Here is a 110,421-nt window from a genome sequence, read left to right as displayed (position 1 = left end):
ACCGTTCGTAAAAAGCCTTGGCGGTCTCGTTGTCGGTATCGACGGACAGCTTGAGATAGACGCCGCCGTCCTTCCGGCATTGCGCCGCGACCTGGCGCAGCAGGCGCTCGCCGATCCTGCGGCCGCGAAAACGGTCCTCGACATAGAGGTCCTGCACATAGACGCCGGGCCGGCCCATCCATGTCGAGAAGATTGGAAAATGCAGGCAAAGCCCGGCAAACTCGCCGCCGACCTCGGCGATCAGGGTCGAGAAGGCAGGCTTCTCGCCAAAGCCATAGGTGCGGAGATCCCGAGCTGTCGAGGTGATCTCCTGATGTGCGCCGACATGCGCGCCGAGCCGTAGGAGCGCGGCGTGGATGGTTTCGACGTCCTCCACCCGGCCGGGCCGGATGACAATGTCTCTTGACGGTGGGTTGGTCACGGCCGCATCTCAGAACGCCACGCGGTCGCCGCCCTTGAGCGCCAGCATCTGCCGCGCCTCGGCCGGCGTCGCGACGTCCAGCGACAATCCGTCGAGCACGCTGCGGATGCGGCGCACCTGGTCGGCATTGGACTTGGCGAGTTGGCGCCCGTCGTAGAGGCTGTCCTCCAGCCCGACGCGGACATTGCCGCCCATCGCCGCCGCAATCGAGACCATCGGCATCTGGTGGCGTCCGGCGGCCAGCACCGAAAATTGGTAGCTATCGCCGAACAGTTTGTCGGCGATGCGCTTCATGTGGATCAGGTTTTCTGGATCGGCGCCGATGCCGCCAAGGATGCCCAAAACAAACTGGATGAACAAAGGTCCAGACACCAGCCGACGATCGCGAAAATGCGCCAGCGAATAGAGATGGCCGACATCGTAGCACTCGAATTCGAAGCGCGTGCCGCAACCGCGCCCGAGGTTCTCGAGCACCGTCTCCATGTCGGCAAAGGTGTTTTTGAAGATCGTGTCGCGGGTGGCCTCAAGCAGTTTCGGCTCCCATTCGTGCTGCCATTCCCGCGGCCGCTCGAGCATCGGGAACAGCGCAAAGTTCATCGAACCCATATTGAGCGAACACATTTCCGGCTCGGCCCTGAGCGGCGCGGCCAGCCGCTGGTCGAGCGTCATCAGCGACGATCCGCCGGTGGTGATGTTGATCACCGCATCGGTCGCCTGCTTGATGCGCGGCAGGAACTGCATGAACACCTCGGGGTCGGCGGTCGGCCGCCCATCCTTAGGGTCGCGGGCATGAAGATGCAGGATCGAAGCGCCCGCCTCGGCGGCGGCGATTGCGTCTGCGGCGATCTGGTCCGGCGTCACTGGCAGATGCGGCGACATCGACGGGGTGTGCACCGACCCGGTGACGGCGCAGGTGATGATGACTTTGCGCGGTGCCATGGTTCGTTCCTCAGCCTTCGACCGGCAGGTCGAGCTCGCCGGCCAGCACCTCGAGCGCGTCACCGATGATGGATATGATCTCGCCGATCTGCGCGGCGGTGACGATCATCGGCGGCGCGACCATGAAATTGTCGCCGTCGACACCGCCCTTGACCTTGCGTCCGTAGATGATCAGGCCGCGCTCATAGGCGAGGTCGAGCAGGCGCTGAGTGGCCTTTTTCGCCGGCTCGATCGGCCTCAGCGTGTCCGGATCGGCGACCATTTCGGCACCGGTGAGCAGGCCCTTGCCGCGGACGTCGGCGATGAACGGAAACCGCTTCGCCAATCCCTTCAGCTCGGCCATCAATAGCTCGCCCATGACAGCCGCGTTGGCGATCAGGCCGAGACGGTCCATCTCGCCGAGCACGGCGAGCCCGGCGACGCAGGCGAGCGGATTGCCGGCATAGGTATGGCCGTGCTGGAAGCCGCCCGACGCGAGCAATGGCTGCACCAGCCGCATCGGTGCCGCCAGCGCACCGAGCGGGGCATAGCCCGAGCCCAGCCCCTTCGACAGCGCGACGATGTCTGGCTTGCAGTTCCAGTGGTCGCCGCCAAGGAATTTTCCGGTGCGGCCGGCACCACTCATCACTTCGTCATGAATGAGCAGGATGCCGTAGCGATTGCAGATCTCGCGGATGCGCGGATAATAGCTGTCGGGCGCCACCAATGCAGCCGTGGCAGCGCCGCCGACCGGCTCCATAATGAAGGCGAGCACGCTCTGCGGTCCCTCGGCGAGGATCTTTTCCTCCAGCATGTCGGCGTAGCGGGTGCCGCGCTGTTCCATCGAAAGATTGTCGCGGTCGCGCCAGGCGGCAGGCGCCGGCACCGTCGGCATGAGCTGCATCATCGGCGCAAAAGTTTCGGCCAGCGCATCGTCGCCGGTGACGGCGAGCGCGCCAAGCGTGCCGCCATGATAGGACGGAAAGCGCGTGATCACCTTCCAGCGGCTGGGCTGGCCGGTGGCGACCGCCCATTGCCGCGCCAGCTTGACGCAGGATTCCGTCGCTTCAGAGCCGCCGGAGACGAAAAAGATGCGGTCCAGGCCCTCGGGGAGTTTGGCCGCCAGTTGCCGCGCGAGCTCCTCTGCCGGTTCGTTCTCGAAATGCAGGCGGTAGGCGAAGGTGGCGCGGTCCATCTGCCGTTTCATCGCGTCGAGCACGTTGCGATTGGAGTGGCCGATATTGGCGACCATCGGGCCGCTCGATCCGTCGATGAAGCGGCGGCCATCCTGCGTCCACATGTAGATGCCTTCGGCGCGGTCGATCAGCGGCCGGCGCAGGCTGGACAGATAGAACAGATGCGAGGCTTCGCGGGCTTCCGGGGCAGGGGACTTCAGCATGTCATGACTTTCCGAGATAACGAGGACATTTCTGGTAACACGCTCGACCATCGCATCCTGCCCTAGCAGGCCGGCAACCCATTCGCAGCTTCCGGCGTGAAACACCTCGCCTTTGCCGCGCCGGAAATTGACGATCATGCCGTTGCCGCGTTTGACCTTGTCGAGATTGGCATCGCTTGCCTCGCCGAACAGCGTTTCGGCGGTGAAGCGACCGTCCTCGTCGCCGAGGAACTGGTCCTCGAACGGAATGTCGGCGCTTTCCTCGACCTGGGCAGCCATGCCGACCGCGAGCACCTGCAGGCCGTCCGGTGCGCCGCTGTCGGGCGTGGGGTAGGGCAGGCCGCCGCGGATCTCGAAATCGAGCCCATCGACCTCATAGCCATAGACATGGCTGTCGGCGCCGAGCAGGTCGCCATAGTAGATGCCGGTACCGGCAAAGGCCCAATGCTCCGGCCGGTAGACCGGAAAGCCGCGCACACCGCGCGGCGCACAGCCGCCCCAGCCGGCATAGACGCCTCTTGTCGCGTTGAGGCCGAAGGTCGCCGCACCCGGCCGGCCGATTTCCGGCGCTTCCCAGGAATTGGTGGCGCGCCTTATATCGCCGCCGCGATAGGCCGGGTCCTCGGCGCGGGCGCGGTATTTGTAGCAGACCTGCCGGCGGCCTTCGTCCTCCAGCCTGGTCTGCCACATGAAGTTGCCGGCAAAGCGCGCCGCATGACCGCCGCGCTCGACATAGCTGTCGACCGCATCACGCATTTCCCAGGTCCAATATTCGTCGTGGCCGACGAAGACGACGCAGTCATAGCCGTCGAGAATGTCGGGCGAAAAATGCAGATCGTGCTGGCTGGCGAGATCGACGGCGTAGCCGGAACGCTCAGCGAAGCGGAAGAAATGGCTGTCGTAGCTTGCCCAGCCGGCTGAGGCGTATTTCTTCGAATGGCCGGTGGCAAAGGCCCATTCCATGTGCGGATAGCGCGGCACGGTTTTCGGCGGCACCGCAACTTCGAGCGGCACGCGCGGCGCATCCTTGGGCAGCACGACGAAGCCGCGGCACCAAGGCCGCTGCGTCGACACCATTCGTGCATACTGGTCGCGGGCCGGCCCGGTGATGCCTTCGTAATGGTTGGAACCGCCCCATGTGTTGTAGGCGAGCCAGGTGCCGGTGGCCGCGACCTGCAGCACGCGGCCGGGTTTCTTGCCGGGCTGCGGCGAGACGATGAAAAGGTGATGACAGCGGATCGGCTTGCCGTCGCGACCGTCCGCTTCAAGCGTGACGCGATAGGCGCCGGATGGCCAGTCGTCGCCGATGCGAAACTCGAACGACGCCTGCCAGCCGCAGCCTTCGACCGAACATTGATCCGGCGTATCTTGCCAGCGCGCCGCGATTCCGGTCCTTTCGAACATTGTCGTTTCCGCGCCGCCGTCGCGGATGATCGCGATGCCGAAACTGGTGGCCGTCGAACTGACATGCAGCGCCACCATCTCGCCGGGGCGATAGGAAAAACGGTCGCTGTAGCACCAGATTTCGCCACGCCCGCCATCCATACCGGGCCATTCCCAGTAATGGCTGCGCACCGCCTGGCGTCGCTGCTCCGGCGTCAGTCCGAAATCGGGAAACTCGGTCGGCAGATGGTTCATGGACACCGCTAAGGTCGAAGGCCGCCATTTCGGCCATCCGCCGGCCAAGCGTCAATTGGAAACGATCGGACCAGCCATTGCCGGGCTGCTCACTTGGCCTTGCCTGACAAACAGACTATCTCACAAAGGGCGGCGTTGTCCGCCACGGGAGTCGATATGCTGAGAGTGCAAAAGGTCAGGGTCAACGATATCTACGTGCCGACCGCGCGCAAGAAGACGCTGCATCCCGAGACCGTCCGCCATCTGGCCGAGGACATTCTGGAAAACGGCATGAAGATGCCGATCCAGGTGCGCCATGACGGCAAGCGCCATATCCTGGTCGAAGGGTTGCATCGGCTGGAAGCGGCCAAGTGGCTCGGCGAGACCGAGATCGACGCCTATCTGGTGCAAGCCAAGCGCCACTGAAGCCACTCAGTTCCTTCGTTCGAATCTCCGGTCCCGCGGATTTTTTCTCGCGGACCGTGTCGGCTTGCGTCTTGTTGGTTCGTCCTAGACACGAAAGCCAAAACCGACATGTGAGGGAACACCATGACCACCAAGCTGGACATCGCCCCCAACTCCGACCGCGAGCTGGTTCTCGCCCGCATCATCGATGCGCCGCGCGAGAACGTCTATCGCTGCTGGACCGAGCCGAACCTGTTGACGCAATGGTTCTCGCCGAAGCCGTGGACGACGCCGCGCGCCGAAATGGATGTGCGGACCGGTGGCTCCACCCTTGTCGTCATGGCCGATCCCGACGGCAAGGAGTTCCCGAATCCAGGCATCTTCCTCGAAGTCGTACCAGGCAAAAAGCTCGTCTTCACCGATGCCTATACCAAGGCGTGGGAGCCGTCCGAAAAGCCGTTCATGACGGTCGTGCTGACCTTCGACGACGAGGGCGAGGGCAAGACCCGCTACATCGCCCGGGTTGCGCATTGGTCGGTCGCCGACCGCGAACAGCACGAGAAAATGGGTTTTCACGACGGCTGGGGCCAGTGCGCCGAACAGCTCGAGGAGGTCGCCAAGCTACTTTGATGCACAAGCGACTTTGATGCAAACGAGAGAGGGAGACTGATATGTCCAGATCGATATTTTTTGCCATTTTCGCCTCGGCCGCCGCGCTCTTTGCCGCGCCGGGCACCATCAACGCAGAGGAGGCCAAGCCCGCCATGACGACCGCAACCGCAACACTGCCGAAGCCGCAAAAGTCCGGCCTGCTGCCGATCAACGGCCTGAACTATTATTACGCCGTCTATGGCAAGGGCGAGCCGTTGCTTCTGCTGCATGGCGGTCTCGGCACAACCGACATGTTCGCGCCGATCCTGCCGAAGCTTACCGAAAACCGCACCGTCATCGGGGTCGACCTGCAGGGCCATGGCCGCACCGCGCTCGGCGACCGGCCGCTCAGCTTGGAGGCGATGGGCGACGACATGGCGGCGATCGTCAAGGCGCTCGGCTACGACAAGGTCGACGTCATGGGATATTCGCTGGGTGGGGGCGTCGCCTTCCGCATGGCCGTGCAGCATCCCGACGTGGTGCGCCGGCTCGTCCTGGTCTCGACCGGCTACGCCGCGGACGGCTTCTATGCCGAGATGCGTGGCCAGCAGGCACAAGTCGGCGCGGCGATGGCCGACATGATGAAGGACACGCCGATGTACAAATCCTACGTCGCGGTCGCGCCGCATCCGGAGGATTTTCCGAAACTGCTCGACCAACTCGGCGCCTATATGCGCAAGGACTACGATTATTCTGCCGACGTGCCGAAGCTGAAAATGCCGGTCATGCTGGTGTTCGGCGACAGTGACATGTACCGGCCCGAGCACGAGATCAAGTTCTACCAGATGCTTGGCGGCGGGTTGAAGGACGCCGGCTGGATGCGCGAGAACCTGTCGCAAAACCGCCTGGCGATCCTGCCGAACCGCACGCACTATGACGTGTTCTTCGCGCCGGAACTGACAGCTGCCACGCTGCCGTTCCTCAATGGCGAGACCAAGGTCAAGACTTGGGATGAGGTCGTCAACGAAACGAACTGACGCTCAGTCAATTGTCTGCCGGCCGTCTCCCGCGAGATGGCCGGCATTTCGTTGATGAGGCCTTGGCTCGGCGCATCCAGCCGATCGCCCATCGGCCGGATCACAGCTTTAGATAACGCCATCAAAGCTTTTCAATTGACGGTGCCACGCCTATCGATAGGTATCGCCTATCCTCGCAGGAAGGGACATGGGCGATGGCAAGATATCAGGGCGGGTGTTTGTGCGGTGCGGTGCGCTACCATGCCGAGGCGACACCGATCAATGAGCGCGTCTGCCATTGCCGGCTCTGCCAGAAGGCACTGGGTGCCGCCTTCAACGCGCGCGTGCTGTTCCGCATCGACGATGTGACGGTCGACGGACCGGTGGCGACGGTGAATTCCTCGCCCGATCTCAAGCGTGGCTTTTGCCCGCGTTGCGGCACGACGATGTTTTCCCGGCGCGATTCCGCCGGCATCATCGGCATCACGACCGGCTCGCTCGATGATCCTTCGGTGTTCAGGCCTGAGATGCACATCTGGACCGCCTCGAAGCAGCCCTGGGTCCAGATCGACGACGGCCTGCCGCAATATGAAGGCGCGCCACCTCCGGCTTGAGGTGAAGTCGGGATAAAATTTAATCCAAAGCGACACGAGATAGCCGGCAAAGCGTCATTGGCGGGCCATCATTGCTGCCTATCTATTGCGTGCGGGCGGCAGTCGAGGAGGCGACGGAATGAACGACAGCATCAACACCCTGGACGAGCTCTTGAGTGATCCGATGATCAAGCTGGTGATGGAGCGCGACCGCGTGCAGCCGGCAGAACTTCGCACGCTGCTCGAGGAAAAGGTCCGCCGGGCGGACGATGATGTGGCGGTCAACGATCGTTTTGTACCGCCGGCCCACCTTATGGCCACCACCTGCCACAAGCTGTGGCTGTGCGGCTAGGGTCTTGAAGCGGTCAGCCGGAATTTGCCGGCAAATAGCTGTAATGACTGCGGAAATAAGCGAGCCTGAAGCCGAGCCGCGCATAGTTGCGATACGCCGGCCCGTCGCGTTCGGCGTGCGGCGCCTCGATGTCGGACACGAACAGTTTTGCACCGGCCGCAAGTCCGTCGCGCACCATCGCTTCGCCGAGCATTGCATCGAGGTCGAAGCTCGGCGCCATGATGCCGGGCACCGGCGCGTCGATGCCGCTCCAGGCCATGCCGTCGGCACCGATGAACATCGAGCGCACCGCCGCCACCGCGCCGTCCCGCCGCAGCATGTAATGATGCCAGCCGCGTCGGCCGGCCAGCGCCCGCAACCACGGTGAGGTCGGCAACCGATATTGGCTGTCGATGAACCCAGCCCATTCCCTTGCCGTTGCCAACGTTACCCGCTCGACCGAGACACCCTTCGACGGGAAAAGCGGCTCCGTTGGCAATGGCGTGGCATCGCGAAAGATGCGTTCCCAGCCGCCCTGACGCTGCAGGCCGCGTGCCTCGAGCCAGCAGCTGAGCGTCGCGGGCTCGGTATGCGGATTGGTGTAGAACCAGGGCCGCAGAATACCGGCCTCGCGATAATGCGCCAGAAGCGCGTCGAGCCGGCTCTCGGTGGCAGCGCTATCGACACCGAGATTCTTGACGCAGTTGAAATGGATGAACGGGATCGTCGTGCAGGTGGTCCAGACGAGATCGCCATCTTCGGCGATGGCAAGGCCTTGCCTTGCGGCAAAGTCTGCCGGGGCGGCGCGATAGAGATCGAGCCAGGCATTGACCTCGGCGCGTTCGATAACGCGGCTGAGATCGCCAGATATCTCGTCGATCCCGATGGCGGGCGAGCGTGGCTCGGGTGGGGCTACGGGCTGAAATTCTGACAGGGCGGCGGGCTGCATGACTTCCTCCCAAGTATGGCCTTACACCGTAAGATTAGTGGAGACTAATCTCATGTCGTGAGTTGTCAAGCGGGATTGCGAGGCAGCCATGTGGCCGAACGTTGGGGGAAAGCGCACCCCGTCCGGGCGAACGTGCCGATGCAAACCCCTAACAATTCGATTCAAACTTTGTTGGTAGTTTCTTGTTAGGAATCCAGCTTGGTTTGTCCGGCGGCGTTGTCCTGCCTTCGGTCTGTTGTGTTTTGCGTACAGGTCCAGATGCGTATATCCGGCGTCGTCATCTTTTCGATCGCAGCGCTGTGCCTTGCCGGCTGTACGTCGACCTCCGGCGTCGATGCGCTGCAAGTGCCGTCCAGCGAGACCACCAGCTCGGTTGTGCGGCCACCCGCGCCGGTGGCGTCCGTGGCGAAAACTGATGCTGCGCCCGCTTTTGCCGAACAGGAGCAGGACGAACAGCCGGTCGCGATGGACGTACCCGATCAGGACGTCGAACCGCCGGCCGAGGTCATCGCGCTGATGTCGCCGCCGAAGCGGCTGACACGCGCAGCACCGGCGATGCTTGCCGAGCCTGTCACGCGCTATGGTTTTCGCGACGCCAAGCCGATCAATTTCGGTAAGTCCTCGTCGCCGAGGCGCCTTGCCGTCCATGGCGTCGACGTTTCACGCTGGCAGGGCAATGTGAACTGGCAAAAGCTGCGCGCCCAGGGCGCCAACTTCGCCTACATCAAGGCGACCGACGGCGGCGATCATCTCGACCCGATGTTTACCAGGAACTGGCGCAATGCCGACGCTGCCGGCCTGAAGCGCGGCGCCTATCACTTCTTCTACTGGTGCCGCACCGCCGGCGAGCAGGCCGACTGGTTCATCCGCAACGTGCCGAGGGTCGAGGGCGCGCTGCCGCCGGTGATCGACGTCGAGTGGAACGGCGAATCCAGCTGCAAGCGCCGCCCGTCGCGGCAAAAGGTGCTGGAAAAGATGCAGGTGTTCATGGACAAGCTCGAGCGCCGCTACGGCCAGCGGCCGATCATCTACACCGCGCCCGACTTCTACCGCGACAATCTGCGCGGCGCCTTCCCCGATTATCCATTCTGGCTGCGCGCCGTGGCCGCGCATCCGTCAAAGGTTTATCCCGGCCGCAAATGGCTGTTCTGGCAATATTCCGGCTCCGGCCTGTCGCACGGGGTGAGGGGCCGCATCGACCTCAACGTGTTCCATGGCGATGAGCGGGCATGGCGCGACTGGGTCGGTGGACGGCAGATGGTGGCCGAGGCCGAGTAGCGCTTCGCGGGTGTTAGCTGTTAGCCTTCGCCATTCTCGGGCGGTCCGAACACGAAATGTTTGTGCAATGGCGCCAACCACACCTAGGTTAAGACCGGCCGTATCTACCTGTCGCTGCAAAAGGTTACGCCTCGCCCTCCGCTTAGGCGCGATGAACATTTGATATCGCTATGCTATCCAGCCAGGACAAATGGTCGATACAACGAAGCTGAGATGTTCGATACTAGCGAGTTGATAAAGTAATCAGCCTGTCCTAAGAGGGTGGAGGACGGGAGGGAAATAATGCCTATAAAGCGAGTACACGAGTTTCGAGATCCGTTACACAACTTCATAGAGCTCGATCGACAGCAGCGTGCATTGGTGGATTCGATCCCATTTCAGAGGCTGCGCCATATCCACCAACTTGCTCTTACTTCATTCGTATATCCAGGAGCTACCCACAAGCGCTTCGACCATTCAATCGGTGTGATGCATTTGGCTCAAAAGGTTTTTGACGTCCTTGTTGATCCAGCAAATATACATCCAACCGTTGAGCACATAATACCCGATCGACAAAATCTTGCCTATTGGCGTTCTGTACTCTCTCTTTCTGCGTTGGCGCATGATCTCGGCCACTTGCCCTTCTCTCACGCTGCAGAGAAAAAGCTTTTGCCTCATGGCGAAGATCACGAAAACCTGACTTTGGATCTCATCTCAAGTGATCTTATGGCAGGCGTATGGGATATGGGTCACCGGGTTCATGTGAGGGATGTTCAAAAACTCGCTGTTGGGCAAAAGAAGTTAAAAAATGAAAATTTTACAACCTGGGAATCGATTCTGTCAGAAGTAATAACTGGAGATTCGTTTGGTGTTGATAGGATGGATTACCTTCTTCGGGACTCATACTATGCGGGAGTTAATTACGGCAAATTTGACCACGCCAAGCTTATCTCGTCTCTCCGAATATTGCCAGAGTCCATGGGAAACGGCGGAAGTACAGAGCCATTGCTAGGTGTGGAGTTCAATGGATTGCATTCGGCAGAGGCGCTTCTTTTAGCTCGCTATTTCATGTATGAACAGGTATATTTTCACCCGATTCGCCGGATATATGATCTTCATCTGATTGATTACATGGTAAGCCACTACGGTGCGAACGGCTATCGTAAAGACGTTGCGTTCCACCTCTCTCAAACAGACAATGAGGTGATGTCATCGATTCGGGCGGCGTTTGGAAATTTCGATGCTCCCGGTCATGATTCAGCACAGGCAATTCTTCGACGAGGGCATTTTAGGTCCGTCTACAGCTACAACCCGACAGATCAGGAAATCCTTCAAAGCGCTATTGAAAGTGGGAGTTTAGAGCCTGATATCAACAAGCCGCTAAATTCTCCTGCGTATCAGCTTGGAAAGATACTATCGAAGAATTTTGGGGAGGCTAATATCAAAACGGATTTCTATATCCAGGGGTCATCGCCGGCATTGTTCCCGGTGCTTATGCCTGATGGCCGCGTAGAATCTTCCGTGTCTGTGTCTCCGATCCTCGCCAATTTTCCTCTTATGACCGTTGATTCAATTTACGCTTCTCCAACTATCGCTGGCGACGTCCGTGCTTGGATTGCCCAAGAACGCCACGCCGTTCTCACTGGGGCCGTGAAATGACTACTACTAAGGAAATGGTCCTTGTTGGTGGCGTCGTTAAGGCGCTGAGAGATCGCCACAGCTGGACAGGTGAAACGCATATACAGAAAGCTATTTTTATAGCGAAAGTAGTGAAGCATGTTCCCTTCGAAAGTGAGTTCGTGCTTTATAAGCATGGCCCTTTCTCATTTGATCTGAGCAAGAGTATTGTTCATATGCGAAGCCGGGGTCTGCTAGTGACGGAGGTGAACCCTGGGTATGGGCCTTCCTTTAGTGTCAATGAAACGCTTTGGCGTGCTCTTGACAGGACGGCATCTAATATTTTTGCGCAGTATGAGGCTTCTGTTTCCAAGATATGCGAAATTTTGGCTCCTAAAAACGTTGCCGAACTTGAGAGGATAGCTACTGCAATTTACGTTTCGGAGCTTTTACCGAATTCCTCAAAGGAAGACAAAATTGGAGAACTTGTTCGGTTGAAGCCTCATATACTTCCAGATCTAGCTAAGAAAGCTTTTGAAGAGGCGAACCTCTTCCAATAAAAAAGCGTGGCCAATAGAGCTACTGACGACGCTTTAATTGCTATCGAAAGAGCTATCCTCAGCCCCCCTAGTCATCCCGATCCGAGTCACGCCAACGGATGTGGAGGAGCAGGCGGAGTTCGCCGATCCTTTGTGGGCGACCGCAATTCTTCCTCCACCCCCAGGATAACTTCTTCGATCCGGAGTGCGAGGTTGTGTCCAATAGCCACGTATCGAGCATCCTCAACTGACCAGAAAAGCTGAGAGTCGAGCAGTGACAGCACGACCAGATTATCTATCTCTGGATAGCTTTGCTTGATTAAAGAGAGGGCTCCAATCGTCAATCTCGTTGATAGAGGAGGCTTCTTTGTATTCCAGAGGTGAACCGCACATCTTTTACCGTCTATCACTGTCCCAAAATCCGCCGTGAAGCTGAGTTTGAAGACGTCGTTTGGGCTAGTGTAAATGTGGCTCTTAACTTCAAAAAGTTTTGCGGGATGAGAAGCACGCCAATTCAAGAGGGTTGCGAGGCCCGCCTGGACGGAAGTTCGTTCTGGCAGTTTTGTTATGCGACCTACGGATTCGAGCACGCTCTCTATGCTCTCGCCCTTCGCGAACAATCGACTAGAGTGAAGGCGTAGTGAGCGATGAAAGTCATAGGGAGCGTCGCTCGGAGAGAGCCTTTTTCGCAACTCCGTGCGCTGAGGCTTCGTATTGAGAGAGATCAATTTTAGATAAGCTGAGGTTCCAAATTTAGGCATTTTCTATGTCCCATGTTGCCTTAGCTACCTCGACTCTAAGTCCCGACTCCCCATATGATAACCTTGCTACAGGAGAGGTCGTCAGGTCTCTTTGTCCCGCGTTGGCTTCGGCTTATTCGCGGCATCCAAGGCCGACCCGGGAGGGTCGGCCTTGGTGTTTCCAGAGGATGTCACATAAAGACATCCTTATGCGTCGTACCCTTTTTGTTCCTCTTGCCATTTCGGCCCGATCTTGCGACCGGGCCGATCATGTTACGTTTTAGCGCTGCAGATTTTCTCAGCTACATCCGCTCGTAGCCCCGCAAGTATCACACTTCTCGCAAGTCCCGTTCCGCACCATCGTGAAATTATGGCATTCCGAGCATTCGTTGCCGGTGTAGCCCTGCATCAATGATTGCTGTCGCCGGTTGGCGGCAAGTGCTTTTGCCTCGGCTGCTTCCTTCGCGGCTTCGTCGGTGAACAGTTCCGTTGGGTCGGAGGCTTCCGCGTAGACGATGTCCTCGACCAGTTCCCTGGCGCGCTCCTCGTAGTCGCGCTTGTAGGCGACGGCCTCGTCACTGGCCGGCTTCAGCGTCAGCACGTTGGAGCCGGAGAAGGCGGTCGGGGCGGTACGGGCCGGAGTTCCGGAGCCCGAACCAGCAAAGCCCTTGGGCTCGGCACTCATGCCCGACACCAGCTTGACCGGCGAGGCGCCGCGGGTCAGCCCCTTGGAGAAGGGCGTCGCCTTGCCTTCGTTGATGCCGCGCCCGAGTGCGGTCTTGTCGAAGTCCGACTGGTCGACATGGGCGAGGTCGTGGCGGCCGAGATAGGAGACGGCGAGTTCGCGGAAGACATAGTCAAGGATCGACGTGGCGTTCTTGATGGCGTCGTTACCCTGCACCATGCCAGCCGGCTCGAATTTGGTGAAGGTGAAGGCTTCGACGAATTCCTCGAGCGGCACGCCATATTGCAGGCCGAGCGAGATCGCGATGGCGAAGTTGTTCATCATCGCCCGGAAGGCGGCACCTTCCTTGTGCATGTCGATGAAGATCTCGCCGAGGCGGCCGTCATCGAATTCGCCGGTCCTGAGATAGACCTTGTGGCCGCCGACGACCGCCTTCTGGGTATAGCCCTTGCGGCGGTTCGGCAGTTTCTCGCGGTCGCGGTAGAGACGCTCGACGACGCGCTCGACGATCTTCTCGGTCACCTGCACGGCGCGCTGCGCGGCCGGTGCCGCGATCAGCTGCTCGACCGCTTCGTCCTCGTCCTCCTCGCCGTCGGCGAGCAGCGAGGCGTTGAGCGGCTGCGACAGCTTCGAGCCGTCGCGATAGAGCGCGTTGGCCTTCAGCGCCAGCTTCCACGACAGCATGTAGGCGCCCTTGGCGTCTTCCACCGTCGCGTCGTTCGGCATGTTGATGGTCTTGGAAATGGCGCCGGAAATGAAGGGCTGTGCCGCTGCCATCATCATGATGTGGCTGTTGATCGACAGCGAACGCTTGCCGATCTTGCCGCACGGGCTGGCGCAGTCGAACACAGGCAGGTGTTCGGCCTTCAGGAACGGCGCGCCTTCCAGCGTCATCGCTCCGCAGACATGGATGTTGGCGGCCTCGATGTCCTTCTTCGAGAAACCCAGCGCCGGCAGCATTTCGAACGAGAAATCATTGAGCTGCTCGTCGGTGAAGCCGAACGTCTCCTTCACCCAGTCGGCGCCCAGCGTCCATTGGTTGAAGACGAATTTGATGTCGAAGGCCGACTTCAATGCCGCATTGAGTGCGGCGATCTTTTCGTCGGTAAAGCCTTTTGCCTTGAGCGACCCGGGATTGATGCCCGGCGCCTGGTTGAGATTGCCGTGGCCGACGGCATAGGCCTCGATCTCGGCGATCTGGGCCTCGGAATAGCCGAGGGTGCGCAGCGCTTCGGGCACGGCGCGGTTGATGATCTTGAAATAGCCGCCGCCGGCCAGCTTCTTGAATTTCACCAGCGCGAAGTCGGGCTCGATACCGGTGGTGTCGCAATCCATCACCAGGCCGATCGTGCCGGTCGGTGCGATCACCGTTGCCTGCGCGTTGCGGTAGCCATGCTCCTCGCCAAGCTCGATGGCGCGGTCCCAGGCGGCCTTGGCATGGTCGGCAAGCTCCTGCTGCTTGAGATCCGAGGCGACCAGCGGCACCGGGTTGACGGCAAGCTTCTCGTAGCCGTCCCTTTCGCCGTAGGCCGCGCGGCGGTGATTGCGCATGACACGCAGCATGTTCTGCGCATTGCGGTCGTAGTCGGGGAAGGCGCCGAGCTCGGCGGCCATTTCAGCCGAAGTGGCATAGGCGGTGCCGGTCATGATCGCGGTGAGGGCGGCGCAAATGGCGCGGCCCTCGTCGGAATCGTAAGGAATGCCCGAGGTCATCAGCAGGCCGCCGATGTTGGCGTAGCCGAGGCCGAGCGTGCGGTACTCGTAGGAAAGCTTGGCGATCTCCTTCGACGGGAACTGCGCCATCATGACGGAGATTTCCAGCACCATGGTCCACAGCCGCACCGTGTGCTCGTAGGCAGCGATGTCGATGGTGCCGTCGGCGTTGCGATAGGGCAGTAGGTTGATCGACGCCAGATTGCAGGCAGTGTCGTCGAGGAACATGTATTCCGAGCACGGGTTGGACGCCCGGATCGCACCGGCCGAGGCGCAGGTGTGCCAGTCGTTCATCGTCGTGTTGAAATGCAGGCCCGGATCGGCCGACGCCCAGGCGGCGTAGCCGATCTTTTCCCAGAGATCGCGCGCCTTCAGCGTCTTCAGCACCTTGCCGTCCTTGCGGGCGGTGAGATGCCAGTCGCCGTCCTGCTCGACGGCGCGCAGGAAATCGTCCTTCAGCGACACCGAATTGTTGGAGTTCTGGCCGGAAACGGTGAGATAGGCGTCCGAATCCCAGTCGGTGTCGTAGGTCTTGAACGACATCGAGGTGTAGCCCTGCTTGGCGAACTGGATGACGCGGTAGATGTAGTTCTCCGGCACCGCGTCCTTCTTGGCCGCCTTGATCTCGCGCTTCAGCGCGGTGTTGACCGCCGGGTCGAAGCAATCGTCGCCATTGCCTTCGCAGTTGATGCAGGCCTTCATGATCGCTTCGAGATGCTTCTTGACGATCCTCGAGCCGGTGACCAGCGAGGCGACCTTCTGCTCCTCGTTGACCTTCCAGTCGATGAATTCCTCGATATCGGGATGGTCGGCGTCGACGATGACCATTTTCGCCGCGCGGCGCGTCGTGCCGCCCGATTTGATTGCGCCCGCCGCGCGGTCGCCGATCTTGAGGAAGCTCATCAGCCCCGACGAGCGGCCGCCGCCCGACAGCTTTTCGCCTTCGCCGCGCAGGAACGAGAAGTTCGAGCCGGTGCCGGAGCCATATTTGAACAGGCGCGCCTCACGCACCCACAAATCCATGATGCCGCCCTCGTTGACGAGATCGTCCTGCACGCCCTGAATGAAGCAGGCATGCGGCTGCGGATGCTCGTAGGAAGACTTCGACTTGGTCAGCTTGCCGGTGAACGGGTCGACATAGAAATGGCCCTGGCTCGGACCGTCGATGCCATAGGCCCAGTGCAGGCCGGTGTTGAACCATTGCGGCGAATTCGGCGCGACGCGCTGGGTGGCCAGCATATAGGCGAGCTCGTCGCGGAAGGCGCGCGCGTCTTCCTCCGACTTGAAGTAGCCGCCCTTCCAGCCCCAATAGGTCCAGGTGCCGGCAAGCCGGTCGAAGACCTGGCGGGCGTCGGTCTCGGAACCATAGCGCTCGGCTTCCGGCAGCTTGGCCAGTTCAGCCTCGTCGGCGACCGAACGCCACAGGAAGGAGGGGACCTGCTTCTCCTCGACCTTCTTCAGCCGTGCGGGCACGCCCGCCTTGCGGAAATATTTCTGCGCCAGGATATCGGCGGCAACCTGGGAGAACTGGGCCGGCACGTCGATGTTGTCCAAGCGGAACACCACCGACCCATCCGGATTCTTGATCTCGGAAAGCGCCTTGCGGAATTCGATCTCCGCGTAAGCTGATTGTCCTGGCTTGGTGAAACGACGCTCGATGCGCATTGGTCCGGTCCCTTTTGTCTACATATAGCGCTTTTCCCAGAGGATTTCTGCCCTCTTGACGAAACGCGCATGCCCGCCGTCTGCCGGCGTTCGAAACCGCCGGCTCTCATCGTCACAGTCTCCGCCGCCCTGCCGGTCGGACCTCTTGCGAGGCCGCTGTCCAACATGCTCACGGACCCTGTGGGTCCCTCAAAACTGAAAACTTTTTGTAACGCCCTCGGTCGAGGGAAATTCACATTATCTAGCGTCGAACCTACCTGCAAACACTAAATATAGTATTAACAGACAATTTATTCAAGTCCGACAATCCTCCCCTTTCGCCCCCAAGGCTTCAAAATCCCACGCCTCCGCCGGCCTCGTAAACAGGCGGGAATGCGGATCAAAACGCACATATTCCGGGAAAAAGACCGGCCTCGAAACTTTTCCGGTCGCACTCTCAACAGGAGCGCATGGCCTATAAAAGGCGACTCGTTTTGCGCCGTCAAGGATTCGTTTGCGTAGCTTTTATGACCCCAACATCTTGTGTGTCACATATGTGGATAACGGGGATAGAAGCGGAGCGCGGCGAGGAAGGTTCGGCGCCGCGCGGAGGTGCTTCGGCGATGGCGTTCGCGGCACCTGACCGCGGCTATGCGCCGCTCGGGCTCAGGAGAACCGGCGTGGATCGGCGCAGAAATGGGCGATGATCTGGCGAAGGTCCGGTTCATGCACCATGCCCACAGCCTCGGCGGCGCTGACCCACTTACGGGTGCGTGCCCGCTTTTCCTTCCACCGGTCGGCGACCTTGTCGACCTGCAGCGGGAACACCAGAACCTCGCACGGCACTTCCTCGCCGGAATCCAGCACCTTGGCGTAGAAATAGCGGCCGGCCTCGTGATGCGAGATCGTGCCGCGCAGCCCGGCCTCCTCGCCGGCTTCGCGCGCCGCCGCTTCGCAAAGCGGCTCCTTCGCTTCCGGCCAGCCCTTGGGAAGCACCCAACGGCCGGTGTCGCGGCTGGTGATCAGCATGATTTCGACGCCGTCCCCGCTATCGCGCCAAGGCAAGGCCGCAACCTGCAGGCGGGACGGCACCGCGCCGAAGAGTCGCTGGACCCTTTCGGCCAGATGGTTGTGCGTCGTTGGCCTCGTCAACATCGGAGAAGCTTGCCCCAGCTTCCAGAATCATTTGCCGTCTCATGAATCTTACGGCTAATTATAAGCAATAAAAGTAAAAAATGTTTCATGGACCAGCGAGATTCTGCCGATTTGCGCCCGGTCTCGCTCAAATGGGGCGGCCGCGCGAGCATCAAGTCGGCATTTCTCGGCTGCGGATGATGCCTTGGGCGGGCTGGTTGCAACAAGCCGCGTTGCCGCGAATCAGCCGGCGTGGTCGTCGGCGATCGGCTTCTGGTAGGTGAAGCCCATGTCCCAGGGGAAATAGATCCAGGTGTCCTGGCTGACCTCGGTAACGAAAGTGTCGACCATCGGCCTGCCTTTCGGCTTGGCGTAGACGGTGGCGAAGTGCGCCTTGGGCATCATCGCGCGCACGATGCCCGCCGTCTTGCCGGTATCGGTGAGGTCGTCGATGATCAGCACGCCGGCCCCATCATCGGCGAGCAGCGCTGGTGTGATCTCCTTCAGCACCTGCAGCTGCCCCTGGCTGGTGTAGTCGTGGTAGGACGCGACGCAGACCGTCTCGATGACGCGGATGCCAAGCTCGCGCGAAATAATGGCGGCCGGAACCAGGCCGCCGCGCGTGATGCAGACGATCGCCTTCCATTGCCCCTTGTTGGCGCCGGCAAGCCGCCAGGCGAGCGCGCGCGCATCGCGGTGGAACTGGTCCCAGGAGACCGGGAAGGCTTTTTCGGGCAGGGACATCTTCGCGCACTCCGCAAAGCGCGCATCGCGCGCAGACACTATGGAATGCGCGCGGAATTAACTGGAAAGGCTTGGGCTTGGCAAGGGGAGTGGAAAGCTATCCCTGTGAAGCTACCGCGACAGGAAAGCCGCCACCGGTGCGGTGCGCAGCACCGTCCGCGTGACCCCGCCGAACAGCAGCTGGCGCAGCCAGGAATGGCTGTAGGCGCCGAGCACGAGCAGGTCCGCACCCGTTTCGGCGACCCTGGTCTGGATGATGTCATCGACCGAGGCGCCGCCGGACCTCAGCACCGAGACGCTGACGGTCGCGCCGTGCCTGGACAGCGAGGCGGCGATCTCTGCGCCGGCCGTTTCCGGCGCCTCGTCGAGCGTATCCGGCGGGTCGATGACGACGATGTCCGTCTTCTCAGCCTCGATGATGAAGGGCAGGGCATCGAAGGCCGCACGCGCGGCTTCCTTGCTGCCGTTCCAGGCGAGCAGCACATGCTTGAAGCTGGTCACCAGCGGACCCGAATGCGGCACCACCAGCACCGGCCGGCCGGCATCGTAGACCAGCGTGTCGACGTCGGCGCTCGGGTCGCTGCCCGATTCGCGCTGCGCGGCGATGATCAGGTCCGCAGTGCGAACGGTCGAGATGCCGGTCAGCGCACTGTCGCCGGAAAAACTCTCGAGGCTGCGCCACTCGAACGACAGGCCGGAATTCTCGACGCGATTGTGAAAGGCGGCCTGCAACTTCTCGGCGCGCTCCCGGTTCATGTCGGCCGAAACCTGCAGGAACTCGGTGTCCGGAAAGCCGGTGGCCGAGGTGTAGGGCACGGGCAGCGCCTCGGCATGAATGCCGATCAGATGGCTCTGGAACCGGCTGGCCAGCGGGATCGCGCAGTCGAGCACGCGCTCGGCGTCCTGTTCGTTCTGTAGTATGGCGACGATGGTCTTGAATCGCATGGCAGTCCCTCACTCCTTACGGCGATCCCATCGTGACAAACGTCACTGCGCGATGCTTGGTTCCGTCACGCCGATCAGCCCGGCTTGTTTGCCTTGATCAAACCCGCCACCATAGCCTCTACATCGGCGCGTGCGGAGTCCAGCGCCTGCTGGCTGCGGGCGCGCACCACCAGTTCCGTCCAGAATTTGCCGTCGCCATATTTCGGATAGGAGCCGATGATCGTTTCCGGATGCGCCTTCTGGATGTCGCCCAGCGGCCCGCCGATCAGGCCTTCGCCGAACGGGCATTCCACGGTGGCCGACAGCATTTTGGTGCCGGCCCGCAACGTCGGCACGACATTGTCGAGCATCGCCTGGAAAATCGCCGGCACGCCGGCCATGACATGGACGTTGCCGATGCGAAAGCCCGGCGCAACCGACACTGGGTTGTCGATGTGGTCTGCCCCGCGCGGCATCCGCGCCATGCGCTTGCGCGCTTCGGTGTATTCGATGCCGCGGGCGGCATAGCTTGCCTCCAGCAGGGCGTAGGCCCTGGCGTCGTATTCGCATGGCACACCAAAGGCCTTGGCAACCGAATCGGCGGTGATGTCGTCATGCGTCGGGCCGATGCCGCCGGTCGTGAAGACATAGGTGTAGCGGGTGCGCAGCGCATTCACCGCAGCAACGATCTCGTCTTCCTCGTCCGCAACGATGCGCACTTCCTTCAGATCGATGCCGATCGCCGTCATGATATCGGCGAGGTGGCCGATGTTCTTGTCCTTGGTGCGGCCGGACAGAATCTCGTCGCCGATGACGAGCATGGCGGCGGTGACGATTTCGGTCATGGCAGGCTCCGGCAAACGGGTCGCCTGAGATAGCGCGGCGGACGGCCGGCGGCAATGCCGCCAACGACGGATCCACCTGTGCCACCTCCCTTGCAGTGGACCCTTCGGCGGGTGATGCTGCGTGCGGGTTTGGAGCCTTGAGCAAGACATGCCGGTACCGATTCTTCTATGGCTGCCCGGCGCGCTGGTTCTGCTGGCGCTCGTCGTGGCAGCCTATCCTCTGCTGGCGACACGGCGGATCGCGGCGAAAGCCGAAAGGCTGGTGCCGGCCAGCGGGAAATTCATCGAGATCGACGGCAACCGCATTCATTATGTCGAGACGGGCGAGGGGCGGCCGATCGTCTTCCTGCACGGCCTCGGCGCGCAGCTTCATCAATTCGGCCACACGCTGTTCGGACGGTTCGGCCCGAACTATCGGCTGATTGCGCTCGACCGTCCGGGTTCCGGTTATTCGGTGCGGGCCAGGGGCGCCAGCGGGCGGCTGCCCGAGCAGGCCGAGATCGTGCGGCGCTTTATCGAGGCGCTTGGGCTGGAGAAGCCTCTGGTCGTCGGTCATTCGCTGGGTGGCGCCATCGCGCTGACGCTATCGCCTTGCTGGCGCCGCTGACCCATCTGGAGCCGGACGCGCGCGAGAAGTTCGGCCCGCTATACATCAATTCGCCGCTGCGGCGCCGGATCATGGCTCATACGATGGCGATCCCGGCGGCTCTCAAATATGCAGAACGCACGCTGGCCTTCATCTTCGCGCCACAGACGGCACCGGCCGACTATATGGTCGAGGGCGGCGGCTGGTGCGGGCTGAGGCCAAGCCATTTCTACGCAACATCGACCGATGTCGTGGCCGTCGAGCATGACCTTGGCCGCATCGAGAAACGCTATAGTGAGATCACCATGCCGGCCGGCATTCTGTTCGGTGCTTCCGACCGCGTGCTGGGCATCGATATCCACGGCTGGCCGGTGATGGAAAAGATCAGCGGGCTCGATTTCGAACCTGTCGAGGGGCTTGGCCACATGCCGCAATTCGTCGAGCCGGAACGGGTCGTCGCTTTCATCGAACGCATTGCCGACCGCGCATTTGCGCCGAAGTCCGACACCGGCGGCTGACACCCTCCCGGAACGCGGTCTCGGCAGGCAGGGTGCCGCCCCGGGCATCCCGACCGCCGGGAATACCTCCGAACCTAATCAGGATATCGGCTATTCCTTCACGGCTCCGGTCATCGAGGAAACATAGTGCTCGACAAAGAACGAATAGAGCACCACCACCGGCAATGAACCGATCAGCGCTCCCGCCATCAGCGCCCCCCATTCATAGACGTCCGAGCGCACCAGCTCGGTGAGCACGCCGACCGGCACAGTCTTGTTTTCGGACGACTGGATGAAGGTCAAGGCGTAGATGAACTCGTTCCATGATAGCGTGAATGCGAAGATGCCGGCGGAAATCAGGCCCGGCACCGACAGCGGCAGCACGATCTTGGTGAGGATCTGCCAGCGGCTCGCCCCGTCGATCAGCGCGCATTCCTCCAGCTCGAACGGGATCGAGCGGAAGTAACCCATCAACAGCCATGTGCAGAACGGGATCAGGAAGGTCGGATAGGTGAGGATGAGAGCGAAGGGCGTGTCGTAAAGCCCAAGGTTGAACACCATCACCGACAGCGGAATGAACAGGATCGAAGGCGGCACGAGATAGGCCAGGAACACCGCGAGGCCGACCTGCCGCGCCCCGGAGAACCTCAAGCGTTCGATCGCATAGGCAGCGAACACCGCAGCCAGCAGCGACAGGAACGTGGCGGCGGTCGAGATGATGATCGTGTTGAGCAGCCAGCCCGGATAGGATGTCTCGAAGAGCAGGTAGCGGATATGCTCGAGCGTCGGATGCACCACCCAGAACGGATTGAAATTGGCGTAGTCGGTCATCTCGAGATTGGGCTTAACCGCCGTGATCGTCATCCAGTAGAACGGAAACAACAGCACGATGACGAATATCAGCAACGGCAGGTAGACCGTCACCACGCGGCGCGGCACGCTCTGCAGGTAGCCCATGCCGCCTTCGTCGAGTTCCGGGCGTTTGCTCGTTTCGATCGCGGTCATGTCAATCTCCGCCGCCCTGCTGCCATTTGCGCCGTTGCAGGCCAAAGTAGCTGAACAGGATCGCCGCCAGCAGGAACGGGATCATGGCGACTGCGATCGCGGCGCCTTCGCCAAGCTGGCCTCCGGAAATGCCGCGCTGGAACGACAGCGTCGCCATCAGGTGGGTGGCATTCACCGGCCCGCCGCGGGTCAGCACATAGATCAGCTGGAAGTCGGTGAATGTGAACAGCACCGAAAACGTCATGGTGATGGCGATGATCGGCGTCAGCAGCGGCAGCGTCACATAGCGGAACAATTGCCAGCGGCTCGCGCCGTCGAGCGTGGCGGCCTCGTAGAGCGACTGCGGAATCGTCTGCAGGCCGGCAAGCAGCGTGATCGCCACGAAAGGAATGCCGCGCCAGACATTGGCGGCGATGACCGAAGCCCGCGCATTCTCGGGATCGCCGAGGAAATTGATGCGATGGTCGATCAGGCCCATTTCCATAAGCGCCCAGGACAGGATCGAGAACTGCGAATCGTAGATCCACCAGAAGGCGATCGCCGACAGCACCGTCGGCACCACCCAGGGGAGCAAGACGATCGCGCGGAAGAACGATTTGAACGGCAGGTTCTGGTTGAGGATAAGCGCCAGCCAGAGGCCGAGCACGAACTTCAGGATCGAGGCGCTGATCGTATAAAGCAAGGTGTTGAAAACGGAGAGCCAGAAGACGGCGTCGTCCCACAGATATTCGTAATTCTCGATGCCGATGAAGATGCCGGGGCGGCCGATGCGGGCATCGGTGAAGCCGAGCCAGACGCCGAGCCCGAGCGGATAGGTCAGGAAGACCAGCAGCAGTGCCGCCGCCGGCAGCATGAAGCCGAAGCCAAGCGCGTTTCGGCTATCGGCCAAGGTCGCCAGGATGCGAGACAAGATCGAGGGACGCGGCTGAACGGCGGCGGAGGTCACGGCCATGGGTCGGCTCCTCTAAGGTTTCGTAAACGGCCGGGCGGCCATGCGCGATTCGAAGCCGGGCAGCATGGCTGCCCGGCCGAGCCGGCTCAAACGCGATAGTAGCGGTTGGCGCGCTTTTCGGCCTCTTCCATCGCCTCTTGTGGCGTCGCCTGGCCGGTCACCGCCTTGGCGAACATGTCGACCAGCACATAGTCGGCCATGGTCGCCGCCGAGGCATAACCGAGCGGGCCGGCATAGCCGTTGGGCCGCAGCGTCGCCGAGGCCTTGGCGTAAGCGGCATTGTTCGGATCGGCCGTCCAAACCGGGTTGTTGTCAAAGGCTTTGAGCGTCTGGCAGCAATACCCTGCCGACGACGTGATCCACTGCGACATTTGCGGATCCTCGAACATGAACTGCAGGTAGGCCTTGGCCGCGTTGGGGTAGGGCGTGTAGTCGAAGATCACGGCCGTGGTCACCTGGAACAGCTCGACGGATTTCCCGACCGGGCCGATCGGCAGGTTGGTGGTGCGGATGTCCTTGGCTATTTCAGCCAGCTTCGGATCCTTGTCCTTGTTGATCTTGGCGGTGTTGTAGGCCGAAATGCCGTTGGCGATGACGCTCAATTCGCCGGCCAGGAAGGCGCGGTTGTTGTTGACGTCGAGCCAGCTTTCAGTGCCGGGAATGAAGGTCTTGTAGAGTTGCTGCGCGTATTCGATCGCCTTCAGCGTCTCGGGGCTGTTGATCGTCACCTTGCTGTTCTCGTCGACCATCTGGCCGCCATGGCTCCACAGCAGCCAGTGGGCGTAGTTGTTGCCGTCGCCGACGCCGTGGCCGTGCGTGAAGCCGGCCGGGTGCCCCTTCGCCTGCAATGCCTTGCAAAGCTCGAGCAGGCCTGCCGTGTCCTTTGGAAATTCTGAGAAGCCGGCTTCCTTCACCCAGCTTTCGCGATAGACGATGGCATTGCCGATGGTCGCCAGCGGCAGGCCGAGGAACTTGCCTTGCCGTGTCGCATATTGGTGCGGTCCATCGTGCCAGCCGCCATATTTCGAGCCGAGATATTCGCCTAGTTCCGTCACATCGTGCAGCTTGTCGGGATATTGGTGCGGGTCGTCGAACCAGACGAACATCAGGTCCGGGCCGGAGCCGACATTGGCGGCGACCGCCGCCTTGGGGCGAATGTCCTCCCAGCTTTCCTTGTCGACGCGGACCTCGACGCCGGTCGCTTCGGTGAAGCGCTTGGTGTTGGCCAGCCATTGATCCTCGTCGCCCTGCACGAAAGGCGACCAGCGCAGCAGCCTGAGCTTGGCGCCGTCCTCGGGCTTGTATTTCAACCCCTCCTGAGCAAAGGCGGGAGAGCCGATGAACCGGCTTCCCAAGGCTCCCGCGGCCGCGCCGGCGGTGGTGCGGATCACGTCACGTCTGGTGAATTTCATGTTCGCTTCCTCCTGCTTATTGTCCTTGCCGTCCTACTGCTCGATGGGTGTTTCGAACCGCTGTCCGGTTTTGCCGTGAAAGAGATGGATGAGGCCTGGCTCGGCCGTAAGCCGGATGGTTTCGCCCGGCGTGAAGGAATGCCGTTCCCGGAAATTGGCGACGATCTCCTCGCCGCCGGCGGTTCGGCCGATGAGCTGCACTTCGGACCCTGTCGGCTCGACCACCGCGACGGTGACCGGAATGCCCTGATGGTCGGACAGCCGTAAATGCTCGGGCCGTATCCCCAGCACGACCGGCTCACCATTGCCGATGGAAAGTGCTGAGGCCAACGGGACCGAAATCCCGCCGGCGCCGCGAAACGACGGCGAGCCGTCGCTTACGATCTCGCCCCTGAGCATGTTCATGGCGGGCGACCCGATGAAGCTGGCGACAAAGAGGTTGTTCGGCCGGTCATAGAGCTCGAGTGGCGGCCCGATCTGTTCGACGATGCCGTCATGCATGACGACGATCTTGTCGGCCATGGTCATCGCCTCGATCTGGTCGTGGGTGACGTAAACCGTGGTGGTCTTCAGGCGCTGGTGCAGTTCCTTGATCTCGGCGCGCATCTGCACCCGGAGCTTGGCATCGAGATTGGACAGCGGCTCGTCGAACAGGAAAACCTGCGGGTCGCGCACGATCGCCCGGCCCATGGCGACGCGTTGGCGCTGGCCGCCGGAAAGCTGGCGGGGATAACGGTCGAGCAGCGGCACCAGTCCGAGGATCTCGGCCGCACGCCGCACGCCGGCATCGCTCTCCGTCTTGGGAACGCCCTTGAGCATCAGCGAGAACGCCATGTTCTCGGCAACCGTCATATGCGGGTAGAGCGCATAGTTCTGGAAGACCATGGCGACGTCGCGCTCCTTTGGCGCAACGTTGTTGACGACACGTTTGCCGATCGCGATCTGGCCGCGCGAGATCTTTTCCAGGCCGGCGATCATTCTGAGAAGGGTCGACTTTCCGCAACCCGAAGGACCGACCAGCGTGACGAACTCGCCGTCGTTTATATCGACACTGACCCCGTGCAGGACCTCGACGGTCCCAAATGATTTGTAGACATCGCCGATTGCGACAGACGCCATCGATCTCCTCCCGATTGATTCCTGCAACGACTTCGAAGGAAACCGCTTTCCTGCCTGGCCCGCGACGGCGCCCAGGCTCCTCCCCGGTCACGCGCGATGTGAGACGGTAGCGCTACCAAACCGACCTGTAAAGCACGCCGGCATCACTGCGATATCGACACGCCCTAATCCGAAACCTCGGTCTGCGGCCGGTCGCGGCCGTCGGCGAGCTCGTCGTGCCATTTGCCGTCGGCGTCCTCATACTGGATGCCGTCGGTGTTGCCGGCGACCTGCTGTTCGGCCGAAGCGATCTCGGCGGCGCGCAAGGCATCCTGATGGGTGGGGAACGTTTCGGAGAATGTCGAGCCGACCTTGTAGGCCCAGCCTCCGTCATGCTCGACGATCTTGTAGGTCAGTTTCGCCATGAAACCCTCCGGTTGAAAGCCCGTTGCCTCAATGCAGCCTGTCGTCGGCCAGCCTGTCGTCGTCTGGCAGCCTGTCGTCTGCGACCAGCACGTCCGATTCCCTGGCGGCTTCGATCAGTGCCCGGCGCGCATCCGCCGTCGAACGATAACCTTCCAGCACTTTTAGGCAAGTGTCGAGGGCATCACGATGACGGGGCCCGCGATTGAGTGGCCAGACCGTCATCAGGCACTCCGCCGCCTCCTGGGCGCTGCGGATATGACGATATTTGCCGACATGGCCGAGTTCGACCACGACCGGCTTTTCAAATGGCTTGCTGTCCATCATCGCCGCCAACGCGGAGCGGCCGATTTGGTTGCAACTGCTATTTTAGCTTAGGCGAAAATAGCTCAATAGCCGCAGTCATTGCGCAGCCAGCGCGCATTCGCCCAGCCGGTGCGGCCGCCGAAATCGACCTGGTACCAGTTTCCGCGGCGGTCGAAGATCTCGGTTTGGTCGCCGTTGAACAATTGCCCGATCATGCGTGACGACGAGTTCGGTCGGGCCCGAACGGCGAGAAAGCCGCTTCCCGTTGCCAGATTGTAGTGCCTGGAAAGACCGTGAACCGTACCTTCGCAATATTGCGCCCCGGCCGGCGTCGATGCGGCAAACGACAGCCCGGCCACAACCGCGGCGGCAGCCGCAACGGAAATCCCCCTTAACGACATGTCTCTGCTCCCCCAACCCGCCGCGCCCAGCCGCGGCCCGGCGACTCTATACCGGCAGAGGATCAATGCGAAGCTGTGCTGGCCCGTCCAGCGAGACGAACCCGCCGTCAGTTCGCCGCCTTCATCCAGTGCTGCATCGTCGTCACCGAGCGGGCAAGCTGCGGCGCCGGGTGGATTTTCTCGCCGAAGGTGGCCGCGGCGCGCCAGCCCCAGCGCGGATCGGCAAGAAAGGCGCGCGCCAGCGCCACCATGTCGGCGCGGCCGTCGGCGACGATCGCCTCGGCCTGTTTCGGATCGTCGATCAGGCCGACGGCCCGCGTCGGGATGCCGACGGCCTTGCGCACCTCTTCGGCCAGATGCACTTGGTAGCCCGGGCCGGTCGGCAGCTTCTGCAACGGCGAATTGCCGCCACTCGAGCAGCAGAGATAGGCGACGCCGGCTTCCTTCAGCGCTTTTGCCACTTCGATCGCATCCTCGACGTCGAAGCCGCCATCGACCCATTCCTTGATCGACAGACGCGCGCCCAGCATCAGCCTGGGCACCGCCTTCTTTACCGCCTTGGCGATCTCGACGGCGAAACGCATGCGGTTTTCCAGCGAGCCGCCCCAGCGGTCGGTGCGCCGGTTGGAAAGCGGCGACAGAAACTGGAAGATCAGATAGCCATGCGCGGCATGCAGCTCGATGAAGTCGAAGCCGGCGCGCTCGGCCCGCCGCGCCGCGTCGGCGAAGCGTTCGATGATTTGCAGGATCTCGTCGTCCTCCAGCGCCCGCGGCACCTGCCAGCCGGTGTCGTAGGCGATAGCCGAGGCAGATACGATCGGCCACGGGTCCTGATCGGCGTGCAGCGGGCCGCCGCCCTCCCAGGGTTTCCGGTTGGAGGCCTTGCGTCCGGCATGGGCAAGCTGCGTACCGAATTTCGTGCCCGGCGCGGCGACGCGCTTGGCTGCATCCAGCGTGCGTCGCGCCGCCGCCTCATTGTCCTCGGAATAGAGGCCGAGACAGCCATGCGAGATGCGGCCGCGCCGTTCGACATCGGTCATCTCGACGGTGACCATGCCGGCACCCGACATCGCCAGGTTCATCCAGTGATAAAGGTGCCAATCACTGGCCGAGCCGTCCTCGGCCGAATATTGGCACATCGGCGCGACCGCGATGCGGTTGGGGAAGGTGAGGCCGTCGAGGGTGATCGGCTGGAAAAGCGATGAGGTCATAAAAAAACTCCGGAAAGGGTTGCCGCTATTTATGCAGCCGATTGTGCCAGCGCCAGACACGAGACGGTGAAACGGTCTCTGGACCAATTGGTGGCCCGATTGCGCGGACGGCCGTTCGCGGCTACGCCTTGCCGCGGCAGCAGGGAGTCCACCATGGAAGATCGCATTCGCATCCGCTCTGAGGAAGTCCTTTCCGACGAATGGGCGGTTTTGAAAAAGACCGTCTTCGACTATCGCCGGCGCGACGGCAAATGGGAAACGCATACCCGCCAAACCTACGATCGCGGCGACGGTGCGGTGATCCTGCCTTTCGATCCCGAGCGGTCGACGGTGCTTCTGGTGCGGCAGTTCCGCTACCCGGCCTACGTCACCGGCCACAAGGAGCCGCTGATCGAGGCCTGCGCCGGCCTGCTCGACGAAGACGATCCCGAAACCTGCATCCGCAAGGAGGCCGAGGAGGAACTCGGCTACCGCCTGAAGGATGTGCAGCGGCTGTTTTCGCCCTATATGAGCCCCGGCAGCGTGACCGAGCGGCTCTGGTTCTTCGTCGCCCGCTACTCGCCGGCCGACCGCATTTCCGACGGCGGCGGCGCGCATGACGAAGGCGAAGACATCGAGGTTTTGGAAATGCCGCTCGACGAGGCGCTGGCCGGCATCCACGACGGTCGGATCATCGACGCCAAGACGATTATTTTAATCCAGCATTTGAAGCTGAACCCGATCGGTGGGTGAACGGCTTTAATTCCTTAATTCCTTGCCGCAACGGGCTGAGATGCAGCTGAGGGGAACAGATCCATGATTATCAAAAACTTGCCGAAGTGGTTGGGCGCGACTTCGACGGCTGTCCTTCTCTTGGCATCGATTGCCCCCTCACACGCTGAATCCTACTCCGACCTGCAGCGCAAAGGATACAAGACCGGCAAGCTGTCGCGAGGTGCGTCAGGCTCACTGGGCTGGTTCGTTTCCAACGGCGAGAAAAAATACTTCTGCAGAATGCGAGCAGCGCAAGCTTATGTCGGTAGTACAGGGATGGTCGCTTTTACCGCCGCCGGACGGCAAATTTCGTTGGACAGGAACGTCTACGAAAAATACGCTGGATTTGATGCATCCATTCGGCAACTGTCAGACCTGAAGGCTGGCAAGCTCAATAAGCGAGCGGTCGGCAATTGCAGTCCCGCGAAATGACCCGCTCTCGATCTGCCCTTTCAAGTCCAAATCTGGTGCGGACGACGGGAATCGAACCCGTACGATCAGAGATCGAGGGATTTTAAGTCCCTTGCGTCTACCAATTCCGCCACGTCCGCAGGCCAGCCCTTTTCAGCCGCCAGCCAAAGGCCGTCAAGCCGTCTTCTGCCGTCGACAAATTTGGCACTGGAAGCTAGCGAGGGCCAATCACCCACGGAGATACAAACAAAATCGTTTCACCTGGAGATGTTTTTTAGCGACAGCTTCCGAGGCTACCGCGAATGCGTGTCCCCCGTTCGCAGGATGCGTTCGGTCGCTCTGCTCTGATAGACTCCAATTGGCAAGTGGATTGGCGCGCCGATACTCGACGCCGTCGTCTACAGACACTGGGAGATTGTCATGCTCAAGCTTGCCTCTGCCCTGGCACTGCTGCTTGTTGGGACGGTGCCTCTGTCTGCTGATGAGATGCCGATGAACGCCAAAGACATCAAATGGGGTCCTGCTCCCGCTGTCATTCCCGCTGGGGCGGAAATGGCTGTTGTCGCTGGAGATCCCTCAAAGGACGGCGCCTTTGTGCTGCGGTTGAAGGCACCCGCAGGCTACAAAATTGCCGCACATAATCATCCCACCACGGAATACATGACGGTGCTTTCCGGCAACTTCCATTTTGGAATGGGCGACAAGCTCGACGAGGCGAAAGGCGTCGAACTGACTGCTGGCGGCTTCGGCGTCGCACCGGCCGGAATGAATCACTTTGCCTGGACGACAAGCGATACGATCGTAGAGGTTCATGGCGAGGGGCCATTCAAGATCACCTACGTCAACCCGGCAGACGACCCGAGCAAGCAGTGACAGTTCGGGATCGAATTGATTGAACCGGCTGAAGGCTAGAACGATGGAATGCGTCAAACTCCGCGACCGTCGATTCACTAAGATCCGCTAACGGGCGAAAGCTGATTGGCCGCAACGGAATTGTATTCCGCTTGGGCCATTTTTGCCATGAACGGCGCTAAAACAAAAAACCCGCCTCGGCGGGCGGGTCGTTGGAGCCAATTAGCACCATAGCCAAATTAGTAGCATAGCTGCCGGCACAAAGCAAGAACAAAGTTGCTGCGGCCGGCACAAAAGCATAAATGCCTTTGTCCTGCCTTCCCGGCCTTGGCGATTGGCGAAAGCCGTGGTGGAATCAATCTCCCTCTTTGAGGGGGAGATGGCAAGTTGTGGCAAAGAGGGCAGGCCAGAGGGGGTCGTCTCGCGTGGATCGGCGACCCCCTCTGTCGCCTCCGGCGACATCTCCCCCTCAAGGGGAGATCGGCAGCTTCGCCGTCAGCGCCCACTCCGAGCCGTAGCAGCCGGCATTGCCGCGACAGCGGCGCTGTGCAATATCGGCGGCTTGCAAGGGAAACCCCGATGCTGTGTCGCCTGATCGCCGGCCTCGCCATCGTGCTGCTCGCCTGCGGGCCGGGCAAGGCCCAACCTTTGACGCTGGCCATCGCCAAGGCGAGCGTGGTGCGCGACCCGGCGCCGGGGCAGGTGGCACTGAGCCGGGAGCTGACGCCGGACGGCAGGAAGGCATTTGCCGAGTTCACCAGCGCAAATGTCGGCAACACCATCGATCTCAGCATCGACGGCAGCGTCGTGATGTCGCCACGGCTGGTCGAGCCGATTCTCGGCGGTCGGCTGATGGTTAGCGGCAATTTCGTCCAAGGCGAGCTCACGCGCATTGCCAACCGGATTTCATCCGGAGATGCAAAGGTCACTGTCGACGTGACAGCCGAATAGCGCCCGATCCTTGCTTCCTCGCTGGTCAAAACCCTCGCGGCTTGGCACAGTCGGGCAAACGGGAGCCTGTTGATGCCGAAGACCGCCAATGCGACAAAACCAAAACCCTGGGCCGAGATGGCGACGCAACTGGTCGATGTCGCTATGGGCCGCAAGCCCGCCGATCTCGTCATCCGCAACGGGCGCTGGGTCAACGTTCATTCCGGCGAGATCATCGCCGGCACCGACATCGCCATCGCCGGCGGCCGCTTTGCCTATTGCGGGCCGAATGCCGGCCACGCCATCGGCCAGGGCACCAAGGTGGTCGATGCCGGCGGCCGCTATCTGGTGCCGGGGCTTTGCGACGCGCATATGCATGTCGAGAGCGGCATGGTGACGGTGACGGAATTCTGCCGCGCGGTGATCCCGCACGGCACCACATCGATGTTCATCGATCCGCATGAGATCGCCAACGTGCTCGGCCTGCCGGGCGTGCGGCTGATGCATGACGAGGCGGTCGCCATGCCGGTCAACGTGCATGTGCAGATGCCGTCCTGCGTGCCCTCCGCTCCGGGGCTGGAGCATGCCGGCGCTGAGCTGACCGTCGCCGATGTTGCCGAGGCGATGACCTGGGAAAACATTATCGGGCTCGGCGAGGTGATGAATTTTCCAGGCGTCGCCGCCAATGATCCGGTGATGTCGGGCGAGATCGCGGCGACGGTGAGGGCCGGCAAGACTGTCGGCGGGCATTATGCCTCGCGCGATCTCGGCCTGCCGTTCCACGGCTATGTCGCCGGCGGCCCCGAGGACGACCACGAAGGCACGCGCGCCGAGGATGCCATCGCCCGCGTCCGCCAGGGCATGAAGGCGATGCTGCGGCTGGGCTCCGCCTGGTATGACGTGGCATCGCAGATCAAGGCGGTGACGGAGAGCGGGCTCGACCCGCGCAACTTCATCCTGTGCACCGACGACAGCCACTCCGGCACGCTGGTGCACGAAGGCCATATGGACCGGGTCGTGCGCCACGCCATCAGCCAGGGCTTGAAGCCGGTGACGGCGATCCAGATGGCGACGCTCAACACCGCCCAGCATTTCCGGCTGGAGCGCGAGATCGGCTCGATCGCGCCGGGCCGGCTCGCCGATCTGCTGATCGTCTCCGACCTCGCCGAAATGACCATCGACGAGGTCTATGGCCGCGGCGTCAGGCTGGCCAAGGGCGGCAAGCTCGAAATCGACATTCCGGCCTACAATTATCCGCGGACGGCGAAGAACACCGTCAAGCTCGGCAAGAAGCTCAAGGCAGGCGATTTCGACATCGCGGCACCCATGGGCGCCAACGAAGTGCGGGTGCGGGTCATCGGCGTCATCGAAAACCAGGCGCCGACGCGGGCGCTGGAGGCCGATCTTGCCGTCGAGGACGGGCTGGTTGCCATGGATCGCCGCAACGATGTCTGCCAGATCGCGCTGGTCGAACGCCACAAGGGCACCGGCGGCGTCACCAACGCCTTCGTCTCCGGCTTCGGCTATATTGGCGACTGCGCCATGGCCTCCAGCGTGGCGCATGATGCCCACCACATCATCGTCGTTGGCACCAACAAGCAGGACATGGCATTGGCGGTGAACCGGCTGGGTGAGGTCGGCGGCGGCGTCGTGCTGTTCTCCAAGGGCAAGGAACTGGCGCTGGTCGAAATGCCGATCGCCGGGCTGATGTCGGACGAGCGGGCGGAAATCGTCGCCGCCAAGGCGGACAAACTCAGCGACGCCATGCGCCAGATGGGCTGCTCGCTGAACAACGCGTACATGCAGCACTCGCTGCTGGCGCTGGTCGTCATCCCCGAGCTCAGGATTTCCGACGTCGGCCTGATCGACGTGACGACCTTCCAGAAGGTTGATTTGTTCGTTTGAACGCAGCCGGGGCGCTTCTTCAGCCGCCGGTGGCGATGGTCAGCACTTTGAACGGCGTGGTGATGACGATTTCGGCGACCGAGCCGACGGCCTTGCCGAGGCCCTGGCCGAGATTGTCGAGCTGGGCCGGCGCGGTCTCATCGGAGGCGAGGCCGGCCGGCGCGCGCAGGCGGTCGCCGAGCAGCTGCACCAGGAACGGGTTATCGGCGAATTTGGCGTGGTTCAGCCGGTCGCCGCCCTTGGTCTTGGTCAGGTCGACCACCGAGACGCCATAGCTGGCGAGGTCGGCCGCGTCGCCATAATCGCCAACGCGCGGCTTGTCGCCGGAGATCAGGGTCGACAGCCTGAGCGCCCGGTCGTCGCCCGAAAGCAGCACGGCGAACGGCTTGTCGGGCTTGCCGTAGCGGATCATCTGCTTCTTGAACACGTCTACGTCGATGTCGGGCGAAGCCAGGATGACGTAGCCGAGCTTGCCGCCGAGGTCGCGGTCGCCGGTGATGGCAAGCTGCCGCAACGCTTCCATTGTCACCCAGGTCCCCATCGAATGGGCAATGATGTCGATGCTCTTGGCGCGGCTCTTGGCGAGCATGCGCAGCGTCGCTTCGAGATCGTCGCGCGCCGCATTGGCGCTTTCCTTGTCGTAGATGTAGCCGGTCGTCTTGCCGCTCGACGCCCACGAAAACAGCACCGGCGTGCCCGGATATTTCGTGTCGTGCGCGATCTGCGTCAGCCGGTAGATGCCGTCGTCGAAACCGTTGTTGAAGCCGTGCACGAAAACCAGCGCGCGGTCGCCGCGCATGGCGATGTCGGCGCCGACAGCCTTGGCGAATTGCGGCGCGCCTTCGTAGAAGGTGACGCCGGTCGCCGTGAAATCCTTCGCCGGATTGCTGTTGGCCGAGCCCTTGACCCGTTCGATGGCGCCGACCTGGTGCACCTTCGGCACCGTCACCTCGACGCTGGCAAAGCTGGTGCTCGGCGAACGGTCGCCGTCGAACACCTGCCGGGGCTCTTTCGTCGCCTTTTGCCGGGTTGTGGCGACGAAGATGTTGTGCGTCGCCGCAATGTCCGAAGCAGGCACGATGATCGTCGTCTTGTTGAGCAGATCGTGCGTGTTCTGACCGGCGCAGCCTGCCAGCGCGAGCGCGAACGCAACGACGAGAAAGATCTTCGAAGGCACGATCACGCGGGCTCCCGCAAAGGCGACGTCGAGCCGGAGACGTCTTGGCCTATTCGATAGAGGCAGAGGCCGGCACGGTCCAGTTCAAACTGTTCCGATAGTGCGGCAATGGTCAACAACGACTGCCGCGCGCAATGCGGCTATTGTCCGACCGAGGCGATCCGGTCGGTCACCTCGCGGTCGCTGGCAAACCCGTCATCCTCGCGCAGCTTCTGGCCGATCAACTGCACCAATTCCGGGTTGTCGGCGAATTTGGTGTGGTTGAAACGGTCGGCACCCTTGACGCTGGAGAGGTCGACGACCGACACGCCATAGCTGGCGAGGTCGGCGGCGTCCTTGTAGTCGCCGACGCGCGGCCGCGCACCGGCGATCAGGCCGGACAGCCTGAGCGCCCGGTCGTCGTCGGAGAGCAGCAGGATGAACGGCTTGTCCGGCTTGCCGTAGCGGCGCATCTGGCTCTTGAACACGTCGACGTCGATGTCGGGCGAGGCCAGCACGACGTCGCCGAGCTTGCCGCCGAGATCGCGGTCGCCGGTGATGGCGAGCTGGCGCAGCGCCTCCATGGTGACCCAGGTTCCCAGCGAATGGGCAACGATGTCGATGCGCCGCGCGCCGGTCTGCGCCAGCATTCTCAGCGTCACTTCCAGCTGGTCGCGGGCAACGCTGGCGCTTTCCTTGTCGTAGACATAGTCGGTGGTCTTGGCGCCCGACGCCCAGGAAAACAGCACAGGCGTGCCCGGATAGCCGGAATCATGGGTGATCTGCGTGACGCGATAGACGGCGTCGTCGAAGCCGGTGTTGTAGCCGTGGACGAAGACCATGACGCGGCCGCCGCGCGCCGCGATGTCGGCGCTGAGCGCGCTGGAGAATTTCGGCTGGGTGTCGTAGCCGACGACCTCGGAAGCCATGAAGTATTTGGCCGGATCGTCCGACTTGCCGCGCGAGCGCCGCTCGATCTGGCCTGTCTTGTGGATGCCGGGGACGGTGACGTTGACGCGGGCATAGTTCAGCGTCGCCGACCGCTCGCCGTCGAAGACCTTGTTGGGATCGTCGGAGCGCTTGCGCGTCGTTGCGATGAAGATCGAGTGGTTGCCGGCGATTTCCGTCACCGGCACCGCCATCATGGCGCTGCCGAGCAGTTCCTCGGTTTGGCGGCCGCCGCAGCCGGCGAGCAGCGCGGCAAGGACAATGATGCAAATCGTCTTCAAGGGCACTTAAGCAATTCCACTCCGGCCTGACCAAAGGCCCATCCACCTCCGCCGCCCCTCCCGGACAGGCGAAGTGCGGCAGAAGTAAGTCGCGGATGCCGAAATGCGCTCAGTGCCTCGCGACGGCCATCGCACTGTTGCGCGAAAGCCAGAACGGCGGCAGGAACGCCGGGATGTTGGAAAACGGCAGCACTTCCGGCTTCAATCTTATGCCAAGCACGTCGCGCATGAAGGCGCGGCGCGCCTCGATGCGGCGCCAGGCTTCGGGATAGCGCGCCGCGATCTCTTCGCGCAGCGCGTCGTCTGCCAACGCGATCCCGTCCTCGATGTTGGTGGTGAAATAATCGGTGCCGGTCGCCGGGATGATATCGACCTGCAAGGCCATGCCAGACTTCAATCTGATGTCGGAGCCGGAAAATACCGGCGAATGCATCCATTCGTCGATATGGACGAGATGGCCGGGATTGAGCGACACGCCGAAGAACGGATCGCCGATCCGGTCGTGCACCGCCTGCCACAGCGCGCCGCCGGGAACGCCGATGCCGACCGTCTCGTACCAGTCGACGACGGCGCAGAAATAGGGCGCGACCAGTTTCTCGACATAGTCCTGGATGCCCCTTGGAAGCTCGGCCGCGTCCTCGACCAGAAAACCGGCGCGAGCGTTGAGCGAGCCATGGATTCCGTAGGCCATGGTGATCGGGTCGCCGCGCTTGATGATTTCGAGGCGCGGGCTTGGCAAGCCATAGGCCGCGCGCCTGCCGGCCGACAGCATCGGGTGACAGCATTGCGGCAGGCCGTTGATGCCCATCAGCCGCGCCGCTTGCAATTCGGTCATGCCGGGTTCGATGCCTTGCAGGACGTTGCGCAGCCCTTGCGAGGAATAGGTCGCGGAGAATTCGAACGCGGCCAACTGGTCGGCCTCGTTGATGGCGCGCAGGCCGTCGGCAGGGTTCATCAAAAGGTTTGCCGCGTTGACGATCACGCCCCTATCGCCGGCAAGCGTGCGTAGCGTGTCGGCGATGAAGGACGGCAGGTCGAGCGTCGTTTCGCCAAAACCGGTATCGCCGGCGCCGAACGGTTTCCAGCCGATGGCGCCGATGCGCTGGCCGGCCTTCAGGCCGCAATCGGCAAGGATGTCGGCCAACGCTTGCGAGCGATCGCGCGGCTGCGCCGGCAGCGAGAACGTCTGATAGAGCACGCGCTCGTAAGGCCCGTCGCAGATCTCGGCATAGCCCCAGCCCTCATTGCCGACCAGCAGTTTCGGCGGCTTGCCGGGAACGATGACCAGCAGCGTCTCCTCGAAGCGCGGATCGTAGCCGCAGAGATAGGCGACATTGGCGGCATGTTCGCGGTCGCCATAGACGACGAACGCGTCGAACCCCGCTTCGCCGCCGCGTGTAACCAGTGCCGCGATGCGGGCCTCATAGGTGGCGCGCGGAACCAGCGGCATCACCGTCGGCTCGCCGAACTCCGGCAGCGACACGGTTTTCTGGGCCACCGATGCGACAGGCATGAACAGACGCTCCTAACGGCCAACGAGGTTTTGGGAACACCCTTTCAGGGTGGCCGGACAATGGCTTCGTGAAGCCGGATATGCAATAGCGGGACCGAATTCGGCTAGCCTGTGGGGTGCTCTTGCCATGACCAGTTTCTCCTCTCGCGTCGCTGCCGCCGCTGCCGCGATCCGCGAGATCTTTCCGGAAACGCCGCTGCAGGAAAACGACTATCTGTCGAAGAAGAGCGGCGCGCGGGTGCTGCTGAAGCGCGAGGACCTGACGCCGGTGCGCTCCTACAAGATCCGCGGCGCCTTCAACTTCTTCCGCAAGACGCTTGCCGCCGGCAACGCTGCCGAGCTGTTCGTCTGCGCCTCGGCCGGCAATCACGCGCAGGGCTTTGCCTTCGTCTGCCGCCATTTCGGCAAGAAGGGCGTCGTCTTCATGCCGGTGACCACGCCGCAGCAGAAGATCGACAAGACGCGGCTGTTCGGCGGCGAGTTCGTCGAGATCAGGCTGGTCGGCGATTTCTTCGACGACTGTTATCGCGCGGCACTCGAATTCACCGAAAGTGCCGGCGCGCACATGGTGCCGCCTTTCGACCACAAGGACATCATCGAAGGGCAGGCGACCGTCGCCTACGAGATATCAGGCCAGATGCCCGGCGCGCGCATGCCCGACATCATCATGCTGCCGGTCGGCGGCGGTGGCCTTGCCGCCGGCGTCACCCATTATTTCGCCGACCAGCTGCGTGAAACACGTTTCGTCTTTTGCGAGCCGGCCGGCGCCCCGAGCCTGAGCGAGAGCCTTGCCGCCGGAAAGCGGGTCAAGCTCGCCAAGGTCGACAATTTCGTCGACGGAGCGGCGGTGGCCGAGATCGGCCGCGAGCCGTTGCGCCACCTCAAGGAGTTTGCTGCCGATGCCGTACGGCTGATCCCGGAAAACCGGCTCTGCGCGACCATGATCGAAATGCTCAATGTCGAAGGCGTCGTGCTCGAGCCGGCCGGTGCGCTGGCGATCGATGCGCTCAAGGATTTTTCCAAAAAGGAAATCAGGGGCAAGACCATCGTCGCCGTGGTGTCTGGCGGCAATTTCGATTTCGAGCGGCTGCCGGATGTGAAGGAACGGGCGCTGCGCTTCGAGGGCTTGAAGAAATACTTCATCATCCGCTTTCCGCAGCGGCCCGGCGCGTTGCGCGATTTCCTCGAATTGCTTGGTCCTGACGACGACATCGCCCGCTTCGAATATCTGAAGAAATCGGCGCGCAATTTCGGCTCGGTGCTGATCGGCATCGAAACCAAGGACCGCCGCAATTTCGACCTGCTTAAGGCGAATTTCGACGCCGAAAGCGTCCACTACCAGGACATTACCGACAACGAGACGCTCGCCGGGTTCATCATATGAGCAGCAACGATCTTCCGAACGCTCCGGCGAACGTTTTTATCGCGCTGTTTTCCGGCATCAATGTCGGCGGCAACCGCATCGTCAAGATGGCGGAGCTCAGGTCATTCTTGGAGCAGCTCGGCTTCTCCGATATCGCCACCTATGTGCAGAGCGGCAACGCCGTATTCCGGTCGCCAGACGGCGATGCGGCGATGCTGATCAGGCGGCTGGAAGCGGAATTCGAGAAGAAATGGGGCTTCCATTCGCGCATCATGGTGCGCGATCTCGGCTGGCTCGAGCGGCTGGCGGCGGACAATCCCTATCCGGAAGTGGCCGGCGAGCCGACCAAGCTGCATGCCTATGCGCTGGAGCGCCGGCCGACCGCCGAGGAGGTGGCCCGTCTGGCGGAAAAATGCACCGGGCCCGAACGCTTCGAGATCAAGGGCGACGTGCTCTACCTGCATGCGCCCGACGGCCTCGGCAAATCGGTCTTTGCCAATCTCATCCCGCGCGTTCTGAAGGTGCACTGCACGGCGCGCAACTGGCGCACCGTGCTGATGCTGCTCGAGATGGCCAAGGCCCGCGCTTGACAGGTCTTCTACGCGGCCGGAGCGCGTTTCCAGTCGAATGCCAGCTCTTCACGGAAGGCGAAGCGCTTGATGTGCTCGGCGACGACCGTTTCCAGGCGCTCGAGCGAGCCAGCTTCATCGGTCATCACCGCAATGTGCAGCGCAGCCGGGTCCGCATCGAGAACCGTGCGGCCGAGTGTCAGATCGATCGTGCCGTGGTTCGGGTCGAATTCGACGGGAAACTTGTGCGCCCAATGTTTGCACAGCTGCTGCAGATAGCGGCTGGCATGTTCGGTGGCGACGTCGACATGGCTGGCCGGCATGAATGAATTCTCCTTGGGAATGCGAACGGGAAAACCGAACCAGGGCCCGCCGACGTCCGCTCAAGATGGCGTGATGGCTACCAGCTGCCGGTGTTCGGCATCGACGCCCACGGCTCGGCCTTCGGCTTGGCCGGGCCTTTCTGCAACAGCTCGATCGAGATGCCGTCCGGCGATTTGACGAACGCCATGTTGCCGTCGCGCGGCGGCCGGTTGATGGTAACGCCATTGTCCATCAGCCGCTGGCAGGTGGCGTAGATGTCGTCGACCTCATAGGCAAGATGGCCGAAATTGCGGCCGCCTTTGTAGTCTTCCGGGTCCCAATTGTAGGTCAGCTCGATCAGCGGCGCCTTTTCGGAGATGCCGCTCTGCTCGTCTTCGGTCGCGGCGAGGAAGATCAGCGTGTAGCGGCCCTGCTCGTTTTCATGGCGACGCACTTCCTTGAGACCAAGCTTGTTGCAGTAGAAATCGAGCGAAGCATCGATGTCGGCGATGCGGACCATGGTGTGCAGATAGCGCATGATTTCCTCCTTATGTTGCGTTGCGGCGCACCATAGGGGCGGCCCGGCCAAAGGGCAATCGGCCACGCTTGCCAGCGCCGGCAAACGGCAAATCCGCTATTCCTGTACGGAACCGTGAAAAAAGGCACGTCAGGTCTTGCACACACCGGAAGCCGCGGTGTTAATCTGATACCAAGAATCAGTTGCAGTGTTTCTTGAAAAAAGGGGGCGTTCTTATGGGGGAAAAGGCCTCTTTCATGGGGCGGGACGGGGCCGGTAGCGATGCGTTGAAGCGGGATGAGAGCGCCGATACGGCCGATCTCGTCGAAATCGCCGGCGCCATCAAATGGTTCGACGTGGCCAAGGGCTACGGTTTCATCCTTCCCGATGATGGTACTTCGGGCGACATCCTCCTCCATGTGACATGCCTTCGAAAGGACGGTTTTCAGACCGCGCTTGAAGGCGCCCGTGTCGTCTGCCTGGTCAAGCAGGGCGAGCGCGGGCTGCAGGCCTTCCGCGTGCTCTCGATGGATGTCACCACGGCGATCCATCCGGCGGAGATGCAGGAGCAGCGCACCCATGTCGCGGTGACGCCGGAAAGCGGCCTCGAACGGGCGCTGGTGAAATGGTTCAACCGCACTAAAGGGTTCGGCTTTCTGACCAGGGGCGAGGGCACCGAGGACATTTTCGTCCACATGGAGACGCTGCGCCGCTACGGCATCACCGAACTCCGCCCGGGCCAGGTGGTGCTGGTCCGCTTCGGGCGCGGCGACAAAGGCCTTATGGCTGCCGAAATTCACCCCGATATGGGTACCTTGCCGGTCTCGCATTAGTTCCGGTCGAGGATTTCATATGGCTCACAGGAACCGGCTGACGGCGGGCGCGCTCTGCGCCGGGATTTTCCTCATCGTCGCCGCAAGTGCGTTCTTCTATTTTCAGCAACCGAGTTCGGCCGACGGCAAGGCGATGATCCTTCCCGTCGACCCGGCGCCGCTGGTCGCGGTGACGAAGGCCGGCGAGCGTTCTTTCTCCGTCGAAATTGCCGACACGCCCGCCGAGCGCGAGGCCGGCCTGATGTTCCGCCGGCACATGGCCGACAATCACGGCATGCTGTTCGTGTTCGGTGCGCCGCAGGATGTGAGCTTCTGGATGAAGAACACGCCGATGCCGCTCGACCTGATCTTCGTCGGCCAGGACGGCCGGATCCGGGCGATCGAGCAGGGCGAGCCGCAGTCGGAGGCGATCATCTCGCCGGACGAACCGGTGCGCTTCGTGCTCGAGCTCAAGGCAGGCACCGCCGCCAAAAAGGGCATTAAGGACGGCGACCTGCTGCGCCATCCGGCCATCGGCACGGCGCCGGGGCCGGCCATGCCGCCGCCCGACAAGGGCGACGCGCCGAGTGTCGATTCCGACTGAACGAACGGGCAGGATCTTCGGCCGATGCAGTTCTTCTCCCATGATGGTTTCGACCTTGCTTTCCTTGATCGCCAACCGGCGTCAGGGCAGGGCGATCCGGTGCTGATGATCCACGGCTTTGCCTCGAGCCATTACGTCAACTGGGTGTCGCCCGGCTGGTTCAAGACGCTGAACGATGCCGGCTACCGTGCGATCGCCTTCGACAATCGCGGCCATGGCTCGTCGTCGAAGAGCTATGACGAAGCCGACTACACGCCGGCAAAAATGGCGTCCGACGCGGCAGCGCTTTTGAACCATCTCGGCATCGAACGCGCCCATGTCATGGGTTATTCGATGGGCGCGCGCATATCGGCGTTCCTGGCGCTCTCCGACCCGGACAAGGTGGCGACGCTGGTCTTCGGCGGTCTCGGCATCGGCATGGTCGACGGCGTCGGCGACTGGGATCCGATAGCCGACGCCCTTCTGGCCGACGATCCGGGAGGCACCAGCGATCCGCGCGGCCGCTCGTTCCGCGCCTTCGCCGATCAGACCCGCAGTGATCGCCGGGCGCTCGCCGCCTGCATCGCCACCTCGCGCGAATTGCTGAGCGAGGCCGACATTGCCCGCATTGCCCAGCCGACGCTGATCGCCGTCGGCACCAAGGACGACATCGGCGGCTCGCCGGATAAGCTCGCCGCCTTGATGCCCAACGCCAGGGCCTTTCACATCGAAGGCCGCGACCATATGCTGGCGGTCGGCGACAAGACCTTCAAGCAGCGCGTGCTGGAGTTTTATGCCGAGCATCCGCTTTGATGGACGGCTCCCAAAGCGACCATTGCGCCTGAAGCTGGGGTCCTTAGCGGTTTTGCAACGATACAGGAGTAAATAAGCGCGACGTGTGGATCGGTTCAAACCCGCCATGCGCTGAACGGAGGGCAGGGGGTATCATGGCACAATGGGGAAGGACCGACGCCGCTTTACCGGGCGTCATTGCAAAAAGCACGTTCGGCGAATGGTCCGTTGTTCTAGCGCTGGCTGCCTTAGCGGCAGGGGCGATGGCGATCACCGCGTTGATAGCAATGCCGAGCGACGCGTCTCCACTGCTCCAGAACAGTGCGACGGGCTTCTTCGCTGCGGTATTTTTTCTGGCCGGGCCTTTGGCACATCTTACGGGAGTGGTCTTCGGGTTGATAGCCGTTGGTCGCCCAAACGACAATCGTGTGCTCGGCCTGGCTGGCATCGTGGTCAATGGTGCGTCGCTGGCGGCTGGGGTGTTCATGTTGTGGGGAATGGCATCGACTTTTGGCGCATTCACCTGATTTCGGGCAAATATCGCGGACGCACGCGAGCGACGCAAACTACTATCCGCCCGGGCCGTGCCCAAGCGCCTGGAGCGAGCGCGCCATGTTTTGCCGGGCTTGGGTTTCGAAGTGCCGGCGGAATTCCTCGCTGTGAAAGATATGCGGGCGCGCGAGGAAGCCCTTTAGGACAGCGGCACGGCCGGCCCGCCACATAGGCTCGTCGACCCACTGGTATTCGAGGCGAACCGCCTGTTCGTAGGCGTCAAACACGTCAGGCGCAGCACCCAGGATCGCCAGGTCCATGTCGAGGAAGAGCGCCGCGTCACGAACCGAATGTTGATCGCCAAGGGGCGGCAATTCGTGGCTGGCAGTGGCAGTGATCATCGCCGCGATGTGGCCGAGGCGTCGTGCGTCGGCGCGGCCGGCGAGCTTCTCCTCGGCAAGTGCGGCACTCCTCGCCTCATTGTCCTTGGCGCGGCTGTCGTAGATCGCGTCGTGGAACCAGATCGCCGCTTCAACTGCTTCAGGATCATGCAGCAATGCCTTGTAATCGTTGGCTAGCGCCAGCATCGCCTCGATATGGTCAAGGTCGTGGTAGTGGCGATCTTCGGCCGCATAGAGCGCGGAAAGCTCGCGCTTCAGGGTCTCGTCGATCAAGGTTGCGTTTTCCATGGCTGCTTGAAATTCCGCCAACCAAATCCATTTGACGAAGCACTAAGGAAAATTGAGTTCACCCGTGCTATGATCTGGCTTATAGGTGCGGCCGGAGAATAGGCAAGCCGCCAACCGAGACAGTGGATGGCCGAGACATTGGATGGCCGGAGACATCAGATGAACAGCGTTACGATTTCTCGTCCCACCATGGTGCAGCCGGTAGATCCGATCTGGCGTTCGATCCGCGACGAAGCGATGGAAGCGGTCAACCGCGATCCGCTGCTGGCGGCGTTCCTCTATTCGACCATCCTCAACCAGGAAAACCTGGAAGAAGCGGTCATTCACCGGCTGGCCGAGCGCCTCGCCCACCAGGACATCGGCTCCGACCTCATCCGCCAGACGTTCAAGGCGATGGCGGCCGACGACAATGATTGGTCGACGACGGTGCGCGTCGACATCCAGGCCTATTACGACCGCGATCCGGCCTGCGACCGCTTCATCATGCCGGTGCTCTACTTCAAGGGTTTTCATGCCATCCAGACGCACCGGCTGGCGCATTGGCTGTGGAACCAGGGCCGCCAGGATTTTGCACTGTATTTGCAGAGCCGGTCGTCCTCGGTGTTCCAGACCGACATCAATCCGGCCGCCCGCATCGGCAAGGGCATCTTCCTCGACCACGCCACCGGCCTCGTCGTCGGCCAGACGGCGGTGATCGAGGACGACGTGTCGATCCTGCACGGCGTGACGCTGGGCGGCACCGGCAAGGCCGGCGGCGACCGCCATCCCAAGATCCGCTACGGCGTGCTGATCGGCGCCGGCGCCAAGATCCTCGGTAACATCGAGATCGGCCATTGTTCGAAGATCGCGGCCGGCTCGGTGGTGCTGTCACCGGTGCCGCACAACAAGACGGTTGCCGGCGTGCCGGCCCGCGTCGTCGGCGAGACCGGCTGCGATCAGCCTTCGCGGCAGATGGACCAGCTGTTGCCATCACAGACGATGGACCACGTCGTCAGCTTCGACATCTGAGTGCTCGCGCAGGGGCTGAATTCCTGCCCCCTATGCCGGCTTGCCTTTACATGGCCATTGTCGACGTGCCAGAAGCGCGCTCACCAATGCATGTCGCCCAAAAGTGCCCAGCGGTTTTGGGATAGCGACATGGATGAAGCAAGATTCAAAGCGCGTCGCATCGATCTCTTCAGACGCGACGCACTTTTAGCAAGCGACGATCGGAGAAGACTGTTGAAGCCGGACGAAATCAGAAAGCTGGACGCCTATTTCAAGCGCACCTTCCAGAACCCAAAACTCGAAGTGAAGGCGCGGCCGCGCAAGGAAGATTCGGCCGAGGTCTATGTCGGCGACGAGTTCCTCGGCATCGTCTTCAAGGACGAGGACGACGGGGACTATAATTTCTCGATGGCGATCCTCGACATCGATCTGGCCTGAGCCGGAGATTTAGCTGGCCGCTACGCCTCAAGCGCAGCGGCGGTACGGAACCTTGCAAGACGCCGGCGGGACAGCGCCTCCCTCTGGCCTGCCGGCCATCTCCCCCACTTGGGCCCACTTGGGGGGAGATTGGCAGCCTCGGCGCTGCGCTCTTCCTGCAACATTGGCGAAAGCCAAGATGACGGCCGATCTCCCCGCTCGTGGGGGAGATGTCCGGCAGGACAGAGAGGGGCGCGAAGGATCGCTACGGAACGGCTCGTTTCGTTGCTTACCGCCCGGTCTTCAGCACACGCGCTGCCTCGCCCAAAATCGCTGCATCGAGCGTCTGCCAGTCGCCCAGGAATTCCCGGGGGAAGCGGTAGGTGAGGCTGAGATTGTCGCCGACCAGGATGTCGCGCTCGCAGGGCGCCAGCGATTCGTCCGCGCTCGGGCCGCTCAGGCAGCGTGCGACGAACGGATCCTTGCCGGGGCGGTCGGCCACCGCCAGCACTTCGTTGAGATAGCCCGATTTTTCGCTGAAGGCGTAAAGCCTCGCGCCGCCAGGCCCGGGCGTACCCGGCTTGGCAATCAGCGCGCTGTAGATCGGCGCAAAGCGGCCGCTCATGTCGCGCGACATCATCTGCGGCTCGAACGACAGGAAGACGATGTCCTTGCTGGGTCCGGTGTGGTTGAAGTCGTTGCGGGCAGCCTCGCTGTAGCCGTCCATCTCGGGATAGCGCAGATAGAGGTCGAGCCGCGAGGCGATGCCGTCGCGCCGGGCCTGGGCAAAGCGGATGACATTGGCCGGCACGGCGATGATGTTGTTGCCGATGACGACCTTGTGGACCGTGGTGTCGTCGGTGTACCCGGCCATGGCGATCGAGCGGCCGAACCATCTGCCGCCAAGGCTGATCGCCATCGAAAGCAGCGCCAGCGTTGCGAATGCATAAAACACCCGCTTCATCAGCGTCGAATCGACGACACTGAGTTGCTGGCCCTGTGTGGCGGCTGCCTGCTTCATCGCGACCCTCGTTTGCCGTCCCGTCGGGTGTACCTGAACGGCACATCTCGGCGCGGCACGGCTCTTGCTTCGCAGCTTTTGCAGGCGACTGTGCGATTTCATGGTAAACGGAGAGTAAAGATGGGGCCGGTCGAACAAATCATATTCAGTTTTATGGCTGGGCTGACGGCTTGCGGCCTGGCCGGATCGGCGATGGAGCTGATCGCCGGCCGTAGGCTGGCCTTCGTCCAGCCCTATGTGTCGTCGAAGCACATGCTGCGCTCGCTCGCGGCGACGGCTTGCGCCGGGCCGCTGATGTTCGCCAACGAGGCGCTGGACGCCTGGCGCGAGCGTCGCATCTCGGTGCTGGGGCTGATCTCCTGCGGCTGTACGGCGACCATCTGGGCGCTGGCGCTGGGCATGGTGGTGATCGCCATTGCGTCCTGGGCGGCTTCGCTTCTAGGGTCTGGCAGCTTGTCGGTGTGAGACGATCTGGAGACAGCAATGCCGATCTACGCGATTGACGGAAAAGCGCCCGCCTTCGAGGACGCCGACAGCAACTGGATCGCGCCGGATGCCACGCTGATCGGCAATATCAGGATTGGCCGCAATGCCGGCTTCTGGTTCGGCGTCGTTATCCGTGGCGACGACGAGCCGATCGTCATCGGCGCCGACACAAACGTGCAGGAGCACACAATCATGCACACCGACGCCGGCTTTCCGCTGACCGTCGGCCAAGGCTGCACGATCGGCCATCGCGCCTTGCTGCATGGCTGCACGATCGGCGACAACAGCCTGATCGGCATGGGCGCTATCGTGCTGAACGGCGCGAAGATCGGCAACAACTCGCTGCTCGGCGCCGGTGCGCTGGTCACCGAAGGCAAGCAATTCCCCGACAATTCGCTGATCGTCGGCTCGCCCGCGCGCGTCGTCAGGACGCTCGACGAAGCCGCAATCGCCAGGCTGCGCGCCTCGGCCGCGCATTATGTGGCCAATGGCAGGCGATTCAGGGCTGGGCTGAAGAAGGTCTAGCCGATCCAGAAATGGTGGAGCCGGCCTTGGGATACCGAAAGCATAGCGCCTTCCAAGTCAAACCGGCTGCGCGGTCGGCCGGAACAAGATCTCGTTGATATCGACGTCGTCGGGCTCGTTGATCGCGAAGGCGACCGTGCGGGCAAACGTATCTGGCCCCACGGCGATCTTGCTCACGAAGTCCCTGGTGTCCTGCTGGATATCCTTCTCGCTGATGTGCTCAAGCAACTCTGTGGTGACAGCGCCCGGCGAGATCACCGTGGTGCGGATGTTGTAGGGTTTCACCTCTTTCCGCAGACCCTCGGACAGCGCACGCACGGCGAACTTGGTGGCGCAATAGACCGCCGCACCCGGGTCGACCACATGGCCGTATACGGACGAGACATTGATAATGTGGCCCGATCGCTGTTCCTTCATGTACGGAAGTGCGGCCGCGATGCCGTAAAGGACGCCCTTGATGTTGACGTCGATCATCCGGTCCCATTCGTCAATCTTGAGCCGTTCGAGCGGGGCCAACGGCATGAGGCCCGCATTGTTCAGCATCACGTCGATACGGCCGAATTCCCGGACCGCCGTGTTCACCAGATGCTGGACCTGGTCGCTGTCGGTGACGTCCGTGGTGACGGCCTTGGCATTGTGCCCAGCGGCGGTCAGTTCCTGGACAAGGGCGTCGATGCGGTGTGACCGGCGTGCACCCAGGACCACGGAAGCGCCTCGCGCGGCAAGATGGCGTGCCGTCGCTTCACCGAGGCCGCTGCTGGCACCGGTGATGACGACGACCTTGTTCTCGATTCCTTCGGACATGAGATTCTCCTGGACAAGAATTGAAAGAGTTCAGGTGCGGGGGCCGGCCGAGGCGGCGAGCAAGGCCGAACCCGTGAGCAGGACGGCGGCGAGAAGGAAGGCGCTCCACCAGCCGGCCGCGTCGAACAGCAGGCCTCCCGCGATAGCGCCGCCCGCGATCGCGAACTGGATCAGGGCGACCTGGAGTCCGCCCCCAGCCTCCAGGTCTTCAGGGATGAGCGTGGTCATCCAGGTGTTCCACGCCACCGGGATCGGAGTCGCGAACAGTCCCCAAAGAACCAGCAGGCCGGCCGTGGCGCGTGAAAACGGTCCAAACGCAATCAGCAGTAGAGCGAAGACCGCGAGGGCACTCGGCAGCCCGATCAGCACGGCTGTGAGGTGCCGCCGGAGTATGAGGCCGATGATCGACAGTCCCGCCAGGCCGCCGAGGCCGACGCCCAACAGAGCCATTGAGAGGGTGTTGACCTCGAGGCCCGTCACGTTTTCCAGAAACGGCCGCAGGTAGATCGAGAGCGCGTTCTGCCCGATGAACGCGAGCCCGGTTGCGCCCATGCCGATGGCGAATCTGCGATTCCGCAGCAGGCGGAACATGCTCGACACCGAGGCGGCCTCCATCGGTGGCATCTTCGGGAGAACGGCCAACTGCCACACGAGCGCCGCAAGGCCGATGGGGACAGTGACGAAAAAGGTTCCCCGCCATCCGATCAGCGATCCGAGGAAGCTGCCGACGGGCGCGGCGATCACCAATGCGAACGCAGTGCCACCCTGGAGCAAGGCAATGGCCTTGGGCAGGTCGGGTCCCGCGGCCAGGCGGGCCAGAATGGCCGTCGACAGTGACCAGAAACCGCCGATCGCGACGCCGACCAGCGCCCGCCCGGCCAGGAAGACCAGGAAGTTGGGAGCAAGCGCCACCGCCAGGCTCGATGCGGCCAGCACTGCCGTATGGAGCAGAACCACCGTCCGTCGATCGACGTTTCGCAACAGCGAGTTGCCGAAGAGGCTGGTGACCACGGCGAAGAATCCGGATACCGCGATTGCCTGGCCTGCCTGACCCTCGGAGACGGCCAGATCCTGAGCGATCGGGGTGAGCAGGCTCACCGGCAGGAACTCCAGTCCGACCAGAAGGAAGGTCAGCAGCGACAGGCAGACCACTGCAGACCATGGGGTCGTGTTGTCAGCAGCGGCGGCCTCGCCCAGCGCGAGTTCAATGGTCATAAGGCAGTCTCCTGTCCGTTCCCGAACTAAGTAGTCGGGCTGGCCAAATGCGACTAGCGGGTATAATTTTGATGTGGTTGTGAATGAGGCTCATCAATGCCACGCGACGAGTTCGCCGAAATGCGCGCGTTTCTGGAGATCACCCGGATGCGGAGCTTCACCCGAGCAGCCGCCAAGCTCGGCGTCACTCCTTCGGCCCTTAGCCACACCATCAAGTCGCTGGAGTCGCGGCTTGGCGTCCGTCTTCTGTCTCGCACCACGCGCGACGTGGCCCCGACGGCGGCCGGTCAACGCCTCAAGGAAGGCATCGAACCGCATTTCGAAGGCATCGCGGCTGAGGTCAGCGCTCTCGGCGTCCTGCGCGACAGGCCGTCCGGCAACATTCGCCTGGTGTGCACCGACGATTCGGTCGACATTGTCTTCCGCGCCCGGCTGCCAAAGTTCCTGAGCGACTTCCCCGATATCAATGTTGAGCTGGTGGTTGATAACGCCTTCACCAACATCGTCGAGCGCCAGTTCGACGCCGGTGTTCGGCTGGGCGAGTCCATTGCCCGGGACATGGTAGCCGTGCGCATCGGAGCCGACGTGACCTACACTGTCGTCGGCTCACCCCGTTACTTCGCCCACCGGACACCGCCGCAGACGCCGCAGGAGCTGACCGACCATAACTGCATCAACTACCGGCTGCCGACGTCAGGATCGGTCTATGCATGGGAATTGCGGGAAGGAGCGCGCGAGTTCAGTGCTCGGGTCGAGGGGCAACTGACGCTTAACAACATGGGGCCGGCGATCCAGGCCGCGCTTGACGGAGTGGGCTTGGCCTATCTACCGCGCGAACTCGTCCTGCCACACATTGAGAGTGGCCTTCTTCAGGAAGTCCTGACCAAATGGTGCCCGACGTTCCAGGGTTACCACCTGTACTATCCAAGCCGACGCCATCCATCTCCGGCGTTTTCCGCCTTTGTCGAGGCGTTCCGTATCAGGGGCAAGTAACAGCGTTTCGACGGCAAACGGCAGCCCGTATCCCACAAACGATCGTGAGACAGCTTGGATGACGAAGCGCAGTTGGAGGCAAAACCGAGATAACTGTATCGAGATGTTGTTCCGCCGGAAATGGTGGAGCCGGCCCGGGGACGGGGCCGGCTCCTAAACCCGGTCGTTGGGGACGGGGAGGGTGGGGACTCGACCGGGTTTCTCCTAAAGCGCGAAGTCATGCGACGCACTTAACCTCTGTTTTATGCATGTCGTTATCCCAAAACCGCTACGCGCTTTTGGGCGACATGCCTTGGCGTCCTCAACGGACGCTGGCGACCGCGTCGGAGCGGCCGTCGTTGATCGTCACCCAGGCGCCGGAATTCCGCTCGGACTGGCGCTTCAGGTAGGTGTAGCCGGTATTGGTCCAGGACAGCACCTTGGGTTGGAGATTGTCGAGGATGAACTCGCCAAGACTGGTGCGCACGGTCAGCACAGCATGGCCGTCGCCGTTGCGCTGGCGCACGACCGTCATCAGCAGATCGCCGGCCGGCACGCCGATGCTCATCAGCTCGCGGCGCTTTTCCAGCGCATAGTCCTCGCAGTCGCCGAAGCCGTTATTGGGAAAGGACCAGACTTCCTCCTTGCCCCACATTTCCATGTCGGTGCGCGGCGCGACCTTGCTGTTGACCGAATTGTTGATCTTGACGATCGTCGCCCACAGCTTTCGGGTGAGCTCGACGGGTGCCCGGTCAAGCGTCCTCTGATTGCATTCCCGCGGAAACTGCTGGCACAATTCGTAGTGACCGACCGGCTGTGTGGTGCGGCCGCCGGTGTGCATGAAGGCCGGCTCCGCCGCGTTTGCAGTCCCCCAGCCGAAAAGCTGCATCGCTATTGCCGCCAGCAACAGCTTGCCCCTCATCCTGTTCATTATTCAGTCTCCCCGTTTGAGGAGACAATGACACGGCTGGATTTATTTGACGCAAAAGCGCGAAGTAGACATTAAGTAAAACAGCAATAGAATAAACATAAAATTTGATGCAATTGAGTATAGAATTGTTTATGGATTCTAGCCGGGTGCGTTCCTTTGTTTCGTGGCACCGTTCGAACAGCTAGGATGGCGGGACGGAGGGCGCGAAGGATCGCCAGCCTCTCTTCCCGATGGCGCTAGCGCTTCCGCGTCAGCCGCGCGGTGAACTGAATTCGGTATCGAGCGTTTCCGGCCGCTGGATGACGGCGAATTCGATGGCGATGCCATCTTCGAAATGGCGCACCACCTGGCCGCGCATGGTGCCCAGCGTCACCTGGACGCCGATGGCCGGCTTGACGTCGATCTCGATCGCCGCGCCCGACAGCGACAGGTCGATGATGCGGCACTGGTACTGGCGTCCGTCGGCAAGCTGCAGCACGCTCGTCGGGTTACGCGGCGCGACGCGTTCATGGCGACGGTCTTCCGGCAGGTCGAGCTCGTGCTTGTTGGCAAGCCAGGTCAGTTGCGCGGCGAGCTTGTCCCTCTTGCGCTCCGACGCGATGACGGTCATCGCAAAGCCATCCTGCAAAGTGCGGGTAATGACGCCCTCGATGCGTCCGATATGATCGATATAGGCAATGACCTTTTCGCCAGCCAGGCCGGCGCGCTCGGTGCGCAGCGAAACGTTGCCGGGCGACATGTCGACTACCTGGCAGGGATGTTCGGTGCGGTCTTCCAGCATGAAGCGTCCGTAAATTTTCACGCGGACGCGCTGAAAGTTACGCCTTTCAGCTTGGGACGGCGCATGGTCGACCGCCGCTGACCTCATCACTGCCATACCCCGTTTGGCATTCCGCGCATGGATGCGGGGAATTTCAGCGAAAAACTACAACAAAGCAGGTTAACAAAGGGGAAAGCCCGGCGCTGTTGCTTTAAGCTTTGGGCATCATTGCTCGCGTCCGCCGTCGAAGACGACCAGATGACGGATGCGGCGGGCCTGGCCGAGCGCCGAAATCGTCTCGGGCGGGTCGAATTCCGACGGGGCGAGCGAGGGAACCTCTATCGCCGGCCGGTTCTTCAGGAACATCGGCTCCTTGTCGGGATCGACGACACGGATCGAATCGATCAACGCGTCGAAAACCGGGTCGGCGCCCAGCCAGAAGGGCTTTTCGACGGCGCTTATCACGCCGAGGCAGCGCGGGCTCTCGACCCCGCCGTCGAGCGGCAGCGCGAGCAGCTCAAACCTGTTGGACCGACCATTGCGACTGAAACCCTCATAGGTAATGAGGGCTGCCGATTTCAGGTCGAAGACGCCGTCGGTCAGCTTCGAGATCAGCCGCTGGTCCTTTTCGCGCCACAGCGAAGGGAATGAAAACCCCTTGAGTTCGCGGCCATAGACTGCGCAAAGCCTGGTGCCGGCCAGCCGGAACACCGCTTCGCCGCGCGTGTCCTTTTCCAGGATGAACGTGTCGGCCAGCAGCGACTTGATGTCGGCCGGTTCGACTTCCGAGCGCTTCGGGGCAGGGCGTCCGTCACGCAACCGGTTCCAATAATGGAACAGCGTGATCGATCCGGTCTGGTTCATGCTAATGCTGCTCCGCGCATTCTGTCTTCTGATGTCCCATCGGTGAACAGAAGGGCGCCCTCCGAAGACCTACATGCGTTGCGGAGCAGGATGCGTGCCAGCATCGTTAATACTTGTTCACGGGTCGGGGCGGTTAAGGTTAACAACTGGTTTACGTTGCGCGCCTGCCAGCCCTGTGGCACACCAAAACCACTCCAGAAGCGGTCGTTTTGCGACGATCGGCAGCACTTCAGTCAAGAGTTCAGGGGGAGCAAGGGGGCTCGACCAGCCGTTCAAGGGAAACCTTGGACGGCTTCTTTTTTGATTCGGGCCTGCCGATTCGCCGTTTGTGATTCGGTTGGCCGTGATCTACATGCTCGCGAAGTCCAATCCAGCGACTGAGTGCAAGCCATATGAGTGACCCAGAAAGCCCACCGGAGATCGAGCAGGACCAGGGTGGGCCTGTCGCCCGCGAACCGGAGCAGCGCCGCGAGCCGGTGTTCAACCTACCGCCCGTGGTGCTGGCGGTGATCGGCATCTGCGTCGCGGTCCATCTGATCCGGGTCTATTGGCTGACCGACGACCAGGACTTCGAACTGCTTGTCCGGGCTGCCTTCGTGCCGATCCGCTATTCCGGCCGCTTCGACCTGGATTTCTTTGCGTTTTCAAGCCCTTTTACCTATGCCTTCCTGCATGGCGGCTTTGCCCATCTTGCCATCAATATGGTGTGGCTCGCGGCCTTCGGCTCACCGTTGGCCAACCGCTTCGGCGCCCTGCGCTTCAGCCTGTTCTTCGCCGCCACCGGACTGGCGGCGGTGGCGCTTTTCTGGGCCATGCACCCGCTTGGCGAGGCACCGCTGGTCGGCGCCTCCGGCGCGATTTCCGGCATGATGGGCGCGGCGGCGCGCTACGGCTTCCGCATCGACCGCTCGTCGGGCAGGGCCGCCTTCGCTGGCCGGCCTTTGCCGATGGCGGCGGTCCTGCGCTCGCGTGGCGTCGTCACCTTTCTCGCCATGTGGATGGTGATCAACCTGGCGACCGGCCTCTTCGGCCTGGCGCCCGGCATTGACGGCCAGATCGCTTGGGAAGCCCATATTGGCGGCTTTCTTGCCGGCTTCTTCGGCCTGCGGTTTTTTGATCGGCGAGAGCAGGTGCCCCGGCAGACGGAGGAGCCGGAGAGCTGAGACCTCCGCACTTGAAAAGCAACCGATCGCGGCGCACCATGTTCATCCTAGGGAAAGCCGGCCAGGGCAGGAGCCGGCAGGAAATGCAGAGGAGGACGCCATGACTGTTAAGGCAATTCTCGAGGCAAAAGGCCACGATGTGGTGACGCTCGGGCCGAACGAAAAGCTCAGCGAAGCCATCCGCATGCTTTCCGAACACAGGATCGGCGCGCTGGTCATCACCAACGGCGATCACAAGATCGTCGGCATTCTTTCCGAGCGCGATGTGGTGCGGGTTCTCGCCAAGGAGGGGGCCGCGGCGCTCGACCTTGCCATCCGCTCGGCGATGACGCCCAAGGTGAAGATCTGCAATGAGAACCACACCGTCAACGAGGTGATGGAGATCATGACCAAGGGTCGCTTCCGCCATCTGCCGGTGGAAAAGAACGGGCTGCTCGACGGCATCGTGTCGATCGGCGATGTGGTCAAGCGGCGCATCGAGGATGTCGAGCGCGAGGCCGAGGAGATCAGGGCCTATATCGCCACGGCATGAGGCGGCGGCGGCCAGGTTGCCGGCCATTTGAATTTTTCAAGCTGTTATAGCCGTCCATCGCGGCAACTGCGGGCCTGTGCCGCGTCGGCGCCTGCGGCTTGGCGCTTGTCTCGCGAAGCGGTTTGCACTAGCGAAGTTGCACACCAAAATATGCGTTCCGCATATCCACAATTCCAATATGCAGGCCCTTATGAGCATCATCGATACCCGCACGCCCGACGCCAAGCGCCTGGTTCCCGGCGCCACCGGCGACTGGGAGATCATCATCGGCCTCGAGGTCCACGCGCAGGTGACCTCGCAGGCAAAGCTGTTTTCCGGCGCCTCGACCACTTTCGGCGCCGCGCCCAACGCCAATGTCAGCCTGGTCGATGCGGCGATGCCTGGCATGCTGCCGGTGATCAACGAGGAATGCGTCAAGCAGGCGATCCGTACCGGTCTGGGCCTGAAGGCCGAGATCAACCACAAATCGGTCTTCGACAGGAAAAACTATTTCTATCCCGACCTGCCGCAGGGCTACCAGATCTCGCAGTTCAAGCAACCGATCGTCGGCGAGGGCAAGGTGATCGTCTCCGTCGGCCCCGACCGGCAGGGCGAGTTCGAGGATATCGAGGTCGGCATCGAGCGCCTGCACCTGGAGCAGGATGCCGGCAAGTCGATGCACGACCAGCATGCGACGATGTCCTATGTCGATCTCAACCGCTCCGGCGTGGCGCTGATGGAGATCGTTTCGAAGCCCGATATGCGCTCCGCCGATGAAGCCAAGGCCTATGTCACCAAGCTGCGCACCATCGTGCGCTACCTCGGCACGTGCGACGGCAATATGGACGAAGGCTCGCTGCGCGCCGACGTCAACGTCTCGGTACGCCGGCCCGGCGGTGAATTCGGCACGCGCTGCGAGATCAAGAACGTCAACTCGATCCGCTTCATCGGCCAGGCCATCGACTCCGAGGCGCGCCGCCAGATCGCCATCCTGGAGGACGGCGGCAAGATCGACCAGGAAACGCGGCTGTTCGATCCCAATAAGGGCGAAACGCGCTCGATGCGTTCCAAGGAAGAAGCGCACGACTATCGCTATTTCCCGGATCCAGACCTTCTGCCGCTGGAATTCGACCAGGCCTATGTCGATGCGCTGGCAAAGGACCTGCCTGAACTTCCGGACGCCAAGAAGGCACGGCTGATCTCCTCGCTCGGCCTGTCGACCTACGACGCCTCGATCCTGGTATCGGAAAAGGCGGTCGCCGACTATTTCGAGAAGGTGGCCGCTGGTCGCGATGGCAAGCTTGCCGCCAACTGGGTCATCAACGATTTGCTGGGTGCGTTGAACAGAGCCGGCAAGAGCATTGAAAATGCTCCGGTTTCGCCCGATCAGCTCGGCGCAGTCATCGATCTGATCAAGGAGGGCACCATCTCCGGCAAGATCGCCAAGGATCTGTTCGAGATCGTCTGGAACGAGGGCGGCGATCCGCGTCAGCTGGTCGAAAGCCGCGGCATGAAGCAGGTCACCGATACCGGGGCTATCGAAACGGCGGTGGACGAGGTGATCGCAGCCAACCCGGACAAGGTCGAACAGGCGCGCGCCAAGCCAACCATGGCCGGCTGGTTCGTCGGCCAGGTGATGAAGGCGACCGGCGGCAAGGCCAACCCGCAGGTGGTCAACGAGCTGGTCAAGGCCAAGCTCGGGATCGAATAGGATGTTCGTCCGCACCGCCGGCGAGCGCGATCTTGCGGCGGTGCGCGCATTGCTGGTCGAGACATGGCACGCCACCTATGACGCCATCTACGGCGCGGCGCGGGTCACCGAAATCACCGACGAATGGCATTCGGTCGCCGCGCTCAAAGCGCGGTTGACACGACCGAACTCGGAATTCCTGGTCGCCGACGACGGCAAAAGCATCGGCGGCATGGCTTTCGCGGCCGCCACGACGGATGCCGGGGTCGTCATGCTGAACCAGCTCTACGTCCATCCGGCCTGGCAGAGGCAAGGCATCGGCCAGGCCCTGCTGGACGAGATCGAGGCCAGCTTTCCGGAGGCCCGAACGCTGCGCGTCGAGGTCGAGGAAGCAAATGCTCCGGCCGTTGCCTTTTACCGCTCGAGAGGGTTCACGCCCGCCGGCAACACGGCCGATTGCGGCGGCGCCTCGGGATTGCCGGCGCTGGTTTTGGAGAAGGCGATCGGCTAGCGCGTTCGCCTGGCGCTCAGTTGCGTTTCACGGGCAGGTTGGAGCAGCCGGCGGCGAGAAACTCGCACGGCAGGCTGCCGCCGCCGCCCGACGTGTGCGGGGGCGTAGCGGCTTCGATCTTTTCGACCTCGTAATATTTCGAGGTGACGCCCCATTTTTTAACGCCCTGGCACGTCGAGCGCACGCCAACCTCCGTCGCCTTTGCCGCCGTCTTGTAATAGGTGGTGATCCGGCAGGATTGGCTGACCGGCAGCGCGTTCGCCGGGATCGTGACCGGCGGCAGGAAGTTCGGGAAGGCAAGCAGCGAGATTGCCGCAATGATCCGGACGGCGGGCATGGTGTGGGGAAAGTGCAGCATCGTGCGTCTCCATCGATGGCGCCGCTCGCTCGTGGCGCAGCGGCGGGTTTGTTCCCGCAAGATCAGGCCATGAAGCCAGCGCTGCCGCATCTGCCGCGCGGGGGATGGCGGCAGCGGTCTGAACCGCCGCCGCCATCCGCGAGCGGCCGCGTCAGGGCGTTTTCGGCTTGATGAGCGTCTTTATCGGAACGGCGACTTTTGGGGGCCGGACCGTACTGGTTCCACCATCGACGGCCAGCTCGCCGCTGTTGAGATAGCGCACCGTATAGTGCAGCTCATAGGCGGGAACTCTTATCCATGTAGGCTTGGGATTGAACTGGTCCGGAGGCCTCGAATACCACTTCGGGATCTGCATGATCTTGGAACCGGCACCGAATCCCGCAGTCTTGGCCGCTACTGCGAAGGCGCTGTCTCTGGGATCGTTCGGCGGCTGGTCGACATTGCCGATGACCACCAGCGAATCGTATTTTCGCGCGTCGAGCCGTACTGCGGGAAGGTTCAGCGCAGCCGCGTCGCCTTCGCGCATCGTCAGCGCCCTCTGAAGGCCGTCCTCATTGGCGTAGACGTTGAGGTTTATAGCCTCGGATTCCGCATAGACCACATTGTTGTGGAAGTCGCGGGCTGGCAGGCGTGTGAGGCTGTCGAAGGTGACTTCAACCGTCGGCTTGGCTATGGCGTCCGTCACCACCAGGTTGCGCCGCGGCACCGTCCAGAAGATGAGATCATCGCCGGTAGCCTGCGTGCCGGCATCGGAGCCGTCTATTGCCGAGCATTTCGAATTTGGAACCGGCGTCGTCACCGGTAGGGGTGCCGAAAACGAGTTGCGTACCTGCGCGTCGATGTAATTGCCGACGTTGAAAACGTCCTCGAGGATGTTGCCGCCCTCGAAGCTCGCCGGGCCGGGTTGCGAGCGGATGATGACCTGGCTGGAATCGGTCTGCCAGCCGCTGCAGAAGACGTTGACGTCGATGGGAATGCCGATGTGGCGGTCGGAGGTCACCGGGATCGAGACTTTGATGGTCAGGATGTAAGGAACTTTGACAAACCAACTGTTCGGCTGGTTCAGCATCTGCGTCGCAAAGCGCGACGGCCGCCATTGCTTCAGCGATTCGATCGATGCGCGCGACGATCGTCCCTGGGCGGCCAACTGTGCGTTGGTGGCGTCGACCTTGGCCTGCGCCAGGTTGCGGACGGTGTTGGTGATCAGGAACACGCCGAGTTCGGCTTTGCAGGGCCTGTTCGATTGTGTGGCGTTGCATGGGGCAAGTGCCGCACTGGGAACCGGCGGCCCTGAAGGCGGCGGCTGGGCGGCCGCGGTGGCCGCCATCAGGCAGAAGAACAGCATCATGCAGGTTTTCAACATGGTATCCTCGCTCTGTCGTTGGAAACCACCCTCCGGCTAGACAGCAGCACTTCTTCGATGGCGGTTCATCGCCCGCACGGGGGATGAACCGCGAAACGTCGGGCCGGCCCAGCGACGTCGAGCCGCCGTCCTTTCGGATCGGACATCTACTGCTTCACGACGCCTTTGGTTGTCGCCTTCGGCGCGACGACCTTGGGCTTGGGGGTTTTCGGGCCGGGGTCGACTACCAATGCAGCCGTGCAGGAGCACTTGCCCGAACCGCAGTTCAGGTCGCCCTTGCACATTTTGGAGTGCCGCATATCGGTGCAGTCGGCGGTCCCGGAGCAGGAGCAACTGCCTTGCCCGATCGTTCCGGACTGACATTTGAAGCTCCATGCCGGATCGGCGGCAAGGCCGGCCACAGCGAGCGATAAGGCAAAAAGCGTCGTCGAGATGAGCTTGCGCATGAATACCTCCCGGTTCTATCGAGCGATGGAACCACGAAGCAGCAACGCCTTCATCTCCCGCGCGGGGGACGAACTCGCATACCGGTGACGATCGTCAATGCTGTCCCTTCAGCACGACGAGATAGCCGCGTTCGACGCGAAGCCGGAACGCGATTTGCCCTGCAGTGCCGGGATCCTTGGAAACCTTGTCGATGACATAGCCGCTGGGATGCGAGCCAAGCCATTCTTCCGGTTTGTCGGTGCTTTCGAACGGCCTTTGCAACCCGGCCAGGAAGCCGACTTCGCCTTGATAGTCGAAAGCCACGGCCCAGTCCGCATCCTTTCGCTCGTCGATGAAGTTGGCGAGCGGCGTCAGGTCATAGCGTTTGAACGCGGTTGCCGATGCCACCGCGTGGCCGATGCCGAAAATGACAAGCATGACGACGGCCGAGCTTTTCAGCCTGGCGAGCGGGATCTCCGCCATGAAATAGCCGAACAGGATGGTCACGAACGGCAACATCGGCACGACATAGTGAGGCTGCTTGCCGGATATCGCGCTGAACGCCAGCAACACGGCAACGAACGAGAACGACAGCAGGCGCAAGGCGCGCAGATCCGGCGACTTCGTCTCGATCAGGCTGCGTATCCGCGTGCGCAGCTTCAACCGCCAGACCTCGGGCATGAAGATCCACGGTATGAACATGACCGGCAGCAGCAGCAGATAGAAATAGAACGGCCGGCCGTGCGAATTGCGCAAATTGCCGGTGACACGCCCCGCCGATTGGTTCCAGACCAGATCATAGACGAAACTGCCCTTTGTCAGGATCGTCGCCGGCACCAGCCAGATCGCCACCGGAATCAGCGCGGCAAGCACCGCCAGGCCCACTCCAGCGAGGAAGTTCGGTGTCGTCAGTCCCGCCCGTCGGTCGCGCCAGAACGGGTAGAACAGGATGGGCGCGCCGATATGGATCAGCACCACTGGGCCTTTCGTCAGCACGCCCATGCCGATAAACAGCCCGGCCAGAACGGCCTGCCAGCGATTGCCGCTCCGGGCAAAGGCAATCAACGACAACAGCGCGGCGAGCACAAACACCGTCAGCAACAGGTCGAATAGGATCAGCGTCGAATAGATGACGAACACGCAGCTTCCGGCAACCAGCCAGGGGATGCGCCGTGCTATGTCGTCGCGGCCCGGAAACAGGGTCTTTGCCAAAGCCGTCGTCAGCCAGATGACGAGCGAGGAGGCGGCGAAGATGACCAGCATCGCGGCCGGCCGGCTGGCGCCGAAAATCTTCCAGACAAGGTCGATAAGCCAAAACAGCAGAGGCGGCTTCTGCAGATAGGGCGCGAAATTCATCGTCGGGACGAAGATCTGTCCGCTCAGATACATTTCCCAGGTGACGCTGAGATATCGCGTTTCGTCGACGGGCAGCAGAGGCCGGAAAGCGACTGCGATTACGATCAGCCCAAGCAAAAAGAGGTAGGGGAGCAGCCGCTCTGTAGATGTCGGTGTCAAAGATTGAGATCCGCGCCAGAAACCATTTTCTTTCCAGCCGAGCAGAGTGCCGCGTTTCTGGACCGCGAACGACCGCACCACGATTTTGGCCGAATTGCAACGATGCCGGGTTTCGTTTCCCAGATTTTGCCGACGATGGTGTCAAAGGTTTGAAAAACTTACCGACCGAGTCCTTTGGACCACCGCCGGTTCGAGAATCTGCGCAAATCAACTGGAGCGCAACGGCGGTGACAATTCGCGCATCAAGAGTTCGAGCTCGCGCTGATCGCCGGTGCCGGTCTTGTCGAAGATCGTCGCCAACTGCGACTTGACGGTGCCGTCCGAGACGCCGCCGGCCGCGGCGATTTCCTTTCGCGTCAGGCCGGCGGCAACGTGACCGGCGACTCGCCTTTCTGCCGCGGTCAGTCCGAACAGCGCCGCAATGGCGTCCAGCGCCGGGGTCGGTGTCGAACCGGCCGCGGCGATGAAGATCGCTGCGGCGGCGCGCTGCGAGATGCGCGCCGAGATTTCACGCCGCGCCAGCGGCATAACATGGGCCACCGCCGGAACGGCCGTCTTGGCCAGGGGAATGTTGATGCCGCAAGGTCCGAGTGCGAATTCGTCGCGCGTGCCGAGCTGGACGGCACGGCCGATCGCGGCGTTGGCGTTGGCATAGGTGAAGGACAGCTGTCCGCGCACGCAAGCGACCGAAATGTTTTCGGCGAGCAGCGCTTCGGCTGACGGGTTGGCGAAGATGATGGTCATGTCTTCGGCGACGATCAGTACCGGATGGTCGAGGCTTTCGATGATGGAGCGGAAGATTTCGGCCTTGCGCCGCTCGGCCTCGAACAGGTCGCCGATGGTCACTGCGCGCCGCACATGCGGCGCCAGCAGGCAGACAAGCTCGAGATCCTCGCGGGAAATCTGGCGTCTGTCCTTGTCGGTCACCACCATTAGCGTACCGATCCGGGTCGGCCGCTTCATCAACGCCACCCAGAAGAAATCGTCCAGCCGGTTGGGTTGTACCCATTCGCGCACGATGCGGCTTTCGAGCCATCTCTGTCGTGTATCCGGGCCTTGCAGGGCGTAGATCGAATCGACGGTGAAGGGCACGTCGATCTCCATCTTGGGAACCGCCGCATAGAACGGTACTTGCGAGCCGTAGTCATGCTTCAACGGCTCAAGAACTGCGGGATCGCCGCAGGACACCGAAAACCGCGCAGAGCTGCTGATCGTGTCGATGACGGCGAGCATGGCAAGCCGGCCTTCCGCCAGATTGCAGATGGCCTCGAGTGTCGCCTGCCAGCGGTCGACGTCGGCAATCGAATCGTAGATCGCCTCAACGACCTGCGGCAATGCGCGACCGGCCGTGCCCGCCAGCGATGACATAAACCCCTCTCATTTGCCGTCCTAGGCAACGAAGCATCAACTGTTAGAATAACGCTGCGTAAGGTTGCCAACAACTTATTTCATCTGCTTCGGACGGCCGCGAAAATAGCATGAACGTATCGCTTTTCCGTCAGCCATTTGCTCGCCGGTTGCGGCAAGACCCTTGCCTTCGCAATGCCGTGACGCCATAAGCAGGTACAGGCGCCGCAGCCGCCGCGAGGACTTGCCACAAGGACTTGCCACGAGGATTTGGATGAAGACTTTCCTTCTGCAGTTTTTCACCTGGTGGAACAGCCAGACATTGGGAACGCGCTTTCACACCTGGCGGCATGGCAAGAAGGTCGGGCAGGACGAGGTCGGCAACGTCTACTATGAGGGCGGCGTCGATTCGGAAGGCCGCACCCGCCGCTGGGTCATCTACCGCGACTATTCGGAAGCCTCGGCGATTCCGCCCGGCTGGCATGGCTGGATCCATCACCGTGTAGACGTTCCGCCGCCAAGCGAAGACTACAAGCCACGCGACTGGCAAAAGCCGCATGTGCCGAACCTCACCGGCAGCCCCGCAGCCTATCGGCCGAAGGGGTCGGTGCTGACCAACCGGCATCGTCCGCAGGTGACGGGCGACTACGACGCCTGGACGCCCGGTTCGTGATCGATCGCCGCGACAGCCCGCGGTCCCCCACGGAGGCGGTCCCCACGCGGGCGGTCCTTTGTCGCCACAATTACTGTTTAGCTGTTTGCTGATCCGACAGCAGCAACTAGCCTTGGCGTTAAGAGAATCACCCGGGCGCAAATCACCGGACCTTGCATGAGCATGTTCAGCCGAATTTTGACGGGCGGATTAACCGCGGTCGTTCTCGCTTCCATGGTGGCGCTTGCCGCTGCGCAGGAATTGGCGCCGCCTGCGCCGGACGCGTCGGTAGCGCCTGCAGCACCGGCAGTATCCGAACGCCTCACCAATCCCGTCGCTGAATTCGCCGGCATCGACAAGATCACCGGCCGGATCATCACCTTCGATGTCTATATCGACGAGACGGTGCAGTTCGGCGCTTTGCAGGTGACGCCGCGCATCTGCTATTCGCGGCCCGAAAACGAAGAGCCGAAGACGGATTCGTTCGTCGAGGTCGACGAGATCACGCTCGACCGGAAGATACGCCGTATCTTCACCGGCTGGATGTTTGCCGAAAGCCCCGGGATCAACGCCGTCGAGCATGCCGTCTATGATATCTGGCTGAAGGGCTGCAAGCAGAAGTCCGACGTGCCGGCACCCGCCGCCCCCAAAACCAACTAGAATCTGTCAGCGCGCGGCGGATACCGCGCCCCGCGGAACCGCCGCGTTGCCCGAGCGTTGGTGCCTCTCTACGGAGGAGGTTGCCATGATGATGGCCAACAAGAACGAACTTCTCGACATCGAAAGGGGATTCTGGAGCGGCGACGCCGACTACTTCAAGGCCAATGCCGATACCGAATGCCTGGTGGCCTTCCCGCAGATGGCGCGGGTGATGAGCAATTCCGATCTGGCCGAAACCGCCACGGACCGGAACCGCTGGCGCGATCTCGACATCGACCTCAAGGGCATCATCGAGCCGGGCAGCGACATCGTCATGCTGACCTACGAGGCGCGTGCGACCCGGCAAAATGGCGAAGCCTATGCGGCGCTGGTCAGCACTGGCTATGTCCACCGCGTCAATGGCTGGAAGATGATGTTCCACGCACAGACGCCGCTGTGACGGCAGCAAAAAGCTGACTGGCCGCTAGAGCAATTCCACGAAAAGTGAACGGTTTCCGTCCGGAATTCTGTGAAAAACGATGAACCATTCTCCAGGTTATGGAAAAAACACCGCCTCGCCCTTCAGCGCCTCGGCCAGCATCTTCTCGTACTTGCCGCGCGGCACGTCGATTGCGCCGAAGCGTTTGAGATGCTCGGTGGTGAACTGCGTGTCGAGCAGTGCAAAGCCGCGCGCCTTCAGGCGTTCGACGAGGTGAACCAGGCAGGCCTTTGACGCGTCGGTCTCCCTAGCGAACATGCTCTCGCCGAAAAACACGCGGCCGAGCGATACGCCGTAGAGCCCGCCGACCAACCGGTCGTCGTGCCAGGCCTCGACCGAATGGCAATGGCCCATCCGATGCAGCTCGATATAGGCTTCGCGGATCGGCGCGTTGATCCAGGTCGACCGACGTTCCTCGCGCCTTTCGGCGCAGGCCTCGATCGTCGCCTCGAAGTCGAAATCGATACGGAACTCGAACAGGTTCTTGCGGATCGTCTTTCTCAGGCTTTTCGGTATGTGGAACCCGTCGAGCGGAATGATGCCGCGCGTCTCGGGCCGCACCCAGAATACTTCGGGGTCATTGGCGCTTTCGGCCATCGGGAAGACGCCGGAGGCATAGGCTTTGAGCAAAAGGTCGGTCGGGATGCGATAACCGGGTGCGTAGGGACGGGTCATCGCTTCGCCCCTGTATCACTCGCCTTCGGCCAGGTATTTTTCAAGCCAGTGGATATCGTAGTCGCCATTGGCGATGTCGGCGTTGCCAACGAGGTCGCGAAACAGCGGCAGCGTCGTTTTGATGCCGTCGACGACGAATTCGTCGAGCGCGCGCCGCAGCCGCATCATGCATTCGACGCGGTTGCGGCCGTGCACGATCAGCTTGCCGATCAGGCTGTCGTAGTAGGGCGGGATCTTGTAGCCCGAATAGACGCCGGAATCGACGCGGATACCGAGGCCGCCCGGCGTGTGAAAGTGGGTGATGGTGCCCGGCGAGGGGGTGAAGGTGCGCGGATCCTCGGCGTTGATGCGGCATTCGATGGCATGGCCGTGGAAGCGGATATCCTCTTGGCGCACCGAAAGCCCGCCGCCCGAGGCGACGCGGATCTGCTCGTGCACGAGATCGATGCCGGTGATCGCCTCGGTCACCGGATGTTCGACCTGCAGGCGCGTGTTCATCTCGATGAAATAGAACTCGCCGTCCTCATAGAGGAATTCGATGGTGCCGGCGCCGGAATAGCCGAGATCGGCGATCGCCCTGGCGCAGACGCCGCCAATATGCGCGCGCTCCTCGGCATTGAGCGCCGGCGAGGGCGCTTCTTCCCAGACCTTCTGGTGGCGGCGCTGCAGCGAGCAGTCGCGCTCGCCGAAATGCACGCCGCGCCCGGCGCCATCGCCGAACACCTGCACTTCGATATGGCGCGGCTTCTGCAGATATTTCTCGATGTAGACGGCGTCGTCGCCGAAGGCCGCACCCGCCTCCGAGCGTGCCGTCTGCAGCGCCACCTCGAGGTCGGCCTCGCTATGCGCCACTTTCATGCCGCGCCCGCCGCCGCCAGCCGACGCCTTGATGATCACGGGGTAGCCGATCGCGGCGGCAATGCGCTTGGCTTCCTTGTCCTCGGTGACCGCGCCGTCGGAGCCGGGCACCACGGGGATGCCGAGGCGCTTTGCCGTGCGCTTGGCCTCGATCTTGTCACCCATAATGCGGATATGGTCGCCGGTCGGGCCGATGAAGGTGATGTTGTGCGCGGCGAGGATGTCGGCGAACTTGGCGTTCTCCGACAGAAAACCGTAGCCGGGATGCACTGCGTCGGCGCCGGTGATCTCGCAGGCGGCGACGATCTGGTGGATGTTGAGATAGCTGTCGCGCGACGGCGGCGGGCCGATGCAGACGCTCTCGTCGGCGAGACGCACATGCATGGCGTCGGCGTCGGCGGTCGAATGCACCACCACCGTCTGGATGCCGAGCTCCTTGCAGGCGCGCAGCACCCTGAGGGCGATTTCGCCGCGATTGGCGATGAGGATTTTCTGGAACATCTTTCGCCTGTTCCCGGCTCTACTCGATCACGACAAGCGGCATGCCATATTCGACCGGCTGCGCATCTTCGAACAGGATCGCCGTCACCGTGCCGGCGCGCGGCGAGGGGATCTGGTTCATCGTCTTCATCGCCTCGATGATCAGCAGCGTCTGGCCTTCCTTGACCTTCTGTCCGACCTCGATGAATGCCTTGGCGTCGGGCGACGGCGCCAGATAGGCTGTGCCGACCATCGGGGAGGCGACGGCGTTCTTCGACACATCGGGCGCCGCCGGCACGGCGGCTGCCGCGGGCTGCGCGGCTGCCGGCGCGTGGGCCGGCTGCGCTGCGGCGACGGCATGGACGGCCGGCGCCTGCCGCGAGACGCGCACCTTCAGATCGCCCAGCTCGACCTCGATCTCGGTCAGGTTGGTGTCGTTCAGTATGCCCGCCAGATCGCGGATCAGCTGCTGGTCAACACCGTTCTTCTTTATCGACATTTTCGAGCCTTCTGTTTGTTGGCCGGTCATAGGCGTGCAGCCAGCGCCTGCAGCGCCAGCGTGTAGCCGAGCGGCCCGAACCCGCAGATCATGCCGACGGCGACCGGCGCGACCATGGAGACGTGGCGGAATGGTTCCCGCGCGTGGATGTTGGAGAGATGCACCTCAGCCACCGGCAGCGGCGCGACGGCGCGGATGGCATCATGAATGGCGATCGAGGTATGGCCGTAGGCGCCCGGATTGATGACGATTGCGGCGGCCTTGTCGGCGGCCTCCTGGATCCAGTCGACGAGGTCGCCCTCATGGTTCGACTGGCGGAAATCGATCTCCAGCCCAAGTGCGGCACCTGCCTGCTTGCAGTCGTCGGCGATCGCGGCAAGCGTCTTGCCGCCATAGATACCCGGCTCGCGCTTGCCGAGCGCGTTGAGATTGGGGCCGTTCAGGACGAAAACCGTTTTCAAAAAATGCCGACCTTTCCCGGCGCGGCTAAGCCGGCGCGCCGGACCCTCTATAATGGGCATAGACGCTGGCGAAAAGAGCGCAAGTGCGTTCTTTCGCCGTCCACAACAGCCGGAAAACGGCCCGCGCCGGAAACCCGCAGCCCTAATCGAAACCCGAACGCTAATCAGAGCGCCGCCTTCGCCGCCTCGATCTTTTCGGCCAGCACTTCCTGGCCAAGCGCGCCGAACACAACCTCGTTGCCGACCACGTAGGACGGCGTTCCGGTGATTGCGAGCTTGGTGGCGAGATCATAGGTCTTGGAGAAGGCCTCGGTGATGCTCGGGTCCTTCATCTTTTCGCGTAGCGCCGTCTCGTCGGCGCCGAGCGACAGCGCCACCTTGATTGCCGCCGCCTCGGTGGCGCGTCCTTGGCCGCCGAGCAGCGCGTTGTGGAATTCGCCGTATTTCTCCGGCTTCAGCAAGTGGAAGGCCATCGAGACGACGCTCGCCTTCTGCGAATCCGGGCCGAGGATCGGGAATTCCTTCAGCACGAAGCGCAGGTCCGGATCGGCCTTGGTCAGCGCGCGCATGTCGTCGATGGCGCGTTTGCAGTAGCCGCAATTATAATCATAGAATTCGACGATGGTGACCTTGCCGTTGGGATTGCCGACAACGCCGTCAAAGGAGGAATTGAAGATCTGGTCCTTGGCGTCTTTGATGACGCCGAGACTGGCGACGCGCTGTTCTTCCTTCTGCTTGGCCTCGAGTGCCTGCTGTGCCTCCAGAAGCACTTCCGGGTTCTTCAGGAGATAGTCGCGGACGATGCCTTCGACTTCGGTGCGGTCGAGCTTGGTACCCGAGGACGCCGTCTGGGCAAGCTGCGCCGTGCCGGCCTTCGCCATCTGCGGATTGCCGGCGACGAAGCCGAACGCCAGCATGGCGAGAGCCGCTGCCACTCCGGCAGTGCCCAGCAGAATTGCCTTGGTCATGATCCTCGATCCTCTTGCCCGTGTTCCGGTCCGCTCGCTTTGGCTGTGTCGCAGCCTGCGTCCGAAAGGTTCACTTCTTCTTACCTGATGGTGCGTAGTTTATAATGTCCTGCGCGCGAAGCCAGCCCGGCTCGCCCCGCTTCATACTCTGCTGCGCCCGCATGGCGAAGATCTTCGCATTCTTGTAGTCGCCGGAATAGAAATGCCCTTCGGCGGTTGCAAGCTCGGCGGCCGGGATGTTGCCGAGTTCCCCGTAAGCCTGTGCCAGATAGCGGTATCCGTCGGCGTTTTCGCGATCCCGTCCGAGGCCGGTGTTGATCTGCGCCACCGCCTTCTTCAGCGAATCCTCCGTGCCGATGGCCATCAGCGCCTGGCCGTAAGAGACCGGCAGCAGCCCGGATCGCGCCGGATCGAGGCTGACCGCCTTGGCATAGGCGTCGGCAGCATCCTTCGGCCGGTTCGCCTTCATCAGGATGTCGCCGCGTAATTCCTGGAAATACGGGTTTTTCGGCTGTTCCTTGATCAACGCGTTGGTCTTGGTGAGCGCCGAAGCAAGATTGCCGAAAAGATAGGTCATCTGCGCGTCGCCATAGCGCGAGGCGATGCTGCCGGGGTTCTTGCGCATCAATCGTGACGCCGCCGCCTGGCCTTGCATGTAGGCGGCGATCTTGATGCGCATCATATCATGGCGCTGCTGCAGTGCCGGCGGGTCGACCTTGTCGACGTAAGGGCTCTGCTTCACCAGCACTTCGAGATTGGCGATACGCTCCTGCGGCATCGGATGGCTGATGCGATAGGGATCGACTTGCGCGCCCGAGAGCGACAATGCGTTCTGGAAACGGCCGAACGTCTTCAGCATGCCCATGCCGGACTGGCCGGTTGCATTCAGATAAGCGATTGCCGAACGGTCGGCGGTCATCTCTTCGGTGCGCTGATAGGCTAGGATACTGCGTTGCGCCATCTCGCCGCCGCCGGCCATCACGCCCATGCCGGCCCCAGCGAGGCCGCGGCTGTTGCTGGTGGCGCCGGCAACCATGGCGCCGGCGCCAAGCAGCGTCGCCAGTATCGCCATCGTCTTGGCACGCTCGAGCTGCTCGCGCAGTTTCTGCTGATGCCCGCCGGCGATATGGCCGGCCTCGTGGGCGATGACGCCGATGATCTCGTTGGGCGTTTCGGCCGTCATCAGCGCGCCGGTGTTGATGAACATGCGGCGGCCGGCAACAAAGGCGTTGAAGCTCTGGTCGTTGACCAGCACGATGTTGATGGCGTCGCCCGACAAGCCGGCCGCCTTGAAGATCGGCCGCGCGTAGTCGCGTACCAGCGCCTCGATCTCGGCATCGCGCACCACCGGCACATTCTGCGCAAACGCATCGACCGAGCCGGCCATGGCGACCACCACGGCAAGCGCAAGCGTCGCGAAGGCGCGCGCTGTCCTGGCGATCGTCGATTTGGGTCGGCTCAACATGGCAGGTCCACTGGTAGACGAGTGGGCGAAGGATGAAAAGTCGGCAGCCTAAACTTACCGAACTTGTGATCCCCACACCAATCGGGCATTTGTGCGGCGCGGCCAGCATGGCCGGCACGCGCGGACAAGTGTGGTGGATTGAAAAATGGTTGTTTCGCTTTCGCGCCGCGGCGCGGTCGAACCGTTCCACGCCATGGACATCCTGGCCGAGGCGAATCGGCTGAAAGCCAAGGGCCTGCCAGTCGTATCCATGGCCGTCGGCCAGCCTTCCGATCCGGCGCCAGCCGGGGTTCGCGAAGCGGCGGCCAATGCCTTGAAAGCAGGCCGCATCGGCTATACCGACGCGCTGGGCCTCGCCGGTCTGCGCAAGGCGATCGCGGCGCACTATGGCGAGCATTACGGGCTTGACGTTTCGCCCGAGCGGATAGCCGTCACCACCGGATCGTCGGCTGCCTTCAACCTTGCTTTTCTGGCGATGTTCGATCCAGGCGATCGCGTCGCCATCGCCGCCCCCGGCTATCCGGCCTATCGCAACATCATGGCCGCGCTCGGCATCGACATCGCCGAGATCGAGTTGGACGGCGCCGCCTATCTCCATGCCGAGCACCTGCAAGCCGCGCATCGCGAAAAACCTCTGAAGGGCGTGCTGTTCGCCAGCCCGGCCAACCCGACCGGCGCGGTCATTCCCGCCGGCGATCTCGAGGCGCTGGTCAAGACGGCGCAAGAGCTCGGCATCGCCGTAATCTCGGACGAAATCTATCACCGGCTGGCCTATGCGGCGCCCGACACGACCGCGCTTTCTTTCGGCGCGGATGTGACGGTGATCAATTCCTTCTCGAAATATTATTGCATGACCGGCTGGCGCATCGGCTGGATGGTGCTGCCGCAGGAGCTGGTGCGGCCGGTCGAGCGCATCGCCCAGAGCCTCTATATCTCGCCGCCCGAGCTGTCCCAGATTGCCGCGATCGAGGCGTTCAAGGCGACGCCAGAGCTGGAAGCGGTGAAGGCGCGCTATGCCTGGAACCGCGAGCTCCTGATGCAACGCCTGCCGGAGCTCGGCTTTGCTTTGGCCGCGCCCATGGACGGCGCGTTCTACGCCTTCTGCGACGTCACCAGGCACACCAATGACAGCATGGCGTTTGCGCGCCGGATGCTGGCCGAGGCGCATGTGGCAGCGACGCCCGGCCGCGATTTCGATCCGCTGCAGGGCCATCGCACGATGCGCTTTTCCTACGCCGGTAGCCACGACGACATGGTCGAGGCGATGGCGCGCATCGAACGCTGGCTGAAGTAGCGGGGGCGACGATGCCGGAGCTTGAACAGGCGTCTCAACTTGAACAGGCGCCCCAGCTTGAACAGGCCTTGCGCGAGGTCGCCACCGAAATGGCGGAGCGTACCGATCGCGGCGACGTCGCCAGCTATATTCCCCAGCTCGGCAAGATCGATCCGAAAAAATTCGGCATCGCCGCGGTGACCAATGACGGCCGCGTGCTGACCGCGGGTGACGCCGACGAGGCGTTTTCAATCCAGAGCATCTCAAAGGTGTTCACGCTGACGCTGGCGCTCGGCAATGTCGGCGACGCGCTGTGGCAGCGGGTTGGGCGCGAACCTTCGGGCAATCCGTTCAACTCGATCGTCCAGCTCGAGCACGAGAACGGCATTCCGCGCAATCCATTCATCAATGCCGGCGCCATCGTGGTCTCAGACATCCTGCTTGCCGGCCATCAGCCGCGCGAGGCGATCGGCGAGATCCTGCGCTTTATCCAGTTCCTGGCCGATGACGACACGATCATCGTCGACCGTGAGGTCGCGGCGTCCGAACGCGCCACTGGCTTTCGCAATTTCGCGCTTGCCAATTACATGAAATCGTTCGGCAATCTCCACCATGCGCCGGAACTGGCGCTGGGCGTTTACTTTCACCATTGCGCTATCGCCATGAGCTGCCGGCAACTGGCCCTGGCCGGCCGCTTCCTCGCCAATGGCGGCAAGAACCCGGCGACCGGGCATTCCGTCGTCTCGGCAGAGCGCGCGCGCCGCATCGGCGCGATGATGCTGACCTGCGGCCACTATGACGGCTCCGGCGACTTCGCTTTCCGCGTCGGCATTCCCGGCAAGAGCGGCGTTGGCGGCGGTATATTGGGAATCGTGCCGGGCGTCGCCTCGCTTGCCGTCTGGTCGCCTGGCCTCAATGCCAACGGCAATTCCAGGCTGGGCTCGATCGCGCTGGAAAAACTGGCGAAGATAATGAACTGGTCGATCTTCGCACCATAGTGTCGTCGCCTGCAATTGGGGCAAAAAATCCCGCGCAGCCGATCGGCGACGCGGGACTTTTCTAATCAGAAAGTCTGGCTAATGCACGGAAAGGCTTAGAAAAAACCCTTCCGCTGCCACCAGCCGGCACGCTTTGGCTTGTCTTCGGCCTTTGCTTCCTCGGTCTTTGCCTCGTCGGGAACGATCGAGGAGACGACCGGGACGACCGGAGCATCCACCGGTACGGGCTTGCGCCGCGACGGCCGGACCTTCGGCGTTTCCTCGGCAGCCGCCACTTCGGTCTCCGGCGACACCGGCGCGGGGGTCTCGCCGGAAGCCACTGAGGCGGCCTCGGCAGCCGATGTCTCGGCGCCCGCAATCTCGGCAACTGCTTCCGCCGCAACCTTCTTCGGCTTGGCGGCGCGGCGCGGCTTCTTCGGCTTTTCGGCGCTCGGCATGTCGTCGTTCGCCGGAGCAAGCACCGCAAGCTCTTCGGCCGGCGGGGCACCTTCCGGTTCGCCGGTCACGGGCTCTGCTTCCGACACGGCACCTTCCGTCATGGCGGCTGGCTCGCCGGCGCTGGCTTCGACGCTGTCCTCGCCGTCTTCACGGCGATTGCGCTTGCCGCCGCGCTTGCCGCGCCGGCGCTTCTTGCCGTGACCGTCGTCCGCCGCTTCCGCCGTTTCGGCAACACCGGCCGGCGCTTCACGGCCCGCTTCGGCGCCTTGGTCGCCGGCGGCTACCAACGCATCGTCTGTCGGCGCCGAAACGGAAGCACCTTCCACAGCAGCGCCATGTTCGCGGTCCCGGTGGTCACGATCCCCGTGTTCACGATCCCCGTGTTCACGATCCTTGCCGCCCCGCCGTCTGCGGCGCTTGCGGCGCTTGCGATCGCGGCCTTCGCCGTCCTCGCCGGACCTTGGCTGCTGCGGCTGCTGCGCAAGGCGTGGCTGCTCGGCCTGCACCGGTGCCTCGTCTTCCTCCTCGATGACGATCTCCTCCTCGGGTTCTTCCGGCTCGACATAGGCCGGGAAGGTGCGCGCCTCGACGAAGCCTTCCGGCTTTTCGGCCAGCGCACCGCGGAAGATGGCATAGTGTTGTGCACCGACCGTATCATCGGCTTCGATGGTGATGGTGACACCGAAGCGGTGCTCGAATTCCACCAGCGTGCCGCGCTTGTGATTGAGCACATAGAGTGCGGTCGCTGCCGGCGTCCGCACCGTGATGTGGCTGCGCGAATCCTTGAGCAGGAATTCCTCGATTGCCCGCACCACCATCAGCGCGACCGATGAATCGGAGCGCACATGGCCGGTGCCGCCGCAATGCGGGCAAGGCTTCATCGTCGATTCCAGCACGCTGGCACGGATGCGCTGGCGCGACATCTCCATCAGGCCGAAATGCGAGATGCGGCCGACCTGGATGCGGGCACGATCGTTCTTGAGGTGATCCTTCAGCCGCTTCTCGACGGAGCGGTTGTTGCGGTTCTCCTCCATGTCGATGAAGTCGATGACGATGAGGCCGGCGAGATCGCGCAGCCTCAATTGCCGGGCGACTTCCTCGGCAGCTTCCAGATTGGTGTGAAGTGCGGTGTCCTCGATCGAGTGCTCCTTGGTGGAACGGCCCGAATTGACGTCGATGGCGACCAGCGCTTCCGTCTGGTTGATGATGATGTAGCCGCCGCTCTTCAGCGTCACCTGCGGCTGCAGCATGCGGTCGAGCTGCGCTTCGATGCCGTTGCGCACAAAGATCGGCGTCGTGTCGCGGAACGGCTGAACCACCTTGGCGTGGCTCGGCATCAGCATGCGCATGAAGTCCTTGGCCTCGCGGTAGCCTTCTTCGCCGGAAACCAGGATCTCGTCGATATCCTTGTTGTAAAGGTCGCGCACCGAGCGCTTGATCAGGCTGCCTTCCTCGTAAACCAGGGCAGGGGCCGTGGATTGCAGCGTCAGATTGCGGACGTTTTCCCAAAGCCGCATCAAATATTCGTAGTCGCGCTTGATCTCTGCCTTGGTGCGGCTTTCGCCGGCCGTACGCAGGATGACACCCATGCCCTGCGGCACTTCGAGATCGGCGACCACTTCCTTCAGCCGCTTGCGGTCCTGCGCATTGGTGATCTTGCGCGAAATGCCGCCGCCGCGCGCCGTGTTCGGCATCAGCACCGAATAGCGGCCGGCCAGCGACAGATAGGTGGTCAGCGCCGCGCCCTTGTTGCCGCGCTCTTCCTTGACGACCTGCACCAGCAGGATCTGCCGGCGCTTGATCACTTCCTGGATCTTGTACTGGCGGCGCACCGGCTTGCGGCGGTTGCGCACTTCTTCCAGCGCGTCTTCGGCACCGACCGATTCGACCTCGTGATCGTCCGAATGCGAGGATTGCACCTCTTCCAGCATGCCGCGATCATTGTCCTCGGAGGTTGCCTCGCCGCTTGTCTCGGCCCCGCCCGTCTCGGCTTCGCTTGTCTCGACTTGCGGGACGGCTTCCGAGATTACGTCGGCATCGACGCTGGCAGCGATGGAACTGGAACCGCCTTCGGACGGCTCGGTCTCGCCGCGATCGGCGACTTCATCGCTCTGTCCGGCGGCACCCTCGCTCTGTCCAGCAACGTCGGACATGGTTTCGCCATTGTCGGTAGCGGCATCCAGCTTTTCTGCGACGGCACCTTCGCCGTTCTCGCCACTCTCACCGTCGGACGCGCCTGCCTCGTGCCTGTGCTCGCCGCGGTCACGGCTCTTGCCGCCGCGCCGGCGTCCGCGCTTGCCACGGTCGCGGCTCTGGCGGTCCTCGCCTTCGGCGGCTTCCTCGTCCTCTTCGTCCTGGGCTTCCTGTGCTTCCGCACGCAGCAGCGCCTGACGGTCGGCGACCGGAATCTGGTAGTAGTCGGGATGTATTTCACTGAAGGCGAGGAAACCGTGACGGTTGCCGCCATATTCGACAAAGGCTGCCTGGAGGGAAGGTTCGACGCGCGTTACGCGGGCGAGATAGATATTTCCTTTGAGCTGCTTCTTGTCCTGGGATTCAAAGTCGAATTCTTCAATTCGGTTACCGCGAACGACGACAACGCGTGTTTCCTCCGGGTGGGAGGCGTCTATCAGCATTTTGTTGGGCATTATTTCGTTTCCTCCCGGCAGCCGTCGGCCGCAGCTTGCGGGGCAATGCCCGCTGCCGTGGACCTGGAACATGAGTGCCGGACAATTGAACGTCCGCCGGCCGCTGCCTGAGCGCCATGGCGGTGCCGCCCGCAGCCGTAGTGGCGCGGTTTGTTGCGGACCTTTCCATGATTGCGCTTGAAGCCATCGTCACCAGCAGAACCTTTTGAACCAAAGCCCGGGAAAAACCGGACCAGCTTGTTTGCTCATACAGAGCCGGCACGGGACAATCCCGGCCGTTTTGCTCACGCAGGCGATTCCCCCGCCACGGGAGCACGCCTGCGAAAATCGTCGCGATCACCGATGCCTTCTTCGCCTGAAGCGAAAGGAGCCGTCTTGCGTCTGACCTGTAGCAGGAAGCTGCGGAGGAGGACGGTTCCAGGATTGCAGTGATCCACCATCGCTTTTATGATTTGGCGGGTTGGAAGGCAACCCCGATTCCCGATGCCGGCAAAAAGCCGTTCCGCTGCGGAAGCACAGGTCCCAAGCCTTCCATGAAAAGGCTTGGTTAACCTTCTCTGGATACCAATCGTTAATCGAGTTCGCGGCCTGCCGGCCCTTTGACAAGCAACAGGGCCCTTCGACAAGCGGTCGGGCATGACGCCAAAACGGGAGCGACTGGTAGAAAGATGGGACTGGCAGGCTTCGCAGACAAGGGCCGTCATCATGGAGGCTGGTTCTTCCGCACGGTCTGGCTGCCGTCGCTGATCCTGGCTTGGCTGGTCTTTTCGCCGCTTTCGCGTGCTGCCGACGCACCGCTTGGTGCCACGAGCTACAAGATGGCCGGCGATGCTACCAAGATGCGCATCGTCATCAATTTCGACCGCGAGCCCGACATCAAATGGTTCCTGCTGCGCGGCCCCGATCGCCTGGTCATCGATCTGCCGGCCACGAGATTCGCTCTCAATGCCAAGGATGTAAAGCCGCGCGGGCTTGTCCGCGCAGTGCGTTACGGCGAGCTCGGCGAGGGGAAATCGCGGCTGATTCTCACCGGCAAGGGACCGTTCGCCGTTGACAACCTCGACGTGCTCAAGAACGGTGACGGCAACGGCTACCGCATCGCCATCGACATGTCGGCGGCGTCGCAGCGAGAATTCGACGCTGCGCTCGCCAATCAGGCGCTGACGACCGGCTCGACGGTCTCCGCCGACAAGGCCGGCAGGGTCGGTACCGGGCCGGTCTCCAATCCGGGCCATCGTTTCACCGTCGTCGTCGATCCCGGCCATGGCGGCATCGACGGCGGTGCCGAGGGCCTGAACGGTACGGTCGAAAAGAACGTGACGCTCGCCTTTGCCATGGAACTGCGCGACAAGCTCGCCGCCAGCGGCAAATACGACGTGTTCCTGACGCGCGAAACGGACGAGTTCCTGCGGCTCGACGACCGCGTGCGCATTGCCCGCCAGCATGAGGCCGACCTGCTCATCTCGATCCATGCGGACACGATCAGCCTCAAGGGCATTCGCGGTGCAACCGTCTACACCGTGTCCGACAAGGCTTCCGATCCCGAGGCGCAGGCGCTTGCCGACCGTGAAAATCTTTCCGACCAGTTCGCCGGCATGGAGATCAAGGACGACAGCAAGGAAGTGACCGATATCCTGATCGACCTGATCCGCCGCGAGACGCATAATTTTTCGATGAGCTTCGCCCATACTCTCGTCGGCCAGCTTTCCACCAGCGTCGGTCTGATCAACAACCCGCAGCGTTCTGCCGGCTTCAAGGTGCTGAAGGCGCCGGACGTTCCATCCGTGCTGGTCGAACTCGGCTATCTGTCGAACGCCAAGGACGAAGCGCAGTTGCTCAGCGCCGATTGGCGCAACAAGGCGACCCAGAGCATAACCAATGCCGTTGCCCTGTTTGCTTCGGCCAGAAGCGGAACGGGGGCCGGAGGCTGAAATGCCTACCGGCGCCACAACCTGAAGCAGCGTTGCACGGCGACAACACCCCTGTGCTTTTATTTCCGGCATTCGAAACCGAAATCCCGCGCTGCCGTATTTTGCCCACATGGTCGCGACATGGATTTTGCGATTACGGTTTGGGATCGTCCCGAAAGCTTGCGTGAAGGGCGGCTTCGTTTAGGAAATTCCCGAACCAAGGACTGGAGCGGGTATGATTCGTCTCATTGGCTATTTCTTCGGCATCGGCACGACGCTGGCCCTTTTGGTCGCGGCGGGCGTGGCGATTTATATCGGCCATTTGTCGAAGGACCTGCCCGATTACGAGGTGCTGGCCAAATACGAGCCGCCGGTGACGACCCGCATCCACGCGTCGGATGGCGCGCTGATGGCCGAATATGCGCGTGAGCGGCGGCTTTATCTGCCGATTCAGGCGATCCCGGATCGTGTCAAGGCGGCCTTCCTGTCGGCCGAGGACAAGAATTTTTACAATCACCCCGGCATCGACGTGACCGGCCTTGGCCGCGCCATTGTCGTCAACCTGCAGAATGTTGGCTCGGGAAAGCGCCAGGTCGGCGCCTCGACGATTACCCAGCAGGTGGCGAAAAACTTCCTGTTGTCTTCAGATCAGACCTACGAGCGTAAGATCAAGGAGATGATCCTCGCCTTCCGCATCGAGCAGGCCTATTCGAAGGATCGCATTCTCGAGCTCTATCTCAACGAAATTTTCTTCGGCTTCGGCGCCTATGGCGTCGCCGGTGCTGCACTCACCTATTTCGACAAATCGGTGAACGAGCTCACCGTGGCCGAAGCCGCCTATCTCGCCTCCCTGCCAAAGGGGCCGAACAACTACCATCCCTTCAAGCATGCCGATCGCGCCTTGGAGCGCCGCAACTGGGTCATCGACCAGATGGTCGAGAACGGCTACGTCACGCATGAAGAAGGCGAGAAGGCCAAGGCCGAGCCGCTCGGCGTCACGCCGCGCCGCACCGGCAACTATCTCTTCGCCGGGGAGTATTTCACCGAGGAAGTGCGTCGCCAGATCATCGCGCGCTATGGCGAGAATGCGCTCTACGAAGGCGGCCTTTCCGTCCGCACGACGCTCGATCCGAAGATGCAGCTGATTGCCCGCAAGGCCATGCAGAACGGTCTCATGAAGTTCGACACGTTGCGCGGCTACCGCGGGCCGGTCACGAGCATTGACATTTCCGGCGACTGGGGCGTGCCGCTGGGCAACGTCAAGCGATTGGAGGACGTGCCGGAATGGTCGCTCGCCGTCGTGCTCGACAGCTCTGCCACCGGCCTGTCCATCGGCCTGCAGCCGACGCGCCAGATCTCCGGTGATATCGTGAAGGACCGCGTCGAAGGCACCGTCAGCAAGGAAGACATGAGCTTCGCCATGCGCCACGTCGTCGGTGGCAGGACCGTCAAGGCGAAGTCGCCGGCCGACGTGCTGAAGCCGGGCGACGTGATTTTCGTGCAGAAGAACGAGGGCTCGGACAACAGCTACAGCTTGCGCCAGGTTCCCGAAGTGGAAGGCGGCCTGATCGCCATGGATCCGCATACCGGACGCGTCCTGGCCATGGTCGGCGGTTTCTCCTACGCGCAGTCGGAGTTCAACCGGGCGACGCAGGCCATGCGCCAGCCCGGATCGTCGTTCAAGCCGATCGTCTATTCGGCCGCCCTCGACAATGGCTATACGCCCGCCTCCGTGATCATGGACGGGCCGATCACCATCCAGAGCGGCAACACGACCTGGACGCCCAAGAATTACGACGGAACGGTTGCCGGCCCGGCGACCTTGCGCTCCGGTATCGAGAAATCGCGCAATCTGATGACGGTGCGGCTTGCCAACGACATGGGCATGAAGCTGGTCGTGGAGTATGCCGAGCGTTTCGGCGTCTACGACCATCTGGCGCCGTATCTGCCGATGGCGCTGGGATCAGGCGAGACTACGGTGATGCGCATGGTGTCGGCCTATTCGATCATGGCCAATGGCGGCAAGTCGATCAAGCCGTCGCTGATCGACCGCATCCAGGACCGCTACGGCAAGACCGTCTTTAGGCAGGACGAACGCGGCTGCTCGAACTGCAACGCCGCCGAGTGGCAGAACCAGCCAGAGCCCGAGCTGGTCGACAATTCCGAGCAGGTGCTCGATCCGATGACCGCCTACCAGATCACATCGATGATGGAGGGCGTCGTGCAACGCGGCACCGGCGCCACCATCAACGAGCTCGGCCGTCACATCGCCGGCAAGACCGGAACGACCAATGACGAAAAGGATGCCTGGTTCATCGGCTATACGCCGAACCTCGTTGTCGGCCTTTATATGGGCTACGATCAGCCGAAAGGCCTTGGCAAGGGCGCGACCGGCGGCGGCCTTGCCGCGCCGATCTTCAAGGATTTCATGCGCGTGGCGCTGGACGGCACGCCCAATGTCGACTTCAAGGTTCCGGAAGGCATGAAGCTGATTGCGATCAATCGCAAGACCGGCATGCGAGCCAACGCGGGCGACGCCGGAACCATCATCGAAGCCTTCAAGCCGGGTACCGGTCCCGCCGACAGCTATTGGGTGATCGGCATGGGTGCGGACGGCTCCAACGCCACCGGCGGGGCGCTGTCGCCGCAGGCCAACCAGGCCATCCAGTCGGGCGGCGGCGGGCTCTACTGATAATCGCTGCATCGGGTCGGACCGGCTTGACGATGATGGTCGAGCCGGTCCATTCCGCTTTACGGAGGCCGGTACATAAAGGGGCCGGCGCTTTACAGGAGACCGTGCCGTCCCTATGTATCGCGCCACCAAACCGCCATCCAGCAACAGGACATAACAGCCAGCCATGCGCGCGGAAACGCAAAACATTGTCGACGAGATCAGGCAGGCAATCACCCTGCTGAGGAGGCATCTTTGACTGGGACCAAGCCATAAAGCGGCTTGAGTACCTGAACGTCCGTGCCGAGGATTCGAGCCTCTGGAACGAGCCGCTGGAAGCGCAAAAGCTGATGCGCGAGCGTCAGGGCCTCGAGGAAGGCATTGCCGCGGTCAAAGGCCTCACCCAGGCCCTGGAAGACAATATCGGCCTCATCGAGCTTGGCGAGGAAGAGGGCGACGAGGGTGTCATCGCGGAGGCCGAAGCGGCGATCCGCTCGATGCGCGGCGAGGCCAAGGCGCGCCAGATCGAAACGCTGCTGTCGGGCGAGGCTGACGCCAACGATAGCTATCTGGAAGTCCATGCCGGCGCCGGCGGCACCGAAAGCCAGGACTGGGCCTCGATGCTTCTGCGCATGTATACGCGCTGGGCCGAGCGGCGCCGCTTCAAGGTCGAGGTGCTTGAAGTGCATGACGGCGAAGAAGCCGGTATCAAGTCCGCCACGCTGCTGATCAAGGGCCACAACGCCTATGGCTGGCTGAAGACGGAATCGGGCGTGCATCGTCTCGTGCGGATTTCGCCCTATGACAGCAATGCGCGCCGCCACACCTCCTTCGCCAGCGTCTGGGTCTATCCCGTCATCGACGATACGATCGACATCGACGTTTCCGAATCCGACGTCCGCATCGACACGTATCGGTCGTCGGGATCGGGCGGCCAGCACGTCAACACCACCGATTCGGCGGTGCGCATAACCCATCTCGCCACCGGCATCGCGGTTGCCTGCCAGGCCGAGCGCTCCCAGCACAAGAACAAGGCCAAGGCCTGGGAAATGCTGCGCTCCCGGCTTTACGAGGAAGAGCTGAAGAAGCGCGAAGCGGTGGCGAACGCCACCGAAGCGTCGAAGAGCGATATTGGCTGGGGCCACCAGATACGGTCCTACGTGCTGCAGCCCTATCAGCTGGTGAAAGATCTGCGCACCGGCGTCGAGAGCACCAGCCCGTCGAGCGTGCTCGACGGCGACCTCGACGATTTCATGGAAGCCTCGCTGTCGCAGCGGATCGAAGGTGGCGCCGGCGAAACGGTGGCCGATATCGACTGAGGCGCCGGGCACCAATCCGGCAGGAACGTGGGTTCATCACGCGAGCGTTACGGCCACCGCGCGAGAGTGACGAGCTCTCAATTCGCACTTACCTGTCGTTCTACAACTTTGTTTTTCATCGGATTCTTCAAGATCGATTTCCGCTTTTGACGCGGATGTCGCGGGCCGCCGGTGCCAAGCCTGGAACCAGCGCGAGCCAAATCCCGTTATTGGCGATCCCGTTGCCGGGCTTGACCAGGTTTCGTCAATCAGGGCGGCAGGTTGGTTCCGACTGCAGAGGTCGGCGTTCGGTTGCGACAGCAATTGCTTGCGCCAACCAAGGAATCAGCCCAGCATTCATGCGCTGGGGAGGAAAAAAGCATTTATGGCCGGACGCGGCGTATCTGCGACCTGACGATCCGGCCACTGGGAAGACACGTTCCGGGAACGGGCAAGCGAGATGCTTGACAACCGTTGATAGGAACTGCGCTCATGCTTGCTCTCACAACCAGACCGGCCCCAGTCGCCCGCACGGCGCGCCGACTCCTGAATTCACTTGTCGCGGCAGTGGTTTTGATTGCTGCCGCCATTCCATTTGCGGCGCCTGCTCTGGCGCATGATGCCAAACCGACCGCGGCCATGCCGCAAGGCTGGAGCTATCCGTTCTCCTGCTGCTCGGGCTATGATTGCCGCGAGGTCTCTCAGACATCGATCAGCGAACGTCCGGAGGGCTATGTCATCAAAGGAACCGGGGAGGTCGTGGCCTATAGCGACAAGCGGATCAAGAATTCGCCCGACGGCGAATATCATTGGTGCTCCGTTGCCGGTGCCAATGACGGAAAGACCATCTGCCTGTTCGTGCCGCCATCGTCCTATTAGCGCATGACGCCCAAAGCTTGCCGACGGGCTGACCCGAAGGTGCGCCGGCTTTGGCTCGATGAGCCTTCGATCGGCACTCCAGCACTTTTAACCTGCCTATCGCAGGCTCACAGGCCTGCTGACTGGCAGTTGTCAGGAGCGTTTCTTTATGCTGCCTTTGCCGTACGGGGCGGCGGCATTGTGAGGGACCAATTCATGACCATCAAGGCAAGCTGCCACTGCAAGGCGACGACGTTCGAGGTTTCGCAAGCGCCGCAGACGGTGACGCGATGCACCTGTTCCTTCTGTTCGAAACGCGGTTCGTTGTGGGCCTATTACACCCCATCGCAATTCAGACTCACCAGCTCGCCGGAGAATGTCTCGTTCTACCTGTGGGGATCGAAAACCATAAAACACGGTTTTTGCGCCACCTGCGGCTGTGGCACCTTCACCGAGACGCCGGACTGGTCGACAGGCGAGCCGAATTTCGACAATCCGAAGATCAGCGTGAACTCGCGGCTGTTCGACGATTTCGATCTCGACACGGTCGAAGTGGTGGTCATCGACGGCAAGAATCTCTGGTAGCCGATCGAATTGCGGTGGTCGCGCGAGCCGCTGCAGGCGTGTGGAATTGAGCCGGGGAAAGCCGCGGCAACGGCTTTTGCTGGTCCGCTTTTCGCCGCATTTCATGTTACAAGTCGCTGGAAGGGCTGATGCGGTGCGCCGTTGCGCGGCCGTGGAATGGAGAGGGACCACCGTATGAAAAAGATTGTGCTCGCCGTCGTGGCGACGGCTGTGCTCGTGAGCGCATGCACCACCGATCCCTACACCGGGGAACAGAAGGTTTCCAACACCGCTGCCGGCGCCGGTCTCGGTGCTTTGGCGGGTGCCGGGCTCGGCATGCTTGCCGGCGGTAACGACCGCCGCAACGCGCTGATCGGCGCGGGCATCGGCGCGCTTGCCGGCGGTGCCATCGGTGCCACCATGGACCAGAACGAGGCCGAACTGCGCCGACAGCTTCAGGGCACCGGCGTCAGCGTCACCCGCACCGGCGACCAGATCATCCTCAATATGCCGTCCGACATTACCTTCAACGTCGACCAGGACGCGGTGAAGGCCGGTTTCTATCCGGTGCTGAATTCAGTGGCCCTTGTGCTGAAAAAGTTCCGCCAGACCACGGTCGACGTGTTCGGCCACACCGACTCGACCGGCAGCGACGAGCACAATTTCGACCTTTCGCAGCGCCGTGCTTTGGCGGTCGCCAACTATCTGTCCGGACAGGGCGTCGATTCCCGCCGCTTCGCCGTCACCGGCTTCGGCAAGACGCGTCCGATCGCCTCCAACGCGACCGCTGCCGGCCGGGCTCAGAACCGCCGCGTCGAGATACAGCTGTCGCCGCTTACCTGAGGCAAGCGCACGAACCGGCAGCGGCCCCGCAAGGGGCCGCTCTAATGGCTATGCCGGCCCTCTGGCCGCCGGCACCCTTCGTTCGTGATGTCAGGACCGGGCCGGCTGATCGACAATCGCGGCAACGATCCGGCGCACGATCGGAAGCACAATCAGCAGACTGGGAAACGCGACAAGCCATGAAGCGCCCCATGCATAGCTCCAGGCTGCTATAAACCCGTTCGTCCAGCCTGCGCCGATTGCCGTCGAAACCGCCGAGACAATCGAGGACATCAGAATCGAAAGAACCAGCGGCATCACCACCGCGCCGTAGGAGGGCGGCAGCTTTCTCAACTTGAAGGCTCGGTCCGGTGATGCTTGCATCGAAATCTCCTAATCAGAAATATGCATAGGCGTTATTGTGAGGACGATCAGGCGGCATATGCCGTCTGCAGCGCCAATTCCCGAATGAAGCTTCGCAGCGAACGCGGCTCGCGGCCAAGCACGGCACGCAACGTCAGGCTGTTCCCGCCGAGGCCGTATTTGGCGTAGTGGCTGTGTACCTTGGCCAGCATCTGCAATTGCCGGTCGGTATAGGGAAGGCGGGCCTTCGCCGCCCAGTCCTTAAATGTCGGCTCGCCCGCCGAAACCGGCCGGCCAAGCGCTTCGCTCATCATGGCGACGACCTCTTCGCGGCTGTGCATACCGTCGGCGCACAGCTCGAGGGTCGCATAGGACAAACGTGCTTCGGTCAATGCGATTGCCGCCACTTCAGCCACATCGCGATAGTCGACGCGGGCGAGCTTCGCCGTCCTTGGAAACGGCTCGGCGAAAACGCCGTGCTCGACGACGGACGGCCAGGCCCCCGCAATATTTTGCATGAAATTGGCCGGGTGCAGAATGGTGTATTCCATGTTCGTCGAATAGAGGGCAGCTTCGACGGGTACCTTGCTTGCATGGTTTTCCAGCCTCGTATTGGTCGGCTGGATCACCGACGAAAAGACGAACTTTCGAACGCCTGCTCGCGCCGCCGCCTCAACCATGGCAACCCCCATGGCGGCTTCGTCGGGAGCAAAGGCCGGTCCGATGTGAAAGACACCGTCGACACCTTTCACGGCCTGCTCAAGGCTCTGATGGTTGCGCAGATCTCCGATCGCGATCTCGGATGCGCCGGCTTTCCGGGCTTTTTCGGCACTCGCGGCGTCACGAACAAGCGCCCGAATCCTGGCATTGCGGCCGACGAGTTCAGGCACTACCAAACCGGCAACGCGGCCTGCGGCGCCTACGACCAGGATGGTTGGACTGGACGTTCGCATGACGATCTCCTTCCCTCGAGTCTGCCTTTCGGCCTGTGCAGGGAAGATAAAATCTAGCGAACTGCGTTACAATTAATCGAATTTGCGATAGTTTCTCCCGATTTTCGGGAGAATGAGCGATGAGCCGGATAGATGATTTCGAAGCCTTCATTGCCATTGTCGAGCATGGCAGCCTGACGGCTGCCGCGCGCCGGCTGAACCGCTCGCTGCAGTCGGTCAGCCGGTCCCTGGCGACATTGGAGGAATCAATCGGGGTCGAGCTTCTGCACAGGACGACACGCCGCTCGAGGCCGAGCGAAGCCGGAGCGGCCTTTTTCCAGCGCATCAAACCCGCCGTCGAGGAAATTAACGAAGCCAGGCTTCAGGCGGCCAATCGACGGTCGGAGCCATCGGGCATCCTGCGTGTGAGTGCCCCTGTTTTGTTCGGCCCGGACTTCCTCGTGCCGGTTATCGCCGACTACATGCGGACATATCCCCGGGTCGAGGTTGACCTCAAGCTTTCCGATGAATTTGTCGATCTTGATGCCGAGGGTCTCGATCTGGCGGTAAGAATCGGCAATTTGCCGGATTCCAATTTACGTGCGAAGCGCCTGGGCGCGCTGCGACGCGTGGTGTTCGGCGCACCTGCCTACTTCCAGCAACACGGCCGACCGGCCCATCCGCTCGAATTGCGTGAGCATGAATGCATCGTACGAACCGTCGACGGCCGCCCAGGCGAATGGGTGTTTCAGATTGAAGGCAAGCCCCGGCCGGTGAAGGTCGCGGGCACCTTCCGGTCGAATTTGATGATATCGATCTATGCAGCCGCGGTTCACGGATTGGGATTGGGCTACTCGCCGCTTTGGCAGGTAAAACACTTGGTGGACGACGGCTGCCTGGAGCTGGCTCTGACCGACTTCGAGCCAGTGCCGGTGCCGATACACGCCGTGTGGCCGGAAGGCAGATCATCCTCGGCCAAAGTCCGCGCTTTTCTGGACCTGTTGGCATCCCGCCTGGAACTCAAGAACCTTTAGGCGCAGACCAAACTCAACGCCGATCTTACCTCATCGACATCAAGTTCGTGATGAGAACAGCCGTGGCGGCATCGAGTGCGGGTTGATGAACCTCCGAATGACCGATGTCCTTCAGCTGTTCGGTCGTCAGATCTGCCAGTGCTCTGCGTCTCGCGACGGTCCGCCGCCATCCCGTGAAGGCAGCGATCATCATTGCTGCGCCTTTCAGGCTAGACCCAAGCAAGCGTTTGGACATGCTGCGGGCAGCGCGAGTTGCCGTGTGAGCCATTGTTTTGGTCTCCCATTTCGAGTTTGCGGATGGGAGCGTGCCACGCAGGGGTTTTCGGGCTGTTCGGCTGTGCGTGAACAACTGGGAGAAGTCCGGCGATCCGCCGTTAAATCGGTGTTAAATCGATCCGCCGAGATGCTATTCTGTCGCTGCATAGAAGCCTGGAGACGATTTGTGCGCATCCGGTTGCTTGGTGGCCTGGCGGTTACTTCCCCGGAGCATCGGCCTGTCCGGTTCGCCACACGCAAGACTTCGCTCCTTTTTGCTGCTCTGGTTCTCGCGGGCCGCCGCGGCCATGGTCGCGAGCAGCTTTCCGAAGCCTTTTGGCCGGGGCGAAGCAACGGGCAGGCCCGCAATAGTTTGCGGCAAGCGCTGGTCGACATCAGGCGCACGTTCCCCGCCAGCTCGGATGCAGCCGTCTACATCTATGGGGATCAGGAAACCGTTGCGCTGATTGCCGGTCCGGATGAGGCGGACATCTCGATCTTCGACAGGAAATTGGAGCAGGGCCGAACCGCCGATCTCGCCTTCGCCGCCGATCTCTACCGCGGCGAGCTGCTTGCCGGGCAAGCCATCCCTGACGAACTGGACGAGTGGTTTGGACCGTATCTGAGCAAGTATCAGCGCAAGGCGCTGCAATTGGTCGACCGGCTGAGCCTGGCGCTGCCCGCACCCGGCTCAGCCGAAGAGACGGCCTGCGAAGGGCTCGCGGAGAGATTGCTCGCCTCGGATCCGACGGCGGAGGCAGCCCATCGGGCGCTTATCCGCATCCACGCTCATCGAGGCCACGAAAACGCCGCCTTGCGTCAGTTCGAGCTGTGTCGGGCAGCTTTAAGGAAACATCTGAACGCCGAGCCTGAAGAGCAGACAAGCTCGCTGGCGGCTTCCCTGCAGTCCCGTGAACGACCTGAACATCAGCGGCCGGAGCCAAGCTCTGGCGCCGCATCACTGGCGCCGGTTCTGGCAGTCCCGACGAGGCGCGACGACCAGCCATCGATTGCGGTGCTGCCGTTTCAGAACCTAAGCGGTGATATCGAGCAGGAATATTTTGCCGACGGCATGGTGGAAGACATTGTCACCGCCTTGGCTCACTTTCGTCACCTGTTCGTAGTCGCACGGAATTCGAGCTTCACCTACAGGGGACGGTCCATAGACATAAAGCAGGTCGGGCGTGAGCTGGGCGTGCGCTATGTGGTCGAGGGAAGTGTTCGCCGGGCGGGCGACCGCCTGCGCATCGCCGGGCAGCTCATCGACACCTCGACGGAGGCCTATCTCTGGGCCGACCGTTTTGACGGGATGCTCGCCGAAGTCTTCGATCTGCAGGACCAGGTCGCCTCGAGTATTGTCGGCGCAATCACACCGAAAATGGAGGAGGCTGAGATCGAGCGTGCCAAACGCAAGCCGACAGAAAGCCTCGACGCTTATGATTACTACCTCCGCGGGCTGGCGGCCTTTGACCGGACGATCACTAGTAGATCGGCCATCGACGATGCCTTGCGCCTCTTCATGAAAGCGATCGACCGTGACCCGGAGTTTGCCGCAGCCTATGCGCGGGCGGCGCGGTGCTACGCCACCCGAAAAAGCAACGGCTGGATGGTCGACCGCGCGAAAGAGAATGCCGAGGCTACTCGACTGGCCAGGAGAGCGGTCGAACTCGGAAGGGACGATGCGATTGCGCTTTCCTTCGGTGGATACGTCCTCGGCTACGTAGGTGGCGACCTTGACGACAGTGCGGCTTGCATCGATCGCGCGCTCGTTCTCAACCCGAATCTAGCGGCCGCGTGGGGCCTAAGCAGCTGGGTCAAGGCTTGCTTTGGCGAGCCAGGCAAGGCCGTCGAGCACGCCGCGCTTGCCATGCGCCTAAGCCCATTGGATCCACGTCTGTTCGCTTGGCAATTCAACACCGGGCTCGCTCATTTTTGTGCCGGCCACTACGATGACGCCGCCGCTTGGGCGGGAAAGTCGCTACGGTACCAACCGAACTACGTGAGCGCGATGCGTGTAGTGGCGGCGAGTCATGCCCTGGCGGGACGCCTGTCGGAAGCGCAGCAGACTATGGCCCGGGTCTGCGAGGTCGATCCCTCGCTGCGGCTCTCGAATCTCGCCGAGGTGCTGCCGCCGTTTTATCGACCGGACGATCGCAGCAGATATATCGAAGGCCTTCGCAAGGCGGGGCTGCCGGACTGACTGGCGGCAACGCTTCGCGCGGCCATGGGACGCGCAAGCTGGATATCAGACCTTGGCGACGATCCGCATGAAGGCCGGCATGTCGTCGCCGAAGCCGACGGTCGCGTCATTGTCTTCCTGGCGCTGGCGGGCAGGGCGCTCGCGCTGCGGCCTGGTGTCGCCGCGTTCGGGCACACGCCGTTCGTTGCGATCGGGCGAAGCCTTCCGTTCAGGTGAAGCCTGGCGCTCGCTGTTTTCCGAGCGGATCGCCTCCTTGCGGGTACGCCGCTCGCCAATATCGGCGACGGCGGCTTCGGCCACGACCGGCTGTTCCTCGCTAACCGCTTCCGGCGCTGCTTCTTCGCTGCGCTTGGCGTGGCGTTCACGCGGCTTGCGCTCGCCCCTGTCCTTGGCGTCGTCCTTACGCCCGGCGCGGCGTGGCGCACCACGGCCACGGCGCGGGGCCTCGTCCTCGCCGCCCTCGCTGGCGACGACTGTCGACAGGTCGCCGTCATGCCACTCGATCTTGGTGCCGATCAGCCGTTCGATGGCGTCGATGTATTTGGTGTCCGATTTGGTCGCGATGGTGAAGGATTTGCCGGAGCGTCCGGCGCGGCCGGTGCGGCCGATGCGGTGGACATAATCCTCGGCGTGGATCGGCACGTCGTAGTTGAAGACATGGCTGACGTCGGGAATGTCGAGGCCGCGCGCCGCGACGTCCGAAGCGACGAGGTAGCGCAGCTTGCCGTCACGGAAATTGGCCAGCATCTGCATGCGCGCGCGCTGGTCCATGTCGCCGTGCAGAGCGCCGGCGTCGAAATCATATTTGAGCAGCGAACGGAACAGCTCCGACACCTCGACCTTGCGGTTGCAGAAGATGATGGCGTTCTTCAGCTCGGCATCCTCGGCCTTCATCAGATTGCGCAGCGTCTCGCGCTTGTCCCAGGGTTTCGGGCCGGATTTCACCAGCCGCTGGGTGATGTTGGTGGCGGCCGATGCTGCCTTCGACACTTCGACGCGCACCGGCGCGTGCAGGAATTTCTCGGTGAGCTTGGTGATTTCCGGTGGCATCGTCGCCGAGAAGAACAGCGTTTGCCTGGTGAACGGGATCATTTCGCAGATGCGCTCGATATCGGGGATGAAGCCCATGTCGAGCATGCGGTCGGCCTCGTCGATGACGAGGATCTCGACGCCGTTGAGCAGGAGCTTGCCGCGTTCGCGATGGTCGAGCAGGCGGCCTGGCGTCGCGATCAGCACGTCGGCGCCGCGCTCGAGCTTCTTGTCTTGCTCGTCGAAGGACACGCCGCCGATCAGCAGCGCGATATTGAGCTTGTGGTTCTTGCCGTATTTGACGAAGTTTTCCTCGACCTGCGCGGCGAGCTCGCGCGTCGGCTCGAGGATCAGCGTGCGCGGCATGCGGGCGCGGGCGCGGCCCTTTTCCAGCCGGGTGAGCATCGGCAGGACGAAGGACGCCGTCTTGCCGGTGCCGGTCTGGGCAATGCCCAGCACATCCTTGCCGAGCAAGGCGTGCGGGATAGCACCAGCCTGGATCGGCGTCGGCTCGGTGTAGCCGGCATCGGTAACTGCGGAAAGGACCTTCGGCGACAGGCCGAGGTCTGCGAAGGTCAACGCTTCTTGAGCGATCTGGGTGTCTGAGGACAAGTTTGGCGGTCTTTGGCTGGTTCGGGGGCGCAACATAAGCAGTCGCGGCAAGCGCCGCGCGCCTGCAAGATTGGTATTGCAGGTAGGCGCAAGCCCACGATTTGTCAACACAAACGGGCGGCATTGGCGCGATTGTGAAGTCGTAACCTTAATCGCGATGGTTACCGCATCGCCGATGCCGACTTTCCAGGAAGGCAACAGTTTTTTCCGCACCAGCGCAAGTGTTGCGGATCAGCAACGCCTTGCTGCATTCATCCCGATTGCACGGCAAAATTGCATTTAGGATTTGAGTTGGAGCAGAAACCTTGACACGAATGATTCATCCATTTTTCTTAGTCGAGGGGCCACATCATGAAAAAAATTCTTCTCTCTGCCGCATTTGTGGCACTTGCCTTGATGCCGGCGATGGCGGCCGACGTCGTGGAGTTGCCGGTTGCGTCAACATACAACTGGACGGGCTTTTATTTAGGCGCGCATGTCGGCGGCGGCAAAAGCAAGGTGGACTGGGAATATAGCCTTAACGGGGCGACGGCTGATCACGATGGCAGCGGTGCTCTAGGCGGCGTTCAGGCCGGCTACAATTTCCAGAGCGGAAATATAGTCTATGGTATCGAGGCGGATATCGCGGCCGCCAAGATCGATGGGGACACATCTTGCCCAAACCCAGCCTACACTTGCGAGTCCGATGTAAAGATGCTCGGTTCGTTGCGGGGTCGAATTGGCTACACGATGGACAGGCTGCTGATTTACGGTACCGGTGGTCTCGGCTATGGAACCATAGAGATTGGCACCAGTGGTCCCGTCGGGACGAACGATACCACGAAGACCAAAGCAGGCTGGACGCTGGGTGCGGGCCTGGAATATGCCTTTAATGATCACTGGTCGCTCAAGGGCGAATACAAGTATTTCGATCTAGGCAAGGGCGATTATACGGTCGACGGCGGCGAGAATGTCGAGGCAAAGGTCCGGATACACACCGGAGTTGTCGGCCTGAACTACAAGTTCTAAATCGTAAGGATCGGTTGCGGCGAGACTTTGTGTTGCACTGGACCCGGCCTCGTGCCGGGTTTTACTTTTGTCGTTTAATACCTGAACTGTTCGGCGAGAATGCGCTCGTTCCACGAATGGTTGGGATCGAACAGCAGTGTCGCCGTTGCCGTCGGCGATTCCCTTACCGTGACCGTCGTCACCGCCTTGACCTCGGTGTGATCGGCGGCGGCGTTCACCGGCCGCTTTTCCGGCTCCAGAATGTCGAAACGCACGCTCGCCTTGTTGGAGAGCAGCGCGCCGCGCCAGCGGCGCGGACGAAACGGGCTGACCGGGGTCAGCGCCAGCAGCGGAGCGTCGAGCGGCAGGATCGGCCCGTGCGCGGACAGATTGTACGCGGTCGAGCCGGCCGGCGTCGCAATCATCACGCCGTCGCAGTGCAATTCCTCCAGCCGCTCTTGCCCATCCACGGTGATGCGGATCTTGGCGGTCTGGTAGGACTGGCGCCAAAGCGCGACCTCGTTGATCGCCAGCGCCGAAATCGTCTCGCCCTCCGCCGTAACTGCCTGCATCTCCAACGGACGGATCGTTTCGGCAACGGCCGCCGCGATGCGCCCGGTCAAGCCGCTGGCGCGGTATTCGTTCATCAGGAAACCGATGGTGCCACGGTTCATGCCGTAGACCTTCTTTCCCGTGCTCATCGTCTCACGCAGGGTCTGCAGCAGAAAGCCGTCGCCGCCAAGCGCCACGACGATCCCGGCTTCTTCGACGGATGCCTGGCCGTAACGCGCAGAAAGGCTTTCCAGCGCCGCATTGGCGTCGGCTGTACCGGATGAGACGAAGGCGAAACGGCTGGCGGTTTTGCTCATGGCTCTCAACGACAACCGATTGGCGACGACCGTTTGGCGACGATTGGCGGCGACCGGTTGCTGGGCCGCGCCAGCGCCGGGTTAGCATGGGTGGGCATTTCTGCAAAGGGAGGGAGGAGTCTTGATATGGCGGCCGAACAGGGCGGACTCGCGCATCATGTCGGAGGACAAAATGATGTGATGGTTAAGGCTCGCCTTAAACTCTCGTAAAGCCGGATCGATCATGTTAGCCGGCAGCGGACGGGCGGCGTGGGGGCTAACCAGTCGAGGCCGATCTATTGCCGCTGGCACGCTTGATTATCGTCTTCCTGATGCTGGCAAGTTTTGCCCTGGCTTTCGCGGAACTGGTGCGCCAGTCGGAGGAAAAGAGTTTCAGACCGCAGCCCACCGCCTCACGCTGCGGCGACGCGGCGGGGACACCCTGTCCGCAAAGGGCGCTTTGACGTTACTACGCTGGTCCTTAACGGGCGAGCAGATGACAGCCGGCCTGGCGCTTTTGCGCGAGATACTCGTCGACAAGCTGGCGATAGCGGACTCTCCCGAAGCTCGGGAAATGGCCGCCATGCACGACCGAGACAGCGAGATCGCGCAGGCGCAGCAGCGTTTCGACATAGTCGTCGATATCGGAGTGATAGACGTCGTCGATCAGCGGGCCGTCATAGATGATGTCGCCGGAAAACAGGATGCCTGTCCTGTTTTCGTAGAGCGCAATGCCGCCGGGTGAATGACCGGGCGTGTGGATCACCTCGAAGGCACGGTCGCCGAGATCGAGGATATCGCCTTGCTCGAGCAACCGGTCGGCTGGTGCGGGCAGGATCCGGTAGCGCTTCGTGTCCCAGCCTTGCGGCATGCCGTCGAACATCTCGTCGGTGGCATAGCGGTCGGCAACCGTCCATTCGTTGCGCGGGTCGGCGAGGACCCCGGCCTCGGCCGGGTGCACGCAGCGGTCGGGAAATTCGTGATGGCAGCCGATATGATCGAAATGCGTGTGGCTGGCCACGCAGGTGAGCTTGCGCTCCGTGACCAGCGGCACGTGGCGGCGCAGGCTGAAATGGCCAAGGCCGGTGTCGAACAGAAGATCGCGGTCGCGGCCGCGCACATGCCAGATGTTGCAGCGGAAAAACGGCTTGATCCACGGCTCGTGGATCAGCGTCACGCCATCGCCCATGCGGATGGTTTCGTACCAGTGGCCGGCGTCGATGGTTGGAAGCGTGCCCATGTTCAGTCCGCAAGCAGGATGATGTCGCCAGCATCGCACGATACCGCGACCACGTCGCCCGGCCGGACTGCCGATGCCGAGGGAACCTTGGCGATGAAATGCAGCGCCGGGTCGGTCGTGGAGGTCCCCAGCACACGCTTGAAGCTGCCCTGGAAGACGACGTCGCTGACCTTGGCCGTACCGAGCGCCACAGCACCGCCGGCAGCGCCGAGGACAAGATGCTCCGGCCGGACGGCCAGCGCAACGGTCGAGCCGGCCGGCAATGTGCCGGGCACGGAGAGCGACCCAAGCTTCGTGGTGACGGTGATCTCGCCGCTCTTCGCCTCGGTCACCGTTCCCGATATTAGCGTGCTTTCGCCCATGAAGGTCGCGGAAAAGCGCGTCGCCGGCCGTGCATAGACACGCTCGGGCGGTCCTTCGTCCTCGATGCGCCCGTCATTCATCACCACGCAATGGTCGGCCAGCGCCATCGCCTCTTCCTGGTCGTGGGTGACGTGGATGAAGGCGGTGCCGACGCGTTTCTGGATCGCCTTCAATTCATCCTGCATCTGCCGACGCAATTTCAGGTCGAGCGCGCCGAGCGGCTCGTCGAGCAACAGCACCGCCGGCTCGACCACCAGGGCGCGCGCCAGCGCGACGCGCTGCCGCTGACCGCCCGAAAGCTGATGCGGCTTCTTGTCGAAGGCAGTGGCCAGCCCGACCAGCGCCAGCGCCTCGCGCGCCCTTGCTGCCCGGGTTTCGCCATCGACACCCCGCATGCGCAGCCCGAAGCCGACATTGCTGCCGACGCTCATATGCGGGAACAGCGCATAGTCCTGGAACACGGTCGTCGTCGGCCGCTTCGCCGGTGGCACTGCGGTGCAGTCCTCGCCGCGGATCAGCACCTTGCCTTCGCTCGGTGTGACGAAGCCGCCGAGGATGGACAGAAGCGTCGTCTTGCCGGAGCCGGATGGCCCGAGCAGGATCGTGTAGCTGCCCGGCTCGATCGTCAGCGAGACGTTCTTCAGCACGGTGAGCTGGCCGAAGCGATGCGAGACAGAGCTTATATCGACCAGTGGCGCACTCATGCCGGCTTCCTCCGCAACAGCATCAGCTCGAACAATACCACCAGTACGATGGAGACGGCGAAGACCAGCGAGCCGACGGCGTTGGTCTTGGGATTGAGGCCGGAGCGCAGCAGGTTCCAGATCTCGACCGGCAGCGTCGTGTCGAAGCGCGTCAGCAGGAACGAGATGACGAATTCGTCCCAGGAGAAGGTCATCGACAGGAAGAAACCGGCGAAGATCGCCGGCGCCATAACGGGTACGGTAATCAAAAGCAGCACTTTCCATTCGGCGGCGCCGAGATCGCGCGCGGCGCGCTCGATATTGATCTGGTGGTCGCCCATCTGGCTGTAGATGATGGCAAAGCAGAGCGGCAGGTTGATCACCACATGGCCGATGCCGGCGGCCATGAGCGACTTCGGCACGCCGGCCCGGTTGAACAGCACCAGCAGCCCCATGCCGATGATGAGATAGCTGACGGTCAAGGGCAAGGTGATCAGCCCGCGCATCAGGCCCGAGCCCGGCAAGGCGAAGCGCGCAAAACCCCAGGCGGAGAGAAAGCCGAGCGTGACGGCGACAGCCGAGGAGACGACCGCCACCAGCAGCGAATTGACCAGCGCCGAAGTCAGCCGCGTGTCGGCGAGCACGGCCTCGTACCAGCGCAGCGACGGCCCGGTGAAGGGCGGGATCGGAAACGAGGTTGCCTGCAGCGAAAACAGCACCAGAACGACGACCGGCAGAAAGATGAAGCCGTAGATTGCGATGGCGTAAAGGCCGGAGACGAGGCGGATGAAAGCGCGCATGGTCAGGCCCGCTCGATCTTCAGCCAGCGGGCGCAGGCGAGGTAGGCGATGGTGACCACCGCCATCAGGATGATCGACAGCGCCGAGGCGAGCGGAAAGTCGCCGCGCCGGCCGATCTGCATCATGACGAGCTGCGGCATCAAAAGCTCGTTGTTGCCGCCGAGGATCTGCGGCGTGATGTAATCGCCGATGCACAGCACAAAGGTGAGGAAGGCGCCGACCATGATGCCAGGCAGCGTCAGCGGCAGAACGACATGCAGGAAAGTCCGAACCGGCCCGGCGCCGAGGTCGGCGGCGGCCTTGCGGTAGCTGGGGCTGAGCTGCTTCAGATTGGCGAAGATCGTCAGCGTCAACAGCATGACGAAGAAATGCACGAAGCCGGTGACGGTCGCTAGCCGGGTATTGGCGAGTTGCAGCGGTTCGCCGAACAGGCCGGAGCCGGTCAACGCGCGGTTGACGACGCCGTTCTGTGCCAGCACCAGCAGCCACGAATAGGAGCGCACGACATAGGAGGTCCAGAAGGGCAGCACCGCCAGCATCAGCGCCAGCCGCTGCCAGCGCTCCGGCACCTGTTCGGCCAGAATCCAGGCAAAGGGATAGGCAAGCAGCACCGAGATAATGGTGACGATCGCTGTGACCTGTAGCGAGTTCACCATCGCCTGCCAGTAGGACGGATTGGCAAAGAATTGGCTGTAGTTAGACAGCGTGAAGCCGCCGCCTTCATGCGCCGTCAGGCTGGATACCGCCATGGCGACGAAGGGCAGCACGAAGAACAGCAACGTCAAGCCGAGCGCCGGCGTGACCAGCGCCCAGGGCAGGGCACGCCCGCTGTTGACGGAGTTCACGACTGGCAGCCGGTCATTGCGCCTGCAGCATTTCGGTCCAGACGTCCTGCATCTTCTTGTCGAGATCGGCATTCGGCGCCGGATAGGCCTGGGCGCGGGCGAGGAATTCCGGCTGCTCGTCGAAGCGCAGGATCTTCTTCTGCTCGTCGCTCAGGGCCGCCTTGCTGTTGGCCGGCATGCCCCAATAGCAGGACGAGGTGGCGAGCCGCGCCTGCCCTTCGGGGCTCATAATGTACTGGATGAATTTAAGCGCCAGCTCCTTGTTCTTGGAATCCTTGAACATTGCCAGCGACTGCGACCACAGCACCGCGCCTTCTTTCGGAATAGAGAAGTCGAGGGCAGGGTTTTCCTTGGCCAGCCCCGCCGTCACCCATTCGCCGCCGCCGACCAGTATGTCGACTTCGCCGGTCGCCAGTGCCGTCTGGCTGGCGGTCACTTCGCCGACCAGCTTGGCGTTGGCCTTCATTTTGAGCAGCTCTTCCTTGATGGCAGGAAGGTCGGCTTCCGTCAGTTCCGCCGTCTTCTTGCCGATCGCCAGTGCGGCCATGCCGATGACCGGCAGGTAATAATCGTAGATGGCGATCTTGCCCTTGTATTTGTCGCCGGTCAGCGCGGCAAGCGACTGCATGTCGGCCGGGTCGACCTTGGTCTTGTTGTAGCCGATCGTGTTGTAGCCGAACTTTTCGGTGATGCCGTAACGCTTGCCGTCGACGACGGTGGAGCTATCCATCTTCACCTGCGGAAACAGATCGGCCAGCGGCAGCTTATCTTCCGGTAGCGGTTCGAACAGGCCTTTTTCGACGCCGCGCGGTATGTCGATGCTGTCGATCACCATCACGTCCCAGTCGCCCGGCTGCGACTGTTCGACGATGGCCAGGCCGGCGCCGGTGCCTTCGAACTCCTTGACATTGACCTTGACGCCGTTCGCCTCCTCGAACGGCTGCAACAGCACCGGATCGGCGTGATCGCACCAGATCAGCGCGTTGAGGTCCTGCGCCTGAGCGAGGCTGCCAGCCGCCAGCAGCAGTGCTGCGGCGGCGCACGCGCCTTGGAGATAGCTCTTCAGAAAAGAAAGCGGACTCCTGACGGTTGGATTGGGGGTCTTTGGATTGACGGACATCGGGTGTTCTCCCTTGCCTTTTTGGCTTGTAGCAAAAAATTGAACCAATTCTAAAATTGAGTCAATTCTGTTTTTGTGGCAAACAGCCGCTATGAGCGGATTGCGGGCAAGGCAGAAGGCGGATCGGCACCGCCGCATCATCGAGGCGGCGGCGGCGCTTTTCCGCGATGCCGGCTATGAAGGCGCCAAGATCGAAACTATCGCCGCGCAGGCCGAAGTCTCGGTCGGCACCATCTACAATTACTACCAGAACAAGGGCGACATCCTCGGCGCCATCGTTTCGATGGAGGTCAACGAGGTGCTGAATGCCGGGCGCGGCGTCGTCGCCAACCCGCCGGCCAATGTCGGCGATGCTCTCGATACGCTGCTCGGCATCTATATCGAGCATTCGCTGCATTATCTCAGCAAGGAGATGTGGCGGCAGGCGATGGCGATCTCGACGCAGCTGCCGGACAGCCCGTTCGGCCAGGCCTACACGGCGCTCGACCGGGCACTGACCGAGCAGATCCGCGCGCTGATCGCCCGGTTACAGGCGCTCGGCCTGGTGCGCCGCGACATCGATGGTCCGGCGCTCGGCGAACTCATCTTCAACAACATGAACATGATGTTCATCGAATTCGTGAAGCGCGAGGAGGCGAGGATTGCAGAGTTGCGGGCAGCGATACGCAGGCAGAACCGGATATTGGTGGCGGCGATCGGAGTGTAAGAAGATCAAGGGCGAGTAGGGCCAGCAACACAAATCGCCGCAGCCGGAGCATCGCCTAACGGTTGATCAGCCATAGAATGGCCGAGAGCACGATGCTGACCAGTATCCCCGTGGCGATGGGGACATAAAGCCTGAAGTTCTCACGCTCGATCACGATATCGCCGGGCAGCCTGCCAAGGCCGGTCCGGGTCAACCAAGGCCAAAGCAGGCCTATGGCGACTATGCTGAGACCAACGACGATCAGAGTTCGCGACATGGCAGCATCCTGCCGGAAATAGCATCGTGCCAGAAATATAGTGTTGACGGGTCTCCCAAGCAGCGCTTCCACTCGATATTTCCTCTTGAGTTGAGATTGAAATCTGTTACAACCTGAACGGGCATCAAAGGAGGGATTGGGTGCAGATCTCCATCTGGCATTGGGCTATACTGCTGCTGCTGATCGGCGTTCCTGTTTTCTTTGCCGTTCGGTCAGCCGTAAAGCCATCACAGGATACTTCGGCTCTCGTCGGTTTCGGAGGCTGGCTTATGCTGCTGGCGATTGGACAGTGCTTGGCACCTTTCCGCACGCTGGCTGAGCTGTTCTCTTCGAGCGGGGGCTATCGACAGCTAATGACGCTCCCCAACGGCGCCTTGGCGGTCTACGGCGAGGTCGCCCTGTTGCTGGCGTTTCTGGTGCTCCAGCTGGTTGTGTTCGTTGCAATGCTCCGGCGGAGTTCCCGTTTCAAGCAGCTGTTCCTGTATCAGTGGTTTGCAATACCAATCGTGTTTATTCTGGACACGACATGGATCTCAGCGGTTATGAGCGCTCCTGTGAGCTTGGTGCTTGCAGGGGATGCGCTGGTAATGCCCGCAGTTTCTTTTGTCCTGACCGGCATCTGGGTCGCCTACGTCTACAAGTCGGTCAGGGTGAGAAACACGTTCGACCGGGCCGCGATATCCGGTCAGGTCGCGAGTGCTTCATAGAGCTTGCCGCGAGTCCTATGTATCGCTGCCGACAAAAATGCCGGACGCCCAGTATCGACCCGGATCACCCGGCCACTAGGCCTGCTCGAGCGAGGATTTCGGGAGCCGGCGTGACATGCCCGTGCGGCTTGCAGTAGCCGGGGTCGATCGCGCGATAGCCAAGCAGATGGCCGAGTGGCGCCAGGATCCCCAGCGCCACTCGCTGAATAGCAGGTGGCGGGTGCGTGAAGACGATCACGTCGGCAAATTCCCTGGCGATGACTGCCGCGTGAAGCGGCGAAGGTCTGCCTTTTCTGTCCACCTTGCCGGCATTGGCCAGGCCGAAGAGCATGCCGATCAGCAACTCGAAACGGTTCGGGTCGACATTGTCCGCACCTGGCGCCCGGTCGACTTCGACCAGGACATGCGCTTCTTCGGTTTTGCTGCTGTTCCACCAATCATGTGCGACGCCTGCTTCGACCGTGGCGGATTGGCCAGGCCCGAGGGACAAAGTCTTCCCGGCGATGCAAGCGTCGAGCCGGCCGCCGAGGACGGCAAACCGCTCCGTCAGGTTCGGGTGGTAGTGCTCGCCCACCACTGCGGCTCCCGGTCGGGCGGTCAGATGAGCGATGCCAGGTCCCTGGCCGCGGTCTTCGGTGCCACGCAGGATGACCGCATATTCGCCGGTCACCTTGTTCTCGTAGACATCTCCACAGCGTGACATGGATCAGCTCGGGTTTCAGAGCACCGCTGCCGGCAAGCTTACGGTTAAAGGGTTGGCGGTTCAACGGCCGCTCGAACGAGCGGTTGTGAAACTCCTGCGCCGGCTCCGTTGACACGGGCGCGACCGGTGCTCTCTACCGGACATGCTTAGGCGGGCGCGCTCGTGGAAACGGCACGACCGTCAGTGGCGCCTTGCGGAATTCCGCGATGGCTATTTCTTCAATCAGCGCGTCGAGGGCCTCGTTGACGCGTTGGCTCGTTTCATCCACGCCGCAGAGGCGGTTTTGTGCGCACTCCAAAAGCTCGCGCGCCGCGGCGAAATCACTACGCATGACAACACCTTTGGTTTTTGGCCCGCCGCACGGGCATTGTCGGCGCGCTTAATTGAGCGAGTGCTAATATACATTGGAGCAATTTAATCGAATGCTGTTAAGTGGCCGTCGGGAGGCGGGACGAACCTATGGCCCAGCAAAAAGCAAGACAGGAATGAGCTCGGCGTCTCCTGGTAGGAGATGCTTGAGCCCGATCTGGTTCAGGCTAAGCCGGCAATTTCACGGGAACTTTCTGGCGATCCCGACGCTCCCGGTCCGTACCGTCCTAATCTTTCGTATAGTCAGGCCCAAAACGGGTCGGCAGGTTGTCGGCGAGTTTCAGCCAAGGGAGCTTCTCCTCAAAAGCGACATGCAGCGTAGGTGCAAATTTTTCTGGCTCCTCCATCGCCGCCGCAAAAAAATGCATGACATCAGACATGTTCTTTGAGCGGAAGGACAGCGGCGTACCACAGTGATCGCAAAATGTTCTTTCCACACCGGGAGAAGAGTTGAATACCTTCGGTAGCTTGCCCAACCATCGCCATTGGCCGTTCAAGACGCCAATATAGGTGGTCATCGGCGCAGAACATTGCCGCCGACAACTTTCACAATGACAGACCACGCAGGCCTGTGCCGGGCCATCGACTTCAAAGGCAATAGCGCCGCATAAGCAATGACCACGCATGCAAATACTCCTCGAGTCAACAAGGACAGCTTCATGCCTGGGCGTGAGGGAGGCGCCATGAAATGCGCCGAGCTGGCGCCCAATTCCGACATTCGGCGCTGGCGATTGTCCTCGCCCGCGCGAGGCGTTGCCTCCAAGCTGCCTTCACTATCGCCTTTGCGGCATATTGAAATGTTCGTAGAGTTTCTCCGCCAGGCCGCTGGCGCCAAAGCCCGTCAATACCGATGAAAGTGCCAGCGGCGCCTTCTTGTCGAGCATGGCCTTGGCGATCATCAGATCGTCGCTTCGCTTATGAGTCCTCAGCCTAATACGATCTTGGGCGGCTTAAGAATTCTCTGGCGGCGGCAATCTGGCGTCGATGCTCGCGAAGGAATGCCGCGCCGAAGCAAATGGCGAATGCCAGTACCGAAAGGCTTGTCGTTGCTCTTGATGCAGGATCGGGATCGGGACTTACCAGGAAACGAAAGCCGAACGCGAAGGCGAAGACAACAGCGCCACCAAACATGCCGCTGATGAAGGGGGCGGTCGTGCGTTTCTGCTCCAACGACAACTCCTAGGTTTTCCGGTAGGGAACTATGGTTTCCGCTAGGGAATATATGCGTTGAAGCTGATGTGCTACCGATCTTGACGGCCCCGGCCTGTGGATATCGGGGATGAGCAGATATCAAGCGCCCCGGAGGTCTCAAGAAGCCCGTGCTGGTGCCCCCGGACGGCGCTAAGGGCCAAATCCAACTGGAGCAGTCCACCCGAATTTTACCCCTAAAAATCAAGGGAATACGAGAGTATCTTCCCCTGAAGAGGTTAAGCTCGGTGTACCTCTTTGTGCCCGAGCGGTGTACCTTCTGTCACCCTTGTTAGGCGAGGACGTTGACCATTACCCACTGCCGTTCGTAGTCGCATAGTGCGCAGTGCAGCTCAGGAACACCTTCCCACTGTCCAACCCTCTGGGATCAAAACCCAATCACTCAGAACGACCGAGTTCGACCCCATTGCGGACGCTCGTCGAAGTGTAGATGCTGCAGATGTCAGGAGGGTATCGCTTGATGTGGACCTTTGCGAAAAAGCTACTCGCGAAATCAAAAACAATGAATGCATTGCTCGGAGATGTCGTCTTCAAGACACCCCCGGTCGTCGGAAGTGCTAGCGATTCTTTCCTCGAATGGCGCGTTAAGAGGTCAATAGACCAGCGAGACGTCTACATAGGTCTTTCGATGAGGCCCGATGGTTACGCTGGTGCGGAAGGTTCCCCTACAAATTACATGAACTTTAGCCTTGAAGCGGCTACTCGGCTTCGGGACAATCTTAACGAGTGTATTGCTGTCGCTCGGCATCAAATGGATGATGATACCTCACCAGATACAAAACGAATGGCGTAAGTGTATGAACGACCTTGGGCACCTTCCTTCGGTAGACCTTCCGATTGCCGCGCGGTTGGACATGCTCCAGTGTCATTTTCATCCTTGGTGGACCCTCGGTGTACCTTTTGGTGTACCTCGGGGGACGTTGAAACCCTTGAGTTCCTTGATTTCTGGGGTTTGTCGGGTGGAAACTGGTGCCCCCGGACGGGATCGAACCGCCGACCTTCGGTTTACAAAACCGCTGCTCTACCAGCTGAGCTACAAGGGCACGGCGCTCCGGTTAGCATATTTGCTGCGCCAGTAAAGACAAAACTCCGTTTTTCGGTTCCCGGCGGACGCGCCGGTTCTGCCGCCAGGGCGTCCTGAAAACGGCCAATTCGCTTCCTATATTGATCGAAGGTGCAATCGCATCAGCGAGGCAGTCGCATGATCAGGTTTGTCATCATTCTCCCGCTCGTCGTCGTGGCCTGGGTTCTCCTGGTGAAGCTCGTCAAGGATCTGAAGCGCGCCAATATCGACTGGACAGGCGTCACCACCATCATCGGCTTCATCGCGCTCGCGTTCTGGCTTCGCCACATCACCGGCATGGGCTGAGGCCTGCCGATTGTTTCGGTGGATTGTCGACCAGCGCGACCGTTCGTGGTCGCGGCTGACAGTATCAGACTGGCACCCCACTGCCCCCTTTTTCTGCGTGTCTGAGTGGCAGGGCAGAGGGGTTGTTCCTCCGACCTCTTGGGACCTGGGTTCCTCGCCCTCCGCGAAGCGGCGGAGAGGTAGCCGCGAAGCGGCCGGAGAGGGGGCCTTCGTAGGGCGCGGTCCCCTCTTCGTCGCGGCTTCGCCGCGCCACCTCTCCCCACTTCCGTGAGCGAGGAACCCAAGCTGGAATAAAGTCGCGCTCCGTCAGCCTCTCTGTCCTGTCGAACATCGCTTGAGGCGAGATCGGATGCCGCTTCAGCATTCGCCAACACTCTTGCCGATGTACAGGGATTTCCCGACAGCCTAATCTACTGCCGAGCCGAAACAGGGAGAGAGGGCGCTTGGGCGAGCACGATCCGAACGAAGAGCCGATCGAGACGGTTTTCCGCAACGGCACAATCACCACCGTCGGCATCCTGCTGGCGTTCTCGCTGGGCTTCATCACGCATTGGGCCGCCAACCCGATACTATGGGAAATCTATCACCTGGCCGCCGTCGTGCCGATTTTGATCGGCATTGCCCTGCAGATACGAGCGCTGCGGTTGCTGCTCGACATAACGTCTCTACAACGGCGCGTTTATGAACGCGCCAATCGGATCTTCATTGCCGGCCTCATCTTCACCGCCTGCGGAGTTGGGCTGGCGATGCTGCTTGATTTCTACGACCTGTCGACCAAGAGCGCTGTGCCCGGGGGCTAGCTCTGGCCATCCTGGCAGATGTCGCACCATTCGGCGCTGGTCAGCGCTGCCATGCGCTCGGTTCGCTGCCAAGGCCGGGAGGGGTCGGCAGGCCGCCGATCATCCTCGTCACCTGCGCTGCTGCATCGCGCACCAGCGGGCCGATCTCGGCCAGCCGCTCCGGTGTGACCCGTACCGTCGGCCCGGAGACCGAGACGCCGCCGATCGGTTCGCCGAATTCGTTGAAGATGGCGGCGGCGACACAGCGCATTCCTGGATGCCGCTCCTCGTCATCGACCGACCAGCCGCGCAGCTTGATCGTCACCAGATCGCGGGCGAGCGCCGAGATGTCGGACAACGTGTTTTCGGTGAAGCGCTCCAGCCCGGCCCGGCGCAGTATGGTGGCAACGCGCTCCGGCTCGAGATGCGCCAGCACCGCCTTGCCGATGCCCGAGGCATGGAAGGAACTGCGCGTGCCCGGCCGGAAGAAGGCGCGGATCGCCTGGTGCGTCTCGACCTGGCTGACGAAGACGACGCAATCGTCCTCGGCGACGCCGAGATTGGCGGTCTCGCCGGTCTTCTCCATCAATTCCTGCATGACGATACGGGCGCGGTCGACCAGCTTGCGGCGGCGCAGGAACGCTGCGCCCATGCGATAGGTCTCGACGCCGATCGACCACAGCTGGTCGGTGCCTTCGAACTCGACCATGCCATGGTTCTCCAGCGTCGTCAGCATGCGGTAGGCGGTGGATGCCGGCAGGCCGGAACTGGCGGCGATCTCGCTCAACGACAGGCCGCTGCCATCGGCGACGATTGCCAGGATGCGCAGCGCCCGGTCCAGCGACTGCACCGAGGCGGCCTCGGACGGCCCGTTGAAAGCGCGCGGCCGGCCGCGCTGGCGTTTTTCGGTGGTTTCCATCGGGCCATTCTTCGCTCTGTTCGCCCAACAAGCAATGAAAAAGTTTTTCAGGCCGGCGAAGCGAATTTATGGAAAACAGAAAGGCCAATCAATTCAAGCAGCAAGAGCCGTGCCCTGGAAATGAAAAAATATTCTGAAAAAATTGAAAAATAATCGACGCACTGGCATCATCAGCCATCAACAATTCCGTGGAGGCTGACATGGCCAAGATGCGCGCAGTCGACGCAGCGGTTCTCGTTCTCGAAAAGGAAGGCATCTCGTGTGCCTTCGGCGTGCCGGGTGCTGCGATCAACCCGCTTTATTCGGCGCTGAAGGCGAGGGGCAGCATCCGCCACATCCTTGCGCGGCACGTCGAGGCGGCCTCGCATATGGCCGAAGGGTTTACCCGCGCCAGATCGGGCAATATCGGTCTGTGCATCGGCACTTCGGGTCCGGCCGGCACCGACATGATCACCGGCCTCTATTCGGCCGCCGCCGATTCTATCCCCATCCTCTGCATCACCGGGCAGGCGCCGCGGGCGCGTCTCAACAAGGAGGATTTTCAAGCCGTCGACATCGCTGCGATCGCCGCACCCGTGGCCAAATGGGCGGTCACCGTCATGGAGCCCTATCTGGTGCCGATGGCGCTGCAGAAGGCGTTCCATCTGATGCGCTCGTCGCGGCCGGGGCCGGTGCTGGTCGACCTGCCGGTCGATGTGCAACTGGCGGAGATCGAGTTCGACATCGATGCCTACGAGCCGCTGGTGCCGTTCAAGCCGGCAATGTCGCGCGCTCAGGCGGAGAAGGCGCTGAAGATGCTCGACGCGGCGGACAAGCCTGTGATCGTCGCCGGCGGCGGCATCATCAACGCCGATGCGTCGGACCTGTTGATAGAATTCGCCGAAGTCACTGGTGTGCCTGTCATTCCGACTCTGATGGGCTGGGGCGCGATCCCCGACGACCACCGCCTGATGGCCGGCATGTGCGGACTGCAGACCTCGCATCGCTACGGCAATGCGACGATGCTCGAGGCCGATTTCGTTTTCGGCATCGGCAACCGCTGGGCCAACCGCCACACCGGTTCGGTCGACGTCTACACCAAGGGCAAGAAGTTCGTCCACGTCGATATCGAGCCGACGCAGATCGGCCGCGTCTTCGCACCGGACCTTGGCGTCGTCTCGGATGCCGGTGCGGCGCTTAAGATGCTGCTCGACGTCGCCACCGAATGGAGGACCGCCGGGAAATTGCGCGACTGGTCGGGCTGGGCCGGCGAATGCCGGCAGCGCAAGAAGACGATGAAGCGCAAGACCCATTTCGACCAGGTGCCGCTGAAGCCGCAGCGCGTCTACGAGGAGATGAACAAGGCGTTCGGCCGCGACACCACCTATGTCACCACGATCGGCCTGTCGCAGATCGCCGGGGCGCAATTCCTGCATGTCTACAAACCACGCAACTGGATCAATTGCGGCCAGGCCGGGCCGCTCGGCTGGACATTGCCGGCGGCTCTCGGCGTTCGCGCCGCCGATCCGGACCGCACCATTGTGGCATTGTCCGGCGACTATGATTTCCAGTTCATGATCGAGGAACTGGCGGCCGGCGCGCAGCACAGATTGCCCTACATCCATGTCGTGGTGAACAACGCCTATCTCGGGCTGATCCGCCAGGCGCAGCGCGGCTTTTCGATGGATTTCGAAGTCAGCCTGGCCTTCGAGAACGTTAATCGACAGGGCGATGCCGAAGCTGGCTATGGCGTCGACCACGTCGCCGTTGCCGAGGCGATGGGCTGCAAGGCAGTCCGGGTGCGCCGGCCGGAGGAATTCGCCGGTGCCTTCGAAGAGGCAAAGCGCCTGATGGACGAGCACCAGGTTCCGGTGGTGCTCGAATTCATCCTCGAGCGCGTCACCAACGTTTCGATGGGTACCGAAATCGACAAGATCACCGAATTCGAGGAGCTTGCCGAGCGCAATGAAGATGCCCCCACGGCGATCGTCATGCTCGATTAAGCCGCATATGAGGAACTACTGCCATGCCACGGTTTTCAGCCAATCTTTCGATGCTCTTTGGCGAGCATGACTTTCTCGACCGCTTCGATGCCGCTGCCCGCGCGGGCTTCAAGGGCGTCGAGTACTTCGGTCCCTATGACCATGCGCCGGATGTCGTCGCGGCCAGGTTGAAGAAGAACGGGTTGACGCAGGTCCTGTTCAACCTGCCTGCCGGCGACTGGGCCAAGGGCGAGCGCGGCATTGCGATCCTGCCGGACCGCATCCCGGAGTTCCGGCAAGGCATTGCCAAGGTCGTCACCTATGCGCACGCGCTCGGCTGCGAGCAGGTCAATTGCCTCGCCGGCATCGCGCCGCAGAGCGTCGATCGCTCCGTGCTGGAAGACGTGTTCGCCGAAAACCTGGCTTTCGCGGCGGAAAAGCTGGAGCAGGCCGGCATCAGGCTGCTGATCGAGCCGATCAACACCCGCGACATTCCGGGCTTCTTCCTGAATTACTCGGATCAGGCCCTGGCGCTGATCGACCGCGTCGGCTCGAAGAACCTGTTCCTGCAATACGACATCTATCACATGCAGATCATGGAGGGGGATCTCGCCCGCACCATCGAGGCAAACCTCGACCGCATCGCGCATATCCAGCTTGCGGATAATCCCGGCCGTCATGAGCCGGGGACGGGCGAGATCAATTTTCCCTTCCTGTACAACCACATCGACCGCATCGGCTATTCCGGCTGGGTTGGCGCGGAATACAAGCCGAAGGGTGGGACGGAAGCCGGACTCGGGTGGTTGCGGGAGTTGGCCGGGCAGGGGAGTGCGGCGGCGTAGACGCTACGCATCGCCGCCTTACAAGAAACGGAGAAAGACATGGACACCATCGGCTTTATCGGCCTCGGCATCATGGGCGCGCCGATGGCGGGGCATCTGCTTGATGCCGGCTATCAAGTCTTCGCCAGCGACCACCGCTCGAAACCGCCGGCCGATCTCGTCGACAAGGGTCTGAAGATCGTCTCCGGCCACAGCGCCGTCGCGAAAACGGCCGACATTGTCATCACCATGGTTCCCGACACGCCGCAGGTGGCCGATGTGCTGTTCGGCGAAAACGGCGTCGCGTCCGGGCTGACAAGAGGCAAGCTTGTCATCGACATGAGCTCGATCTCGCCGATCGAGACCAAGGAATTCGCAAAAAAGATCAACGATCTCGGCTGCGACTACCTCGATGCGCCGGTGTCGGGCGGCGAGGTCGGCGCCAAGGCGGCGTCGCTGACCATCATGGTCGGCGGCGAGGAAAAAGCCTTCGACCGCGCCAGGCCGGTGTTCGAAAAGATGGGCAAGAACATCACGCTGGTCGGACCGAACGGCGTCGGCCAGACAACCAAAGTCACCAATCAGATCGTCGTCGCGCTGACCATCGAGGCCGTCGCCGAAGCGCTTGTCTTTGCTTCAAAAGCCGGTGCCGATCCGGCCAAGGTGCGGCAGGCGCTGATGGGCGGATTGGCCGCCTCGCGCATCCTCGAAGTGCATGGCGAGCGCATGATCAAACGCAGCTTCGCGCCGGGCTTCCGCATCGAACTGCACCAGAAGGATCTTAATCTCGCTCTCGAAGGCGCCAAGGCGCTCGGCGTCGCGCTGCCCAACACCTCGACGACACAGCAACTGTTCAACTCCTGCGCGGCGAATGGCGGGGCCAAAGAAGATCACTCGGCGCTGGTCAGGGCGCTGGAGCGGATGGCGGGATGTGAAGTGGGTGAGTAGTGAGTAGTGAGTAGTGAGTAGGAAATAGCACTGAGTAATTGGTAATGAGTTGGTGACGACCTACGTGCAGTCTCACCATTCACTCTTTCAAAAATTTCCTTGCCGCATAAAGGCTCACCGCCGCGGCATTCGACACGTTGAGCGAGCGGATGGCGCCGGGCATGTCGAGCCGGGCGAGCATGGTCACTGTCTCGCGCGTTTTCTGGCGCAGGCCTTTGCCCTCGGCGCCAAGCACCAATGCGATCTTTTCTCCCGAAAAACTCTTTTCGAGCTCCGCCGGACCGTCCGAATCCAGCCCTATCGTCTGAAACCCGGCCTCGTGCAGTTGGCCGAGTGCGTCGGCGAGGTTCTTCACCTCGATCTGATCGATGTGCTCCAGCGCGCCGGAAGCCGACTTCGCCAGCACGCCGGATTCCTGTGGGCTGTGGCGCGCCGTGGTGATCAGCGCGCCGGCGCCGAAAGCCACCGCCGAGCGCAGGATCGCGCCGACATTGTGCGGATCGGTGATCTGATCGAGCACCAGCACCAGCCTGGCATCGCCAAGCGCATCGAGGCGCTTCGGTTTCAGCGGCTCGGCCTCGATCAGCACGCCCTGGTGCACGGCATCGGAGCCGGTGACCTTGTCGATGTCCCTGGGTTCGACCAGTTCCGCCTTGAAGGGCAAAGCGCCGAGATCGGCGATTGCCAGTCGCTCGGCAGCGTTGCGCGTCACCAGCATTTTTTTGATCTTGCGGCGCGGATTGTCGAGCGCCGCCCGCACCGTGTGCAGCCCGTAGAGCCGCACCAGCCCATCGGCGGCGGTCTCGCCGGGCGGCACCGGCTGGCGTGGCCTGAACGCCGGCGCGCCGCCGCTCTTCTCGTCGCGATGCGCACGGCGCAGCTTGGCGTAGTGGGTGTCTTGAGGGGTCTTGGGCTTGTTGTCGTTGCTCATGGCCGGTTCTATAGCCGTGTCGTCCGGTCATGGATACAGCCGCACAAGCTGCTTGTCGGGCGAGGTGTGAAATTCAGCGCTTTTTGCCGGGATGTTGCGGTTGACAGTTTTGGACGCTCCCGCCATAAGGCGCTGCGCGGAAAGGCTGCTTTGGCGGCCGCGCGCGTCGATGCCTCGTTGCATGGCTCCGGCGGCAGACTGGAGAGGTGCCCGAGTGGTTAAAGGGGACGGACTGTAAATCCGTTGGCTATGCCTACGTTGGTTCAAATCCAACCCTCTCCACCACTGCCGGCCCGGAAGCCCTGAAACGCAGCGCGAGCGTCGGAGCGGATCCGATGCTTGACTGAAAGGCGCGGGTATAGCTCAGTGGTAGAGCAGCAGCCTTCCAAGCTGAATATGCGGGTTCGATTCCCGCTACCCGCTCCAGATTTCCCCCAGGCCACGGCGCACTTCGCGCACGATCCCGAAGTAGGCAGCGCCAAGCGAAGCGCTTTGCCGATAGTTCAAAGTGTTCGATGCGCGTCCAGAAGGACGCGCATCTTAATCTGTGTTATCGTTGTCCCCAACCGCAGGCGGCGTTGGGCAGGCGTCAGCTCGCGAATTTGCTGAATATGGACGCGAGCTGGTTCTGCTGCGGCACTTGCCCGTTCGGCGTCAGCTGGTCGACAAGCCCGGGCAAGGCCGCGGACAATTGCTGGAGCAATTCCTGCTGGTTCAGGCCCGTCCTTTGCGCGATCTCCTGGATGATCTGCGGGCCGAGGGCACTGCCCAGATCGCTGGGGTTGATCGGCTGGTTCTGACCGGCGCCGACCCACGAATTGGCGACGTTGCCGTGGCCCGCATCCTTCAGTTTGTCGAGCAGGCCGCCCAGACCGCCGAGCAGTCCGCCGTCGGCGGATGCGGTTGTATCAGGCGGGACGGGGGCAGGGCTCTGCGCCGCCTCCGGCTGGGCGGAACTTCCACCGCTCAGCATTTTTCCCACCAAAAGTGCGCCGAGCGCGATCATCAGCGGCTTGGCGACGTTGCCGCCGGGAACGGCATTGTCAAACAGTCCCATTGTGGATCTCCATGTCAAAATTGCCCGTCCGTCTCCGACAATGACGCATTCATGGCGAATTTCAAGCCGGTTTGAGCTTTCCGTAATCATGATTTTCAAGTTGGCTTGAGCTTTGCGTAATAATGTGGAAGTAATCGAGCGCGGGGAACGGAGAGGAAAAATGTCAATATTAAGCTGGATTATTCTCGGCGTCATCGCCGGCTTCATAGGCAGCAAGATTGTCAATAAAAGCGGGCAGGGCCTGGTGCTCGATATCGTGCTTGGGATTGTCGGGGCTATCGTCGGCGGACTGATCTTCAGCGCCTTTGGCGCGTCGGGCGTCACCGGGCTCAACATCTATAGCCTGATCGTAGCCGTGATAGGCGCGATAGTTGTGCTGTGGGCTTATCACCAGTTTACCGGCAGGCGGGCTCTTTAGAAACGGGCAGATCGGCAGTTGCGCCGGCATTCACCCGAATGCCGAGCGCCTATCTAATCCTTTTGAGGATTTGGCGGATCAGCGTGTTGAGGCCGGCTTCCAGCCCTCTCACCATGATCGGCCATAGTTCTTCCAGCAATCGCTGCCATACGGCATCGCGCCCAATCCTCACCGGCAGATTGGGCATCTCGACCATTGCCGCCGTCACGTCGCGGCGCAGCCGCTCGCCACAGGCGCTTGCGCCGCCGATCGTCGGATCGAAGGGCAGCCGGGTGAAATCCCATTTTCCGCGCTGCTCGATGCCGAGATTGCTCTCGACTTCGGCATGCGACAGCACCGTTTTGGGCGTGACCTTGATGCGGTAATATTTGCAGAGTTCGGCGACAACCGCGGTCATCGCGTTCCACTGTGCCCTGGTCATCGGATAGCGGCCGGCATCGAACGGCCTTTCCTCCGCCCCGGCCATGCAGCAGAGCGAAACCCCGATCGGGCCGCCATTGCAGTTGAGCGTGTGCGCGGCATATCCCGGTTTTACCCGACCCGAATTGAGCGCGATCGAAGGCCGGCCCCTGACCAGACGGCCATTCCCCTCGACCAGTATGTGATACGCATCCCTATCGGTATCGCCGGCCGAATGCGAGCCTGCCGTCCAATGGCAAACGACGCGCTTCATCGCAACGTTGGGCAACCAGTCGGGCGGCAATGCCACAGAAATCTCCGCCACATAAGTTCAGTGACGGAGCACAGTATAATTTCCTTGGCGGCGGACGCGAAAACGAAACGATAGTTTGGTTGAGCGTTTCTAACGGTCAGCTATTCGCCGGCATCTTCGGCGACCGCGTGTTCTCTGTATTGCGGCAGATCGTCGGTGATCGTGAACCATTTCGCCTTGGAGCCGACGAAGATGTGCTGCGTCGGGCGGATGGTTGGCTCGTCGACGAGGCTTCCCATGGCGACATGCACGAAGGCACCGTCCCGGACCACCGAATAGAGCAACGAGCCGCAAGTCTTGCAGTGCGCGTCATGGCCGGTTTCGTCGCCGAAGATCGTGAGATTGTCCTCGCCCCTCGCCAGGCTCAGCCTGTCCCGCTCGATGCCGGCGAACGGCTTGAAGGCCGAGCCGGTGGTGCGCCGGCAGTTCGAGCAGTGGCAGTTCGCGGCATAGACGAACGCGTCCGCCACCGCATACTGAACGGCGCCGCACAGGCATTTTCCGGCGAGCATGCGGTTGCTTGCATTCTGGTTGTTTCCGTTCTCCGGGCTTGTCATACGCTTCTCCACTCAGGCGATTGTCCCTACGCCGTTTCCAGCTCTAGGCGACGACGGTTAGCCGGCGCTTGCGCTCGTCGAGCGAGACGATGGTCAACCCGCTGGCCACCACCAGCAGGATGCCGCAGATGGCCAGCGCATTCGGGAGCTGCCGGAAAACCACCAGGCCTGAAATTACCGCCCAGACGGTAAAGCAATAGTAGAACGGCGCCACCACGCTGGTCGGCCCGATACGATAGGCCATGAAAATGAAGAAGTGGCCGAAGATCAGGAACAGTCCGGCGCCGCCCATCAGCAGCAGGTGACGGGTTTCAGGCACCACCCACTGCTCGGAAACCAGATGCGCAGCGCCGGCGCCGGCGAGCACCACAATCACTGCGGAAATAGCCACGACCATTCCCGGCACGTCGGCGGCGACCTTGCGCCCGGCCAGATCGCGCGCCGCGGACAGGGCTGCATTGCCGAGCGCCAGCAGGGCGTAAACCGAAATCCCCTGCATCGTCGGTTGTGCCACCATCACCGCGCCGACAAAGCCGAGCCCGATCAGCGCCAGGCGAACCCCGCCGATCCGTTCGCCAAACAGCATCGAGGAGCCGACCAGCATCAGCAAGGGCGTGATCTGTCCGAGCGCGGTGGAATCGGCGATCTGCATGTTGGCGAGCGCCACCACGTAGCAAAGGATCGCACCCAGTTCGAGCAGGTTCCTACGCAAAACCTTGGCGTCGAGGATTAGCGGGATGTGCTTGCCATAGCCCAGCACGAACAGCAGCGGAATGCCCCACAACGTTGCCGCCGCGCCGCGCAGGAACAGCACCTCATAGGGCGGCAGTCCCGCGGTTGCGAGCTTCATCATCGTATCGTTGACGATGTAGGACCCGGTCGAAACGACCATGAACAGCGGGCCTCGTATGGCAGTCGGGATGAAATGCATCGGCCCACGAAATCAGACCGGCGCCAAAGCGGCAATGGGCCAGATCCGTCTGTAAATCCGTCAAAGCCGTGAGCCGCCGCCGTAACCATTCCATTTGCCCTTGTTCGTTCCTATATCCGCGCCACATTCTCCGAAACCGGATCACGCGTTCGGGCGGGCGAGCGCGCTCGGCGACAAGGCACTTGTGTTTTTCGGCCTTAGTCGCTAATCGCCCCGCATTCGACTGAACTGAAGGTCCAGGCCGTCCCAGGCCGTCCAAGGAAAGAGACTATGGCAAAAGGTAAATTCGAGCGCACTAAGCCTCATGTGAACATTGGCACGATTGGTCACGTCGACCATGGCAAGACGTCGCTGACGGCGGCGATCACCAAGT

The 110,421-nt window shown here is 62.0% G+C and carries 117 protein-coding genes, 4 tRNA genes and 1 pseudogene (1 of these 122 only partly in view); 56 read left to right on the top strand and 66 right to left on the bottom strand.

Annotation, left to right across the window (positions count from 1 at the left end; translation table 11 throughout):
- The 4 genes and pseudogenes from NKH17_RS11990 to NKH17_RS11975 all read right to left on the bottom strand — a co-directional run.
- On the bottom strand, positions 1-421 hold the 5' portion of the coding sequence (locus NKH17_RS11990) for a GNAT family N-acetyltransferase (protein ID WP_352477386.1). 92 nt of this gene lie to the left of the window's left edge; 421 of the gene's 513 nt are visible here — the first part of the coding sequence; the start codon lies at positions 419-421; its stop codon lies beyond the left edge, outside the window.
- A 9-nt stretch (positions 422-430) separates the two neighbouring features.
- A complete protein-coding gene (kce, locus tag NKH17_RS11985; protein WP_352477387.1) occupies positions 431-1,360 on the bottom strand; it encodes a 3,5-dioxohexanoate:acetyl-CoA acetone transferase in 930 nt (309 codons plus the stop codon).
- A 10-nt stretch (positions 1,361-1,370) separates the two neighbouring features.
- Entirely contained in the window at positions 1,371-2,738 is a 1,368-nt protein-coding gene (locus NKH17_RS11980; RefSeq protein ID WP_352805938.1) for an aminotransferase family protein, read from the bottom strand.
- 21 nt (positions 2,739-2,759) lie between these two features.
- A pseudogene (locus tag NKH17_RS11975) lies at positions 2,760-4,376 on the bottom strand (N,N-dimethylformamidase beta subunit family domain-containing protein); the annotation flags it as partial.
- Between the two features lie 156 nt (positions 4,377-4,532).
- Between NKH17_RS11975 and NKH17_RS11970 the strand changes: the two are divergent.
- From NKH17_RS11970 to NKH17_RS11950, 5 genes are all read left to right on the top strand, one after another.
- On the top strand, positions 4,533-4,781 hold the full coding sequence (locus NKH17_RS11970; protein ID WP_023674751.1) for a ParB N-terminal domain-containing protein: 249 nt from the start codon (positions 4,533-4,535) through the stop codon (positions 4,779-4,781).
- Between the two features lie 123 nt (positions 4,782-4,904).
- Positions 4,905-5,390, top strand: a complete 486-nt coding sequence (locus NKH17_RS11965) for an SRPBCC family protein (protein WP_352477390.1) — start codon at positions 4,905-4,907, stop codon at positions 5,388-5,390.
- Between the two features lie 41 nt (positions 5,391-5,431).
- On the top strand, positions 5,432-6,388 hold the full coding sequence (locus NKH17_RS11960) for an alpha/beta fold hydrolase (RefSeq protein WP_352805933.1): 957 nt from the start codon (positions 5,432-5,434) through the stop codon (positions 6,386-6,388).
- Between the two features lie 194 nt (positions 6,389-6,582).
- Positions 6,583-6,981 (top strand): GFA family protein, encoded by a 399-nt coding sequence (locus NKH17_RS11955; protein ID WP_254817677.1) that lies wholly within the window; start codon positions 6,583-6,585, stop codon positions 6,979-6,981.
- 118 nt (positions 6,982-7,099) lie between these two features.
- Positions 7,100-7,312, top strand: a complete 213-nt coding sequence (locus NKH17_RS11950) for a hypothetical protein (protein WP_023717422.1) — start codon at positions 7,100-7,102, stop codon at positions 7,310-7,312.
- 13 nt (positions 7,313-7,325) lie between these two features.
- Here NKH17_RS11950 and NKH17_RS11945 read toward each other — a convergent pair whose 3' ends face one another.
- Positions 7,326-8,240: a hypothetical protein gene (locus NKH17_RS11945; protein WP_352896693.1), complete on the bottom strand. Its 915-nt coding sequence runs from the start codon at positions 8,238-8,240 to the stop codon at positions 7,326-7,328.
- Between the two features lie 258 nt (positions 8,241-8,498).
- Here NKH17_RS11945 and NKH17_RS11940 point away from each other — a divergent pair, with 258 nt between their 5' ends.
- From NKH17_RS11940 to NKH17_RS11930, 3 genes are all read left to right on the top strand, one after another.
- On the top strand, positions 8,499-9,518 hold the full coding sequence (locus tag NKH17_RS11940) for a GH25 family lysozyme (protein WP_352896695.1): 1,020 nt from the start codon (positions 8,499-8,501) through the stop codon (positions 9,516-9,518).
- Positions 9,519-9,800: 282 nt separating this feature from the next.
- Positions 9,801-11,156 carry an HD domain-containing protein gene (locus NKH17_RS11935; protein WP_352896697.1) on the top strand — a complete coding sequence of 452 codons (1,356 nt, stop codon included), beginning with the start codon at positions 9,801-9,803 and terminating at the stop codon, positions 11,154-11,156.
- Entirely contained in the window at positions 11,153-11,674 is a 522-nt protein-coding gene (locus tag NKH17_RS11930) for a hypothetical protein (RefSeq protein ID WP_352896698.1), read from the top strand. The genes NKH17_RS11935 and NKH17_RS11930 overlap by 4 nt, the downstream gene beginning before the upstream one ends.
- A 1,017-nt stretch (positions 11,675-12,691) precedes the next feature.
- Here the strand turns inward: NKH17_RS11930 and NKH17_RS11925 are convergent.
- From NKH17_RS11925 to NKH17_RS11905, 5 genes are all read right to left on the bottom strand, one after another.
- Complete coding sequence (locus NKH17_RS11925; protein ID WP_352896699.1) at positions 12,692-16,456, bottom strand: vitamin B12-dependent ribonucleotide reductase; 3,765 nt, start codon at positions 16,454-16,456, stop codon at positions 12,692-12,694.
- A 645-nt stretch (positions 16,457-17,101) separates the two neighbouring features.
- Complete coding sequence (locus NKH17_RS11920) at positions 17,102-17,590, bottom strand: NUDIX hydrolase (RefSeq protein ID WP_254817682.1); 489 nt, start codon at positions 17,588-17,590, stop codon at positions 17,102-17,104.
- 222 nt (positions 17,591-17,812) lie between these two features.
- Complete coding sequence (gene gpt, locus NKH17_RS11915) at positions 17,813-18,313, bottom strand: xanthine phosphoribosyltransferase (RefSeq protein WP_352649197.1); 501 nt, start codon at positions 18,311-18,313, stop codon at positions 17,813-17,815.
- 111 nt (positions 18,314-18,424) lie between these two features.
- Complete coding sequence (locus tag NKH17_RS11910; RefSeq protein ID WP_352477397.1) at positions 18,425-19,258, bottom strand: universal stress protein; 834 nt, start codon at positions 19,256-19,258, stop codon at positions 18,425-18,427.
- A gap of 74 nt (positions 19,259-19,332) precedes the next feature.
- Entirely contained in the window at positions 19,333-20,082 is a 750-nt protein-coding gene (locus tag NKH17_RS11905; RefSeq protein WP_352896701.1) for a competence/damage-inducible protein A, read from the bottom strand.
- A 148-nt stretch (positions 20,083-20,230) separates the two neighbouring features.
- Here NKH17_RS11905 and NKH17_RS11900 point away from each other — a divergent pair, with 148 nt between their 5' ends.
- Both NKH17_RS11900 and NKH17_RS11895 read left to right on the top strand, forming a co-directional pair.
- Complete coding sequence (locus NKH17_RS11900) at positions 20,231-20,689, top strand: alpha/beta fold hydrolase (protein WP_352896703.1); 459 nt, start codon at positions 20,231-20,233, stop codon at positions 20,687-20,689.
- The gene (locus tag NKH17_RS11895) at positions 20,674-21,186 is read left to right on the top strand and encodes an alpha/beta fold hydrolase (RefSeq protein WP_352896704.1); all 513 of its coding nucleotides are present in this window, start codon (positions 20,674-20,676) and stop codon (positions 21,184-21,186) included. The genes NKH17_RS11900 and NKH17_RS11895 overlap by 16 nt, the downstream gene beginning before the upstream one ends.
- A 90-nt stretch (positions 21,187-21,276) precedes the next feature.
- On the opposite strand, the gene NKH17_RS11890 is transcribed toward NKH17_RS11895, so the two are convergent.
- The 8 genes from NKH17_RS11890 to NKH17_RS11855 form a co-directional block, all read right to left on the bottom strand.
- Positions 21,277-22,170 carry a carbohydrate ABC transporter permease gene (locus NKH17_RS11890; protein WP_023717433.1) on the bottom strand — a complete coding sequence of 298 codons (894 nt, stop codon included), beginning with the start codon at positions 22,168-22,170 and terminating at the stop codon, positions 21,277-21,279.
- Position 22,171: 1 nt separating this feature from the next.
- The gene (locus tag NKH17_RS11885; RefSeq protein WP_254817687.1) at positions 22,172-23,122 is read right to left on the bottom strand and encodes a carbohydrate ABC transporter permease; all 951 of its coding nucleotides are present in this window, start codon (positions 23,120-23,122) and stop codon (positions 22,172-22,174) included.
- A gap of 86 nt (positions 23,123-23,208) precedes the next feature.
- Positions 23,209-24,534, bottom strand: a complete 1,326-nt coding sequence (locus NKH17_RS11880; protein ID WP_254817688.1) for an ABC transporter substrate-binding protein — start codon at positions 24,532-24,534, stop codon at positions 23,209-23,211.
- A 33-nt stretch (positions 24,535-24,567) separates the two neighbouring features.
- Complete coding sequence (locus NKH17_RS11875) at positions 24,568-25,653, bottom strand: ABC transporter ATP-binding protein (protein ID WP_352804823.1); 1,086 nt, start codon at positions 25,651-25,653, stop codon at positions 24,568-24,570.
- 164 nt (positions 25,654-25,817) lie between these two features.
- Positions 25,818-26,057 carry a DUF2188 domain-containing protein gene (locus NKH17_RS11870; RefSeq protein WP_023674770.1) on the bottom strand — a complete coding sequence of 80 codons (240 nt, stop codon included), beginning with the start codon at positions 26,055-26,057 and terminating at the stop codon, positions 25,818-25,820.
- Between the two features lie 28 nt (positions 26,058-26,085).
- The gene (locus tag NKH17_RS11865; RefSeq protein WP_352804821.1) at positions 26,086-26,382 is read right to left on the bottom strand and encodes a DUF982 domain-containing protein; all 297 of its coding nucleotides are present in this window, start codon (positions 26,380-26,382) and stop codon (positions 26,086-26,088) included.
- 62 nt (positions 26,383-26,444) lie between these two features.
- Positions 26,445-26,762: an SH3 domain-containing protein gene (locus NKH17_RS11860; RefSeq protein WP_352804818.1), complete on the bottom strand. Its 318-nt coding sequence runs from the start codon at positions 26,760-26,762 to the stop codon at positions 26,445-26,447.
- A 107-nt stretch (positions 26,763-26,869) separates the two neighbouring features.
- Entirely contained in the window at positions 26,870-27,973 is a 1,104-nt protein-coding gene (locus NKH17_RS11855; RefSeq protein ID WP_352804816.1) for an NADH:flavin oxidoreductase/NADH oxidase, read from the bottom strand.
- Positions 27,974-28,126: 153 nt separating this feature from the next.
- On the opposite strand from NKH17_RS11855, the gene NKH17_RS11850 reads away from it, so the two are divergent.
- On the top strand, positions 28,127-28,705 hold the full coding sequence (locus NKH17_RS11850; RefSeq protein WP_352541399.1) for an NUDIX domain-containing protein: 579 nt from the start codon (positions 28,127-28,129) through the stop codon (positions 28,703-28,705).
- Positions 28,706-28,768: 63 nt separating this feature from the next.
- Positions 28,769-29,158 (top strand): hypothetical protein, encoded by a 390-nt coding sequence (locus NKH17_RS11845; RefSeq protein WP_352896708.1) that lies wholly within the window; start codon positions 28,769-28,771, stop codon positions 29,156-29,158.
- Between the two features lie 33 nt (positions 29,159-29,191).
- Here the strand turns inward: NKH17_RS11845 and NKH17_RS11840 are convergent.
- Positions 29,192-29,277 (bottom strand) — tRNA-Leu (locus NKH17_RS11840).
- 280 nt (positions 29,278-29,557) lie between these two features.
- Between NKH17_RS11840 and NKH17_RS11835 the strand changes: the two genes are divergently transcribed.
- The 3 genes from NKH17_RS11835 to ade all read left to right on the top strand — a co-directional run bounded on the left by NKH17_RS11835 (position 29,558) and on the right by ade (position 32,824).
- Complete coding sequence (locus NKH17_RS11835) at positions 29,558-30,010, top strand: cupin domain-containing protein (RefSeq protein ID WP_352896710.1); 453 nt, start codon at positions 29,558-29,560, stop codon at positions 30,008-30,010.
- A gap of 558 nt (positions 30,011-30,568) precedes the next feature.
- A complete protein-coding gene (locus NKH17_RS11830; RefSeq protein ID WP_352896711.1) occupies positions 30,569-30,940 on the top strand; it encodes a SecDF P1 head subdomain-containing protein in 372 nt (123 codons plus the stop codon).
- A gap of 72 nt (positions 30,941-31,012) precedes the next feature.
- Positions 31,013-32,824, top strand: a complete 1,812-nt coding sequence (gene ade, locus NKH17_RS11825) for an adenine deaminase (protein ID WP_352896713.1) — start codon at positions 31,013-31,015, stop codon at positions 32,822-32,824.
- A 19-nt stretch (positions 32,825-32,843) separates the two neighbouring features.
- On the opposite strand, the gene NKH17_RS11820 is transcribed toward ade, so the two are convergent.
- The 3 genes from NKH17_RS11820 to NKH17_RS11810 all read right to left on the bottom strand — a co-directional run bounded on the left by NKH17_RS11820 (position 32,844) and on the right by NKH17_RS11810 (position 36,722).
- Entirely contained in the window at positions 32,844-34,007 is a 1,164-nt protein-coding gene (locus NKH17_RS11820) for an alpha/beta hydrolase (protein ID WP_352896715.1), read from the bottom strand.
- Between the two features lie 134 nt (positions 34,008-34,141).
- Complete coding sequence (locus tag NKH17_RS11815) at positions 34,142-35,215, bottom strand: alpha/beta hydrolase (protein WP_254817699.1); 1,074 nt, start codon at positions 35,213-35,215, stop codon at positions 34,142-34,144.
- Between the two features lie 103 nt (positions 35,216-35,318).
- The gene (locus NKH17_RS11810) at positions 35,319-36,722 is read right to left on the bottom strand and encodes an aminopeptidase P family N-terminal domain-containing protein (protein WP_352896717.1); all 1,404 of its coding nucleotides are present in this window, start codon (positions 36,720-36,722) and stop codon (positions 35,319-35,321) included.
- Between the two features lie 127 nt (positions 36,723-36,849).
- Between NKH17_RS11810 and ilvA the strand changes: the two genes are divergently transcribed.
- Together ilvA and NKH17_RS11800 are read left to right on the top strand one after the other, a co-directional pair.
- Entirely contained in the window at positions 36,850-38,106 is a 1,257-nt protein-coding gene (gene ilvA, locus NKH17_RS11805; protein WP_352896719.1) for a threonine ammonia-lyase IlvA, read from the top strand.
- Entirely contained in the window at positions 38,103-38,675 is a 573-nt protein-coding gene (locus NKH17_RS11800) for a DUF1697 domain-containing protein (RefSeq protein ID WP_352477417.1), read from the top strand. The genes ilvA and NKH17_RS11800 overlap by 4 nt, the downstream gene beginning before the upstream one ends.
- An 8-nt stretch (positions 38,676-38,683) precedes the next feature.
- On the opposite strand, the gene NKH17_RS11795 is transcribed toward NKH17_RS11800, so the two are convergent.
- Both NKH17_RS11795 and gloA read right to left on the bottom strand, forming a co-directional pair.
- Positions 38,684-38,977 carry a DUF2218 domain-containing protein gene (locus NKH17_RS11795; RefSeq protein ID WP_352477419.1) on the bottom strand — a complete coding sequence of 98 codons (294 nt, stop codon included), beginning with the start codon at positions 38,975-38,977 and terminating at the stop codon, positions 38,684-38,686.
- A gap of 77 nt (positions 38,978-39,054) precedes the next feature.
- Positions 39,055-39,495 (bottom strand): lactoylglutathione lyase, encoded by a 441-nt coding sequence (gene gloA, locus NKH17_RS11790; RefSeq protein WP_254817704.1) that lies wholly within the window; start codon positions 39,493-39,495, stop codon positions 39,055-39,057.
- Between the two features lie 215 nt (positions 39,496-39,710).
- Between gloA and NKH17_RS11785 the strand changes: the two genes are divergently transcribed.
- The 4 genes from NKH17_RS11785 to NKH17_RS11770 all read left to right on the top strand — a co-directional run bounded on the left by NKH17_RS11785 (position 39,711) and on the right by NKH17_RS11770 (position 42,188).
- Positions 39,711-40,307 (top strand): cold-shock protein, encoded by a 597-nt coding sequence (locus NKH17_RS11785; RefSeq protein WP_502901847.1) that lies wholly within the window; start codon positions 39,711-39,713, stop codon positions 40,305-40,307.
- A 19-nt stretch (positions 40,308-40,326) separates the two neighbouring features.
- The gene (locus tag NKH17_RS11780) at positions 40,327-40,890 is read left to right on the top strand and encodes a DUF192 domain-containing protein (RefSeq protein WP_352477423.1); all 564 of its coding nucleotides are present in this window, start codon (positions 40,327-40,329) and stop codon (positions 40,888-40,890) included.
- A gap of 24 nt (positions 40,891-40,914) precedes the next feature.
- The gene (locus NKH17_RS11775; protein ID WP_352896722.1) at positions 40,915-41,682 is read left to right on the top strand and encodes an alpha/beta fold hydrolase; all 768 of its coding nucleotides are present in this window, start codon (positions 40,915-40,917) and stop codon (positions 41,680-41,682) included.
- Between the two features lie 134 nt (positions 41,683-41,816).
- The gene (locus NKH17_RS11770; RefSeq protein ID WP_352649213.1) at positions 41,817-42,188 is read left to right on the top strand and encodes a hypothetical protein; all 372 of its coding nucleotides are present in this window, start codon (positions 41,817-41,819) and stop codon (positions 42,186-42,188) included.
- 42 nt (positions 42,189-42,230) lie between these two features.
- Here the strand turns inward: NKH17_RS11770 and NKH17_RS11765 are convergent, their stop codons facing one another.
- Complete coding sequence (locus NKH17_RS11765; RefSeq protein ID WP_352649214.1) at positions 42,231-42,842, bottom strand: HD domain-containing protein; 612 nt, start codon at positions 42,840-42,842, stop codon at positions 42,231-42,233.
- Positions 42,843-43,001: 159 nt separating this feature from the next.
- Between NKH17_RS11765 and cysE the strand changes: the two genes are divergently transcribed.
- Entirely contained in the window at positions 43,002-43,850 is an 849-nt protein-coding gene (gene cysE, locus NKH17_RS11760) for a serine O-acetyltransferase (RefSeq protein ID WP_352649215.1), read from the top strand.
- Positions 43,851-44,063: 213 nt separating this feature from the next.
- On the top strand, positions 44,064-44,267 hold the full coding sequence (locus NKH17_RS11755) for a DUF3126 family protein (protein ID WP_023674799.1): 204 nt from the start codon (positions 44,064-44,066) through the stop codon (positions 44,265-44,267).
- Positions 44,268-44,535: 268 nt separating this feature from the next.
- On the opposite strand, the gene NKH17_RS11750 is transcribed toward NKH17_RS11755, so the two are convergent.
- Positions 44,536-45,267: a hypothetical protein gene (locus NKH17_RS11750; protein WP_352896725.1), complete on the bottom strand. Its 732-nt coding sequence runs from the start codon at positions 45,265-45,267 to the stop codon at positions 44,536-44,538.
- A gap of 120 nt (positions 45,268-45,387) precedes the next feature.
- Between NKH17_RS11750 and NKH17_RS11745 the strand changes: the two genes are divergently transcribed.
- Both NKH17_RS11745 and NKH17_RS11740 read left to right on the top strand, forming a co-directional pair.
- The gene (locus NKH17_RS11745; protein WP_254817711.1) at positions 45,388-45,732 is read left to right on the top strand and encodes a DUF6949 family protein; all 345 of its coding nucleotides are present in this window, start codon (positions 45,388-45,390) and stop codon (positions 45,730-45,732) included.
- 18 nt (positions 45,733-45,750) lie between these two features.
- Positions 45,751-46,278 carry a gamma carbonic anhydrase family protein gene (locus NKH17_RS11740; protein ID WP_352896727.1) on the top strand — a complete coding sequence of 176 codons (528 nt, stop codon included), beginning with the start codon at positions 45,751-45,753 and terminating at the stop codon, positions 46,276-46,278.
- 57 nt (positions 46,279-46,335) lie between these two features.
- Here NKH17_RS11740 and NKH17_RS11735 read toward each other — a convergent pair whose 3' ends face one another.
- On the bottom strand, positions 46,336-47,082 hold the full coding sequence (locus NKH17_RS11735) for an SDR family oxidoreductase (protein WP_352705072.1): 747 nt from the start codon (positions 47,080-47,082) through the stop codon (positions 46,336-46,338).
- 30 nt (positions 47,083-47,112) lie between these two features.
- Entirely contained in the window at positions 47,113-48,297 is a 1,185-nt protein-coding gene (locus NKH17_RS11730) for an MFS transporter (RefSeq protein WP_352896729.1), read from the bottom strand.
- Between the two features lie 96 nt (positions 48,298-48,393).
- On the opposite strand from NKH17_RS11730, the gene NKH17_RS11725 reads away from it, so the two are divergent.
- A complete protein-coding gene (locus NKH17_RS11725; RefSeq protein ID WP_352896731.1) occupies positions 48,394-49,290 on the top strand; it encodes a LysR family transcriptional regulator in 897 nt (298 codons plus the stop codon).
- Positions 49,291-49,591: 301 nt separating this feature from the next.
- Here the strand turns inward: NKH17_RS11725 and NKH17_RS11720 are convergent, their stop codons facing one another.
- The 3 genes from NKH17_RS11720 to NKH17_RS11710 all read right to left on the bottom strand — a co-directional run bounded on the left by NKH17_RS11720 (position 49,592) and on the right by NKH17_RS11710 (position 51,824).
- Complete coding sequence (locus tag NKH17_RS11720) at positions 49,592-50,191, bottom strand: transglutaminase-like cysteine peptidase (protein WP_352477512.1); 600 nt, start codon at positions 50,189-50,191, stop codon at positions 49,592-49,594.
- 259 nt (positions 50,192-50,450) lie between these two features.
- Positions 50,451-51,068 carry a PilZ domain-containing protein gene (locus NKH17_RS11715; protein ID WP_254817716.1) on the bottom strand — a complete coding sequence of 206 codons (618 nt, stop codon included), beginning with the start codon at positions 51,066-51,068 and terminating at the stop codon, positions 50,451-50,453.
- 117 nt (positions 51,069-51,185) lie between these two features.
- Complete coding sequence (locus NKH17_RS11710; RefSeq protein WP_352896733.1) at positions 51,186-51,824, bottom strand: PAS domain-containing protein; 639 nt, start codon at positions 51,822-51,824, stop codon at positions 51,186-51,188.
- A gap of 392 nt (positions 51,825-52,216) precedes the next feature.
- On the opposite strand from NKH17_RS11710, the gene NKH17_RS11705 reads away from it, so the two are divergent.
- The 4 genes from NKH17_RS11705 (at position 52,217) to NKH17_RS11690 (ending at position 55,699) form a co-directional block, all read left to right on the top strand.
- Positions 52,217-52,987: a rhomboid family intramembrane serine protease gene (locus NKH17_RS11705; protein WP_352896735.1), complete on the top strand. Its 771-nt coding sequence runs from the start codon at positions 52,217-52,219 to the stop codon at positions 52,985-52,987.
- 100 nt (positions 52,988-53,087) lie between these two features.
- The gene (locus tag NKH17_RS11700; protein ID WP_023717464.1) at positions 53,088-53,519 is read left to right on the top strand and encodes a CBS domain-containing protein; all 432 of its coding nucleotides are present in this window, start codon (positions 53,088-53,090) and stop codon (positions 53,517-53,519) included.
- Positions 53,520-53,709: 190 nt separating this feature from the next.
- The gene (gene gatB / locus NKH17_RS11695) at positions 53,710-55,209 is read left to right on the top strand and encodes an Asp-tRNA(Asn)/Glu-tRNA(Gln) amidotransferase subunit GatB (protein WP_352896737.1); all 1,500 of its coding nucleotides are present in this window, start codon (positions 53,710-53,712) and stop codon (positions 55,207-55,209) included.
- A gap of 1 nt (position 55,210) precedes the next feature.
- Entirely contained in the window at positions 55,211-55,699 is a 489-nt protein-coding gene (locus tag NKH17_RS11690) for a GNAT family N-acetyltransferase (protein ID WP_352806089.1), read from the top strand.
- A gap of 16 nt (positions 55,700-55,715) precedes the next feature.
- On the opposite strand, the gene NKH17_RS11685 is transcribed toward NKH17_RS11690, so the two are convergent.
- From NKH17_RS11685 to NKH17_RS11665, 5 genes are all read right to left on the bottom strand, one after another.
- The gene (locus tag NKH17_RS11685; protein WP_254817087.1) at positions 55,716-56,057 is read right to left on the bottom strand and encodes a hypothetical protein; all 342 of its coding nucleotides are present in this window, start codon (positions 56,055-56,057) and stop codon (positions 55,716-55,718) included.
- A gap of 151 nt (positions 56,058-56,208) precedes the next feature.
- Positions 56,209-57,420 carry a hypothetical protein gene (locus tag NKH17_RS11680; RefSeq protein ID WP_352896739.1) on the bottom strand — a complete coding sequence of 404 codons (1,212 nt, stop codon included), beginning with the start codon at positions 57,418-57,420 and terminating at the stop codon, positions 56,209-56,211.
- A 146-nt stretch (positions 57,421-57,566) separates the two neighbouring features.
- Entirely contained in the window at positions 57,567-57,866 is a 300-nt protein-coding gene (locus tag NKH17_RS11675; protein ID WP_352646745.1) for a hypothetical protein, read from the bottom strand.
- Between the two features lie 94 nt (positions 57,867-57,960).
- Positions 57,961-59,361 (bottom strand): ArnT family glycosyltransferase, encoded by a 1,401-nt coding sequence (locus NKH17_RS11670; protein WP_352806083.1) that lies wholly within the window; start codon positions 59,359-59,361, stop codon positions 57,961-57,963.
- 207 nt (positions 59,362-59,568) lie between these two features.
- The gene (locus NKH17_RS11665; protein ID WP_352739734.1) at positions 59,569-60,729 is read right to left on the bottom strand and encodes a helix-turn-helix transcriptional regulator; all 1,161 of its coding nucleotides are present in this window, start codon (positions 60,727-60,729) and stop codon (positions 59,569-59,571) included.
- Between the two features lie 253 nt (positions 60,730-60,982).
- Here NKH17_RS11665 and NKH17_RS11660 point away from each other — a divergent pair, with 253 nt between their 5' ends.
- The 3 genes from NKH17_RS11660 (at position 60,983) to NKH17_RS11650 (ending at position 62,459) form a co-directional block, all read left to right on the top strand.
- Positions 60,983-61,381: an NADH:ubiquinone oxidoreductase subunit NDUFA12 gene (locus NKH17_RS11660; RefSeq protein WP_254817092.1), complete on the top strand. Its 399-nt coding sequence runs from the start codon at positions 60,983-60,985 to the stop codon at positions 61,379-61,381.
- A 156-nt stretch (positions 61,382-61,537) separates the two neighbouring features.
- Entirely contained in the window at positions 61,538-62,020 is a 483-nt protein-coding gene (locus tag NKH17_RS11655; protein WP_352739736.1) for a DUF2155 domain-containing protein, read from the top strand.
- An 88-nt stretch (positions 62,021-62,108) separates the two neighbouring features.
- Positions 62,109-62,459 (top strand): hypothetical protein, encoded by a 351-nt coding sequence (locus NKH17_RS11650; protein WP_352806131.1) that lies wholly within the window; start codon positions 62,109-62,111, stop codon positions 62,457-62,459.
- 96 nt (positions 62,460-62,555) lie between these two features.
- Here the strand turns inward: NKH17_RS11650 and aat are convergent, their stop codons facing one another.
- From aat to NKH17_RS11620, 6 genes are all read right to left on the bottom strand, one after another.
- Positions 62,556-63,173, bottom strand: coding sequence for a leucyl/phenylalanyl-tRNA--protein transferase (aat, locus tag NKH17_RS11645; protein ID WP_292662502.1), 618 nt, complete (start codon positions 63,171-63,173; stop codon positions 62,556-62,558).
- 15 nt (positions 63,174-63,188) lie between these two features.
- Positions 63,189-64,532, bottom strand: a complete 1,344-nt coding sequence (gene accC / locus NKH17_RS11640; RefSeq protein ID WP_352477446.1) for an acetyl-CoA carboxylase biotin carboxylase subunit — start codon at positions 64,530-64,532, stop codon at positions 63,189-63,191.
- Positions 64,533-64,551: 19 nt separating this feature from the next.
- Entirely contained in the window at positions 64,552-65,010 is a 459-nt protein-coding gene (accB, locus tag NKH17_RS11635; RefSeq protein WP_352477448.1) for an acetyl-CoA carboxylase biotin carboxyl carrier protein, read from the bottom strand.
- A gap of 26 nt (positions 65,011-65,036) precedes the next feature.
- Entirely contained in the window at positions 65,037-65,471 is a 435-nt protein-coding gene (gene aroQ / locus NKH17_RS11630) for a type II 3-dehydroquinate dehydratase (RefSeq protein ID WP_031211260.1), read from the bottom strand.
- Positions 65,472-65,635: 164 nt separating this feature from the next.
- A complete protein-coding gene (locus tag NKH17_RS11625; protein WP_352896743.1) occupies positions 65,636-66,439 on the bottom strand; it encodes a DsbA family protein in 804 nt (267 codons plus the stop codon).
- 70 nt (positions 66,440-66,509) lie between these two features.
- The gene (locus tag NKH17_RS11620) at positions 66,510-67,904 is read right to left on the bottom strand and encodes a M48 family metalloprotease (RefSeq protein ID WP_352896745.1); all 1,395 of its coding nucleotides are present in this window, start codon (positions 67,902-67,904) and stop codon (positions 66,510-66,512) included.
- Between the two features lie 145 nt (positions 67,905-68,049).
- Here NKH17_RS11620 and NKH17_RS11615 point away from each other — a divergent pair, with 145 nt between their 5' ends.
- Together NKH17_RS11615 and NKH17_RS11610 are read left to right on the top strand one after the other, a co-directional pair.
- On the top strand, positions 68,050-69,198 hold the full coding sequence (locus tag NKH17_RS11615) for a pyridoxal phosphate-dependent aminotransferase (RefSeq protein ID WP_352508565.1): 1,149 nt from the start codon (positions 68,050-68,052) through the stop codon (positions 69,196-69,198).
- Positions 69,199-69,209: 11 nt separating this feature from the next.
- Positions 69,210-70,175: a glutaminase gene (locus tag NKH17_RS11610; protein WP_254817099.1), complete on the top strand. Its 966-nt coding sequence runs from the start codon at positions 69,210-69,212 to the stop codon at positions 70,173-70,175.
- 95 nt (positions 70,176-70,270) lie between these two features.
- On the opposite strand, the gene NKH17_RS11605 is transcribed toward NKH17_RS11610, so the two are convergent.
- Positions 70,271-73,261, bottom strand: a complete 2,991-nt coding sequence (locus NKH17_RS11605; protein ID WP_352970811.1) for an Rne/Rng family ribonuclease — start codon at positions 73,259-73,261, stop codon at positions 70,271-70,273.
- 668 nt (positions 73,262-73,929) lie between these two features.
- On the opposite strand from NKH17_RS11605, the gene NKH17_RS11600 reads away from it, so the two are divergent.
- The 6 genes from NKH17_RS11600 (at position 73,930) to NKH17_RS11575 (ending at position 81,405) form a co-directional block, all read left to right on the top strand.
- Entirely contained in the window at positions 73,930-75,192 is a 1,263-nt protein-coding gene (locus NKH17_RS11600; RefSeq protein ID WP_352477458.1) for an N-acetylmuramoyl-L-alanine amidase, read from the top strand.
- A gap of 214 nt (positions 75,193-75,406) precedes the next feature.
- Positions 75,407-77,863: a penicillin-binding protein 1A gene (locus NKH17_RS11595; RefSeq protein WP_352477460.1), complete on the top strand. Its 2,457-nt coding sequence runs from the start codon at positions 75,407-75,409 to the stop codon at positions 77,861-77,863.
- 166 nt (positions 77,864-78,029) lie between these two features.
- Positions 78,030-79,161 (top strand): peptide chain release factor 2 gene (prfB, locus tag NKH17_RS11590; RefSeq protein ID WP_352451084.1). Its coding sequence is split into 2 segments (ribosomal slippage): positions 78,030-78,095 and positions 78,097-79,161, totalling 1,131 coding nucleotides; the frame shifts between segments, so codons are not numbered across the junction.
- 471 nt (positions 79,162-79,632) lie between these two features.
- Positions 79,633-80,019 (top strand): hypothetical protein, encoded by a 387-nt coding sequence (locus NKH17_RS11585; protein WP_352477462.1) that lies wholly within the window; start codon positions 79,633-79,635, stop codon positions 80,017-80,019.
- Positions 80,020-80,214: 195 nt separating this feature from the next.
- Positions 80,215-80,583 (top strand): GFA family protein, encoded by a 369-nt coding sequence (locus NKH17_RS11580; RefSeq protein WP_352477463.1) that lies wholly within the window; start codon positions 80,215-80,217, stop codon positions 80,581-80,583.
- A gap of 174 nt (positions 80,584-80,757) precedes the next feature.
- On the top strand, positions 80,758-81,405 hold the full coding sequence (locus NKH17_RS11575; RefSeq protein ID WP_254817106.1) for a YiaD family glycine zipper/OmpA-like lipoprotein: 648 nt from the start codon (positions 80,758-80,760) through the stop codon (positions 81,403-81,405).
- A gap of 90 nt (positions 81,406-81,495) precedes the next feature.
- Here NKH17_RS11575 and NKH17_RS11570 read toward each other — a convergent pair whose 3' ends face one another.
- Both NKH17_RS11570 and NKH17_RS11565 read right to left on the bottom strand, forming a co-directional pair.
- Complete coding sequence (locus NKH17_RS11570; RefSeq protein WP_023679921.1) at positions 81,496-81,768, bottom strand: DUF2798 domain-containing protein; 273 nt, start codon at positions 81,766-81,768, stop codon at positions 81,496-81,498.
- Positions 81,769-81,815: 47 nt separating this feature from the next.
- Positions 81,816-82,700: an NmrA/HSCARG family protein gene (locus tag NKH17_RS11565; RefSeq protein ID WP_352806064.1), complete on the bottom strand. Its 885-nt coding sequence runs from the start codon at positions 82,698-82,700 to the stop codon at positions 81,816-81,818.
- A 119-nt stretch (positions 82,701-82,819) separates the two neighbouring features.
- Between NKH17_RS11565 and NKH17_RS11560 the strand changes: the two genes are divergently transcribed.
- Positions 82,820-83,713, top strand: a complete 894-nt coding sequence (locus NKH17_RS11560) for a LysR family transcriptional regulator (RefSeq protein ID WP_352477465.1) — start codon at positions 82,820-82,822, stop codon at positions 83,711-83,713.
- A gap of 25 nt (positions 83,714-83,738) precedes the next feature.
- Here NKH17_RS11560 and NKH17_RS11555 read toward each other — a convergent pair whose 3' ends face one another.
- Positions 83,739-83,903 (bottom strand): YjiS-like domain-containing protein, encoded by a 165-nt coding sequence (locus NKH17_RS11555; protein WP_352578265.1) that lies wholly within the window; start codon positions 83,901-83,903, stop codon positions 83,739-83,741.
- A 252-nt stretch (positions 83,904-84,155) separates the two neighbouring features.
- On the opposite strand from NKH17_RS11555, the gene NKH17_RS11550 reads away from it, so the two are divergent.
- Positions 84,156-86,168: a BTAD domain-containing putative transcriptional regulator gene (locus NKH17_RS11550; protein ID WP_352477468.1), complete on the top strand. Its 2,013-nt coding sequence runs from the start codon at positions 84,156-84,158 to the stop codon at positions 86,166-86,168.
- Between the two features lie 45 nt (positions 86,169-86,213).
- Here NKH17_RS11550 and NKH17_RS11545 read toward each other — a convergent pair whose 3' ends face one another.
- Positions 86,214-87,809, bottom strand: a complete 1,596-nt coding sequence (locus tag NKH17_RS11545; RefSeq protein ID WP_352896752.1) for a DEAD/DEAH box helicase — start codon at positions 87,807-87,809, stop codon at positions 86,214-86,216.
- Here NKH17_RS11545 and NKH17_RS11540 point away from each other — a divergent pair.
- Both NKH17_RS11540 and NKH17_RS11535 read left to right on the top strand, forming a co-directional pair.
- Positions 87,796-88,092 (top strand): hypothetical protein, encoded by a 297-nt coding sequence (locus NKH17_RS11540; protein WP_352477470.1) that lies wholly within the window; start codon positions 87,796-87,798, stop codon positions 88,090-88,092. The two genes, NKH17_RS11545 and NKH17_RS11540, sit on opposite strands and share 14 nt — an antisense overlap.
- A 68-nt stretch (positions 88,093-88,160) precedes the next feature.
- Positions 88,161-88,817, top strand: coding sequence for an outer membrane protein (locus NKH17_RS11535; RefSeq protein ID WP_352477471.1), 657 nt, complete (start codon positions 88,161-88,163; stop codon positions 88,815-88,817).
- A 74-nt stretch (positions 88,818-88,891) separates the two neighbouring features.
- On the opposite strand, the gene NKH17_RS11530 is transcribed toward NKH17_RS11535, so the two are convergent.
- The 6 genes from NKH17_RS11530 to NKH17_RS11505 form a co-directional block, all read right to left on the bottom strand.
- Positions 88,892-89,665 carry an NAD kinase gene (locus tag NKH17_RS11530; RefSeq protein ID WP_254817113.1) on the bottom strand — a complete coding sequence of 258 codons (774 nt, stop codon included), beginning with the start codon at positions 89,663-89,665 and terminating at the stop codon, positions 88,892-88,894.
- A gap of 460 nt (positions 89,666-90,125) precedes the next feature.
- On the bottom strand, positions 90,126-90,884 hold the full coding sequence (locus NKH17_RS11525) for an MBL fold metallo-hydrolase (RefSeq protein ID WP_352902714.1): 759 nt from the start codon (positions 90,882-90,884) through the stop codon (positions 90,126-90,128).
- 2 nt (positions 90,885-90,886) lie between these two features.
- On the bottom strand, positions 90,887-91,951 hold the full coding sequence (locus NKH17_RS11520; RefSeq protein ID WP_352902717.1) for an ABC transporter ATP-binding protein: 1,065 nt from the start codon (positions 91,949-91,951) through the stop codon (positions 90,887-90,889).
- Positions 91,948-92,730: an ABC transporter permease gene (locus NKH17_RS11515; protein ID WP_352902719.1), complete on the bottom strand. Its 783-nt coding sequence runs from the start codon at positions 92,728-92,730 to the stop codon at positions 91,948-91,950. Before NKH17_RS11515 ends, NKH17_RS11520 begins: the two co-directional genes overlap by 4 nt.
- A 2-nt stretch (positions 92,731-92,732) precedes the next feature.
- The gene (locus NKH17_RS11510) at positions 92,733-93,575 is read right to left on the bottom strand and encodes an ABC transporter permease (RefSeq protein ID WP_352902721.1); all 843 of its coding nucleotides are present in this window, start codon (positions 93,573-93,575) and stop codon (positions 92,733-92,735) included.
- 13 nt (positions 93,576-93,588) lie between these two features.
- On the bottom strand, positions 93,589-94,695 hold the full coding sequence (locus NKH17_RS11505) for a polyamine ABC transporter substrate-binding protein (RefSeq protein WP_352806046.1): 1,107 nt from the start codon (positions 94,693-94,695) through the stop codon (positions 93,589-93,591).
- A gap of 91 nt (positions 94,696-94,786) precedes the next feature.
- Here NKH17_RS11505 and NKH17_RS11500 point away from each other — a divergent pair, with 91 nt between their 5' ends.
- A complete protein-coding gene (locus tag NKH17_RS11500) occupies positions 94,787-95,401 on the top strand; it encodes a TetR/AcrR family transcriptional regulator (protein ID WP_352902723.1) in 615 nt (204 codons plus the stop codon).
- A gap of 55 nt (positions 95,402-95,456) precedes the next feature.
- On the opposite strand, the gene NKH17_RS11495 is transcribed toward NKH17_RS11500, so the two are convergent.
- Positions 95,457-95,657 (bottom strand): DUF2905 domain-containing protein, encoded by a 201-nt coding sequence (locus NKH17_RS11495; RefSeq protein WP_352902725.1) that lies wholly within the window; start codon positions 95,655-95,657, stop codon positions 95,457-95,459.
- A gap of 140 nt (positions 95,658-95,797) precedes the next feature.
- Here NKH17_RS11495 and NKH17_RS11490 point away from each other — a divergent pair, with 140 nt between their 5' ends.
- Positions 95,798-96,364 carry a DUF2569 family protein gene (locus NKH17_RS11490; RefSeq protein ID WP_352902726.1) on the top strand — a complete coding sequence of 189 codons (567 nt, stop codon included), beginning with the start codon at positions 95,798-95,800 and terminating at the stop codon, positions 96,362-96,364.
- Positions 96,365-96,428: 64 nt separating this feature from the next.
- On the opposite strand, the gene NKH17_RS11485 is transcribed toward NKH17_RS11490, so the two are convergent.
- The 6 genes from NKH17_RS11485 to NKH17_RS11460 form a co-directional block, all read right to left on the bottom strand.
- Entirely contained in the window at positions 96,429-97,067 is a 639-nt protein-coding gene (locus NKH17_RS11485; RefSeq protein WP_352902728.1) for a cupin domain-containing protein, read from the bottom strand.
- Between the two features lie 133 nt (positions 97,068-97,200).
- Positions 97,201-97,398: a hypothetical protein gene (locus NKH17_RS11480; protein WP_352649913.1), complete on the bottom strand. Its 198-nt coding sequence runs from the start codon at positions 97,396-97,398 to the stop codon at positions 97,201-97,203.
- A gap of 265 nt (positions 97,399-97,663) precedes the next feature.
- Complete coding sequence (locus NKH17_RS11475; protein ID WP_352508546.1) at positions 97,664-98,062, bottom strand: GFA family protein; 399 nt, start codon at positions 98,060-98,062, stop codon at positions 97,664-97,666.
- 147 nt (positions 98,063-98,209) lie between these two features.
- Complete coding sequence (locus tag NKH17_RS11470) at positions 98,210-98,335, bottom strand: hypothetical protein (protein WP_302894114.1); 126 nt, start codon at positions 98,333-98,335, stop codon at positions 98,210-98,212.
- A gap of 31 nt (positions 98,336-98,366) precedes the next feature.
- Positions 98,367-98,606, bottom strand: a complete 240-nt coding sequence (locus NKH17_RS11465; protein WP_352902730.1) for a hypothetical protein — start codon at positions 98,604-98,606, stop codon at positions 98,367-98,369.
- 1,006 nt (positions 98,607-99,612) lie between these two features.
- Positions 99,613-99,688 (bottom strand) — tRNA-Thr (locus NKH17_RS11460).
- Between the two features lie 158 nt (positions 99,689-99,846).
- Between NKH17_RS11460 and NKH17_RS11455 the strand changes: the two genes are divergently transcribed.
- Both NKH17_RS11455 and NKH17_RS11450 read left to right on the top strand, forming a co-directional pair.
- Positions 99,847-100,014, top strand: a complete 168-nt coding sequence (locus tag NKH17_RS11455) for a hypothetical protein (protein WP_292661863.1) — start codon at positions 99,847-99,849, stop codon at positions 100,012-100,014.
- Positions 100,015-100,457: 443 nt separating this feature from the next.
- Positions 100,458-100,814, top strand: a complete 357-nt coding sequence (locus NKH17_RS11450) for a hypothetical protein (protein ID WP_352902731.1) — start codon at positions 100,458-100,460, stop codon at positions 100,812-100,814.
- Positions 100,815-100,854: 40 nt separating this feature from the next.
- Here NKH17_RS11450 and bhcR read toward each other — a convergent pair whose 3' ends face one another.
- Positions 100,855-101,712: an HTH-type transcriptional regulator BhcR gene (gene bhcR / locus NKH17_RS11445; protein WP_352883111.1), complete on the bottom strand. Its 858-nt coding sequence runs from the start codon at positions 101,710-101,712 to the stop codon at positions 100,855-100,857.
- A 200-nt stretch (positions 101,713-101,912) separates the two neighbouring features.
- Between bhcR and gcl the strand changes: the two genes are divergently transcribed.
- From gcl to NKH17_RS11430, 3 genes are read left to right on the top strand one after another with little or no spacing between them, the layout of a single operon-like run.
- Positions 101,913-103,694 (top strand): glyoxylate carboligase, encoded by a 1,782-nt coding sequence (gene gcl, locus NKH17_RS11440; protein WP_352902736.1) that lies wholly within the window; start codon positions 101,913-101,915, stop codon positions 103,692-103,694.
- Between the two features lie 23 nt (positions 103,695-103,717).
- Positions 103,718-104,515 carry a hydroxypyruvate isomerase gene (gene hyi / locus NKH17_RS11435; protein WP_352902738.1) on the top strand — a complete coding sequence of 266 codons (798 nt, stop codon included), beginning with the start codon at positions 103,718-103,720 and terminating at the stop codon, positions 104,513-104,515.
- A 9-nt stretch (positions 104,516-104,524) separates the two neighbouring features.
- Positions 104,525-105,442, top strand: coding sequence for a 2-hydroxy-3-oxopropionate reductase (locus NKH17_RS11430; RefSeq protein ID WP_352971108.1), 918 nt, complete (start codon positions 104,525-104,527; stop codon positions 105,440-105,442).
- Positions 105,443-105,521: 79 nt separating this feature from the next.
- Here the strand turns inward: NKH17_RS11430 and NKH17_RS11425 are convergent, their stop codons facing one another.
- Positions 105,522-106,373, bottom strand: a complete 852-nt coding sequence (locus NKH17_RS11425) for a TrmH family RNA methyltransferase (RefSeq protein WP_352902741.1) — start codon at positions 106,371-106,373, stop codon at positions 105,522-105,524.
- A gap of 200 nt (positions 106,374-106,573) precedes the next feature.
- Between NKH17_RS11425 and NKH17_RS11420 the strand changes: the two genes are divergently transcribed.
- Both NKH17_RS11420 and NKH17_RS11415 read left to right on the top strand, forming a co-directional pair.
- A tRNA-Tyr gene (locus NKH17_RS11420) sits at positions 106,574-106,658 on the top strand.
- Between the two features lie 67 nt (positions 106,659-106,725).
- Positions 106,726-106,799, top strand: a tRNA-Gly gene (locus NKH17_RS11415).
- A gap of 163 nt (positions 106,800-106,962) precedes the next feature.
- Here the strand turns inward: NKH17_RS11415 and NKH17_RS11410 are convergent.
- On the bottom strand, positions 106,963-107,430 hold the full coding sequence (locus NKH17_RS11410) for a YidB family protein (protein ID WP_352477496.1): 468 nt from the start codon (positions 107,428-107,430) through the stop codon (positions 106,963-106,965).
- A 160-nt stretch (positions 107,431-107,590) separates the two neighbouring features.
- Between NKH17_RS11410 and NKH17_RS11405 the strand changes: the two genes are divergently transcribed.
- The gene (locus tag NKH17_RS11405) at positions 107,591-107,848 is read left to right on the top strand and encodes a GlsB/YeaQ/YmgE family stress response membrane protein (RefSeq protein ID WP_254817133.1); all 258 of its coding nucleotides are present in this window, start codon (positions 107,591-107,593) and stop codon (positions 107,846-107,848) included.
- A gap of 49 nt (positions 107,849-107,897) precedes the next feature.
- On the opposite strand, the gene NKH17_RS11400 is transcribed toward NKH17_RS11405, so the two are convergent.
- The 3 genes from NKH17_RS11400 to NKH17_RS11390 all read right to left on the bottom strand — a co-directional run bounded on the left by NKH17_RS11400 (position 107,898) and on the right by NKH17_RS11390 (position 110,048).
- Positions 107,898-108,557: an N-acetylmuramoyl-L-alanine amidase gene (locus NKH17_RS11400; RefSeq protein ID WP_352477497.1), complete on the bottom strand. Its 660-nt coding sequence runs from the start codon at positions 108,555-108,557 to the stop codon at positions 107,898-107,900.
- Between the two features lie 104 nt (positions 108,558-108,661).
- The gene (locus NKH17_RS11395) at positions 108,662-109,117 is read right to left on the bottom strand and encodes a GFA family protein (protein WP_352477499.1); all 456 of its coding nucleotides are present in this window, start codon (positions 109,115-109,117) and stop codon (positions 108,662-108,664) included.
- A 43-nt stretch (positions 109,118-109,160) separates the two neighbouring features.
- Positions 109,161-110,048 carry a DMT family transporter gene (locus tag NKH17_RS11390; RefSeq protein ID WP_352477500.1) on the bottom strand — a complete coding sequence of 296 codons (888 nt, stop codon included), beginning with the start codon at positions 110,046-110,048 and terminating at the stop codon, positions 109,161-109,163.
- A gap of 270 nt (positions 110,049-110,318) precedes the next feature.
- On the opposite strand from NKH17_RS11390, the gene NKH17_RS11385 reads away from it, so the two are divergent.
- On the top strand, positions 110,319-110,421 hold a 103-nt coding region (locus NKH17_RS11385), incomplete at its 3' end, for a GTP-binding protein (RefSeq protein ID WP_245464554.1).

Source organism: Mesorhizobium sp. M1334, assembly GCF_040317995.1.
Taxonomy (GTDB): Bacteria; Pseudomonadota; Alphaproteobacteria; order Rhizobiales; family Rhizobiaceae; genus Mesorhizobium.
Note: the sequence above shows the minus strand (reverse complement) of the source record. Positions and strands in the feature narration are given on the sequence as shown.

Coding starts and splice junctions, on each gene's coding strand:
- kce (WP_352477387.1), bottom strand. CDS start 1,360: ATGGCACCGCGCAAAGTCATCATCACCTGCGCCGTCACCGGGTCGGTG.
- NKH17_RS11980 (WP_352805938.1), bottom strand. CDS start 2,738: ATGCTGAAGTCCCCTGCCCCGGAAGCCCGCGAAGCCTCGCATCTGTTC.
- NKH17_RS11970 (WP_023674751.1), top strand. CDS start 4,533: ATGCTGAGAGTGCAAAAGGTCAGGGTCAACGATATCTACGTGCCGACC.
- NKH17_RS11965 (WP_352477390.1), top strand. CDS start 4,905: ATGACCACCAAGCTGGACATCGCCCCCAACTCCGACCGCGAGCTGGTT.
- NKH17_RS11960 (WP_352805933.1), top strand. CDS start 5,432: ATGTCCAGATCGATATTTTTTGCCATTTTCGCCTCGGCCGCCGCGCTC.
- NKH17_RS11955 (WP_254817677.1), top strand. CDS start 6,583: ATGGCAAGATATCAGGGCGGGTGTTTGTGCGGTGCGGTGCGCTACCAT.
- NKH17_RS11950 (WP_023717422.1), top strand. CDS start 7,100: ATGAACGACAGCATCAACACCCTGGACGAGCTCTTGAGTGATCCGATG.
- NKH17_RS11945 (WP_352896693.1), bottom strand. CDS start 8,240: ATGCAGCCCGCCGCCCTGTCAGAATTTCAGCCCGTAGCCCCACCCGAG.
- NKH17_RS11940 (WP_352896695.1), top strand. CDS start 8,499: ATGCGTATATCCGGCGTCGTCATCTTTTCGATCGCAGCGCTGTGCCTT.
- NKH17_RS11935 (WP_352896697.1), top strand. CDS start 9,801: ATGCCTATAAAGCGAGTACACGAGTTTCGAGATCCGTTACACAACTTC.
- NKH17_RS11930 (WP_352896698.1), top strand. CDS start 11,153: ATGACTACTACTAAGGAAATGGTCCTTGTTGGTGGCGTCGTTAAGGCG.
- NKH17_RS11925 (WP_352896699.1), bottom strand. CDS start 16,456: ATGCGCATCGAGCGTCGTTTCACCAAGCCAGGACAATCAGCTTACGCG.
- NKH17_RS11920 (WP_254817682.1), bottom strand. CDS start 17,590: ATGTTGACGAGGCCAACGACGCACAACCATCTGGCCGAAAGGGTCCAG.
- gpt (WP_352649197.1), bottom strand. CDS start 18,313: ATGTCCCTGCCCGAAAAAGCCTTCCCGGTCTCCTGGGACCAGTTCCAC.
- NKH17_RS11910 (WP_352477397.1), bottom strand. CDS start 19,258: ATGCGATTCAAGACCATCGTCGCCATACTACAGAACGAACAGGACGCC.
- NKH17_RS11905 (WP_352896701.1), bottom strand. CDS start 20,082: ATGACCGAAATCGTCACCGCCGCCATGCTCGTCATCGGCGACGAGATT.
- NKH17_RS11900 (WP_352896703.1), top strand. CDS start 20,231: ATGCCGGTACCGATTCTTCTATGGCTGCCCGGCGCGCTGGTTCTGCTG.
- NKH17_RS11890 (WP_023717433.1), bottom strand. CDS start 22,170: ATGACCGCGATCGAAACGAGCAAACGCCCGGAACTCGACGAAGGCGGC.
- NKH17_RS11885 (WP_254817687.1), bottom strand. CDS start 23,122: ATGGCCGTGACCTCCGCCGCCGTTCAGCCGCGTCCCTCGATCTTGTCT.
- NKH17_RS11880 (WP_254817688.1), bottom strand. CDS start 24,534: ATGAAATTCACCAGACGTGACGTGATCCGCACCACCGCCGGCGCGGCC.
- NKH17_RS11875 (WP_352804823.1), bottom strand. CDS start 25,653: ATGGCGTCTGTCGCAATCGGCGATGTCTACAAATCATTTGGGACCGTC.
- NKH17_RS11870 (WP_023674770.1), bottom strand. CDS start 26,057: ATGGCGAAACTGACCTACAAGATCGTCGAGCATGACGGAGGCTGGGCC.
- NKH17_RS11865 (WP_352804821.1), bottom strand. CDS start 26,382: ATGATGGACAGCAAGCCATTTGAAAAGCCGGTCGTGGTCGAACTCGGC.
- NKH17_RS11860 (WP_352804818.1), bottom strand. CDS start 26,762: ATGTCGTTAAGGGGGATTTCCGTTGCGGCTGCCGCCGCGGTTGTGGCC.
- NKH17_RS11855 (WP_352804816.1), bottom strand. CDS start 27,973: ATGACCTCATCGCTTTTCCAGCCGATCACCCTCGACGGCCTCACCTTC.
- NKH17_RS11850 (WP_352541399.1), top strand. CDS start 28,127: ATGGAAGATCGCATTCGCATCCGCTCTGAGGAAGTCCTTTCCGACGAA.
- NKH17_RS11845 (WP_352896708.1), top strand. CDS start 28,769: ATGATTATCAAAAACTTGCCGAAGTGGTTGGGCGCGACTTCGACGGCT.
- NKH17_RS11835 (WP_352896710.1), top strand. CDS start 29,558: ATGCTCAAGCTTGCCTCTGCCCTGGCACTGCTGCTTGTTGGGACGGTG.
- NKH17_RS11830 (WP_352896711.1), top strand. CDS start 30,569: ATGCTGTGTCGCCTGATCGCCGGCCTCGCCATCGTGCTGCTCGCCTGC.
- ade (WP_352896713.1), top strand. CDS start 31,013: ATGCCGAAGACCGCCAATGCGACAAAACCAAAACCCTGGGCCGAGATG.
- NKH17_RS11810 (WP_352896717.1), bottom strand. CDS start 36,722: ATGCCTGTCGCATCGGTGGCCCAGAAAACCGTGTCGCTGCCGGAGTTC.
- ilvA (WP_352896719.1), top strand. CDS start 36,850: ATGACCAGTTTCTCCTCTCGCGTCGCTGCCGCCGCTGCCGCGATCCGC.
- NKH17_RS11800 (WP_352477417.1), top strand. CDS start 38,103: ATGAGCAGCAACGATCTTCCGAACGCTCCGGCGAACGTTTTTATCGCG.
- NKH17_RS11795 (WP_352477419.1), bottom strand. CDS start 38,977: ATGCCGGCCAGCCATGTCGACGTCGCCACCGAACATGCCAGCCGCTAT.
- gloA (WP_254817704.1), bottom strand. CDS start 39,495: ATGCGCTATCTGCACACCATGGTCCGCATCGCCGACATCGATGCTTCG.
- NKH17_RS11785 (WP_502901847.1), top strand. CDS start 39,711: ATGGGGGAAAAGGCCTCTTTCATGGGGCGGGACGGGGCCGGTAGCGAT.
- NKH17_RS11780 (WP_352477423.1), top strand. CDS start 40,327: ATGGCTCACAGGAACCGGCTGACGGCGGGCGCGCTCTGCGCCGGGATT.
- NKH17_RS11775 (WP_352896722.1), top strand. CDS start 40,915: ATGCAGTTCTTCTCCCATGATGGTTTCGACCTTGCTTTCCTTGATCGC.
- NKH17_RS11770 (WP_352649213.1), top strand. CDS start 41,817: ATGGCACAATGGGGAAGGACCGACGCCGCTTTACCGGGCGTCATTGCA.
- NKH17_RS11765 (WP_352649214.1), bottom strand. CDS start 42,842: ATGGAAAACGCAACCTTGATCGACGAGACCCTGAAGCGCGAGCTTTCC.
- cysE (WP_352649215.1), top strand. CDS start 43,002: ATGAACAGCGTTACGATTTCTCGTCCCACCATGGTGCAGCCGGTAGAT.
- NKH17_RS11750 (WP_352896725.1), bottom strand. CDS start 45,267: ATGAAGCAGGCAGCCGCCACACAGGGCCAGCAACTCAGTGTCGTCGAT.
- NKH17_RS11745 (WP_254817711.1), top strand. CDS start 45,388: ATGGGGCCGGTCGAACAAATCATATTCAGTTTTATGGCTGGGCTGACG.
- NKH17_RS11740 (WP_352896727.1), top strand. CDS start 45,751: ATGCCGATCTACGCGATTGACGGAAAAGCGCCCGCCTTCGAGGACGCC.
- NKH17_RS11735 (WP_352705072.1), bottom strand. CDS start 47,082: ATGTCCGAAGGAATCGAGAACAAGGTCGTCGTCATCACCGGTGCCAGC.
- NKH17_RS11730 (WP_352896729.1), bottom strand. CDS start 48,297: ATGACCATTGAACTCGCGCTGGGCGAGGCCGCCGCTGCTGACAACACG.
- NKH17_RS11725 (WP_352896731.1), top strand. CDS start 48,394: ATGCCACGCGACGAGTTCGCCGAAATGCGCGCGTTTCTGGAGATCACC.
- NKH17_RS11720 (WP_352477512.1), bottom strand. CDS start 50,191: ATGAGGGGCAAGCTGTTGCTGGCGGCAATAGCGATGCAGCTTTTCGGC.
- NKH17_RS11715 (WP_254817716.1), bottom strand. CDS start 51,068: ATGAGGTCAGCGGCGGTCGACCATGCGCCGTCCCAAGCTGAAAGGCGT.
- NKH17_RS11710 (WP_352896733.1), bottom strand. CDS start 51,824: ATGAACCAGACCGGATCGATCACGCTGTTCCATTATTGGAACCGGTTG.
- NKH17_RS11705 (WP_352896735.1), top strand. CDS start 52,217: ATGAGTGACCCAGAAAGCCCACCGGAGATCGAGCAGGACCAGGGTGGG.
- NKH17_RS11700 (WP_023717464.1), top strand. CDS start 53,088: ATGACTGTTAAGGCAATTCTCGAGGCAAAAGGCCACGATGTGGTGACG.
- gatB (WP_352896737.1), top strand. CDS start 53,710: ATGAGCATCATCGATACCCGCACGCCCGACGCCAAGCGCCTGGTTCCC.
- NKH17_RS11690 (WP_352806089.1), top strand. CDS start 55,211: ATGTTCGTCCGCACCGCCGGCGAGCGCGATCTTGCGGCGGTGCGCGCA.
- NKH17_RS11685 (WP_254817087.1), bottom strand. CDS start 56,057: ATGCTGCACTTTCCCCACACCATGCCCGCCGTCCGGATCATTGCGGCA.
- NKH17_RS11680 (WP_352896739.1), bottom strand. CDS start 57,420: ATGTTGAAAACCTGCATGATGCTGTTCTTCTGCCTGATGGCGGCCACC.
- NKH17_RS11675 (WP_352646745.1), bottom strand. CDS start 57,866: ATGCGCAAGCTCATCTCGACGACGCTTTTTGCCTTATCGCTCGCTGTG.
- NKH17_RS11665 (WP_352739734.1), bottom strand. CDS start 60,729: ATGTCATCGCTGGCGGGCACGGCCGGTCGCGCATTGCCGCAGGTCGTT.
- NKH17_RS11660 (WP_254817092.1), top strand. CDS start 60,983: ATGAAGACTTTCCTTCTGCAGTTTTTCACCTGGTGGAACAGCCAGACA.
- NKH17_RS11655 (WP_352739736.1), top strand. CDS start 61,538: ATGAGCATGTTCAGCCGAATTTTGACGGGCGGATTAACCGCGGTCGTT.
- NKH17_RS11650 (WP_352806131.1), top strand. CDS start 62,109: ATGATGGCCAACAAGAACGAACTTCTCGACATCGAAAGGGGATTCTGG.
- aat (WP_292662502.1), bottom strand. CDS start 63,173: ATGACCCGTCCCTACGCACCCGGTTATCGCATCCCGACCGACCTTTTG.
- accC (WP_352477446.1), bottom strand. CDS start 64,532: ATGTTCCAGAAAATCCTCATCGCCAATCGCGGCGAAATCGCCCTCAGG.
- accB (WP_352477448.1), bottom strand. CDS start 65,010: ATGTCGATAAAGAAGAACGGTGTTGACCAGCAGCTGATCCGCGATCTG.
- NKH17_RS11625 (WP_352896743.1), bottom strand. CDS start 66,439: ATGACCAAGGCAATTCTGCTGGGCACTGCCGGAGTGGCAGCGGCTCTC.
- NKH17_RS11620 (WP_352896745.1), bottom strand. CDS start 67,904: ATGTTGAGCCGACCCAAATCGACGATCGCCAGGACAGCGCGCGCCTTC.
- NKH17_RS11615 (WP_352508565.1), top strand. CDS start 68,050: ATGGTTGTTTCGCTTTCGCGCCGCGGCGCGGTCGAACCGTTCCACGCC.
- NKH17_RS11610 (WP_254817099.1), top strand. CDS start 69,210: ATGCCGGAGCTTGAACAGGCGTCTCAACTTGAACAGGCGCCCCAGCTT.
- NKH17_RS11605 (WP_352970811.1), bottom strand. CDS start 73,261: ATGCCCAACAAAATGCTGATAGACGCCTCCCACCCGGAGGAAACACGC.
- NKH17_RS11600 (WP_352477458.1), top strand. CDS start 73,930: ATGGGACTGGCAGGCTTCGCAGACAAGGGCCGTCATCATGGAGGCTGG.
- NKH17_RS11595 (WP_352477460.1), top strand. CDS start 75,407: ATGATTCGTCTCATTGGCTATTTCTTCGGCATCGGCACGACGCTGGCC.
- NKH17_RS11585 (WP_352477462.1), top strand. CDS start 79,633: ATGCTTGCTCTCACAACCAGACCGGCCCCAGTCGCCCGCACGGCGCGC.
- NKH17_RS11580 (WP_352477463.1), top strand. CDS start 80,215: ATGACCATCAAGGCAAGCTGCCACTGCAAGGCGACGACGTTCGAGGTT.
- NKH17_RS11575 (WP_254817106.1), top strand. CDS start 80,758: ATGAAAAAGATTGTGCTCGCCGTCGTGGCGACGGCTGTGCTCGTGAGC.
- NKH17_RS11570 (WP_023679921.1), bottom strand. CDS start 81,768: ATGCAAGCATCACCGGACCGAGCCTTCAAGTTGAGAAAGCTGCCGCCC.
- NKH17_RS11565 (WP_352806064.1), bottom strand. CDS start 82,700: ATGCGAACGTCCAGTCCAACCATCCTGGTCGTAGGCGCCGCAGGCCGC.
- NKH17_RS11560 (WP_352477465.1), top strand. CDS start 82,820: ATGAGCCGGATAGATGATTTCGAAGCCTTCATTGCCATTGTCGAGCAT.
- NKH17_RS11555 (WP_352578265.1), bottom strand. CDS start 83,903: ATGATCGCTGCCTTCACGGGATGGCGGCGGACCGTCGCGAGACGCAGA.
- NKH17_RS11535 (WP_352477471.1), top strand. CDS start 88,161: ATGAAAAAAATTCTTCTCTCTGCCGCATTTGTGGCACTTGCCTTGATG.
- NKH17_RS11530 (WP_254817113.1), bottom strand. CDS start 89,665: ATGAGCAAAACCGCCAGCCGTTTCGCCTTCGTCTCATCCGGTACAGCC.
- NKH17_RS11525 (WP_352902714.1), bottom strand. CDS start 90,884: ATGGGCACGCTTCCAACCATCGACGCCGGCCACTGGTACGAAACCATC.
- NKH17_RS11520 (WP_352902717.1), bottom strand. CDS start 91,951: ATGAGTGCGCCACTGGTCGATATAAGCTCTGTCTCGCATCGCTTCGGC.
- NKH17_RS11515 (WP_352902719.1), bottom strand. CDS start 92,730: ATGCGCGCTTTCATCCGCCTCGTCTCCGGCCTTTACGCCATCGCAATC.
- NKH17_RS11505 (WP_352806046.1), bottom strand. CDS start 94,695: ATGTCCGTCAATCCAAAGACCCCCAATCCAACCGTCAGGAGTCCGCTT.
- NKH17_RS11500 (WP_352902723.1), top strand. CDS start 94,787: ATGAGCGGATTGCGGGCAAGGCAGAAGGCGGATCGGCACCGCCGCATC.
- NKH17_RS11495 (WP_352902725.1), bottom strand. CDS start 95,657: ATGTCGCGAACTCTGATCGTCGTTGGTCTCAGCATAGTCGCCATAGGC.
- NKH17_RS11485 (WP_352902728.1), bottom strand. CDS start 97,067: ATGTCACGCTGTGGAGATGTCTACGAGAACAAGGTGACCGGCGAATAT.
- NKH17_RS11480 (WP_352649913.1), bottom strand. CDS start 97,398: ATGCGTAGTGATTTCGCCGCGGCGCGCGAGCTTTTGGAGTGCGCACAA.
- NKH17_RS11475 (WP_352508546.1), bottom strand. CDS start 98,062: ATGCGTGGTCATTGCTTATGCGGCGCTATTGCCTTTGAAGTCGATGGC.
- NKH17_RS11470 (WP_302894114.1), bottom strand. CDS start 98,335: ATGATCGCCAAGGCCATGCTCGACAAGAAGGCGCCGCTGGCACTTTCA.
- NKH17_RS11455 (WP_292661863.1), top strand. CDS start 99,847: ATGATCAGGTTTGTCATCATTCTCCCGCTCGTCGTCGTGGCCTGGGTT.
- bhcR (WP_352883111.1), bottom strand. CDS start 101,712: ATGGAAACCACCGAAAAACGCCAGCGCGGCCGGCCGCGCGCTTTCAAC.
- gcl (WP_352902736.1), top strand. CDS start 101,913: ATGGCCAAGATGCGCGCAGTCGACGCAGCGGTTCTCGTTCTCGAAAAG.
- hyi (WP_352902738.1), top strand. CDS start 103,718: ATGCCACGGTTTTCAGCCAATCTTTCGATGCTCTTTGGCGAGCATGAC.
- NKH17_RS11425 (WP_352902741.1), bottom strand. CDS start 106,373: ATGAGCAACGACAACAAGCCCAAGACCCCTCAAGACACCCACTACGCC.
- NKH17_RS11410 (WP_352477496.1), bottom strand. CDS start 107,430: ATGGGACTGTTTGACAATGCCGTTCCCGGCGGCAACGTCGCCAAGCCG.
- NKH17_RS11405 (WP_254817133.1), top strand. CDS start 107,591: ATGTCAATATTAAGCTGGATTATTCTCGGCGTCATCGCCGGCTTCATA.
- NKH17_RS11395 (WP_352477499.1), bottom strand. CDS start 109,117: ATGACAAGCCCGGAGAACGGAAACAACCAGAATGCAAGCAACCGCATG.
- NKH17_RS11390 (WP_352477500.1), bottom strand. CDS start 110,048: ATGCATTTCATCCCGACTGCCATACGAGGCCCGCTGTTCATGGTCGTT.